The organism is Pseudomonas sp. JAI111, from assembly GCF_024809425.1.
Lineage (GTDB): Bacteria > Pseudomonadota > Gammaproteobacteria > Pseudomonadales > Pseudomonadaceae > Aquipseudomonas.
This window is the reverse complement of record NZ_JANUCB010000011.1, coordinates 115,343-230,685: the sequence shown is the minus strand read 5'-3', so window position 1 is coordinate 230,685 and position 115,343 is coordinate 115,343. Positions and strand designations below refer to the sequence as shown.

Here is a 115,343-nt window from a genome sequence, read left to right as displayed (position 1 = left end):
ACCAGTGCCGCAGCACCGGAGACGAACAGCAGAAGGGCGGGGATCAGCAGCGCCGGGGACGCAGCGGCATGGGAAGCAGGAAGGGCCGACGACTTGCTGGCGACACGTGAGGACATAGCGAATTGCCTTGTTCCAGTTCAAAAACACCTACGAGCCGGATGGCCTCATCGCGAGCAAGCTCGCTCCCACAGGGATGTGTGTCGTACCGCAGATCCATTGTGGGAGCGAGCTTGCTCGCGATGAGGCCGGCGCGGTCTCCAGTCGAAAATAAGTCCGCTCGCCGGTGAGGGCGAGCGGCGGTCAAGCCGTCTTACTGTGCAGGCTGGTTTTTCATTTTCTCGGCGATTTTTGCATCCACGGCGGCGCGGACCTGGTCAATGCTGAAGCTGGCCGGTTTCTGGCTAGGTGGGTACTCGACGAAGGTTTCCAGGAATTTCGCGGCCTGGAAAGACGCTAGCGAGATGAGATACGCATTCTTGCTTGTCCAGTCGTAGTACTGGTCGGAAACCACGTCGGCGCGTTCGTACGGATCCATGCGCAAGTTGAAAATTTTCGGCACGCGCAGGCAAACGAAGGGCTCGGCCCACACCTCGAAACCACCCGGCTTGCGCTGTTCGCAGAACACCGCTTTCCAGTTTCCGGAGCGCATGGACACCAGCACGCCATCATCGTTGAAGTAAAAGAACTCCTTACGCTCACTCTTAGGTGACTGGCCCATCAAGTACGGCAGTTGGTTGTAGCCATCCAGATGCACCTTGAAACTGGTGCCGCCAGAGGTCGGTGCCCAGCCTTTGAGCAGCTTGTCTTTCACGCTGGTGTCGCCAGCGGCGGCCAGCAGCGTCGGGAACCAGTCCAGCCCCGAGAACAACTCGTTGGAAACCTCGCCCGGTTTGATCTTGCCCGGCCAGCGCACCATCGCAGGCACGCGGTAAGCGCCTTCCCAGTTGGAGTTTTTCTCGTTGCGGAACGGGGTGGTCGCCGCGTCCGGCCAGGACCATTGGTTCGGGCCGTTGTCGGTGGTGTAGACGACGATGGTGTTGTCGGTGATTTTCAGGTCATCAAGGGTTTTCAGCAGTTTGCCGACGTCACCGTCGTGTTCAAGCATGCCATCGGCGTACTCGTTGCCCGGCATGCCGCTCTGGCCTTGCATGGATTCACGCACGTGTGTGAAGGCGTGCATGCGCGTGGTGTTCATCCAGACGAAGAACGGTTTATCCGCCTTGGCTTGTTTCTCGATGAACGCTTGCGCGGCAGCAGTGGTTTCGTCGTCGATGGTTTCCATGCGTTTTTTCGTCAACGCACCCGTGTCCTCGATCTTGCCGTCGGCGAAGCTGTGGATCACGCCGCGTGGGGAGTTGGCCTTGACCCAGTCGGGATCATCCTTGGGCCAGTACGGACGCTCCGGCTCTTCTTCGGCGTTGAGGTGGTAGAGGTTGCCGAAGAACTCGTCGAAACCGTGGTTGGTCGGCAGGTACTCGTCTTTGTCGCCCAAGTGGTTCTTGCCAAATTGTCCTGTCGCATAGCCTTGGGATTTAAGCGCCTGGGCAATGGTGATGTCTCGTTTCTGAATGCCGACAGGTGCGCCCGGAACGCCGACCTTCGACAGACCGGTACGCAACGGTGTCTGGCCGGTAATGAACGATGAGCGTCCCGCCGTGCAGCTGTTCTCCGCGTAATAGTCGGTGAACATCATGCCTTCCTTGGCAATCCGGTCGATGTTTGGAGTCTTGTACCCGACCACCCCCATCGAATAGGCACTGATATTGGTCTGGCCGATGTCGTCGCCAAAGATCACCAGAATGTTGGGTTTTTCAGCGGCCCCGGCTGTTGCCGAAATCGCCATCACCGAGGCTGCCACCAGGGCAAATTTCGGTAGCCACTTGTGCATGCGAGTCATCTGACTTGCTCCTTTGCTCTCTAGCGTCGCTCATGCGCGACAAACGTTTATCGCAATCCTGCATTACGCTTTCTTACTGCACTTGCTCGGGTGTGGTGGCATCGAACGGGTAGACCCGGCGCCATTCGGCGGCCATATCCACGATAGTCCAGCCACGGGATTTTGCTTCGTCAAGGGCCTTGTCCAGACGACCGATGTCGGATTGGCGGTCATAGGCCCATTCGCGTTTGGCGTCGGTGTGATGCACCAGCCCCATGAATCGTTTGCCCGGCCCTGCGGCCGTCCACTGCAGCATTTGCAGATCGCCATCGGAATTGCCGAAGGCGAGGATCGGCCGCTTGCCGATGACAGCGTCGATGCTTTCCGGTTTGCCCGGGCCATCGTCGTTGTGCGCCAGTTTCGGCGTACGCACGATCAAGACTTTGCCGTCCTTGTTTTGAAACGCTGTGACGAACGTGGTGCCGATCACCTGCTCCGGCGGGATGCCGTAGACCTTCTCGGCGAAGGCGCGCATGAAGCCGGTTTCGCCGCCGGAGACGATGTAAGTCTTGAAGTCCTGGCTGCGCAGGTAGTCGAGCATTTCCAGCATCGGCTGGAAGATCATCTCGGTGTACAGCTTGCCGGTCTTGGGGTGTTTGGCCTGGCTCAACCAGGTTTTTGCGTAGTCATCGAAGGTCTCGGTGGTCATGCCGGTGTGGGTGGCAGCGAAGATTTTCATGATCCCGCCCATGCCGGAGGCCGCCAGCGCCTTGTGATCGTTTTCCAGTACGGCCTGGAACGGCTGGGTGGTTTTCCATTCCGGGTGCTGCGGCGCGGTGCGCTTGACTTCTTCCAGGGCAAACAGCAATTCGAAGTACATCGGCTGCTCACTCCAGAGGGTGCCGTCGTTGTCGAACACGGCAATGCGGTCCTCGGGCTTGACGAAATCCTTGCTGCTTTGGTCGGTGACAGCCTGGACGAACTCGATGATGTTTTTCTTCGAGGGCCCGTCGTTCCACGACGGCAGGGGCTCGGCGGCCAGTGCCAGCAGCGGCAGGCTCAGGGCCAGTGCAAACAGCAGTTTCCACCCGTGGCGTTGGCGGATCGATATCGGATTCGTCATGGGAAATCCTTCTCTTGGACAGGGTTTAGTGGTCGTAATGCTGGAGGGCAGGCCGCATTGCGAGGTTCGGCCTGCTTTTGCAGCGTAGCCAAGGATTTCTTCAGTTGGCGCAGCGCTTGATCTTCGGTTGATTGACGGCTGTAACAACCACGCAACAGGTCTTGCAGGCGCGGGTCGAGATTGCCCAGTTTCAGGCCCAGTCGACGGCGTCTGGCCCAGAGGTACAGCGCGCTGAGTTGCGCGGGTTTGCCATCGATCTGCGCCGGAATCTGGCGCCAGGCGCAGTCGGCCGATTGCAGCCAGGCCGTTTGGCGGGCGTGGCGTCGGGTCTGTGCGGCGAGGTAGGCACGCTGGATGAACGGACGGCTAAACCAGCCCGCTAACCCCATGAGCAACAGCAGCGCCAACAGCCCCAGCCAGTGTCCGGAAAGATGTAGCCGGCTTTGCTGGCCAAGCTTTTTCAAATCATCGGTGATCGAGAACAGGGGTTTGTAAGCACTGTTGGCCGCCGCCTCGAAGGTCACGGCCGGGACTTGGGCAGTGCGGGTTTGCTGGCTGCTGGCATCCCACCATTTCAGGGTGATTGGCGGCAGCTCATGGTGCCCTTCGGTGTCAATCCGATAGGTCACGGTGTCGATCCGTTGGCCGCCGATGAAATTACCGCGACCATCGTCCAGAGTGCTGATGTGCGGGTTTTTCGGGTAACGACTCAGCCCGGTGACATCGGCCAATGAGGGTGCAGGCAATGCCATGGCCAGCGCCCCGTCAGCCTGAAGTGTGAGCTGGCGGGTGATGCTGTCGCCAACCTTCAAGGGCGTCGCCGAGTTGACGACGGTTTGGGTGAAGCGCAGCCCTTGGGCCACCAGCACCGGTTCCCCCGGGTTGAATCCCGGCGGCTGCGCGGCGGTGAAGTGCAACGGCTGGCTCTGCGCGCTCAGCTGAGTGCTGGCCTGCCCAGGGGTGGCCTGCACCGTCAGCGGCGGAATGTCGAAACCCTGGGCCAGATTCGGGGTGATCCGATAGCTATAGCGCATGCCGTTGAACGACTTGCCATCGAGCGTCTGGTTGATGTGCTCGGCATGACCGTCCGGTGGCAGCACCAGTGCACCGGGCAGTTTCAGGACGGGCAGGGTGGGGGCGTCGGTGAACCAGCTGTCGGTGAGGACGTCGAGTTGCAGTTCGAGAATGCCGCCGACCATGACCGAATTAGCGGGTTGCAGGCGGGTCTGAATTCGCAGATCAGGTTCGGCGGCCAGGGTTGTTGTGGTGATCAGGCAGAGGAGCAGGCCTGTGAGTGTTGTGGTGGATGATCTGTCGCTATCGCGGGCAAGCCCGCTCCCACAGGGGATTTGTGGTGTGCGCAAACTCAATGTGGGAGCCAGCCTGCTGGCGATGGCCGCGACTCGGTTCATGGCTGTCCCCCCGCCTGATCCTGCAGACTGAATTTCTGCTTCAAGAACTTCGCTGGCGATGTACTCAAGTTCTGCAACCATTGCGCATCCGAAGCCGCTTGCTGGGTCTGGACCGATTTGCTCCGGCCCTTGCCCGGCGCCTTGTCCATTTTGATTTCGTCTGGCTTGACCCTGGGCGCGTTCTGTTCGGCGCTTTCGGTGTCTTTCTGCAAGGCAATCGCCAGGGCCAGATTGGCCGTGGCCTGCGGGAACTGCGGCTGCAACTTCAAGGCCTGCGTGTAGGCGGCTATCGCCTGATCAAACTTGAAGCGGCGCACGTAAATATTGCCCAGGTAGAAATACGCCTGCGGCGTTTCCAGACGGGCGAAACTCGCCAAAGCCAAGTCGAAATCGGCCGCATTGTAGGCGGCAATACCTTTCCAGTACGGGTCGGAAAAATGCGCGGCCGCCTGCGGAAAATGCTCATGCTCGAAGGCCCAGCGACCTTGCTGGTCGGGGGTGAAAAACGCGTCGGTCAATCCGTTGGCTTCGGCGGGCATCGGTTGAAAGCCGAGCCCCATCGCCAGCAACAGGCCGGCTATCCAGTTCAGGCTCCAACCCTTGCGCACGCTGAAGAAAGCGAGCAGCAGCAACGGCCAGCACAGCCAGTAACCGGCGTCTTTCCAGTGCAGTTCGCGCTGTTCGTCGCTGGCACTCTGGAAGTGTTGCTGGGCGTGCAGTTCGATCCAGTCCAGATCGTCGTCATTGAGGGTCAGGCTGCCCAACGGTGCATCGACCGCCGATGCCAGTTGCTTGAGCGCCGCCGGGTCGAAACTGCCAAGCGCGGGACGTCCGTTGCTGTCCGTGCGCGGCTGACCATTGGCATCGCGGATGATCCCGCCGTCCTCGCTGCCGACCGCCAGAATCAACACTTGCAGCTCACTGTCGGCCAGTTGTTTGTCCAGCGCGGCGAGCTGGGTCGTGTCGGCGCCGTCGGTGATCAACAGCAGCGTCCCCGGAGTTTTCTCGGCGGTCAGCAGGCGTTTGGCTTGATCTATGACCGCCGCAACATTTTTCCCCTGCCTGGCGATCAGGTCGGTGCTCAGGGCCTGAATGAACGTGTCGAGCAGGGTCGGGTCGTCGGTGGGCGGCAACACCAGATGGGCGCTGCCGGCATACGCGATCAAGCCGCTGCGCACACCGGAGCGCCGTGCAATCAGGTCGTGCAGTTTGTGTTTGGCGGCTTCCAGCCGACTCGGCTGCACGTCGCTGGCGTCCATGGACGGCGACAGGTCGACGGCAATAATCAACGGCGCGCGGTTTTCCAGGAAGTCCGGGCGATCCTGTTCCCAGGTCGGGCCGGCGGCAGCAAAGGCGCCCAGAATCAACACGGCGCAGACCAAGTGCACCGGCCGCAAACGCTGGTCGTCCTGCGGGGTAATCAGCAAGTGCGGCAGCAAGTGCTCGGCAATGTTACTGCGCAAGCGCCGTTGCAGGTCGCGGCTGTGTCGCCAAAGCATCGGCAGCAACGCGGCGAAGGGCATCAGCAACAGCCACAGCGGACGCAGGAAATGCAGGTCACTGACATTGATCTCCATCTCAAGCCTCCTGCCGCTGGCGCGCAAGTGCCAGGTGCGGACGCAGCAGGGCGCTCAAATGGTAGAGCACGAGCAACGCGATGGCGGCGCCCAGCGGCCACCAGAACAGGTCCTTCTTCGGCTGATGACTGAGGGTTTTGACTTGATGCGGGGTCAGTGTGTCGAGGGTGCTGTAGACCTGATCCAGCGCCGTGCGGTCTTCGGCGCGGAAGAATTTGCCGCCGGTGGTGTCGGCAATCTGCTGCAAGCCTTGGAGGTTGACCCTGGCTTCACCTTCGGCGCTCGGATCGCCGATGCCGATGGTGTGAATAACCACCCCTTTGGCTGCGGCCATTTCGGCAGCGTGATCCGGGGTGATTGCACGCTGGTGTCATTGCCGTCGGTGAGCAGGATCAGCACTTTCTCTTGCTCGTGGGCCTGGTCGAGCAGCTTGAGGCTCAGGCCAATCGCATCGCCAATCGCGGTATTGGGGCCGGCCATGCCGATGCCGGTGTCGTCGAGCAACAGTGACAGGCTGGCGTGGTCCAGGGTCAGCGGCGCCTGCGGATACGCACCGCTGCCGAACACGATCAGTCCGAGGCGATCGTCTTTGCGTTTGTCGATAAAGCCATGCACGACGTCCTTGACCGCTGCCAGACGATTGATCTTCTGACCTTTGGCGTCGGTGAAATCGGTGGTCTCCATGGATTGGGAGAGGTCGATGGCGAGCATCAGGTCACGCACCGGTTGCTGGCGTTCGATGGGTTTTTCCACCAGCACCGGGCGAGCGGCGGCCACCAGCAACAGGCCCCAGACCAGCAGGTTCAAGGCCAGCTGCCAGCGATTGCTGCGGGTCCCGGCCTGGCTCGGTGCCTGCCCGACCGCGCGGCTCATGGCGCCGAAGAATGGCACCCGCACGGCGCTACGAGCCTCGCGGTATTCGGGCAGAAAGCGGTAGCCCAACCACGGCAACGGCAAGAGCACCAGCAGCCAGGGGTAATCAAGCGGCCACATGATGATGCTCCACCCAGTGTTTGCAGGTGTCGAACAGTTGCTCGCGTTGTTCGGGTGTCAATGCCTGCACACTTGTGTCGCGTGCGTAGGCCAGCAGTGCCAGTTGTTGACTGAAGTCCGCCGGCAACGGCTGCGGACTGTGCCGCACCAAAAAGGCCTGCCAGTCCTCGCCCCCAAGCGCCCCAACATTCCCTTGTGGGAGCGGGCTTGCCCGCGATGGCGTCTTGTCGGCCAACATCAATTTTGAATGCAAGGACCTCATCGCGGGCAAGCCCGCTCCCACAGGGATCGCGGTAGGCATGGAGAGGGCCACGCGTTTCAGCAGCTCCGGAAGTTCGCGCAGGGCGCTGAGTTGATCGTCGCTGCATTGCAACTGCGCCAACCGCACCAGCGCTTCACGCCGATACCGATCCCGCCGCCACTGCCAATACCGCCGCGCGCCGACCAACAAAACGGCCAGAACCACGATACCGAGCAGCACCCACCAACCCCACGTCTGCGGCGCGTAACTGACCGGCGCCGGCAACGCGATTTCCTGGAGTTGTTCAATGCTCGGGATATTCGGATTCATCGCCGACCTCTGCCCAGTTCGGCGCGCAACTGTTCCTGGGCATCGCTCGCCGTGCTGAACATCATCAGCGGCACCTGACTGCGCCGCAGCAACGTGGCGACATCCTTGAGCCGACCACTGAGAAAATCCCCCAAGGGCTGATGAACGCTGCGTTGCTCGACCGCCAGTTCCACCTGCAACTGGCCCTGAGTGATCAACAAACGGCCATTTTTCGGCACATTCAACGCCAGCGGGTCATACACCTGCATGGCGATCACATCGTTGTGCGCCGCCAACCTTCGCATCAGCTGCAAAGTGCGCTCGCCGGCACCGGCAAAGTCGCTGACGATACAAATCAAATGATCGTGCCCGGCTACCGCCAGGCAATGTTGCAACACTTTGTCGAGTTGATCCTCACCTTCAGCGTCTGGATTGGCCGCATTGAGTTGCTGGTTCTGCTCGGCAATGCGGCTGCAAAACGCTTCGATCCGCTTACGGCTGCGCAGCGGGGCGATGCTGTCGATCCTCTGATCGTTGAACACCAGGCCGCCGACCCGATCACCGGCGTTGAACACCATCCACGCCGCCAGGGCGCCGAGTTCGGCTGCGATGGCCGATTTGAAGCTGCGCTGGGAGCCAAAGAACATCGACATGCGCTGGTCGACCAGAATCAATGCCGGGTGGTCGCGTTCTTCGGTAAAGGTGCGCACCACGGGTTTGCCGGTGCGCAAGGAGGCACGCCAGTCCAGGTGGCGCAAATCATCCCCCGGTTGATAGCGGCGCAGCTCATCGAAGTTCAGCCCTCGGCCACGCAGGCGCGAGGCGTGGTTGCCGGCAAGGATGCTTCCTTGCGGCTGACGCGCCACAAAACTCAGGTCATGGGCCTTGAACTCCAGCGCCATCAATTGCGCCAGAGAGACATAGACCAGACCGTCGGCATTCATGCGGGAATGGCTACTTTATCAAGCAGGCGATCAAGCACCTGATCCGCCGTCACACCATCGGCCACCGCGTCATAGCTCAGTTGCAAACGATGACGCAGCACCGGATGCACCACGGCGCGAACATTGTCGGGCGAGACGAAATCCTGCCCCTGCAGCCAGGCATCGGCACGGGCGCAACGGTCAAGGCCAATGCCACCCCGAGGACTGGCACCGAGGGCGATCCAGCGGCCCAGGTCGGCGTCGTAGTCGGCGGGATGGCGGGTTGCGTTGATCAGGTCGATCAGGTAACGGTCGATGGCCGGCGACACATGCACGGCGCTGACTTCCCGACGCGCGGCGAAAATCACGTCCTGAGACAGTGAGAACCCTTGGACCGCTGCCGTTTTTGCACCCAGGGCAAACTCTTCTTCACGCAACAGCCGCAGCACCTGGCTCTCATTGTCGGCGCTCGGATAATCGAGCAGGACCTTCATCAGAAAGCGGTCCATCTGCGCTTCCGGCAGCGGATACGTGCCTTCTTGTTCAATCGGGTTCTGAGTCGCGACGACGATGAACAATTCCGGCAGCATATGGCTGTTACCGGCCACGGTGATTTGTCGTTCTTCCATCGCCTCCAGCAAGGCAGCCTGGACCTTGGCCGGGGCGCGGTTGATTTCATCCGCCAGGATCAGGTTGCCGAACAGCGGGCCGGGCTGGAACTGGATTTGGTTCTTGCCATCGACCTGGTGCAGCACCTCGGCGCCGGTAATGTCCGACGGCAGGAGGTCAGGGGTGAACTGGATGCGACTCATCTTCGCGTCCAGGTGCCTGGCCAGCGCCTTGACCGTGCGGGTCTTGGCCAGCCCGGGCAGGCTTTCGAGCAACAAGTGCCCGTTGGCCAACAAGCCGAGGAGGATTTGCCGGATCACCTGGTCCTGGCCGAGCACGGCTTCGGCGATGCTCGCTTGCAGGGCGTTGAGGTCTTGGAGCGCAGTCATGGGATGTTCCTTTTCTCAAAGGCATGCTCAAAGGCATCCTCAAAACATGAAAGTCGGAATCACGGGGATGAACGACAAGCGAAAATTCCAGCGGCTGCTGATCAGGTCGTCCGGGTGAATGGCCGAGTACTGGATTTCCCCTGAGATACGCACCGGCCGCTAGAAAAATGCCAGCGTCAGGCTGATAGCAACACCGTTGCCTTCCGGGCGGTTCCTGGTGTCGAATTCCGGCACCCAGCGTGCGCTGACGCTGGCCTGTGCATCGTTGAATTTGCCGGCCCATCCCACTACTGGCCCGGCACCCACGGAGCGGCCGCGAAAACCATTCAGCGAATCAGCGGTCTGGCCTTTGTCGTCGGTAATCTGCTGCACGTAGCCGCCGACCAGACCGGCGCTCCAGCCATTGCCGAAGCCATGGGTCCACATCGCGTCGAAGGTGAATATGTTGCCGTTGCGATAATCCGTGGCGTCGTTCTCGGTGTAGAACTCCAGGCCGCTCGACAGGGTGAATTCACCGCCTTTTCCGTCCAGGTGCGTGAACGCGACGGTGGGCATGAAGGTGTAGGTGTTCTGGCCGGGATTGGCCAGACGATCGACGTTGTAAGCACCGGTCGGCACGTAGATCGGCAGGGATAACGAGAGGTGGTTGACCTCGTCGAAGTGATAGCCCGCCGCGATTGGCGTGATCAACATGTCGGCGAACTGTGTGCCGGTATCTCCGGTGCCCAGCGTTCGGCCACGCGGGCCGGTGATGCTGATGTTGACGTCGGTGTACTGCACCGGCACGCCGATGGCCGAGGCGTAGTTCCAGGAGCCTTTGCCGGTGTCCCAGACATGCGTGAAGTTGGCCATGGTGTACGAGACTTTCATGTCCAGGTCGGCGCCGATCTCGCCGGAAATCGGCACGCCCTTGCTGCCCTTGAGAGCGCCGTCATACCAGATGCTGCTGAAGGACATGACCCAGCCCGGTTCAGGCGGCACGATCCCCGCATTGGAAAACACCAGTTGCCCGGTGATCGGCCGACCGACGCCGCCCTCTGCCGCCAGGACCAGAGGGCTGGTGCCGATGACACAGAGCGCCAGTAAAGGACGCATTACAAAAAACCTGACCATGGGCGGCTCCGCTTATTGTTTTTGCAGGTTGACGGGTGTCAGCGGCGGAATTTGCCACTGGCCACTGCTCACTTCCGGTTTTGGCAGGTACAGGCGCAAGACGCCATAGAACGGACCATCGGGGGCCGGCAGCCAATTGCTTTGCAGGTCGTTGGTCGGTGCCTTGTTCTGCAGGTACAGCGTCAGGCCGCCGTCGGCGTCGCGCTTGAGATCGGGCAACATCCGCGAGTTGATCAGGTAGCGATTCAGCGGGTTGGCCACCAGCAATTTGTTCTTGCCGCCGTACATCGTCAGCGACCAGAACGCGTCGGCCGGGGGCAGGGCGCCCTTGTCGAAATGCAGGGTGTAATCGTGTTTTGCAGCGTCGACCGGCTGGCCGTCCTTGTCGACGAAATAGCCGATGTAATTCGCCTCTTCGGCGGAGTTGCCGAAAATTCCCATGTTGGCACCGGCATAGCGGTACAGGTAATTGCCGTTGAGGTGATCGCGGCTGCCGAAGAAATCGCCGCTGGTGACCTGATGGGTATCGACCTTGTCTTTTTTGAACTGGGCGAATTCGGCCTTGGCATCGCTGATGCCATCTTCCAGGGCCTGGCGCTGTTCAGCGGTGTAGTTGTGCAGTTTGAAAGGCTTGCCGGCTTCAATGCCGATTTTCCTGAAGCGCGCGAGCAGGTCCTTTTCCGCGTCCTGCGCCGGGGCGAACGCCAGCATGAAGTTCAGGTAGCGGAACAGGTCCGGGGTGTCGCTCATGGTCGGCGTCGGTTTCGGCCAGGCGATCTTCGGTGCCGGCGGCGGGGCCTTGTGTTTGACGTAGTGGCTGAGCGTCTCGACCTTGTAGCCTTTCTGGATCTGCTTGACCTTGTCCAGGTCCTTTTCATCGAACAGCTGCGTGCGATAGAGGGCATAGGCGATGTTGGTTTCGCTGCGCAGCAATCGATCCATGTTCACCGGTTGCTGACCTTGCCAGTTGGGGCCGGCGATCATGAAATGGCCGCCGTTGTTGCCTGTGCTGCGCGTGCCCAGATAGGCAAAGTTCTGCGTGTAGGCGTCGATCAATTGCACTGAGTAGTAACGGTTTTCGTCGATTTTCGGCAGGGTCAGTACCAGCGGTTCAGCGCGCAGGTCCATCCAGATGAACGAGTAGGGGGTGTCGGCATTGGGCGTGACGAAGGCGCTGTCCTTGGCGGTGAACGCCTTGGCGGTGTTGCCGATTTTGTTGAACGGCGCTTTGAAGTTCGAACCCTTCTTGTCCACGGCCTGGGTGTACAGGGTCTTGTACATCTCCACCACCGGGAAACCGTACAGGTAGGCTTCCTTGGCGATACCCCGGGCTTCTTCGGGGGTGGCGGTGAAGTCGGCCCAGGCGCTGGTGCTCAGGGTCAGTGAGAGTGCGGTGAGCATCAGGCGTTTATTCATAGAACATCCTTATTGAATCCTGAACGTCATTCCACGGCCGTGATGCCGTCAAGCGTCGCGCGTTTGTCAAAGTGAGCTGCGGTCGGGACGGATTGCTTCACAGAAATGTCGTTATTGTTTTTCAAATCCTGAGCCCCGACGCCGCAGCTTGCGAACATCGTCATCAGGCTGAAACCGGCTACACGAATGAGAAGACGCATGGGAAACTCCTTATTTACCTAAGGTGAAGTTGATCGCGCAAAATCATGGAAAGCGCGGCAGGCCGTCGCCTGTGTGCTCCACGTTGCGCAGCGGTTCGATAGAGGGGTTGAGCGTATTTAAGCTGAAAGCCTGGGCGTTGCCGCCACCCGAATCGAGTGGTACTCAACGGGCCTCGTTTGGTGGTGCAGTCGTCATGAAGGTTGGCACGGGGGGGCAGGTTCTGGGGGCTGTTACTCGTGTTGGCTGCCTCGGCGTTATCCGCAAAGGCACAAACGGCAGGCGCAAACCATGCCGCCGGCAAAAAGGCGCGCACTCCTGGATTCTTCGACATGATTCCCCGGTTCCTTCGTGGCTCATTGGACGACTCGGCACTTGGCGGCCGTTACTGCGTAATCTCTTTCCTATCAAGCCTGTAGGACACGTCTGATGAAGTTAGCAGCTAACGCCGGGTTCGCCAGTCGAAGCGGGCGATTCCTTGGTTTTTGTACAAGTTTTTGTTTTTCTCTGTGTACTAAAAAGTTAATACGGATCAGGGGGTTGTCCGTTGAAGCTGATAGTCGGTTGAACATTCCCGCGCACGCACGTGGGAATGTTCGGCTGTTCAGCTCTTCTTCATTTGCGACCGCACCCACTCTTCCTGCTCGCGCAACTGCGGGGTGAACTCCGCGCCGAAATCATCGGCCTCGAAGATCTGGCGTATCTCGATTTCAGCTTCGGTGCCCGGCATCGGGTTGGGGCAGCGCTTGACCCATTCGATCGCTTCCTCCCTGGATTTCACTTGCCAGATCCAGTAGCCGGCAATCAGCTCCTTGGTTTCGGCGAACGGGCCGTCGATGACGGTGCGCTTGTCGCCCGAAAAGCGTACTCGCGCGCCTTTGCTGCTCGGTTGCAGGCCGTCGCAGTCAACGAGGATGCCGGCCTTGGCCAGTTCCTCGTTGTAGTTGCCCATCGCGCTCAACAGTTCCTCGCTGGGCATCACGCCGGCCTCGGAGTCCTGGCTGGCTTTAACAATGATCATGAATCGCATGGTCTTATCTCCGCTGTAGGGTGGGTGATTCACTGTGTAGTCGAATGACCGTGCCGTGAATCGACAGGGATGGGGGAAATATTGAGGGCGGGTAGCATTTCATCGATGAAATGCTCAAGGAACCGACGGCTGCCTTTCGTCACGAACATCGGGTGGCGGCTGGGGAGGGCGGTACGCTGTAGACCGACGGTGTGTTGCATTCGGCAATATGTTGCGGTTGTCGGGACAGTGCGCACGCATCCGACCCTGTGGGAGCGAGCTTGCTCGCGATGGCGGTTCAACATTCATTGATGATTTGCCTGATACACCGCCATCGCGAGCAAGCTCGCTCCCACAGGGATCTGTGTTGTATACAAGTTTTGTATCGGGGATAGGTCGAAGGCCTCGTTTCGTGGTTAACTTCGGCCTCTTCAAAATTCTCTACAACAACGTTCAGAAGGACTCCGTTCATGGCTCAAGTCACTCTTAAAGGCAACCCGGTTCAAGTCAACGGCCAACTGCCACAAGCCGGTTCCAAGGCACCAGCCTTTTCCCTGGTTGCTGGCAATCTGTCCGACGTGACCCTGGCGAGCTTCGCCGGCAAGCGCAAAGTGCTGAACATCTTCCCAAGCGTCGACACCCCGACCTGCGCAACGTCGGTTCGCAAGTTCAACGCCCAGGCCAACGATGTCGCCAACACCGTTGTGTTGTGCATCTCCGCTGACCTGCCGTTCGCCCAGGCACGCTTCTGCGGCGCCGAAGGCCTGGAAAACGTGCAGAATCTGTCGACCCTGCGCGGTGCCGAGTTCATCGAGAACTACGGCGTGGCCATCGCTGACGGCCCGCTCAAAGGCCTGACCGCCCGTGCGGTTGTTGTGCTGGACGAAAACGACAACGTGCTGCACAGCGAACTGGTCAAGGAAATCGCTGAAGAACCGAACTACGAAGCGGCCCTTGCCGTTCTGAAATAAGTAAAGCATTACAATTGTTAACGGCCTGGCCCTGTCCAGGCCGTTTTCATTTGTGCTTCAGTGTCTTAGATAAATCTCCTGTTACGTAAGCCAAAGGTAAATTGCCGGTAAAGGCGCTTTGCTTAATACCCGCCAGTGCTTATCGTTCAGCCTCCCGTAGAAAAAAGCTCACGCGCCCAATGGTTGATCATTCCATGCAATCCTCTGCTTCCCGTAATCCTCGTCGCTGGCTGCTCGGCCTGCTTGTCCTGTTGGTCATCGCTGGGCTGTGCTGGAAATTCTGGCCTGCCGGCAGTCACCAGAAGGAAAGTGCAGCTCCGAAAGCCGTCGCCGGGCACACCGGCAAGTCGGGAGGCATGCGTCCGGGCTTCGGCGGGGCGACCGGACCGATCCCGGTGCGTGTAGCGCCGGCGGTCAAAGGTGATTTCCCGCTGTACTACAGGGCGTTGGGCACGGTCACCGCACTCAACACCATTAATGTGCGCAGCCGCGTTGGCGGCGAGCTGATGAGGATTGCCTTCGAAGAAGGGCAGATGGTCAAGGCCGGCGACCTGCTGGCTGAAATCGACCCGCGTCCTTACCAGAACGCCTTGCTCCAGGCCGAAGGCACGTTGCTGCAGAACCAGGCGCAATTGAAAAACGCCCAGGTCGATGTCGAGCGTTATCGGGGTCTGTTCAAGGAAGACAGCATCGCCAAGCAAACCCTGGACACCGCCGAAGCGCTGGTCGGCCAGTACCAGGGCACGGTCAAGACCAATCAGGCGGCAGTCAACGACGCCAAACTCAATCTGGAATTCACCAAGATCCGCGCCCCGATTGCCGGGCGTGTGGGCCTGCGGCAGCTGGACGTCGGTAACCTGGTGGCCGCCAACGACACCACGGCGCTGGCGATCATCACCCAGACCCAGCCGATCAGCGTCGCCTTCACTTTGCCGGAAAACAGCCTCGACGTCGTATTGGCGCGCTATCGCACCGGCGCCAAATTGATCGCCGAAGCCTGGGATCGTGGCGACACGCAGTTGCAGGCCACGGGCGTGTTGCAGAGCCTGGACAACCAGATCAACGTCACCACCGGCACCCTGAAATTCAAGGCGCGCTATGAGAACCGCGATCAGGTGTTATTCCCCAACCAGTTCGTCAACGTCCACCTGCTGGCCGACACCCTCAAAGGCGTGGTGCTCGCACCGTCGGCGGCGATTCAGTTCGGCACCAACGGCACGTTCGTCTATGCAATGGACGGCGACAAGAAGGTCACGATCCGCCAGTTGAAAGTCGGCGCCAGTGACGGTCAGAACACCGTGGTCACCGAAGGTCTCGCTGCCGGGGATCGCGTGGTCCTGGAAGGCACCGACCGCCTGAAGGAAGGCAGCGAAGTCGAAGTGGTCAACGACACCAAGGACGTACCGACCACCCCGACCGGCCACTTGCAGGGCAAATCGGCGGCCAGCTCGACTGAGCCTGCGACCACCACCGACAAGGCGAAAAAGGACGGCGCATGAACATCTCGCGGCTGTTCATCCTTCGCCCGGTCGCCACGACCCTGAGCATGCTGGCGATTATCCTGGCCGGGATCATCGCTTATCGGCTATTGCCGGTGTCGGCATTGCCGCAAGTCGATTACCCGACCATTCGGGTGATGACGCTGTACCCCGGCGCCAGCCCGGACGTCATGACCAGTGCCGTCACCGCGCCGCTGGAGCGTCAATTCGGACAGATGCCCGGCCTGACCCAGATGGCGTCGACCAGCTCCGGCGGTGCCTCGGTGCTGACCCTGCGTTTCAGCCTCGACATCAACATGGACGTCGCCGAGCAGCAGGTGCAGGCCGCGATCAACGCCGCCACCAATTTGCTGCCCAAGGACCTGCCGGCACCGCCGGTGTACAACAAGGTCAACCCGGCGGACACCCCGGTGCTGACCCTCGCGATCACCTCCAAGACCATGCTGCTGCCCAAGCTCAATGACCTGGTCGACACCCGCATGGCGCAGAAAATCGCCCAGATCAGCGGTGTCGGCATGGTCAGCATTGCCGGCGGACAGCGTCAGGCGGTGCGGATCAAGGTCAACCCCGAGGCCCTGGCGGCCAACGGTTTGAACCTGTCCGACGTGCGCACCTTGATCGGCGCGTCCAACGTCAACCAGCCCAAGGGCAACTTCGACGGCCCGACCCGGGTTTCGATGCTCGATGCAAACGATCAACTCACATCGCCCAAGGACTACGCCAACCTGATTCTGGCCTACGCCAACGGCGCACCGTTGCGGCTCAAGGACGTCGCGGAAATCGTCGATGGCGCCGAGAACGAGCGTCTGGCGGCGTGGGCCAATGAAAACCAGGCCGTGCTGCTGAACATTCAGCGCCAGCCCGGCGCCAACGTCATCGAGGTGGTCGACCGGATCAAGGCCTTGTTGCCGAGCATCACCGACAACCTGCCGGCGGGCCTCGACGTCACGGTCCTCACTGACCGCACCCAGACCATTCGCGCCTCGGTCACCGACGTGCAACACGAGTTGCTGATCGCCATCGCGCTGGTGGTGATGGTCACGTTCCTGTTCCTGCGTCGGGCCAGCGCCACGATCATCCCGACGGTGGCCGTGCCTCTGTCGCTGATCGGTACGTTCGGCGTGATGTACCTGGCCGGGTTCTCGGTCAACAACCTGACCTTGATGGCCCTGACCATCGCCACCGGTTTCGTGGTGGACGATGCCATCGTGATGCTGGAGAACATCTCCCGGTTCATCGAAGAAGGGGACACGCCCCTGAATGCCGCGCTCAAGGGCGCCAAGCAGATCGGTTTCACCCTGATTTCCCTGACCCTTTCGCTGATCGCGGTGCTGATCCCGCTGCTGTTCATGGCTGACGTTGTGGGGCGGTTGTTCCGTGAGTTCGCGATCACCCTGGCGGTGGCGATCCTGATTTCCCTGGTTGTCTCCCTGACCCTGACGCCGATGATGTGCGCGCGTTTGCTCAAGCGTGAGCCGAAGGAAGAAGAGCAGGGCCGCTTCTACCGCGCCAGTGGCGCAGCAATTGACTGGATGATCGCCGGCTATGGGCGCAGGTTGCAGTGGGTGCTCAAGCACCAGCCGCTGACCTTGCTGGTGGCCATCGGCACGCTGGCGCTGACGGTGTTCCTGTACATGGTGGTGCCCAAGGGCTTCTTCCCGGTGCAGGACACGGGCGTTATCCAGGGCATTTCCGAAGCACCGCAATCGATTTCCTTTGCGGCGATGAGCGAGCGCCAGCAGGAGCTGGCCAAGGTGATCCTTGCCGATCCGGCGGTCGAAAGCCTGTCGTCCTACATCGGTGTCGACGGTGACAACTCGACGTTGAACAGCGGTCGCCTGCTGATCAACCTCAAACCCCACAACAGCCGCGATTTGGGCGCGACCCAAGTGATCGCTCGCCTGCAACCGGAATTGGACAAACTGGTCGGTATCCGGCTGTTCATGCAGCCGGTGCAGGACTTGACCATCGAAGACCGTGTCAGCCGCACGCAATACCAGTTAAGCATGTCCTCGCCGGATTCGGAGTTGCTCAGCCTGTGGAGCGGGCGTCTGGTGCAAGCCCTGGCGCAACGGCCGGAGCTGACGGACGTCGCCAGTGATTTGCAGGACAAGGGGTTGCAGGTTTACCTGGTGATCGACCGCGATGCGGCGTCGCGGGTCGGGGTGTCGGTGTCGAACATTACCGACGCGCTGTACGACGCCTTCGGCCAGCGGCAGATTTCCACCATTTATACCCAGGCCAGCCAGTACCGCGTGGTGCTGCAATCGCAGTCCGGCGAGAAGATCGGCCCGGATGCGTTGAACCAGATTCACGTCAAGACCACCGACGGCGGGCAAGTGCGCCTGTCCAGCCTGGCGCACATCGAGGAGCGACAGGCGCAACTGGCGATCACCCACATCGGCCAGTTCCCGGCGGTGATGATGTCGTTCAACCTTGCGCCCGGCGTGGCGCTGGGGCATGCGGTCGAGATTATCGATCAGGTGCAGAAGGACATTGGCATGCCGATTGGCGTGCAGACGCAGTTTCAAGGCGCAGCCGAGGCGTTCCAGGCATCCTTGTCGAGCACCTTGCTGCTGATTCTGGCGGCGGTGGTGACGATGTACATCGTGCTTGGCGTGTTGTACGAGAGCTACATTCACCCGATCACCATTCTTTCGACCTTGCCCTCGGCGGCGGTCGGCGCCTTGCTGGCGCTGCTGTTGAGCGGCAATGACCTGGGGATGATCGCGATCATCGGCATCATTCTGCTGATCGGCATCGTTAAGAAGAACGCGATCATGATGATCGACTTCGCCCTCGACGCTGAGCGCAATCAGGGCATGGACCCGCAGACCGCGATCTATCAGGCGGCGTTGTTGCGCTTCCGGCCCATTCTGATGACCACGCTTGCCGCGTTGTTTGGCGCCGTGCCCTTGATGCTGGCCACCGGCTCCGGCGCCGAATTGCGCCAGCCTTTGGGTCTGGTGATGGTCGGTGGTTTGCTGGTGAGCCAGGTCCTGACGCTGTTCACCACGCCTGTCATCTATCTGTATTTCGATCGCCTAGGTCGGCGCTGGGGTCGTAAACGTGAGTCCGTGGAAGCGGTAGAGCAGCCATGAATCTTTCAGGACCGTTCATCAAGCGTCCCGTGGCAACCATGCTGCTCTCATTGGCGATCATGCTGCTGGGCGGTGTGTGCTTCGGCCTGTTGCCGGTGGCGCCATTGCCGCAGATGGATTTCCCGGTGATCGTGGTCCAGGCCAGCCTGCCTGGTGCGAGTCCCGAGGTCATGGCCTCGACCGTGGCCACGCCGCTGGAGCGCTCGTTCGGCGCGATTGCCGGCGTCAACACCATGAGCAGCCGCTCCAGCCAGGGCTCGACCCGGGTGATTTTGCAGTTTGACCTCGACCGCGACATCAACGGCGCGGCGCGGGAAGTGCAGGCGGCGATCAACGCCTCGCGCAACCTGCTGCCGAGCGGGATGCGCAGCATGCCGACCTACAAGAAGGTCAACCCGTCCCAGGCGCCGATCATGGTGCTGTCGCTGACCTCCGATGTGCTGGAAAAAGGCCAGCTCTACGATCTGGCCTCGACGATTCTGTCCCAGAGCCTGTCCCAGGTGCAGGGCGTGGGCGAAGTGCAGATTGGCGGCAGCTCGTTGCCGGCCGTGCGTATCGAACTCGAACCCCAGGCGCTCAACCAGTACGGCGTGGCCCTGGACGATGTGCGCAACACCATCGCCAACGCCAACGTGCGCAGACCCAAAGGCTCGGTCGAAGACAGCCAGCGGCTGTGGCAGGTTCAGGCCAACGATCAGCTGGAAAAAGCCAAGGATTACGAGTCGCTGATCATTCACTACGCCGACGGCGCTGCATTGCGCCTCAAGGACGTGGCCAAGGTCAGCGACGGCGTCGAGGACCGCTACAACAGCGGTTTCTTCAATAACGACGCGGCGGTATTGCTGGTGATCAACCGCCAGGCCGGCGCCAACATCATCGAGACGGTCAACGAGATCAAGGCCCAGCTCCCGGCGTTGCAAGCCGTGCTGCCGGCCAGCGTCAAGCTGAACCTGGCGATGGACCGTTCGCCGGTGATCAAGGCGACCCTGCACGAAGCGGAAATGACCCTGCTGATCGCGGTGGCGCTGGTGATTCTGGTGGTGTTCCTGTTTCTCGGCAATTTCCGCGCTTCGCTGATTCCGACCCTGGCAGTGCCGGTGTCGCTGGTTGGCACCTTTGCGGTGATGTACCTCTACGGGTTCTCGCTGAACAACCTGTCTCTGATGGCGCTGATCCTGGCGACCGGGTTGGTGGTGGACGATGCCATCGTGGTACTGGAAAACATTTCCCGGCACATCGATGAGGGCGTGCCGCCGATGAAGGCTGCGTACCTTGGGGCGCAGGAAGTTGGCTTCACCTTGCTGTCGATGAACGTCTCGCTGGTGGCAGTGTTTCTGTCGATCCTGTTCATGGGCGGGATTATCGAAAGCCTGTTTCGCGAGTTTTCCATCACGTTGGCGGCGTCCATCGTCGTCTCGTTGGTGGTTTCCCTGACGCTGACGCCGATGCTCTGTGCGCGCTGGTTGAAGCCGCACACGCCGGGCCAGGAGAACCGTTTGCAGCGCTGGAGCCAGCGCGCCAACGAGTGGATGGTCGGTAAATACGCGACCAGCCTCGACTGGGTGCTGCGTCATCGTCGACTGACGTTGCTCAGTTTGCTGGTGACCGTTGGCGTTAACATCGCGCTGTATGTTGTTGTTCCTAAAACTTTTATGCCTCAACAAGATACCGGCCAACTGATCGGTTTCGTGCGCGGCGATGACGGATTGTCGTTCAGCGTCATGCAGCCGAAGATGGAAATCTTTCGCCGCGCCGTTCTCAAAGACGACGCGGTGCAAAGTGTCGCCGGTTTCATTGGCGGCACCAACGGCACCAACAACGCATTCATGCTGGTGCGTCTGAAACCGATCAAGGAACGCAACATTTCTGCGCAGAAGGTGATTGAGCGCCTGCGCAAGGAAATGCCCAAGGTGCCTGGCGCGCAATTGATGCTGATGGCTGACCAGGATCTGCAGTTCGGCGGCGGTCGCGAGCAAACCACGTCGCAATATTCCTACATCCTGCAAAGCGCCGACCTCGGCGAGTTGCGCGAGTGGTATCCCAAAGTTGTTGCAGCCTTGAAGGCGTTGCCGGAACTGACCGCGATTGACGCCCGCGAGGGGCGCGGCGCGCAACAGGTGACGCTGATTGTCGATCGCGATCAGGCCAAGCGCCTGGGCGTCGACATGAACATGGTCACCGCCGTGCTGAACAACGCCTACAGCCAGCGGCAGATTTCGACGATTTACGACAGCCTCAATCAGTATCAAGTGGTGATGGAGGTCAATCCGAAATACGCCCAGGACCCGATCACCCTCAAGCAGGTGCAGGTGATCACCGCCGACGGCGCGCGGATTCCGCTCTCAACCATCGCTCATTACGAAAACAGCCTGGAAGACGACCGCGTCAGCCACGAAGGCCAGTTCGCATCCGAAAGCATTGCCTTCGACATGGCTGAAGGCGTGACGGTGGAGCAGGGCACGGCGGCCATCGAGCGGGCGATTGCCCGGCTCGGCATGCCGGAAGACGTGATCGTGAAAATGGCCGGCACCGCCGACGCCTTCGCCGCTACCCAGAAGAGCCAGCCGTTCATGATTCTGGGCGCGCTGGTGGCGGTGTATCTGGTGTTGGGTGTGTTGTATGAAAGCTATATCCACCCGCTGACCATTCTGTCGACGCTGCCGTCGGCCGGGGTCGGCGCGTTGCTGTCGATCTATGCGCTGGGCGGTGAGTTCAGCCTGATTTCGCTGCTCGGGCTGTTCCTGCTGATCGGCGTGGTGAAGAAAAACGCCATTCTGATGATCGACCTGGCGCTGCAACTGGAACGGCACCAAGGCCTGACGCCGCTGGAATCGATCCGCAGCGCCTGCCTGCAACGTCTGCGACCGATTCTGATGACCACCCTGGCGGCGATCCTCGGCGCGTTGCCTTTGCTGCTGAGCCGCGCCGAAGGTGCGGAAATGCGTCAGCCGCTGGGCCTGACCATTATTGGCGGACTGATTTTCAGCCAGGTGCTGACCCTTTACACCACACCGGTGGTTTACCTCTACCTCGACAAACTGCGCCATCGCTTCAACAAATGGCGTGGAGTGCGTACCGATGCTGCTCTGGAAACTCCGCTATGACTGACCGATCGCTTATCAATCTGGCCACCCCGTTGGCGGCGGCCCGGGGCTCGCGTCTACTGAGCCTGACGCTGTGCGTGGCGATGCTCAGCGCTTGCGCTGTCGGCCCGGACTACCAGCGCCCGCCGGCCGCGACGCCGGTGCAATACAAGGAAGCGGCAGGTTGGCGTCAGGCCAAGCCCAGCGACTCCCTGGCGCGCGGCGCCTGGTGGGAGTTGTATGGCGACCGGCAGCTCAATGGCCTGATCGAAAAACTCAACAGTTCCAACCAGACCGTTGCCCAGTCCGAAGCCCAGTACCGTCAGGCCCAGGCGTTGGTGCGCAGTGCCCGGGGCGCGTTTTTTCCGACGGTGGACCTGACCGTCAGTAAAAGCCGCTCCAGCCAGGGCACCGGCAGCAGCAATTCGAGCCTGACCAGTTCCTCCAGCGGCATTCGTGACACCTACACCGCGCAGGCCGGTGTCAGTTGGGAAGCCGACATATGGGGCAAGTTGCGCCGGGGCCTCGAAGCTGACACGGCCAATGCCCAGGCCAGTTTTGCCGACCTGGCGGCGATGCGCCTGAGCCAGCAATCGGAGCTGGTGCAAAATTACCTGCAATTGCGGGTGATCGACGAGCAGAAGCGCCTGTTGGAAGCGACCGTCGAAGCCTATCAACGCTCGCTGAAAATGACCGAAAACCAATACCGCGCCGGTGTTTCCGGCAAGGACGCGGTGGCCCAGGCGCAGACTCAGCTCAAAACCACCCAGGCGGACATGGTCGACCTGATCTGGCAGCGTGCCCAGTTCGAGAACGCCATTGCCGTACTGATCGGGCTGCCGCCTGCCGAGTTCACCCTGGCCGAGACCAAGGATATCCCGGCGTTGCCCGAAGTGCCGCTGAGCCTGCCTTCGCAGTTACTTGAACGCCGCCCGGACATCGCTTCCGCAGAGCGTTCGGTGATGGCGGCCAATGCCAACATCGGCGTGGCCAAGGCCGCGTACTACCCGGACCTGACCCTGAGCATGAATGGCGGCTACAGCAGCAGCACCTTTGCCAACTGGATCAGCTTGCCGAACCGCTTCTGGTCGGTCGGGCCGCAGTTGGCCATGACCCTGTTCGACGGCGGCCAGCGTTCCGCTGAAGTCGATCGCAGTGAAGCGGCCTACGACGAAACCGTGGCCAAGTACCGCCAGACCGTGCTCGATGGTTTCCGCGAGGTGGAAAACTATCTGGTACAGCTCAAGGTGTTGGAGGACGAAGCGGGCGTGCGCCAGGAAGCGCTGGATGCGGCGCGTGAGTCATTGCGCCTGATCCAGAACCAGTACAAGGCCGGGCTGATTGCGTATCTGGATGTGGTGGTGGTTCAGGCCACGGCGCTGAATAACGAACGCAACGTGCTGAGTTTGTTGCAGAGCCGCCTGATCGCCAGTGTGCAGTTGATCGCGGCGCTGGGTGGTGGCTGGGACGGGCAGCTTCAGGTCAGCGATAAGGATTGATCCGGCGGATCTTGATCGTTCCCTCGCCCCGCCGGGATGCCCGACTGGACCGGCCTGGCATGGGACGCAGAGCGTCCCTGGCGGCATTCCCACGCAGAGCGTGGGAACGATCGGCACACTCCGTTCTGGCACGAAAGTAAAATTATCAAACAAGCGTTTCATCGGGTTGATGGCCATTTGACCATTATTGTCAGTGCGTTCTTTTGCGCAATCAGTACAATCGCCGGATTTGCCAAGCCGAGAACGGAAGCAGTACGGCAGGGCGATTGCGAGAAGCCACATGCTCATCGGTAGCTATTCACCCACGCTGGTCGTCATTTCACTCTGTGTCGCGATTCTCGCCTCCTATACGGCGCTCGACCTGACTGAACGCATTGCCACGGCCAAAGGCCGGGCCGTGTTCCTGTGGACGGCGGGCGGCGCCTTGGCCATGGGCGTTGGCGTATGGTCGATGCACTTTATCGGCATGCTCGCGTTCACATTGCCCATCGATCTGGGGTATGACTTCACCCTGACGGCCTTGTCGCTGTTAACCGCGATCCTGTCCTGTGGCTTTGCCTTGTGGCTGGTCAGCCAGCCGCGCCTGCCCGGCTGGCAATTGGGGTTCGGCGCGTTGATCATGGGCGCTGGGATCAGTGCCATGCATTACACCGGCATGGCCGCCATGCGCATGCAACCGGGTATCGATTACGACCCGACGCTGTTCAGTGCGTCGCTGCTGATCGCTGTCGGTGCATCCGGCGCGGCGTTGTGGATCGCTTTTCGCCTGCGTCAGCACACACCGTACGTGGGCCTGTTGCGTGCAGGTGCCGCGGTCATCATGGGCCTGGCCATCGTTGGCATGCACTACACCGCCATGGCCGCGGCGCGTTTCCCGGATGGCAGCTACTGCGGTGCCGCGATCACGGGCTTGAACGGCAAGGGCCTGGACAACCTGGTACTGATCACCACGCTGGCGGTGTTGAGCATCGCGTTGCTGACGTCGGTGCTGGATGCGCGTCTTGAAGCGCGCACCGCCGACCTCGCGCGCTCCCTGACGGAAGCCAATCGTGAGCTGACCCAATTGGCCCTGCACGACACCCTGACCGGCTTGCCCAATCGCATGTTGCTCGCCGACCGCATCGAGCAAGCCATGTCCAAGGTGAACGAGCAGGGCGGTTGTTTTGCGCTGATGTTCATCGACCTGGACGGCTTCAAACCGGTCAACGACGCCTTCGGTCACCACATGGGCGACCAGTTGCTGCGTGAAGTCGGCCTGCGCCTGCGTGAGGATTTGCGCAGCCAGGACACCCTGGCGCGAATCGGTGGCGATGAGTTTGTGCTATTGGTGCGGCTCAGCGAGCCGAACGATGCATTGGACCTCGCGGCTCGGCAAGTCGGGCTGATCGGCAGTTCGTTCCGGGTCGCCGAACATGATCTGCAGATTTCCGCCAGTGTCGGCATTGCGCTGTTTCCGGGCAACGGCCAGACAGCCCAGGAATTGCTGATGAACGCCGACGCGGCGATGTACCACGCCAAGGGCGCCGGGAAAAACGGCTACAGCTTTTTCGATGCCTCGATGAACAGCAACGCGCGCATCCAGCTGCAATTGCTGCAGGATTTGCGCAACGCTCTCGATCAGCAACAGTTCAGCCTTTATTACCAACCCAAATTCGACGCCGGCAATGGTCGTCCGGTGGGCGCCGAGGCGCTGCTGCGTTGGGAGCACCCGACTCAGGGCATGCTGCTGCCGGACAGGTTCATCGATCTGGCGGAAAAGACCGGGCTGATCATTCCCATCGGTGAATGGGTGCTGAACGAAGCCTGCCGTCAGATGCGCGAGTGGTACCTGCAGGGCTACACCGACTGGCGCATCGCGGTGAACCTCTCGGCGTTGCAGTTCTGCCACAAGGGCCTGGTCAACAGCGTCTCCAAAGCCTTGGCTACCCATCAGTTGCCGGCGAACAGCCTGACCCTGGAAATCACCGAAACCACCGCCATGAGCGACGCCGACGCTAGCATGACGGTGCTTCAGGAACTCTCGGAAATGGGCGTCGACCTGTCGATCGATGACTTTGGCACCGGCTATTCGAGTTTGATGTATCTCAAGCGCCTGCCGGCCAATGAGCTGAAGATTGACCGTGGTTTTGTCCGCGATCTGGAACACGACAGCGACGATGCGGCCATTGTGTCGGCCATCGTTGCCCTCGGTCAGGCGTTGGGCCTGCGCATTGTTGCCGAGGGCGTGGAGACCGGCGTGCAGCAGGATTTCCTGACCCAACTGGGCTGCGACTCGTTGCAGGGATACCTGTTGGGGCACCCGCTGCCCGCGGATCGCTTCATGATCGACATCCATCGCGGGGAACAACGGGCTGTCGGTTGAAGGGCCGTGTGATTGATGTGAGCCCATGCAAAAGCCGGCAATGGCGGTTATTCTTGGCCCCGACTGCTTAGGTTTGTTAGGGGACACTCACATGGACAAAGTCATTCTCATCACTGGCGGCAGCCGTGGCATCGGCGCCGCAACCGCGCTGTTGGCCGCCGCGCAGGGCTATCGGATCTGTATCAACTATCAGGCTGACGAAGCGGCTGCGCAACGTGTGCTGGAGCAAGTCCGCGCGCTGGGCGCCCAAGCCATCGCGGTACGCGCCGACGTCAGCATCGAAGATGAAGTGATCGGCTTGTTCCACCGGGTGGACACCGAACTGGGCCGGGTCACCGCGCTGGTGAACAATGCCGGCACGGTGGGGCAAAAGTCCCGTGTCGACGAAATGTCCGAATTCCGCATTCTCAGAACCCTTAAAACCAACGTCCTGGCACCGATTCTCTGCGCCAAGCACGCGGTCCTGCGCATGTCGCCCAAGCATGGCGGGCAGGGTGGCAGCATCGTCAACGTGTCTTCGGTGGCCTCGCGCCTGGGCTCGCCCAACGAATACGTGGATTATGCTGCATCGAAAGGCGCGCTGGACAGCTTCACCATTGGCCTGTCCAAAGAGGTAGCAGGCGAGGGCATTCGCGTCAACGCAGTGCGTCCGGGGTATATCTACACAGACTTCCATGCGCTAAGCGGTGATCCGGACCGGGTTAGCAAACTCGAATCAGGCATTCCGATGGCCCGGGGCGGACGGCCGGATGAAGTGGCGGAAGCGATTATCTGGCTGTTGTCGGACAAGGCTTCTTACGCAACCGGGACTTTTGTCGATCTCGGTGGTGGCCGTTAACAGGCTCGTTCCCACGCTCTGCGTGGGAATTCATCCCGTGACGCTCTGCGTCACATCCAGAGCCGAACGCAGAGCGTCCGTGGCGGCATTCCCACGCAGAGCGTGGGAACGATCAGTGTCAGAACGACCGCACAATCCGCCCCAGCGTCTCCATCGCCTTCTCCGATTCCTCGGTCCACGGGCTCCCGTAGTTCAGCCGGATACAGTTCCTGAACCGCTGGGTCGGTGAAAAGATTGGCCCCGGGGCGATGCTGATGCCCTGCGCCAGTGCCATCTGAAACAATTTCAATGAATCCATCTGCGGCGGCAACTCCAGCCACAGGAAGTAACCGCCCGCTGGTTGGCTGACGCGTGTCTGCGCCGGGAAGTAGCGGGCAATGGCGGCGAGCATGGCGCTTTGCTGTTCTTCCAGGGCGTAACGCAGTTTGCGCAGGTGTCGGTCGTAGCCACCGTGTTGCAGGTAGTCGGCAATGGCGGCCTGGGCCGGCATCGAGGCGCACAGCGACGTCATGAGTTTCAGCCGTTCGATTTTCTGCGCATAACGCCCGGCGGCGACCCAGCCGATGCGGTAGCCGGGGGCCAGGCTCTTGGCGAACGAACCGCAGTGCATCACCAACCCTTCGGTATCGAACGCCTTGGCCGGTTTCGGCGCTTGCTGGCCGTAATAGAGTTCGGCGTAGACGTCGTCTTCGATCAGCGGCACTTGGTGGCGGCGCAACAATTCAACCAGTTCCTGCTTCTTGGCCTCGGGCATGGTCGCGCCCATGGGATTCTGGAAACTGGTCATGCACCAGCACGCCTTGATCGGATGGCGTTCGAGGGTTTGCGCGAGCACGCCAAGGTCAATGCCGTCGCGTGGGTGCACCGGAATTTCGACGGCTTTGAGCTTCAGCCGTTCGAGGATTTGCAGGCAGGCATAGAACGCCGGTGCTTCGATGGCTACCAGGTCGCCGGGTTCGGTGACGGCTTGCAGGCACAGGTTTAACGCTTCCAGCGCACCGTTGGTGATCAGCAGTTCTTCCATGGGCAGCATCAGCCCGCCGACCATGTAGCGCAGGGCGATTTGTCGGCGCAGTTGCGGGTTGCCCGGCGACATGTCGGTGACGACCATGCGTGGGTCCATGTCCCGGGCGGCGCTGGCCAGTGAGCGCGACAGCCTTTGCAGCGGGAACAGGGTCGGACTGGGAAACGCCGAGCCGAAGGGCACTGTGGTCGGGTCCTTGATCGAGTCGAGCACCGAAAACACCAGTTCGCTGACGTCGACTTCAGTGGATTCGTTGACCTGGCTGCTGATCACCGGCTCCGAAAACGGGCTCGGCGCATGGGCGTTGACGAAGTAGCCAGAACGCGGCCGGGCGCGGATCAGGCCCCGGCGTTCGAGCAGGTAGTAGGCCTGGAACACCGTGGACGGGCTGACCCCGTAGGTCTGGCTAGCGTAGCGCACCGACGGCACGCGCTGGCCGGGGCCAAGGACGCCGGAGCGGATCAGTTCAGCGATGTCGTCGGCGAATTTTTCGTAGCGTTTCATCAAGTGCCTGGATGTGATTCAGTCAGAAAAGTCGAGGTGACTGCATCGCGAGCAAGCTCGCTCCCACAGGTATTGCAGTGTCCTTGTGGGAGCGAGCTTGCTCGCGAATGGCGCCCCGCAGTCTAAAGCCTTAACGGTTCATCGGTGCTACAAACCGGCTCTTCGCTTCGCTATAAACATCCGGCTCATCGCTGTCGACAATCTTGAAACTGATCATCTGCGAACTGCTGCTCGGCCGTTCTGCCAACAGGGCCACCGACACCGGTATATCGACAATCTCACCCGGTGCCAGGCTCAGTTCGGTCTTGCCTTGCAGCTGGAAGCCATCGCCCTCCACCAGGCTCAGTTGATAGTCCTGACGCACCTGAGTCTTGTTGATGACCTTCAGGCTGTAGATGTTTTCGATCTGTCCCTGACTGTTCTCACGGAACAGACCGCGATCCTTGCTGACATCCAGCGAGACCATCGGCCGTTCGACCAGGGCGAGGACGAGGGCGCCGATCATCACCAGCAGCACGGCGGTGTAACCGATCAACCGTGGCCGCAACAGGCGGGTCTTGCCACCTTGCAACTCACGCTCTGAGGTATAGCTGATCAGGCCGGGGGCGTAGCCCATTTTGTCCATGATCGAATCACAGGCGTCGATGCACGCCGCGCAGCCGATGCATTCCATCTGCAAGCCATCGCGAATGTCGATCCCGGTCGGGCAAACCTGCACGCACAACTGGCAGTCGATGCAATCACCGAGGCCGACGTCGGCCGGTTTCACTTCACGTTTGCGCGGGCCACGGTTTTCACCACGGGCCACGTCATAGGAAATGGTCAGGGTGTCCTTGTCGAACATCACACTCTGGAATCGCGCATACGGGCACATGTGCATGCACACCGCTTCACGCAGCCAGCCGGCATTGATGTACGTCGCCCCGGTAAAAAACAGCACCCAGAACAGGCTGACGCCGCCCATCTGCAAGGTCAGCAGCTCTTCGGCCAGGGGCCGGATCGGCGTGAAGTAGCCGACAAAGGTCAGGCCCGTCAGCAGGCTGATCGCCAGCCACAAGGTGTGCTTGGCAGAGCGGCGCAGCAGTTTGTTCAGGCCCCACGGTGCGGCCTGCAGCTTGATGCGCTGGTTGCGTTCACCTTCGGTGATCTTCTCGCACCACATGAAAATCCAGGTCCACGAGCTCTGCGGGCAGGTGTAGCCGCACCACACCCGGCCGGCGAACACGGTGATCGCGAACAGGCCGAACGCGGCAATGATCAACAACGCCGAGAGCAGGATGAAATCCTGCGGCCAGAAGGTCGCGCCGAAGATGTGGAATTTGCTTTCGGAAAGGTCCCAAAGCACCGCCTGACGATCGCCCCAGTTCAACCACACGGTGCCGAAGAACAGCAAAAACAGAAATCCGGCACCGCTCAGACGCAGGGTGCGGAACAGGCCGGTGAAGCTGCGGGTGTGAATCAGGTTGTCGCTGGACTTGGCCTTCATCTTTGGACGCGAAGGCTCATAGGTCATTACTGGCGGGGCGCTTTCTACGGTTCGGACGGGGATTCTATCGCTCATGGTCTGTCGCTCATCAGCCTCCATCAGGCATGAGCACTATGACCAGCGATCTGTTTGCATAACAGACTCAGGTATTGCAATAAAATGCGGATCAGATGGACGCTGATGCGCTGCCTGCGACAACTTGATGCACCCGGATCAACAGGATGCAGGCGCCTGTATCGGTCGCCTGCGGGACGTGTTGATGCGGGTCAGTCAAATCACCGAATCACTGTCGGTGGCCTTCAAATGCCTGCGACCGTCCACAGCGCCTGCTACGGTCAATGCGTCAGCTTCTGCTTCGGTGATGTAGATGCGCTGGCCGTTGAGTTCCACCGCCGACATGGCTTTATCCGAGTCAGTGATGATGGTGACGTCGGGGCACAGGCGAATTTCTTCACCGTTTTCCGTGGTGAAAAAGCATGTCTGGTTTTCGATGCGCACAGTCATGAAGGTGTCCTTTTCTCTATAGGTTCTACAGTGTTAGGGCACCGCGGCGGATCATCGTTCGGTGCAACCGATTAATGGTCGGTGCGGTCCATGCTCTAACGAGCAATCACAAGGATTTGCACCATGAACGCCTGGTGGCATGAGGTTTGGGTAACGCTGCAAGCGGAATTCGCCGACATTGGCGATGCATCGCAACTGACGCGCATCACCGTACGGTTGCTGATAGCTGCGCTGCTGGGCGGCATTCTCGGGTTTGAACGCGAGCAAAAGGGCAAGGCGGCAGGCGTTCGCACGCACATGCTGGTGGCGTTGGGCGCGGCCTTGTTTGTACTGGTGCCGCAGATGTCCGGGTCCCAGGCCGACGCCATGAGTCGGGTGGTGCAGGGCGTGATCGCCGGGATCGGTTTTCTCGGCGCTGGCACTATCCTGAAAAACCAGGAGGGCGATGAAGGCCACGTCAAAGGCCTGACCACCGCCGCCGGGTTGTGGATGACGGCGGCGATCGGGGTGTCGGCCGGCTTGGGGCGCGAGGCGACGGCGGTGTTCAGTACGTTGCTCGCGCTGGTGATTTTCAGTGTGATGCCCAAGGTCGTGAAAATGCTCGACCGGGATAAGGACGAGCAGGAGAGACCCTAGCGACGCCAGTCATCACTCAGGCGTGACGATAACGGGCGGCATGGTATTGGGAGGCTCTTCCCGAGGCGGTGGGGTGGTTCCCGGCGGCTCCTGTTCGGGAGCCGGTGCCGGGTCCGTCGGCGGGATGGTCGGCTGGTCGATGTTCGGGTCCGGTGTTTCGGCGGGGATCGGAATACTCATGATTGAAGCCTCCTTGTGGTACATGGCGTAAGTCGTGCTTAAGTTTGTTGACCCACAGGTCACGGAATTGATTCCCGGTAAATGGGCGTGAACTTTTCCCCGCGCCTGTCGCTCGGAACCTAAGTGAGTTCATTCCGGAGCAGACGATTCCGCGTGAATGAAAACCAGACACATGAGCGTCCATGGGGCGTAAAGGAGAGATGCTCGATGACTGCTGAAAAACCGACTGAGTTGAACTACAACCCGCACATGCCGCTGTCGCAGGCGTTGCTGCTGCCGCGCATCGCCATTGAAAACGTCATGCCGACCCTCGACGGTGGCCAATTCGCCGTCAAAGCGGTGGTAGGGCAAGACGTCGTGGTGACCAGCAAAGTGTTCGCCGACGGTCACGACAAACTGGCCGTCAGGGTTCGCTGGCAAGCCGATGGCGAGGATATCTGGCAAAGCGCGACCCTGACTGAGCTGGGCAACAACGGCTGGCAAGGCCAGTTCCGTGTCGAGCACCAGGGTCGCTATGTATTTTGTATCGAAGCCTGGATCGATCAGTACGCCAGCTTCTGCTATGAGATCGAGAAAAAGCACATGGCCGGTGTGCCCATCAGCCTGGAGTTGCAGGAAGGGCGGCATCAGGTTCAGCAAGCGGCTGAGCGTTCCGAAGGGCCGCTGAGCGAAGAACTGGCGGCGCTGCACCATGAATTGTCCGGTCTGCTCGAAGCCGAGCAGGTCGCGCTGTTTCTGCACCAACATAGCGCCGACCTGATGGCGCAGGCCGATCATCGCGCTTACTTGAGCCTCAGCCCCGAGTTCCCGGTGGATGTCGAGCGCGAGCTGGCCCAGTTCGCCAGTTGGTATGAGCTGTTTCCGCGCTCGATCACGGACGACCCCGCGCGTCACGGTACCTTCAATGACGTGCACTCGCGGCTGGCGATGATCCAGGACATGGGTTTCGACGTGCTGTATTTCCCGCCGATCCACCCGATTGGCCGCAGCTTCCGTAAAGGCCCGAACAATTCCCTGACGGCCGGCCCCGACGATCCGGGCAGCCCGTATGCCATTGGCAGCGAGGAAGGCGGGCACGAGGCGATTCACTCCGAACTCGGCACCCGTGAAGACTTCCGCCGATTGGTCGCAGCGGCGGCTGGCCACGGGCTGGAAATTGCCCTGGACTTCGCCATCCAGTGTTCCCAGGACCATCCATGGCTCAAGCAGCATCCGGGCTGGTTCAACTGGCGCCCGGACGGCACGATCAAATACGCCGAGAACCCGCCGAAGAAATACCAGGACATCGTCAACGTCGACTTCTATGCCACCGACGCGATTCCCAGTTTGTGGGTCGAATTGCGTGACATCGTTGTCGGTTGGGTCGAAGAGGGCGTGAAGATCTTTCGTGTGGACAACCCTCACACCAAACCGCTGCCGTTCTGGCAATGGTTGATCGCCGATGTGCGGGCGTTGTACCCCGAGGTGATTTTCCTCGCCGAAGCCTTTACCACCCCGGCGATGATGGCGCGTTTGGGCAAGGTCGGTTATTCCCAGAGCTACACCTACTTCACCTGGCGCAACACCAAAACAGAGCTGGCGACCTATTTCACCGAGCTCAATGAATCGCCATGGCGCGAATGCTACCGGCCGAACTTCTTCGTCAATACCCCGGACATCAACCCGGCGTTTCTGCATGAGTCCGGCCGAGCCGGTTTTCTCATTCGTGCTGCGCTGGCCACCATGGGCTCTGGCTTGTGGGGCATGTATTCGGGCTTTGAACTCTGTGAGGCCGCGCCGGTGCCGGGCAAGGAGGAATACCTCAATTCCGAGAAGTACGAAATTCGCCCTCGGGACTTCAATGCCCCCGGCAACATCATTGCCGAGATCGCCCAGCTCAACCGCATCCGCCGACAGAACCCGGCGCTGCACACGCACTTGGGCTTGAAGGTCTACAACGCGTGGAACGACAACATCCTGTATTTCGGCAAGCGCAGTGCGGACGGCAGCAACTTCATTCTGGTGGCCGTCAGCCTCGATCCGCATAACGTGCAGGAGGCGAACTTCGAATTGCCGCTGTGGGAAATGGGCTTGCCCGACGACGCCATCACCCAGGGCGAGGACTTGATGAGCGGTCACCGCTGGACCTGGCACGGCAAGTATCAGTTCATGCGGATCGACCCCGCTTATCAGCCGTTCGGTATCTGGCGCATCACCGTTTAGACGCAGGACCTGTGGGAGCGAGCTTGCTCGCGATAGCGGTGCGTCAGACAACAGAAGTGTTGAAGGCAATGCCGCCATCGCGAGCAAGCTCGCTCCCACAGGTAATCATCGCGTTTGAGGTTGGTGATCGGCTCAGCGTTTTTTCGAATTCAACAGGAGTTTCAAATGGCGAAGAAACCCAAGGCTGCCACCTTTATCAAAGACCCGCTCTGGTACAAGGATGCGGTGATTTACCAAGTACACGTTAAGTCTTTTTTCGACTCCAACAATGACGGGATCGGCGACTTTCCCGGTCTTATCGCCAAACTCGATTACATTGCCGACCTGGGCGTCAACACCATCTGGCTGTTGCCGTTCTACCCGTCGCCACGGCGCGACGATGGTTACGACATTGCCGAATACCGAGGCGTGCATCCTGACTACGGCACCCTGGCCGACGCCAAGCGGTTCATCTCCGAGGCCCACAAGCGCGGGCTGCGGGTGATCACCGAGCTGGTCATCAATCACACCTCCGACCAACACGCCTGGTTCCAGCGCGCCCGTAAGGCCAAACCCGGTTCGGCGGCGCGGGATTTCTATGTCTGGTCCGATGACGATCAAAAATACGACGGCACCCGCATCATCTTTCTCGACACCGAGAAGTCCAACTGGACCTGGGACCCGGTCGCCGGCCAGTATTTCTGGCACCGCTTCTACTCCCACCAGCCGGACCTGAATTTCGACAACCCGCAAGTCATGAAAGCCGTGTTGTCGGTGATGCGCTACTGGCTCGACATGGGCATCGACGGCTTGCGGCTGGACGCCATTCCGTACCTAATCGAACGCGACGGCACCAACAACGAAAACCTGCCAGAGACCCACGACGTCCTTAAGCAGATCCGTGCCGAAATCGATGCAAATTACCCGGACCGCATGTTGCTGGCCGAGGCCAATCAGTGGCCAGAAGACACCCAGCTGTATTTCGGTACCACCGATAAAAAGGGCCTGAGTGGCGATGAATGCCACATGGCCTTTCACTTTCCGTTGATGCCGCGCATGTACATGGCGCTGGCTCAGGAAGATCGCTTCCCGATCACCGACATCCTGCGCCAGACCCCGGAGATTCCGACCAACTGTCAGTGGGCGATTTTCTTGCGCAACCACGATGAGCTGACGCTCGAAATGGTCACCGACAAAGAGCGCGATTACCTGTGGAATTACTACGCGGCCGACCGTCGGGCGCGGATTAACCTGGGCATTCGCCGTCGCCTCGCTCCGTTGATGGAGCGCGATCGTCGCCGTGTCGAATTGCTCAACAGCCTGCTGCTGTCGATGCCTGGCACGCCGACGATGTATTACGGCGATGAAATCGGCATGGGCGACAACATCTATCTCGGTGACCGTGACGGCGTGCGCACGCCGATGCAGTGGTCGATCGACCGTAACGGCGGTTTCTCCCGCGCCGACCCGGCAAGCCTGGTATTGCCGCCGATCATGGACCCGCAATACGGCTACCTGTCGGTCAACGTCGAGACCCAGGCCGGCGATCCACATTCACTGCTGAACTGGACGCGGCGCATGCTCGCGGTGCGCAAGCAATCCAAGGCGTTCGGTCGCGGCACCCTGAAAATGCTGTCGCCGACCAATCGGCGGATCCTGGCCTACACCCGGGAATTCACCGGACCGGACGGCAAACACGAAATCATCCTCTGCGTGGCCAACGTGTCGCGCAGCGCGCAAGCGGCGGAGCTGGACCTGTCGGCATACGTCGGCATGGTGCCGGTGGAGATGCTCGGCGGTAACGCTTTCCCGCCGATTGGTCAGCTGAATTTCCTGCTGACCCTGGCGCCTTATGGTTTTTATTGGTTCGGACTCGCGGCGGAGAATCAAATGCCTAGTTGGCACGTTGAACCGGCACAAAGCCTGCCGGACTTCACCACTCTGGTGTTGAAGAAACGCATGGAAGAACTGCTCGAAGCGCCGTCACGCGGCACGCTGGAGCAAAGCATCTTGCCGAACTGGTTGCAGAACCGTCGCTGGTTTGCCGGCAAGGATGCAGCCATCGAGAAGGTCAACCTGGCCTACGGCGTGCGCTTCGGCGATGCCCAGCGTCCGGTGTTGCTGAGCGAGATCGAGGTCACCAGCGGTGGCCAGACCAGCCGCTATCAATTGCCGTTCGGCTTTATTGCCGATGATCAGGTCGGACCGGCACTGCCGCAGCAACTGGCGCTGTCGCGGGTACGACGTGGGCCGCAAGTGGGCTTGATCACCGATGCGTTCAGCCTGGAAAGTTTTATCCGCGCGGTGGTGCTGGGCATGCAGGAAAGCACCGTGTTGCCGTCGGATGGCGGCGAGATCCGCTTCGAGCCGACCGCCGAGCTGAACAAGCTGGGCCTGACGGGCGAGTCAGAAGTGCGCTACCTGTCCGCCGAGCAATCCAACAGTTCGGTGGTGGTCGGCAAAAGCATGGTGCTCAAGCTGATCCGTAAAATCGCCACCGGCGTGCACCCGGAATTGGAGATGAGTGCTTATCTGACCCAGGCCGGGTTCGCCAACATCTCGCCGCTGCTGGGCTCGGTGATTCGCCGCGATGCAAACGGTGAAGACAATCTGCTGATGATCGCCCAAGGCTATCTGAGCAATCAGGGCGACGCCTGGGAATGGACCCAGAACAACCTCGAGCGGGCGCTGCGCGATGAACTGGCCGACGCCATGTCGGAGCAGGAGCAGCATTACAACGCGCTGGGCGAGCTCAAGGACTTCGCCGGCATGCTCGGCCAACGACTTGGTGAGATGCACCAGGTACTGGCTGCGCCGACCGACAACGGGGATTTCGCCCCACAGGTCACCACGCAAAAAGAGGCCCTGGCTTCGGCCAAGGACGTGGCGGCGCAGGTGGACCACGCGCTGAAACTGCTTAAAGAGCATCAAAACGAACTGAACCCTGCGGACAAAACCTTGGTCAGTCGTTTACTGGACAACAAAAAAACCATCCTCAGCCATGTTCAGGAGCTGGGCAAAAAAGCAGTGGGTGGTTTGCGTATTCGTGTCCACGGTGATTTGCACCTGGGGCAAGTGCTGGTGATCAAGGGCGACGCTTACTTGATCGACTTTGAAGGTGAGCCGGCGCGGCCGTTGAGCGAACGACGCGGCAAGCACAGCCCCTATAAAGATGTGAGTGGCGTGTTGCGCTCCTTCGATTACGCCGCGGCGATGGCGATCAATGTGCAAAACGTCGACAACACCGCCGAAGCCCGCGCGGCACGACAACGGGTAGCCGACCGTTATTTGAATGATGCAAAACTGGCATTTGTCGACGCTTATCGGCTGGCGGCAGCTAGTCTTGCTCATGCATGGCAAGATCCGGAAGGCGAGGACGCCTCGCTGGCGTTGTTCGGTCTGGAGAAGGCGGCCTATGAGGTGGCGTATGAGGCTGAAAATCGCCCCACTTGGTTGCCGGTGCCATTGCATGGATTGTTTGGATTATTGAGTGGGCTTAAACCCTTTTCCGATCTTGGTGGAGAGTAGTTATGGGTTTCTCGAACAAGGAACAGGGTCACGCTAAAGAGGCGCTGCTGCCCAGATCGCGGGATATCGACGCGCTGGTGCGCGCTGAACATCACGACCCCTTTGCAATTCTTGGCCCCCACGGCGATGGCGCCGGTGGGCAATTCATTCGTGCTTACCTGCCGGACGCGCTCAGCGTGCACGTGCTGGCCAAGGACACTGGCGAAGAGCTTGGTATCCTTGAGGCCACGCAGACGCCGGGCCTGTTTGTCGGGCATTTCGACCGGGCTCAGCCGTACTTGCTGCGCACCCGTTGGGCGGGCGGCGAGCAGGTCTCTGAAGACCCCTACAGCTTCGGCCCGTTGCTGGGCGAAATGGACTTGTACCTGTTCGCCGAAGGCAATCACCGCGACCTGAGCGCTTGCCTCGGCGCGCAGCTGAAGAACGTCGACGGTGTCGATGGCGTGCGTTTCGCCGTGTGGGCACCGAACGCCAAGCGCGTGTCGGTGGTGGGCGACTTCAACAATTGGGACGGTCGCCGGCATCCGATGCGCCTGCGTCATCCGACCGGGGTCTGGGAGCTGTTCATTCCGCGCATGCAGGCCGGGGAGGCCTACAAGTACGAGATCCTGGGTGCCCACGGCATCTTGCCGCTCAAGGCCGACCCGATGGCCCTGGCCACCTCGCTGCCGCCGGACACGGCGTCGAAAGTCGCACCGCCGCTGTCTATCGACTGGCAGGATCAGGCGTGGATGGAGTCACGCGTTGAGCGTTCACGTCCGAGTGCACCGCTGTCGATCTACGAATTGCACGCCGGCTCCTGGCAGTGCGAGCTGGATGATCTGGGCGAAGTGGCCCGCCAGTACACCTGGCACGAACTTGGCGAGCGGTTGATTCCGTACGTGAAAGAGCTGGGGTTCACCCACATCGAACTGATGCCGATCATGGAACACCCGTTTGGCGGTTCGTGGGGATATCAGCTGCTGTCGCAATTCGCTCCAAGCGCTCGTTATGGTTCGCCCAATGACTTCGCGGCCTTCGTCAACGCCTGCCACCAGGCCGACATCGGCGTGATCCTTGACTGGGTGCCAGCGCATTTCCCTACCGATACCCACGGCCTTGCGCAATTCGATGGCACCGCGCTTTACGAATACAGCAACCCGATGGAAGGTTTCCATCAGGATTGGGACACGCTGATCTACAACCTTGGTCGCACCGAAGTGCACGGCTACATGTTGGCTTCGGCGCTGCACTGGCTCAAGCATTTCCACATCGATGGCTTGCGGGTCGATGCCGTGGCCTCGATGCTCTATCGCGATTACTCGCGCAAGGCCGGCGAGTGGGTGCCCAACCGTCATGGCGGTCGCGAGAACCTCGAAGCCATCGACTTCCTGCGTCACCTCAACGACGTGGTCAACCTCGAAGCCCCCGGCGCAATGGTGATTGCCGAAGAATCCACCGCGTGGCCGGGCGTGAGCCAGAGCACGCAACAGGGCGGCCTGGGTTTCGACTACAAATGGAACATGGGCTGGATGCACGATTCGCTGCATTACATCCAGCAAGACCCGGTGTACCGCGCCCATCATCACAACGAGCTGAGTTTCGGCCTGGTGTATGCCTGGTCCGAGCGGTTCATCCTGCCGATTTCCCACGATGAAGTGGTGCACGGCAAGCACTCGCTGATCGACAAGATGCCCGGCGATCGCTGGCAGAAATTCGCCAACCTGCGTGCCTATCTGAGTTTCATGTGGGCGCACCCGGGCAAGAAACTGTTGTTCATGGGGTGTGAATTCGGTCAGTGGCGCGAGTGGAATCACGATCAGCAACTGGACTGGTACCTGCTGCAATACCCGGAACACCAGGGTGTGCAGAAACTGGTCGGCGACCTCAATCGCTTGTACCGCGAAGAGCCGGCGATGCATGAGCAGGATGATGCGCCGCAAGGCTTCCAGTGGTTGATTGGCGACGATGCGATCAACAGCGTTTACGCGTTCATGCGCTGGAGCAAGGATGGCCGGCCGGCACTGGTGGTGGCGAACTTCACGCCGGTACCGCGTGAGGCCTATCGCATCGGCGTACCAATCGCCGGCCGCTGGAGTGAGGTGATCAACAGCGATGCCGCGATGTATGCCGGTTCCAACTACGGCAACAGCGGCGGGGCGTTTACCGAGGAAGAACCAAGCCACGGCCAACCGCTTTCGCTGGTGTTGAATCTGCCGCCGCTGGCGGTATTGATCCTGCGCCCGGAAGGCTGATCTAAAACCGCGTCGCCCCCATCGCCAGCAGGCTAGCTCCCACACCGGTTCTGTGTACGACACAAAACCACTGTGGGAGCTAGCTTGCTAGCGATGGCGTCCGACCAGACAACACATTCCAAAAAACTGCCCACCCATTGATCGCATGCCTTACACACATCCAATTGTGGTAGCTAGCCTGCTGGCGATGGCATCAGCCCAGACAACACATTCCTTAAAACTGCCCACCCATTGATCTCATGCCTTACACAAATCCAATTGTGGGAGCTAGCCTGCTGGCGATGGCGTCCGCCCAAGCAATACATTCCTTAAAACTGCCCACCCATCGATCTCATGCCTTACACAAATCCAATTGTGGGAGCTAGCCTGCTGGCGATGGCGTCCGCCCAGATAACGCGTGTCTCAAACCCATCCCTCACCAGCGCATCCGCACACCCAGGCTCGCAATCAGCCCGTTCAAATCATTTTGGTCGACGACGCTGCTGTAATCGGCGCTGACGTACAGGCTCACCGCAGGCGTTACCCGCGCCACCAACCCCAAGCCCACGTCAACGGTCGATGAATTGCGACTGCTGCTGATTTTGTCGACTTGATCGAGGGTCACGGTATTGCCGGTATAAACGGTGTGCCACAAGTTGGTCCGCACATAGGGTTCGACCGGCAGGCCGTTGAGATCGTAGCTACCTTTCAAGCGTGCGCCGACCCGGCCGCTCCAGGACGTCACATCGCTCGACGACGCATTGCCCGAGCCTGCATAAGGCGTATCGAGCGTGATGCGCTGGTTGATCAACTGCGCTTGCGGTTCGATCACCCAGTTATCGCTCAGACCGATCGGGTAACCGCCTTCCACCGACAACGTCATCGCGCTGCCTTCGGTTGCCTGCCGCGCGCCCTGATCGTTGCGGGTATAGCCGTTGACACGGCCACCGCTGGCGGTCAAGTCCACGTGCCAGCCTTGTTCACCCGTCAGGCTCCAGTAGGCGCCGAAGCTCTGGCCTCGAAGGATGAGGGTGTCATTGGCAGGGTCGGCCAGCGCCCGATTGGTCAACAGCCCGTTGCTGTTGCCTTGTACCAGGGTCATGCCGCCAATCAGCCCGACCTGCTGGGTACGCCCGCTATCGCTTCGCAGGGTCAGGATCGCCGGACCTTTGAGTTCGGAGCTGCCCGAAATTGCAGAATTCTGTGCCATAAAATCGGTTTGCGCTTGCCGTGACGCTTGCCCATACACCTGATCCCACGCCGATGGTGCGGCGTCTTCGATCGTCAGGTGTGAGCTTCGGGTATCGGAGCCGGCGCTGAAGTGGCCCGGGTAGAGCGCGGAGAGAGAGTTGGCGGGCAGGCTCAGGACTGGAACGTCCTGGCGATACCAAGGTGTGGATTCATCCTCGGTGGGACCCGCCTGAACCTCGATGGATGAGCACAACAGCAGTGAGCTGGAGACAGTGCAAAAGGTAACTTTGATCTCTTGTCGGGTGAATGAAGTTTTCATGGCGGTCTACCTTGCAATCGCATGCCGTATCTCGCTTTGGCGTCTCTCCTACCCCGAATGAGGGGCGACCGAATGGATTGAGGCAAGCCGCCGGCCGCCCGATTTCGCGGGAGTCTTCGGGTTGCCCCGGGTGGTATTTCCGGGGGTAGTAACGTGAAGCTAAGAAGACCGAAGGCGTTGCGTCAAGAAAATGAACGATGAGTGGTATGCCTAAATCAGGGTATGCAACTAATTGTTTTTCCGCGCTTATCTAAGTTCTTGTTTGTACGAAAAATCATCTTCAGAGCCGCGAGCCAGAGGTCTCGGGCAGCCGACAATCGGTCTTTTTCCGGCCTGGCAGCGGCGGATTTCCTGTCTCTTTGTGCCGGGAAAATGCTGTCAGTATTACGGCTATCCCTGGTGGGGCAGGGCTGCAGTCGGCGTGTTCATCCCGGGTGGAACGCCTTGGAAATCTGACAGGTTTGTTTTGACGGGGCAGATCAAGATCATTCAATAGCTGAAGGCGATGAATGGTAAGAAGCAACAGCGGTGCGCCGATCTGCTTTGTGTAGGAGTGAGCCTGCTCGTGATGCTGTTGCTGTTGATCGTTCCCACGCGGAGCATGAGAACGATCGGGATACGGTTATTCGTCGGCGAATGCTTAAAGGTGCACTTCAACCGCGAGCGGTAAATGGTCCGACAAATGCGTCCAGGGCTTGCTGCCGAGAATGCGCGGATTATGGCTACTTGCGTTGCGCAGGTAGATCCGGTCCAGGCGCAGCAGGGGGAACCGCGCTGGATAAGTTTTCGCCGGTCGGCCATTGTGGCGTTCGAACGCTTCATGCAGGTAATCGCGACGGGCGAGGGCGGTGTTGCCGTGCAACTGCCAGTCGTTGAAGTCGCCAGCGATGATCACCGGCGCATCGTCGGGCAGGGATTCGAGCAGTTGGCAGAGCAGTTGGAGCTGCAACTGGCGATGGCTTTCCAGCAGGCTCAGGTGAACGCAGATGGCATGCACTTCAGCGTGCCCCGGCACATCGAGGATGCAGTGCAATAAACCGCGTCGTTCGGGGCCGGTGATCGAGACGTCGAGGTTGCGGTGTTCGCGGATCGGGTATTTGGACAGCAACGCATTGCCGTGATGGCCGTTGGGGTAAACGGCGTTGCGCCCATAAGCGAAATCGCTCCACATACTGTCGGCCAGGAACTCGTATTGCGAAGTCTGTGGCCAGTCGTTGTAACGGGAGGAATGGCGCTCGTGTTCACCGACCACTTCCTGCAGGAACACCAGGTCCGCCGAGGTGCTGCGCACCGCTTCACGCAGTTCGGGCAGGATGAAACGCCGGTTGAGGGCGGTAAATCCCTTGTGGGTGTTGACCGTCAGGACCCGCAGTCGATGAATCGCCGGGGGCGTGTTCAAGGACTCGGGTTTGACGGCTCGCTGCTCGGAATCGCTGGTCACGGTCACTCCTCTGAATCTGGGCTGCATCTCTATGCGACTGATGCAGCGCCGGGCAGTTCAGTTTGAGCGACACCTATCCAATGTGGGAGCGAGCTTGCTCGCGATGAGGACGTCAGCTTCAACATCTCTGTTGACTGACAGTCCGCCATCGCGAGCAAGCTCGCTCCCACAGGGAGGTGGTGGTGAATGGGGAATCGGGTCAGACGAAGACGATTTCGTAAGGCAAGCGCATGCGTTCGAGAATCACCCGGGGCAGCAGCGGAGCAATGCCGAGGGCGGGTTCGCCGTCGAGCTGGCTGGCGTAGGCATGGGTGGCGTGGCTTTTGCGCGCGACGGTCCAGGTGTCGAGGCGCACTTTGCGGGCCCGGTGCCATGGCATCAGCCCTTGGTCTCGACTTGGCCAGTGCCAGGCCCAGACCGGGACTTCGTTGAACGTCGCGCCGACCATGCGTGCCGCATTGGCGCTGGCGCGGCCGACGGCGTCATGGTCGCTGGTGCCGTCTTCGCGCCACGTACTGAACACCGCGTCGCCGGGGCGCAGATAACGGGCGATGAACTGGGTCAGTTGAGTCTCCCGCTCGGCCAGGGCGTTATCGGTGAAGCCGCCGCGAATCCATTTCAGGCTGTGCATTGGCAAGCCGAGGCGGCGCAAGGCTTCGACGCTTTCCTGGCCGCGAAACACGCTCAGGCGTTTCTCGGACCACTGTTGCGAACCCGGGTGGCTGGCGCTGCCGTCAGTGATGGAAATTAATTGCAGGGGATGTCCAAGGGTGGACAACAATTGGAGCAGGCCACCACACATGACCACCTCATCGCCGGGGTGCGGCGCGATGACCACGGCGCGTGCGCCGGCGGGAATCAGGGTCTGGGTGTTGATGACGGGGATGTTGTCCAGTTGCAGGGCACTGTTCCAGATCTGTCCTGGCAGGCTGCTTTCGATGATGGAAACGGGTTTCATCGGGCTACGTCCTTGTTCTGTTTAAAAACGATGTGCCGCGCTCCATACCCTGGATTGCCGCGCAGTGAGTATTGCTCATGTCGCGCTATTCGTCGCCTCGCTGTTTCATCCGAGACGATTTTTTTTTAATCGATTTGTACCAGCTCTCGCAAATAATCACCGAAACCGCCGCGGGCACGACTGTCCAGGCGGGCGCTGGTGAGCACTTGCGGGCGATGACTCCAGGCAATATTGGCGCCGCAGCGTTCAAGTTGTCGCACCAGTTGCACATCTTCATCACAGGCCAACGGCTCGAATCCACCGGCACGTTGGTAGGCCTCGGCGCTGATGCCCAGGTTGGCGCCGTGAATGTGCCGATGGCCGTCGCGGGCCTGATAGTGCTGGTGGTAGCGAATCTGTGCCGACTCATCGAACGACTCGTGCCACGCCTCGACCGTCACCGTGCCGCAGACCGCGTCGACATCAAGCGCCAGCTGCGCCACCAGCCAGTCATGGGCGACACGGCTGTCGGCGTCGGAGCAGGAGATCCAGCGCGCACCACGCTCGAGCAAAAAATGTGCGCCCGCAGCACGGGCCTGACCAACATTTCGCGCCTCGATTGCCAGACAATGCACCGGAAATCCACTGACGATCTCGGATGAGCGATCAGTGCAACTGTCGAGCACCACCAGTATCTCAACGGTTTCGCCGTCCAGCCGTTCGTGTTGCGCGGCGAGCAGCGCCGCTTGCAGGCACTCTTCAAGCAGGTCTTCTTCGTTATGTGCCGGGATCAGGATGCCAATCATCGCAAGCCCTCCAGCGCTGCCACCGAACGAGGTTCGCGACTCCAGAGTTCGAGCAGGAAATCCGCTTCCTGATGCAGGACCAGGCGCGGCAAATGCAGATGTTCATGGAGCATGTCATGGACTTGCCGCGCATTCAGCGGGCAGCCGTCGATGGGCGGGCGCCAGTGGCAGGCCAGGAGCTGGCCGTCGGCGGTCAATGATTGTTCGGCCTGCACGATCAGCTTTTTCAGGTCCTCGGCGTCGAGGTAATAGCCGATTTCGCTGATCACGATCAGGTCGAATTGTTCGTTTGGCCAATCCTCGGGCAATCGGCTTTGGCGAACCTCGGCGTGGTCGAACGGCCCGAGCCGCGTACGGGCCAGCGCTACGGCCGCTGCCGCCGTGTCGCAGCACAGCAAGCGATCGCAACGGCTGGCCAGTTCAAAGCTCAGCTCCGCGTTGGCACAGCCAGGCTCGAAGATCGCACGGTAGCGCGGGCGAGGCAGGGCGGCGAGGGTGATTGCGCGTTTGCGCTGTTCATACCAGCGTTGGCGAAATGACCAGGGATCATCGTTGCCGGCAAACAAACCGTCGAAATAGCGATCCTCGACGCTCATAGAAACACCACTTCGAAAGGTTGCAGCAGTCGCTCCAGCACAAAAGGCGCCAGCACCGGCGGCAAGCCGATGTTCGGGTCGCCTTCCAGTTGGCTGGCGAAGGCGTGGATGGCGTGGCGTTTGCGGGCTACCAGCGCCGGGTCGAGGAGGATTTTTCGTGCGCGCGGCCATGGCACGAAGCTGTCTTCGGGCGCGGCCCAATGCCAGGTCCACACGGGCAGCTCATGCAAGGTCGCACCGACGCGGGTTGCCGCTGCGGCGCTGGCTCGGCCCACCGCTTCGTGGTCGCAATGACCGTCTTCGCGCCACGTAGTAAAGACCACATCGTTGGGCCGTAGATGCCGTTCGATGAAGGCGCTCAGTTCGACTTCGCGGTCGGCCACATGGCTGTCAGTGAAGCCGCCGCGCAACCATTTCAGGCTGTGCAGTGGCAGGCCGAGGCGACGCAAGGCTTCGGCTGATTCCTGTGGTCGAACCGCGCTCAGTCGTTCCACCGGCCAGCGCTTTGAGCCAGGGTGACTGGCGCTGCCATCGGTGACCGAGATCAGTTGCAAGGGGCGACCGGCAGCGGCGAGCAATTGCAGTAATCCACCGCAGCCGAGCACTTCGTCATCCGGGTGCGGCGCGATGATCACGGCACGGGCGCCTTCGGGCACCAGATCAAGAATGTCGATCACCGGCAGTTGCGCCAAGTGATGGGAGGTTTGCCATAAATGCAGGGGCGTGCCCTGACCGACAATGGGGTTTGCTTTCATAACGTCCATGTTCCGTTGAGGACTTGTTTGCCAAGCGCGGCGAGATCCCGCTCAGCGTGGCTTTGCCGCAGGAACACCGGTAAATCGGCGATCAATCGTGCGAACTGTCGGTCCTTGCAATAAGGTCCGGCGCCCAAGGCATGACCGACGTGCTGGATGACCTGTTCGGCGGCGTGTTCCACCACTGCACGAACGCGCCGGGCGAGCATTTCAGCATCGTCCAGTGGCGCGGCGTCGATGGCCAGCGCGCTGGCCCGCAACACCTCGGCTGCAGCGTGCAGTGCGCTGTCGACTGCACCCAGGTGGGCGAGAGCATGGGGTTCTTCATGTTGAGCACAATGAGTTCGCAGGCGTTCGGCGAGGCTTTGTGCCGCACCGTACCAGCAGGCTGCAATGCCGATGCCGCCTTGCCAGAAACCGGGTCGTTGCAGGTAGTCACCAGGGTTGCCGATGGCTTGCGCTTCGGCACCGTCGAACGTGACCTCGACGCTGCCGGTCGCGGCCATGCCGACTGCTTGCCAGCCCTCATCGGTGACGATCACACCGGGTTGATCCAGTGCTACCGCGACCAATTGCTGGCGATCATGCTCATCCCAGGCAGTGAGCAGCGCATGACTCAACACTGCTGCACCTGAACACCAGGCCTTACGCCCGTTCAGCGCCACCATCTGGCCCTGAGGGCTGACCCGAACCTTTGCTTGCGGCGGTTCCGCGGCCCACATGCTCCACGTGCTGCCCGGTGTTGGCGAGCCACCGAGTTGCTGGATGATCGCCAGCGCATCGGTATGGCCTTCGTACAATTTGCACAACCCCAAATCGTGGGCGCCCACCTCGGCCAGACGCTGCAACCGCTCCAGCGTCCTGCCGCTCCCCGGCAGCGGGAGCTGATCGAGACTGGCCTCGACCAGCGCCCGCAGGCACCGGCCTAACGCCCGAGTATCGGCGTAGTCCGGTGGCTGGCGACTGAGAAACGCCTGCAGGTCCATTTCACTCTTCTTCCTCATGCTGCAATTCGAACAGCAGCAGCGAACGGCCGGTGACGGAGTATTCAACACCGAAATCGAATCGTTCCTGGCCGCGAATCGACGGTTGATTGGTGTCGATCATGCAAGTCCAGTGACCGCCATCAGGCACTTCCGGCAAGGTGAAGTTGACGATGTCGTGGTGCGCGTTGACCACCAGCAACAGGGTCGCGTCACCGCCTTTGCGACGGATGCCGGTTTCCTGGGCGCGACCGTCGAGCAGCATGCCGAGGCATTTGCCGTGGGCTTCTTCCCATTGTTCGGAGGACATTTCACTGCCATCCGGCGCCAGCCAGGTGACGTCCTTGACGCCGATGTCCTCGTTGTAATTGCCCACCAGGAAGCGTCCGCGACGCAGGATCGGATACGCCAGGCGCAGCTTGATCAGGCGTTTGACGAACTTGAGCAGGGCCTTGCCGTCTTCGCTCAGGTCCCAGTTGACCCAGCCGATTTCACTGTCCTGGCAATACGCGTTGTTGTTGCCTCCCTGGGTCCGGGCAAATTCGTCACCGGCCACCAGCATCGGCGTGCCTTGGGACAGCAGCAACGTGGCGAAGAAGTTGCGCATCTGTCGCTGGCGCAGTTCGTTGATCTCCGGATCGTCGGTCGGGCCTTCGACGCCGTGGTTCCAGGACAGGTTGTTGTTGCTGCCGTCCTGATTGTTTTCGTCGTTGGCTTCGTTGTGCTTGTCGTTGTACGACACGAGGTCATTGAGGGTGAAACCGTCGTGCGCCGTGATGAAGTTCATCGATGCATACGGGCGACGGCCACGCTGGTTGAACATCTCGCCGGAGGCGGTCATGCGGCTGGCGAAGTCGGCCAGTTGACCCTCATCGCCTTTCCAGAAGGCACGTACGGTGTCGCGGAACTTGTCGTTCCACTCGACCCAGCCCGGTGGAAAGCCACCCACCTGATAACCGCCGGGACCGCAATCCCACGGCTCGGCAATCATTTTCACCTGGCGCAACACCGGGTCCTGACGGCAGGCGACGAGGAAGCTGTGACGTTCGTCGAAGCCCTCGTGGTAACGGCCGAGGATGGTCGCCAGGTCAAAGCGGAAACCGTCCACGTGCATTTCCGTGGCCCAGTAGCGCAGGGAGTCGGTAACCATTTGCAGCACGCAGGGGTGACTCAGGTCCAGGGTGTTGCCGGTGCCGGAATCGTTGATGTAGTAGCGTTTGTCGTCCGGCATCAAGCGATAGTACGAGGCGTTGTCGATGCCGCGCATGGACAGGGTCGGGCCTTGCTCGTTGCCTTCGGCGGTGTGGTTGTAGACCACATCGAGGATCACTTCCAGATTGGCTTCGTGCAGGTGCGCGACCATCTCCTTGAACTCGGCGATCTTGCCGCTGGCCAGGTAGCGTGGGTCCGGGGCGAAGAACGCGATGCTGTTGTAGCCCCAATAATTGGTCATGCCTTTGTGCAGCAGATGCTGGTCGTTGACGAAGGCGTGAATTGGCAGCAATTCCACCGAAGAAACGCCGAGCTTGCGAATGTGTTCCAGCACGTCATCGACCATCAGCCCGCCGAAGGTGCCACGCAGGTTCTCGGGGACGGAAGGGTGACGCATGCTGATGCCGCGCACATGGGTCTCATAGATGATCGTCTTGTCCCACGGCACACTGACGCGCTGGTCATTGCCCCAGGTGTGAGCCGGGTCGATCACCTTGCACTTGGGCACGAACGGCGCACTGTCGCGTTCATCGAAACTGAGGTCGGCGTCGGGGTGGCCGATGGTGTAGCCGAACAAGGCTTCGGACCATTTCAATTCGCCAACCAGCTGCTTGGCGTACGGGTCGATCAGCAGTTTGTTGTGGTTGAAGCGATGGCCGTTGGCCGGGTCGTAGGCACCATAAACGCGGTAGCCATAGATCAAGCCAGGATGGGCGTCGGGCAAGTAACCGTGATAGATCTCGTCAGTGTATTCAGGCAGTTCAATACGCTCGAGTTCTACCTCGCCAGCATCGTCGAAGATGCACAGCTCGACCTTGGTCGCGTTGGCGGAAAACAAGGCAAAGTTGACCCCCAGACCGTCCCAGGTTGCGCCGAGTGGGAAGGGCAGGCCTTCACGAATTCGCGAGGCCTCGACGTGAGGTTCTGGCGCGGCTTTTTTTGGACTGGACATACATGCTCCTGCAAAAGGGGAAGAATTCCGGGCTCTGATGTTTTTCGAGGACGAGCGCGTCCTCGGTGGCGAGGGGGCTCGCCACGAGGTCAATCAATTCAGTGTCGGGGAGCGTCAGACCGCAGGCGGTTTGCGCGTCGCCTTAGGCTTTTTGTCAGCGGCTTTTTCGCCCGGCGGAATCACTTTCGAGGCAGCGACGGGTTTGGCTTTGGCGCTGGCCTTTGGCGGCGCAGCTTTGCCATTGGCGCTTTTAGCCGCTGGGGACTTGGTGCCCGCAGTTTTGCTGCCAGCGGCCTTCGGCGACTTGCTCGGAGCCAAGGCTTCTGCTTCAGCCAGCTTGCGAGCCATTTCCCAATGCCGGGCATCCTGGCCCTCGGGTTTTCCTTCCGACTCCCAAATCTGATAGGCAAATTCGCGAATGCGTTTTTCTTCGGTACTCATCGCAATACTCCTGAACTGAACTCAAGCTTGGGTAAACGTTTGAATAAAGAGATTGACCGGGAAATCCCCCAGCGCGGCGCTGATGTTCAGCTCCTTGTGGTGTGTGACTGCGGTGCTGGAAAAAAGTCCCTTCAAATTTTCGTCAGACGTGGCGAACGGTAATTTGACCCGCGTATCGCCCCAGCGCAGCGCTTCAACCTGAGGTTCTGCACTGTTTTCCAGCAACGCGGCGCAACGTATCGGGACGATCACGATGGCGCGTTTTCCCTCATGTTCTCGAGCAAAGGCCAACACCCGGTGAGCCTGGCTGCCGACGACCTCAAGGGCTTGATACGTCCCTCGCTGGAACAGCTCGGCATGTTCGGCTCGCAGTTTCAACGTTTGGGCGATCAAGGATTGCTTGATGCGCCCGTCACGCCAGCGGGTCAGCAGATCGGGCAGATTCATGGACGCCTGCATGGCCTGTTGGCGGCTGGCGTAATCCACTGGCCGGCGGTTGTCCGGATCGACCAGCGAGAAGTCCCAGTACTCGTTGCCCTGATACAGGTCAGGCACCCCTGGCACGGTCATTCGCAGCAAGGTTTGCGCCAAACCATTGAGGGCGCCGGGGACGGCAATGGTCTTCGCTGCCTTGCCCAGTGCTGCGCGCAGCAGTTGACCATCGGGGTGCACCAACAGGCGTTGCTGAAATTGCTGGGCGGCTTGTTCGTAAGCCTCGTTCGGCGCACTCCAGCTGCTTTGCAACTTGGCTTCGCGCAAGGCTTTTTGATGCCACTGCCACACACGCTGAGCGTAGTCCTCGAGCGCCGATTGATCGTCGTCGCGCAGGTCCAGCGGCCAACTGCCGAGGATGGCCTGGTAGAGAATCAACTCATCGCCTGCCGACGGCATTTGCTCATCGTCACGCAAGGGGCGGGCGAGGGTTCGCCATAGCGGAACCTGTTCGGCGTACCAGGCGCTGCGTTCGCTCAGCACCGCGAGCCTTGCCCGGGTGTCTTCGCCGCGTTTGTGGTCGTGGGTCGCGGTCGCCAGCAGGTTGTCTGGAAACTCGGCGAGACGGTTGGCGCAGGCCGCATGAAAATCTGCCACAGGGGCGCTGAACTGCTCCGTGCTGAAGCCCACGTCGTTGCGCGACAGCAGCACCGCCGAGCGATAGAACGCGGTGTCCTCCACGGCCTTGGCGGCGGCCGGTGAGGTCAATTGCTGGAAACGCACGCAGGCATGCTTGAGAATCTTGCGCGGGCGGCCCACCGGCCGTTTGCGCCACGATTCACCGCCGAGCCATCTGGCCAGGCAGTCAAGCACGGGCCAATCGGCTTCGCTGAGGGCTTGCCGGGCACCGTCCATGGCCTGCTGGAAAAATACATCGTCTTCGCCAGAGCGACCACGCGGACTGATATAGGTGCGGTACACCGGGAAATGCACGATCAGTTCCTGCAACGCCCGGCGGATCGCACCGAGGGTCAGGTCGCGGGTCATCAGGTCATCGCGGGCCACTTGCAGCAACGCCTGGGCAACGCTTTCGAAATCCCCGGCGAGTGAACCGTTGAGGATTTGCTGGCGCGCCAATTGCGCTTCCTGACGGAAGTCGGCGGGCCGCTCGCTGTAGCGATTCCACAGGTTGCCCAGGTTCTCGGCGCCTTGCGGATCATGCTGCAGCAGCGACAACTGGTTCATGAATTCATAACCGGTGGTGCCGTCCACCGACCAGTCGCGGTGCAGGGTTTCGCCTTCACCAAGGATCTTCTCGACGAAGATCGGCAGGTGGCGGTCGGGCGACAACGTATCGACCCGACGCCGCAGTTTGCGGCAATAACCGCGCGGGTCGGCGAGGCCGTCGATGTGGTCGATGCGCAAGCCGTCTACCAGGCCTTGCTCCACCAGCTCGAAGATTTTTGCATGCGTTGCTTCGAACACCGCCGGCCGTTCGACCCGCAGGCCGCCCAGTTCGTTGATATCGAAAAAGCGCCGCCAGTTGATGTCATCAGCGGCCGTGCGCCAGCTCGCCAGACGATAGCTTTGGCGTTCGAGCAGGTTGTGAAGGCGCTGGAAACCCTCGGGCGTCAGTGAGTCGTATTGGCCGAGATTGTCCTGGATGCGCTGCAGGATCGCCGGGTTGCTGGCGAGCTCGCGCAACTCGGCTTTTAGCGGTATTGCCAGGCCATAAGCATCGGTCTGGTAGCTCAAGGCGCTGAAACGGTCCGCGAGAAACTTCAGCGCTTCGTCATCGCTTCTGAGCAGTTCGCCATAACTGGACGGACAGATCGGGAAGTAATGCTCGTAGTGCTCGACATAAAAGGCACCGCGTTGCGCATCGAAGCGCAAGGGCAGGGTGCCGTCCTGCAAGGCGACACCGTAATCGCTGCCGAGAAAGGGCAGCAACAACTGGCCTTCCATCAACGGGTCGGGCGAGTGCCATTGGATGTCGAAGAATTCGCCGTACGGGCTCAGGCGTCCCCATTCCAGCAAGTCCAGCCACCAGGGATTGTCACTGCCGCCGACGGCCATGTGGTTGGACACGATGTCGAGGATCAGCCCCATCTTGTGTTCGCGCAAGGCAGCCACCAGACGGTGCAACGCCGCTTCGCCGCCCAGCTCGGGGTTGACGGTGGTGGGGTCCACCACGTCGTAGCCATGCATGGAACCGGCACGGGCCGCGAGCAGCGGCGAGGCATAGAGATGGCTGATGCCCAGGCTGGCAAAATACGGGACCAGCGGGACGGCCTGGTCCAGTGTGAAGCCTTTATGAAATTGCAGCCGCAGGGTTGCCCGCAGCGGTTGGAGGTCCGAATGATTCATTGGTCACGCTCGCCGGCCTGAAGTCGCGCACAGGCGAGTAATTCCAGGCGCCGGGCGGCGTCCGGGTCATCCAGCAATGCCTCGCTGGCACCGGGCAGGCGCCGCGACCAGTTGGGATGCGTGTCGATGGTGCCGGGCAGGTTGGCCTGTTGTTCGATGCCCAAGGCATCTTCCAGCGGCAACAAGACCAGTGGCGCCCGGGTGTGGCCGAGGAAGCGGATGGCCGCGTCGAGCACCTGATCGGTTTCATGGGACTCTTCGCGAAAGTTCTGCGGGTCCTCGCTCAACACACGGCGCAGGCCTTCACGCTCGCGCTCACGGTGTTGGCGCCATTCGATTTCACCCGTGGCGTCGACCAGGCCCAGTCGGGCGTTCCAGTCGATATCGCGGCCATGCCACCAGCCATTGAGGGTCGGCAGGTCATGGGTGCTGGTGGTTGCCAAAGCGTTGTCCGGCCAGTCGAGCATGGGCTTGAAATGTGTGTTGTCCTGTTCGAACAACAGCACGCGCATGCCGAGGATCGAGCGGGCAATGAGTTTTTCCCGCAGGCCTTCGGCCACGGTCCCGAGGTCTTCGCCCAGGACAATCGCCTGATGGCGATGGGATTCCAGGGCAAGCAACCGCAGCAGGTCGTCCACCGGGTAATAAAGGTAGGCGCCGTCGGCGGGCGGTGAACCGTTGGGGATCACCCACAGCCGCTGCAGGCCCATGACGTGATCGATGCGCAAACCGCCGGCGTGGGCAAAGTTGGCGCGCAGCATTTCGATGAATGCGCGAAAGCCGTTACGCACCAGGCCTTCAGGGGAAAATGCCGAAATGCCCCAGCCCTGGCCCGTGCGATTGAGGATGTCGGGTGGTGCGCCGACCGTCAGCGAGGCAAGCAGTTCGTCCTGGCGACTCCAGGCCTGGCTGCCACCGCCGTCGGCACCCACCGCCAAATCGGCGATCAGCCCGATGCTCATGCCCGCGCCACGGGCGGCGGATTGCGCGCGCTCCAGGCAGCGGGCGATAAGCCATTGGCAAAAGGCGAAGAAGCCGATGCGTCCGGCGTTCTCTTCGGCAAAATCGGCGAGGGCGGCGCTGCGCGGGTTGCGCCATTGCTCAGGCCACTCGCGCCAGTCGAGGCTTTCGCCCTTGGCCAGACGCGCTTCCTGAATGGCTTCGAAGCGGCAGTGATTTTCCAGCGCTTCACCGCCGGCGTGGCGAAAACTGCTGAAGTCGGCGTGCAGCGGGTGTTCGCCTTGCACAAAACCTTCGTACAAGGCTTGCAGCAAGCGGTGCTTGGCGGAGGCCGCCACGGGCCAGTCAATCAGTGCCTGTTCTTCCAGCTGCTGCAGTTCGCCGGCCAGCCCGGTTGCATCAATCGCTGCACGCCAGGCACGTTCGCCGAGAATGGCGCCCGGAGCTGCGTACAAGCTGTTGAGGAACAAACGGCTGGACGGGGAATAAGGGCTATAACGGTGGGTGTCGCTGCCGAACATGGCATGCAGCGGACTGATCGCCAGGGCTTCGGCGCCCCGTTCACCGGCGACCCGGGCAAGGTCTTCCAGCGCCTGGGTATCACCGAAACCGCCATCACCGGGACGACGCAGCGAATACAGCTGGACGCTCAGGCCCCAGGTCCGCGGGATCGGAGTGTCCACCGCATCGCCGACGCTGTAGCAGCGCTCGGGTGCTACCGCCAGGGTAAATGACTGTCCATCGATGCTGACATGCTGATAGCCGACCGGGATCAACCCCGGCAAAACCGCCTGCGCGTCGAGCTTGAGGTTCAGCCGGGAGCCGTCTTCAAGGTGGACTTCGCAAGGAGTTTCGGGCTCGAAGTAATGCGCCAGGTCGAGGCCGACACCGACATCGCAGGTGAGCAGCGGCGGCAGGTGGCGCGTCTGTTGGACTTCTTGCAGTTGCAACAGGCTGGCGTCGATTTCCTGGGCGCTGCTGGCTGGGTGGCCGAGGCCGGTCAGGACGGCGCGTAGCACCGACGGGGCGACTTTTTGCGGGCGACCGTTGGCATCGATCCAGTCAACGGCCAGGCCAGCACGGCCGGCCAGTATTTCAAGTTGCGCGTCGCTCATTGGCGCTCTCCATCAGAGGGTAGCAAAGGGGCTGCAGCGGTGAGGCTGACTAGCGCGCAATACGGGGCAAGCGTGCCCTGATCCAACAGGTCGGCAGAATGCGGCGGATATTCGAACAGCAGCGCAGCGTCGACCTGTTGGGTGTGGACCACAGGCGTGTTGCTGAGGTTCAGGTCAATACGCAGCTCACTGCCATCACCCAGACGCCAGCGTGCGCTGACCGCGCCTTTGGCCAACACTTCGGCACCCAGGGCTTGGGCCCCTGGCAGGCGCGGGATGATGTGCTGGTGGCGCAAGTGCAGCAGTCGGCGATACAGCGCGTACACCGACGATTGCTCAATCGATGACAGCGTTGGCCGCGATGCTTCAAACGTCTGCGGTGCGTTCGGATCGGGAATCTGCTCGCGCTTGTGCGGGTCGGCAAAGGCGCTGAATGCGGCAAACTCATTGCGTCGACCTTCGCGCACCAGTTCCGCCAGTTCACCGTGATGGCTGGTGAAGAACAGGAACGGCTCCTTGGCGGCGAATTCATCGCCCATGAACATCAGCGGGATCATCGGCGACAGCAACAGCAACACGGTGGCCGCTTTCAATGCGTCAGGCGGGGCGAGTTGATGCAGGCGCTCACCGAACGCGCGGTTGCCGATCTGGTCGTGATTTTGCAGAAACAGCACGAATGCGGTGGGTGGCAAGTGACCGCTGGGCTCGCCCCGGGGCGTGCCGTGGCGAGTCATATGGCCCTGGAACACGAACCCCTGACTCAAGCATCGCGCCAGTTTTTCGGTCGGTTGTTCGGCGTAGTCGGCGTAGTAGGCGTCGGTTTCGCCGGTCAACAGAACGTGCAGGGCATTATGGCCATCGTCGTTCCACTGCGCATCGAACCCTTCCTCCAGCAGGCTGGCCTGGTTGTGCTCGTTCTCGACCATGAGCCAGACATTGCGCACCGGGTCGGTCTGCTCACGCACCCGTTGTGCCAGTTCCTGGAGAAAGTCCGGGCTCTCGATGGCGTGCACGGCGTCCAGGCGAAGCCCGTCGAAGCGGTACTCCAGCAGCCACATCAGCGCATTGTCGATGAAGAAGTCACGGACCTCGCGCCGTCGGAAGTCGATCGCCGCGCCCCACGGGGTGTGCTTGTCTTCGCGAAAGAAGCCTTTGGCGTAGTGATGCAGATAATTGCCATCGGGGCCGAAGTGGTTGTAGACCACGTCGAGAATCACCGCCAGGCCCAGGCCGTGCGCGGTATCGATCAGGTGTTTGAGTTGTTCCGGGGTACCGTAGGACGCTTGGGGCGCATAAGGCAGCACCCCGTCGTAACCCCAGTTGCGCTCACCTGGGAACTGCGCCAGCGGCATCAGTTCGATCGCGGTGATGCCCATCTCGATCAGTCGCGCCAGGTGCTGCTCGACGCCACTGAAGCCGCCGAGCGTGCCGACGTGCAATTCGTAGATGACGGCCTCGTTCCAGGGGCGGCCCGTCCAGGCGCTGTTTTGCCATTGATAGGCGAGGGGATCGACCACCACGCTGTGGCCGCCGATATCCCCCGCCTGCGCGCGGGAGGCCGGGTCCGGCACCTCCAGCTCGCCATCAATGTTGTAACGGTAACGCGTACCCGCGGGGCAGCGAGTCTTGATCACGAACCAGCCATCGGCCTGAGGCAGTAGCGGCAAGGATTGTCCATCTTCCAGTTCGACACTGACATAAAACGCATCTGGCGCCCACAAGGCAAAACGCGTGTGTTCTGCGTCCAGCATAATTGCGCCGTGGGGCCAGGTCTCAAGGGTCCGTAACGGCATCTTTGAAAGCCTCTTTTTACTGTTTCCCCGATTTTCCCAGGGCTTTGGCGACAAGTTGTTCGTAGAGTTCGGCGTAGGGTTCGACGGCTTGGCACCAGTTGAATGGCGCGGTCATGGCACGGCAACGCATGGCATTGAGCAGGTCAGGGAATGCAAATACCTTGAACGCGCGGCTCAGGGCTTCCTGGTAACTCTCGACCGTGGATTCGTCGAAAAGGAAACCGGTCACGCCATTTTCGATGGTGTCGGCCAGCCCGCCGGTATTGCGGGCGACGGGCAACGAACCGAAGCGCTGGGCGTACATCTGGCTCAGGCCACAAGGCTCGTAACGCGACGGCATCAACAGGAAATCGCTGCCGGCGAACATGCGCCGGGCGTCGGTTTCGTTGAAACCGATGCGCACGCCGATCTGCCCCGGGAAGCGCAGGGCCAGCTCACGCATGGCTTGCTCTTCTTCCGGCTCGCCCCGGCCGATGATCGCGATCTGGCCACCGTTGTTGACGATGTATTCGGAGACCGCTTCGGTCAGGTCCAGGCCTTTCTGATAGACCAGGCGCGAAACCACGGCAAACAGCGGGCCTTCGGAATCTTCCAGGCCGAACAAGTCACGCACGTGGGCGGCGTTGACCGCTTTGCCTTCCCAATCGCCGATGGTGAACGGGCAGAACAGGTGCGGGTCGGTGGCGGCGTCCCAGCTTTCATCGATACCGTTGGGAATGCCGCTGAGCAAACCTTGCTGGGTCTTGGCGGCTAGAAAGCCATCGAGGCCACAGCCAAAGGCCGGCGTGGTGATTTCCTGGGCGTAAGTGGCGCTGACGGTGGTGATGTGGCTCGAGTAGGCCATGCCGGCCTTGAGGAACGACATCTTGCCGTAGAACTCCATGCCTTCCTGTTGCAAGGCGTGCATGGGAATACCGAGTTCCGGGCACGAGCCAAGGCTGGTGACGCCTTGGTACGCCAGGTTATGGATGGTGAATAACGTCGGGGTGCGCTGTCCACGCCAGTGCATATAAGCAGGGGCGAGACCCGCAGGCCAGTCATGGGCATGCACCAGGTCCGGGCACCAGTGAATTTGTGCAAGGTTGGCGGCGATATCGGCGGCGGCAAGGCCCAGGCGGGCGAAACGAATATGGTTGTCCGGCCAGTCGCGGCCGTTGTTGGCGCCGTAAGGCGAACCTTCGCGCTCGTAGAGTTCGGGGCAGATCAACACGTAAATGACCAGGCCGTCCGGCATATCCATGCGGCCGATCTTGCAGGGTGGCAATGCGGCGTGCCCACCCATTTCACCAATGATATGGATCGGATTTTCGCTGTGCAGCACTTGCGGATAACCCGGGATCAGCACCCGCACATCGTGCAAATGAGCCATGGCCCGAGGCAATGCGGCGGACACGTCACCCAGACCGCCGGTTTTTACCAGGTCGGCAATCTCGGAGGTGACAAATAACACTTTTTTTCTATTCGGATTCTGACTGGCAGCCGGTGTCAGCGTTTTAGTGCCCGGTACGCTGACCGATTGAGCGCTCGGAGCAACCACGGCGCTCGATTCGCCGACCTGCTGATGAGCACGCTCTCCCTGAATATCTAAAGCCGCACTTATCATATGAATCTCCCGTGTTGTTGATCTAATTCTTAGTCCGGCACAAACGGTGTCGTGGCCAAATCCTGTGGCCGGGCGCGAACGCGCGACGCATAGGTGAGCAAGTGCTGCCCAATGCGTTAAAGCAAAATGGGTGGAGGGGCCGTTGCAAGGAATACACCAGTCGCTTAAGCCCTACCTTTAACCTGACCCATGGCCACGACCGAAAGTTTCGACTTTCTTCCCGCCAGATGACTGACCGGTTTTACCTCGCGAAAATGAGTCTAGGCCAGATCCTAGAGCGGGGCAGGTCAAGTGGCGAAATTGTTCGACAATCGGTTCAAAGAGGGTAAAGGTACACGGCTTTCAGGGGGAAACGCACCGACGAAGTGCAGGTTTATTTTTTATAGTGAGTCAAAACGGGACTTGCAAGTCACGGAAATGGGCGGGTTTTACCGAGGTTTGCACCATTTCGGTGCAGTGATTTAGAAGGTGGACTGGACTTGCAGGCCCCTTCGCGGGCAAGCCCGCTCCCACAGGTGACCGCATTCCTACAGTAGGAACGCGATTCGTGTGGGAGCGGGCTTGCCCGCGAAGAACGATGTCTCGGTATCAGATCAGTAATCGAATCGGCTCTCCCGCCGACCAGGCCCGAATGTCCTCGATCATCTGCGAAAAGAACTGATGGTAGTTCTGCGGGCTGACATAACCGACATGCGGCGTCGCCAACACATTTTCCAGCGTGCGGAACGGATGATTCACGGGCAACGGTTCCACGTCGAACACGTCCAGTGCCGCCCCGGCAAGCCGGTTTTTTTGCAGCGCCTTGATCAGCGCTGCTTCATCGACAATCGGTCCGCGGGCGGTGTTGACCAGCAGCGCCGAAGGTTTCATCCAGGCCAGCGCCTGGGCATCGACCAATCCCCGGCTGCGCTCGCTGAGCACCAGATGCACCGACAGCACATCGGCCTGCTCGAACAATTGCTGCTTGCTGACATGGGTCACGCCCGCTTCAGCGGCGCGTTCGGGCGTGAGGTTTTCGCTCCAGGCGATCACCCGCATGCCGAACACCTGGCCGAACTGGGCGACGCGTTTACCGATGCTGCCAAGGCCAAGGATCGCCAGGGTCTTGCCATGCAAGTCGCCGCCCAGGCCTTGCTGCCATTTGCCGGCGCGCAATGCATTGGCTTCGACTACCAGATTGCGGGTCGCGGCCATGATCAACGCCCAGGTCAGCTCCGGCGCCGCGTGTTTGTAGCTGTCGGTGCCGCAGACTTGGATGCCGAGTTCGGCAGCGGCTTTGAGGTCCAGCGCGGCATTGCGCATGCCGCCGGTGACCAGCAGTTTGAGTTTGGGCAACTGACGCAGCAAATCGGCATCGAATCGGGTGCGCTCGCGCATCACGCAGATCACCTCGAATGTGCCGAGGCGTTCCGCCAGGGTTTCATTATCGGCGGGGTAGTCATGGACAAAGCTGACCTCGCCGATGCTGTCCAGCGCGGACCAGTCGACCACGTCACGGGCCACGTCCTGCCAATCATCGATTACCGCTATCTGCACTGCCATCTGCCTTAGCTCCTCAACGAACGGGATTGGTTTTGTTCAACCAGTCGAGCAGCGCCTGGTGGAATTTTGCCGGCTCTTCCATCTGCGGCGCGTGGCCCAGGCCAGGGAATTCGACCAGGGTCGACCGCGGGATCAGCTTCGCCACTTGTTTGCCTAGAACATCGTAGTGACCGAGCTTCGCCTTGACCTCCGGTGACGCGATATCACTGCCGATGGCCGTGGTGTCGGACGTGCCGATCAGCAACAGCGTGGGCATCTTCAGGTCCTTGAACTCGTAGTACACCGGCTGGGTGAAGATCATGTCGTAGATCAGCGCCGAGTTCCACGCCACTTGCGTGTGCCCCGGGCCTTTGTTCAGGCCGGCGAGCATGTCGACCCAGCGATCGAATTCAGGCTTCCAGCGACCGCCGTAATAGGTGTTGCGTTCATAGGTGCGGATGCCGTCGGCGCTGAGTTTCAGCTCGCGTTCGTACCATTGATCAACGCTGCGATACGGCACGCCAAGGGCTTTCCAGTCTTCCAGGCCGATGGGATTGACCAACGCCAGTTGCTCGACCTGATCGGGGTATTGCAGTGCATACCGCGTGGCAAGCATGCCGCCGGTGGAATGCCCCAGCACGCTGGCCTTCTGGATGCCCAGGGCCTTGAGCAGTTGTTGGGTATTGGTCGCCAGTTGCTGGAACGTGTATTGGTAATGATCCGGCTTGCTGGACGTACAGAAGCCGATCTGGTCCGGCGCAATCACCCGGTAACCGGCTTCGCTCAGTGCTTTTATTGAACTGTCCCACGTGGCGCCGCAGAAGTTTTTGCCGTGCATCAACACCACGCTGCGCCCGTTGGGCTTGCCGTGGGCGGCGACGTCCATGTAACCCATCTGCAGGGACTGCCCCTGGGACTTGAACTCGAAATGTTTGACCGTGTAGGGGTAGGTGAATCCTTGCAGTTGCGGCCCGTATTCCGGGCCTTCGGCATGGGCCAGGACAGGCAGCGCCGCCATCAGGAACAGGCCGGGCAGCCAGCGGGAGAGGGCAAGTGACATGGGTGAACTCCGTAGAAAACCCGCCGATGCTGGATCGGCATGATTAGGGCGACATTAAATACTGGCAATCCACGCTCCTGATCGTTCAACCGATCCAGCCCAGCGTGGCCAGTGCGAGCACACCGTAGCGTGCGCCCTTGGCGAGGGTGACGATCAACAGGAATCGCCCGAAGGGTTCGCGCATCACTCCGGCCACCAGCGTTAGCGGATCGCCGATGATCGGCACCCAGCTCAGCAGCAATGACCAATGGCCGTAGCGTTGATAGTGATGTCGGGCTTTTTCCAGATGGCGCGGGCTGACCGGAAACCAGCGCCGGTGGCGAAACCGCTCAATGCCGCGTCCCAACCACCAATTGACCACCGAGCCTAAAACGTTGCCCAGCGTCGCGACGGCCAGCAACAACCACAGCCAGTATTGACCCTTGAGCAGCAGCCCGACGAGCAGCGCTTCGGACTGCAATGGCAGCAACGTCGCGGCGCCGAAGGCCGCGAAGAACAGCCCAATGTACGCGCCGGACATCAATGCGCGGGGTAGTCCGCCACCACGACATCGGTGCCATCCTTTTTCAGGCCGATGACTTGATAGGCATCGCTCATGCCATCCATTTCCATGCCGGGCGAACCCATTGGCATGCCTGGCGCCGCAACACCCAGCAAATCATCGCGCTTGCTCAAGGCCAGGACCTGATCCGCCGGCACATGGCCTTCGACGAACTTGCCATTGATCAGCGCGGTGTGACAGGACGCCAGGCGCGGTGGCACGCCGTGCTGCTGCTTGAATTGGCTCATGTCCGATTCGACGTGGTCTTCAACTTTGAAACCGTTGGTTTCGAGGTGGCTGATCCATTTTTTGCAGCAACCGCAATTGGCATCGCGGTGGACTTCGATGGGGATCAGCTCGGCGGCCTGGGCCAGGGAGGAGATGAACAGGGCGCTCAGGGCGATCAGACGCAGGTGGTTTCGCATGGGGGATCTCGTCTCGGGGTTGCGGCCAAAAAAGATGCATTTTGACCGTTTTTTCCGACCTGGCATTGCACGAGTGTTTCGAAGTCTTACAAGCGAGGTCAGCAAAATGATCGTAGATCAATGCTGTCAGCGGGATGAGCGTCGGATGACAAGTTTGTCAGTGTGGGCCGCTGAGCGCCAAATCCGGCGCTCAGGGTAAGCAGGAATGAGCGATCAGCGAACCTTGAACCGCCCCATGATCGAGCTGACGCGCGCATTGGCTTCCAGCAGTTGATGAGTATTGAGTTCACTGGCCTGGCCGCTTTTGACCAGCTCATCGACCATGTGACGGATCTGCACCATGCTGCGGTTGATCTCCTCCGTGACCGCGCTTTGCTGCTCGGCGGCCGTGGCGATCTGGGTGCTCAGGCTGTTGATGTGGCTGACCGAGCCGGCCATTTCATCCAGGCCCGAGTTGACCCGTGCCGTTGCATCGGCGGCGGACTGGCAACTGGCCTGAGTGTTTTCCATCGCGCTGACCGAGGAACTCACGCCTTGAGTCAGACGCTTGAGCATTTCGTTGATTTCCGAGGTGCTGGCCTGAGTACGGGCGGCGAGGGCGCGGACTTCATCTGCCACCACCGCAAACCCGCGGCCTTGCTCACCGGCCCGCGCCGCTTCGATGGCCGCGTTAAGTGCCAGCAAGTTGGTCTGTCCGGCAATGGCGCCGATCACCCCGAGAATCTCGGTAATGCGTTGTGCGTCCTGTTGCATGCTTTCGACTTTATGGGTGGCGCTGGCGACTTCGTCGATCAACGCGATGACACTACTGGACGCTTCACCGACCACCACCCGCGAACGGTCGGCGTTTTCATTGGCGCGTTGGGTGAAAGCGGCGGTTTCAGCCGCGTTCTGCGCGACGCTTTCAGCGGTCGAGCTCATTTCGGTGATCGCGGTGACGGTCTGGTCGGTCTCCGAGGCATGACGCACCAGAATCTGGCTGGTGTGGGCGGAGGTGCGCTGCAGGTTGTCCAGGCTGGACGCCATGGCGCCTGTGGCTTGCGTGACTTCGCCGATCATGTTCTGCAAATAGATGATGAACGCGTTGACCGAATGGCCGATGGCGCCCAGTTCGTCTTCGGCACGGATGGTGATGCGTTTGGTCAGGTCAGCGTCGCCGGCGGACAGTGCGTCGATGTTGGCCTTGAGGATTTTCATGCGTTGGATCAGTTGGCGAATTGCATAGACCTGCAGCAACACCAACAGGATCACCATCGGAATCTGCAGCAGGCTCAAGGTGCTGAGCACGTCGTCGCGCTGGGCGGTAATCAGTTTGGTCGGCAGGGCGGTGGCGAGGAACCACGGCGTGCCTTCGATCGGTCGCATGAAGAAGGTGCTGGCTTCGCCGTTGTTGTCGAATTCGACCCGTTGCGCTTGATCACGGTTTTGCAGGCCGGCCTTCACTTGACTGGCGAAGGGCGAGTTGCCGGCCAGTTCACTGATGTTCTTCAGCACAATCGGCCCGCTGATCCGCGAGCTGTTGCTGATGATCTTGCCATCGGCTTCGACGATCAGCATTTCTGCGCCGAGGTCTTTTTCCTTGCGTGCGATCAGGTCATTGAAGAAGCCCAGGGTCACGTCGATAGTCGACACACCGTACGCGGCGCCATTTTTCTGAATGGCCATGGCGCAGTTGGTGCGCGGCTCGGCGCTGGCGTCATCTTTATAGGCAGCCGCCCAGGCGCATTGGCCGCGCGGGGTTTGCATGCCGCCCTTGTACCAGCTCTGGTCGTAATAGTTGGGGGCGGCGTCGCTGTTCCAGAAGGTGTTGACTGCCAATTTGCCCGAGGCATCGCGGTGCCAGAAGGTACTGAATTTGTTGCGCCCGGCCTCACGCTGGCCAGGCAATGGCCAGATCCCGCCGCCAAAGACTTTCAACTCGCCGTACTGATCGACCAGTCCCGGCAACACCGTATCGATCGCCGCACTGTCGAGCAGAGGAATGGTCTGGGTGATGCTGCGCTGTTGCGCCTGTACCTTGTTCAATTCGCCCTGGATTTGCTCGGCGACTTCGGCAATGCGGTTGAGGGCCACCTGTTCTTCGGTGTGGCGAAGTTTCGGGGCGACCAACTGGCTGATGCCGACGACTGTCAGCACGGACAGCAGAAGAATGAACAGGACCAGAAACAAGGTGTAGCGAGCCTGGATGGTGCGGAATGCGGGCATGGGACCGGTCCTTGTGCAGCGTTCTTATTGTGGTTTTCGCGATGAAAATCGGCGCTTCATCGGGCTATCGGCCTGCTGATGGCGAGCTTTAGGTACGGACGTGCAAGAAGGAGGGAAGGTGACGGACGGTTCGGGCTGGCGGGTATCTGTTTTGATACAAATAAACTAACCAAGACGTACAAACATGCGGATTAGTTAGCTATGCCAATTTCCAGAAGTTGGCATAGGCCAATGAAACAGGGCCGTTGCGGCTTTGTATCTGAATTGTACGAGAATTGTAAAAAACACAAATAACTGTTGGTGTGGCTAGTTGCCAGCCTGATACTCGCCCGCACTAAAAGTGGTTTAAACAAGGAGTTTGTATGGTCACGCAGTCGGGAGTTCTTTCATGACTATCGGCTTAACCGGGGGCTGGACGGCCAAGGCAGGATTACTGGTTCAGAACACGGGCGGCGGCAAAGTTGTCTCTCAAAGCGCCCGAGTCAGGGAAATGCTGGCGCTGGTAGGCAATAATCCCAACGTGCTGAATACGGCGAAAATGGATGAGCTGAAAATCCACCGAAACGTAAAAGGTTTCGACCCGGAAAATGTATCGGCCAAACAATTGGGCAATCTCAGTGCCTTCCTGAGAGATAGAGGGCTGATTTCTGACATTACGGCGATGACGCTGATGAATGCCGGTGACAAGTTCGACCGCTTCGGCGTACAGAGTGACCCGGATGCCAAGTTTAATGCCCTGGCGTATTTCGCCACGCAACTCGACACTATCCAGAGCAACAGTATCAAGGGCGACAAGTACGCTGCCGGGTTGATCCCGGAATACAAGAAGGCAATCTACGTGCTGCAGAACCTGCAAACGTACGGCAAGGGCAACGGTACGACAGTGCCGACTGACAAAGGCGTTAAAGGCAAGGCCTGACGCACCACTGGCCCACTCGGGTTACGAGTGGGCCAGATGGCGGTTAGCGGTCGAGCAACTTCATGACTTCCTCTGGATAGCGCAAGCCTGCGGTGGCATCTGCGGGAAATATCGCTTCCAGAGCCTGCAACTCGTCAGGGCTCAACTTGACGTCCAGCGCGGCGACGTTTTCTTCAAGGTATTTACGCTGCTTGGTCCCTGGAATCGGGATCAGGTAGTCACCCTGCGCCAACACCCACGCCAGGGCCAGTTGCCCGGCAGTCACGCCTTTGTCCGCGGCAAGGGCTTGTACCTGCTGCACCAGCAACAGATTTTTGGCGAAGTTTTCCCCTTGAAAGCGCGGGCTGAAGCGACGGTAATCGTCAGCGGCAAAGTCGTCCGGGCTTTTCAGTGCCCCGGTCAAAAAGCCACGTCCCAACGGGCTGTAAGGGACGAAAGCAATGCCCAGGCGCTGACACGCGGCCAGGCAACCGTTTTCCTCCTGATCGCGGCTCCACAACGAATATTCACTTTGCAACGCGCTGATCGGATGCACCTTATGGGCGCGCTCCAGCGTGGTCACCGACGCTTCGCTCAGCCCCAGATAACGCACCTTGCCAGCTTTCACCAGTTCGGCCATCGCCCCGACGGTTTCCTCGATGGCCACCTGCGGATCGATCCGGTGCTGGTAATACAAATCCAGGGTTTCAACGCCCAGGCGCTTCAAGGTGCCGTCGATCGCCGCGCGAATGTATTCCGGCCGGCCATTGACGCCGCGTGCGTCGGGGTTCGACGGATCGCGGACGATCCCGAACTTGCTGGCCAGAAATACCTGGTCGCGTTTGCCAACTATGGCTTTGCCAATCAACGTTTCGTTGGTGTGCGGGCCGTACATGTCGGCGGTGTCGAGAAAATTGATTCCCAACTCCAGCGCACGGTGCAAGGTGGCGGTGGCTTCGCGGGTATCGACGCCCGTGGTGTAGAAATCGGTCATGCCCATGCAGCCCAACCCGATGGCGGAGACGTGCGGACCGTTTTTGCCCAATTGACGTGTTTGCATGAAATCAACTCCCTGTGGTGAAGGCCCCTAGTGTTGATCTCGACAGAAGCAAGATAAACCGGCTAAAACTGCTATCACTATTCTTGATTTCTAAATAATTAGCAGGATCGCCAGAGCAATGGATCGTTTTAACGCCATGCGCGTCTTTACCCGAATCGTCGAGTTGGGCGGTTTCGCCAAAGCGGCGGACAGCCTGCAATTACCCCGTGCCTCCGTCACTATTCTGATCAAACAGCTTGAAGCCCATCTTGGTGTGCAACTGCTGCAACGCACCACGCGGCAAATCAGCCTGACCCTCGACGGCGCAGCCTACTACCCCAGATGTGTTCGCTTGCTGGCGGATCTGGAGGAGACCGAAGCGGTGTTCAGCGCGGCCCGTCACAATCCGAAAGGGCTGCTGCGCGTCGACATGCCGTCCGGGATTGGCCGATTGCTGGTGATTCCGGCATTGCCACAATTCACTCAACGCTACCCATTGATCGAGTTGGACATCGGCTTGAACGATCGGCCCGTCGACTTGATTCGCGAGGGCGTAGATTGCGTGCTTCGCGGTGGTTCGGCATTGGACGATTCGCTGGTGGCCCGGCCGCTGGTGATGCTGGATCAGGTCACCTGCGCCAGCCCCGACTACGTGCAACGCCATGGCGCGCCACGCACTCTGGCGGAGCTTGAGGGGCATCAAATGGTCGAGTACTTCTCCAGTACGACCGGCAAGCGATTCGGGCTGGAGTTCATGGTCGACGACCAGGTCCAGGTGATTGACCTGCCCCGACAGGTATCGGTCAACAGCGCCGATGGTTACCTGGCGGCGTGTGAAGCGGGATACGGTCTGGTGCAGGCGCCTTACTACCACGTTGCACGTCAGTTGAAGGAAGGGCGATTGTGCGAAGTGCTTGAAGCGGTGCCGCCACCGGGAATGCCGTTGACGGCGTTGTATCCGCCGCACCGCCAGTTGTCGCGGCGGGTGAGGGTGTTTGTCGACTGGCTGGTAGAGCTTTGCGCGCAGCCGGGCAATGACTTTTATCGAAAAGCCTCAGGCAGCTGAACGAGCGCTGCGCAGAGGTTGAGTGTTGCGTTGTAACTCGTCGTGCAACTGTTGCATGTGGGGGCAATGCAGGCTCAGGGAGCGAGGCTGCGCCCCGCGATGAAACAAGGCAAACCATCCATGGCTCCCGGGCGAGGGCGTCAGCCCGGTGAAGGCGAATCCGAGCATCGTCAAGTTGTGCAAGGCTTCGGCAAAGTGCGCCGACAATTCGACTCTTGCCGAAATCAGCCAGTGGCCTGGCAACTGACGGATTTGCGCCAGCAGACGTTTATTCAAACGCTGGATGACGATTTCGAAGCGGTGATGGTGCTGCGTGATCTGCAACGGTATCGAAGACAGCGATGGCACATCGTTCTGCGTTCCAAACACCGAACACATATGCTCCATGAAACCTTGGCAGCTCTCTGGCCACGCAATGTCTGGAAGCGGTCGTGTATGCCCTTCGGCCAGGTAACAGCCCATCACGATCGTTTCCGCGAGTGGCTCGGCGAAGGGCGAGGGGACGTAATCGGGTAGCACTCCGGTGCTCTGGAAACCGATGGTTGCCGCCATGCGCTGGGTATAAGGATGGTGAGTCACTTGCTTGATCACGACACTCGTTGACCCCAGCGAACCTGCCTGCTCCAGCAGTTCCCGGGACAGGCGGGTTGCGATGCTTTGCCCCTGCGCCGCGGGATGTACGACGCTGAGGGCCAGTTCCGTGGTGCCAGAAGGCCGGTCATGACACAACGCCGCATGGCCCAGCACGCGATGATCGTCTACCGCCAGCATGGACATCCAGCGACCATCGGCATTGTGCTGGCTGATCATGTTCGGCAGGTAAACATCCGGCTGGACATAGAGATCGCCGTAGACCTCACGAAACAACTGGCTCACGGCCCGAGCGTCCGAGGAGTGAAAGCGACGAAAAATCAGCTCGTTCATCACGGGTACTCCGGAGATGGAGTGTCATAGATGCGCAAATCCAGCACACGCATCTGTTTGCCGGAGCGGGGGTGAAGCTTCAATTCCGTAACGGCGCATGCCAGGACTCGCAACTCCAGCAGGCCTTCTTGCGTCAGGTGCTCGATGGCGGGGTAGTGGGCCACGAGCGCTTCGTATAACGCACTGGATACCGCCACGGTGTTCGCAGCCTTATCGCAAGGCACCCACTTCACGCTCACAATGTCCTTGCATCCCTGTTGCTCGATCCGTAATTGCCACTGGTCGCTGCCGGCGACAGCGCGGACCATGTGCAGCACTTCGTCGATCAACAACGAAAACATACCCACCCGAACCCGTTGGCTGTGGGCGCTACGTCCCTTGAGGGCAAATTTTCGCTTGGGCGTGGCGCTGGGCTCTCGCCAGCAAGCAAGGTCTCCCACCGGATAACGCAGCAGCGGCATGAGCTGACGGGTGAGGTTGGTCACCACCAGCATCCCGGTTCGGTCGCATTCCTCGATGACTTCGCCGGTCAGCTCATCGACGATCTCCAGTACCGTTTGCGGTTCAAACATCCGGTGTTCGCCGAGCGCGCAATCACGGCTGGTCGCACCGATGAGACCCGCATCGACGCTGGCGTAGCCGATGGAAGCAATGCGCACGTTGGGCAGAACCTCGCGCAGCATGTACAGCTGCAAGGCAAACAGACTTTCACCGCCGTACAGCAAGGTGTCGACCCCAGACAGAACTCGCTTTTGCGCCTTCAGGTACGCGGCGAGTTGCAGCAGCTGCGCCGGTACTCCGACGAGCACGTTGATTCGGTGTCGGTCAATCGCGTCGGCCAGAACGTCCATGCTGACCTGACCGGTAAAAGGAAACTCGCAGATCGAACATTTGACGTGCGCCAGTGCGTCATGGATGAACACAAAACTGGCATAGAGATCACCGCAGAAAAACAGGTTGGCGATTCTGTCGCCGTTTTTTAGTTGACAGGAAATACTCTCGCCGAAAGTACTGACCAGTGTTTGCCATTCATTGACTGTATACACCGACAACCTGCCATCGCCGGTCGACCCGCCCGTTTTAAATACGACGCCATCGCTGACTTCAGCCGTCAGCACTGGCCAACGATCCAGATCGTTACTGTCTGCCCAATAATTAGCCACAGAAGTCGGCGGAAGATCTTTCAATGTCAGGGTGTCAGTCGGTAGGTGTTGCAGGTGTTCCCGATAAAAATTTGAATGTTTGCGTATGTAAGGCACGAGTTGTTCAAGCGAGTAAGTTGATTTCACAAGTTTATTTTCCTGCCAGGTGTTCACGGTTATAAGTGTTGGCAAAGTTATTTTTATATTCTTTTATCAATGACCAGGGGTGTTTTGCCGCTGTGATTGTTTCGTGCAAATCCGGATTCGGCGCACTGTCGAACTTCCACGGTTATCAGCTTGGCGTTCACTGCATTGGCCACGGGCGCGTGGGTCAATAGTTGATCCAGTGCGCTACTGGTGGTTGAGTTCGTTAACACCAGCATCCGTTCCCTGCCATCGGGGGCATGATCCAGGACGATTTGAACAGGCCCGCCGACGGCGTCCTGCAGCGCCGACGGTGAAACGAACTCGGTGCCAACTCGCAGCAGCTTGCCGTGGCGTTGCAGCAATTCGAATCGCGGTGTATCGAGCCCGCAAGGGCAGGCGCCGGGTATCCAGCGACCGGTGTCGCCCACCTCGTATCGGCGTACTGCCTGGCCCTGGCGTGCTCTTGATGTGAACAACAAACGGCCGATCTCGGCGGCCTCAACCGGCAGATCCTCTTCGAGATGGACGATTTCCAGATGCTGCGTATCGCACATCAAATGAAACACGCCGTCGGCCGTGGCCGAGCAGGCATGCCCCAGCGGGCCGGCGTCGACCGAACCATAGATTGCGGAGCGGACCAGCGAGACGCCGCAGCTTTCCATCAGGTGTATCGTGGCTTCGCCTGGATGCTCGCCGCCAAGGAACACTTTGGTGATTGCGCCGTACTCGCGCAGAACGGTTTGCTCGTTGAAAAACAGGCGGTGCAGCGTACTTGGCATGCCGATCAGCACGGACACGCGATGGTCCACGATCATCTTGGCAATTTCGCTGAAATCATCGTTGGATGGTGCCCCCATGGGCAGGTGTGTTGCGCCCATCTGTTCCAGCACTTTGCTGAAGCTCGAGAAGCCGCCATACAGGCCACCTCCATAAAACAGGTTCATTACCCGATCCGTCGAGGGATCAAGGCCGGCGGCGAACATGCCGTCTGCAGCGGCACGCATTTGCCGCTCAAAGTCGCGATAGCTGAACCCGGCCAGTGCCGGGGTGCCGCTGCTACCCCCAGAGCGAAAATACAACTGTGCGGTGGCGCTCATCGGCAGGGTCATGAAGGCGTTTTTGTCCATGATCGGGTCATGACCCGGAGCAGGGGCGGCAGGCAGTGCGTCGAGCGTCCCCCGACCTCGCACCGCTTGCGCCGGCAGGCTCACCGAGAGACGGCGACTCAAGCGTGACAGGGCATAGACGCCGTCATGGGGTTCTCCGGGATAACCGTCGTGAATCAGCTCGCACGGTGCGATGCGCGTGACTCCGGCATTGACCAGCGTGCGCACCAGCCCGGGCGTTTGAGTCGCCGAGCAGATCAACGCACAGCTTTGCAGGACCGTGCGCCAGGGCAATAGCGTCTCGGCGAGCAGATCCTGCGGCACGGGTTTTAGCAGCAATGTACGAAACAATGGCGACGGCGCGAGCGTTTGATGGTGATCCCAGATAATCCGCCACCCGGCACCGGCCCAGACCTGACCCGGCTGATTCGCAAAACAATGATCGAGTCGCGCCATGGCGACGCGGGTGGTGATCTCCGAAGCCTCTTGATCGGTCGGCACCAGTTCCGGCCACTGTGAGGCTCGACGTGTGAATGACTCGGCCAGGCGTTCACCCAGGTCCCGCAGGATGGCTGGATCGTTACTGTCCACCAGTAACCATTGCGGGCTGGAACACGCCTGCTGGTCCAGGCTGCACACTTGATCCGCGAGCGCATCCAGCGTCGATGAGTCGGCGGCTTCCGGCGTCAGGTAGGCAAAACTGATCTTGTGCCCCCAATCGATCCAGCGACATCCTGCCGGCAGGTGCTGGCGGATCGCTTTAAGGGCATTGATCCCGCCCCACGCCGCCACGCCATCGGCTTGAACGCAGAGTCGAGGAATCTGATCTGTGCTGACCGGCAGCACCGCGATGAAGTCGGCGAGCCTGCCGCTGGTGTCGCACTGCACAAGCGCTGCCAACAAGCGAGCAGTCAGGCCTTCATCGCTGGAACTGGGGCGAAGCCAATTGATGTTGCCGGCCAGCAAGCTTTCGAGCACGGCACAAAACGCCAGCATCGGCGCATTGCCGGGCGTCACATGCACCACCAGTCCCAGAGGGTGCCAACTTTCAAAGCGGGCTTGCTGATAGTCGATGCGGCGCAGCGAACGCGGTTGTACACCCAGCTCGCGCTCGATTTTTGTGTTCAGGTTGCTGCGTGAACAGAAGTCGATAAGCCCTTGGCGTTGATCGTCGTCCAGGGGCAGGTCGAGTCGGCGAGAGTACAGTTGCAGGCTGAAACGAGCAGCGGCCTCGATGACGGTGTCGCTGTCGATGGGCGCGTTCAGCAGGTGTGGCAACTGTTCGTGAAGCCGTTCCAGCGCGGCCTCAAGGGTCACGTCATCGCGTAATTGGCCATTGATCAAATACATGTCACGCCCCTCCCAACAATTCTGATGCCGCCATCGCACAGCTTCGGCTGGCGGTAGTGCCGGCACGTCCATGCAGTTCGAACCAATCGGTTGCAAGGCCACACCCGCAGGCAGCGCCGGGGTGCAGCGTCGCCAGGTCGCCCATCACCACGGCATGTGCCGGGCTGGATGAAATGTAGGGCGATACGAATTCAAGCAAACCGGGCCGGCCATAGGGTTGAACAGTGAAGTCGGATGGATTGCGCACGAAGACCTTCGAGTACACCGGGACATGGAAATGCTGGTGGGCACACTGGATATAGGGCACTGCATGCTCGACGGCGCCATAGCCATCGCGACAGCGGGACAGGTCAATGCCCAACTGGCGATTGATCCGTCCATACAATTGCGCCAGGGGAATCTCCTGCGCCGCCTGGGTTTTCCAGCCGCCGCCGAGGAACACCAGGGATTGAGCCGGCAACTGCAGATCCGCTACATCGGTGTCTTCCATGTGCTGCAGCGCATGGGAGAGAAATGCCGGGAAGCCGAGAATGCGCACCGGCAAACCCTCTTCGGCAAAATCCTGCAATGCGCGAATCACTCCGAACAGGTCGAACTCATGACCCGTGCCCGTCAGGCGCAGTCCGTAGGCGACGCGGTTGACCGGCGCATAGCGGCACAAAAACTGGTCGGTGTAGGCGGTGCCCAGGGTGATCGCCGCCTTGGGCTCGTAGCTCAGGAGCAAGTAATTGCAAGGGCTGTCAGGCGTGTCCCAGCCATAGTGGCGAAAAATATGACTTACCATTCCTTGCGCCGCGGCCATGCTGCGCGAGTCGTAACGCATGCGACTTTTCTGGCCGCTGGTGCCCGATGACGTCAGTTCCAGCGCGCCTTCGCCCGTGGGCCCGAACAACAAGTGACGCTTGAAGTAATTGGCGAAGATCGGCGGCAATCTCGACCAGTCGTCCAGCGTCTCCAGGTCTTGCGTGCCGAGGCCATTGGCGTTCAACCAGCGTTCATAGCCGGGTGTGTGGTGGCAATGAAAGAGGCTGATTTCCCCCATGGCCTGATCGAACAAGCCTTCGGGCACGGAATCCAGGCAATAGGGTTGCGCTAACGCGCAAAGCGCATCGGTATGGGGTAAATGGATCATCGAGAAACCTATGGTGTTGTGTCAGACAGCAGGCACGAAGTGAGGGCGGCGCAGAAACAGTCGCAAGGGCAGCAGGCACATAAGCCCTGCAATGCCGGCCATGAGCGCGAAGAACTCGTGACTGTCACCGGCGCCGGCGGCTGCGATCAGCGATCCGCCGCCACCCATGATGGCGATCGACAGCATGCCGATCATGGCCGAAACCAGACCCTTGCTGTCCTCGCTGGTAAACAGCGCAAGGCGGTACAGCGCGGCATTGCTCATGCCAAGGCCGATGGCGTAGAGACTCAGGCAGATGATCAGCAAGGGGGTAGAGGCGGCGGTGAAACTGATGACGATCAAGGCGATGAGTCCGGCGCAAAACGGCCAGAGCGCGTAGCGGATCAGCTGTGGCAATTGCGTGTGGGCAATCAATCGGTTGAGAATCAAATTACCGAGGATGACGGCCGCAAATACCGGGATTTGCCACAGGCCATACTGCAAGGGTGTGAGGCCTTGATTGTGGATCAGCAGGAGCGGCGCCAGGCCGATCCAGGCAATCAAAGGCAGGCTCATGACACCCAGTGCGACAGTGGCGCTCAGGAAGCGCGGGTTGGTGAGCAACGCCGCATAACGCCGCATCGTGCCGCCCCATTGAAATGGCACCACTGCCAGCCGCTGACCGTCCTGGCGCACGGTCCCCACGGTTTCCGGCATGAACACATACAGCCCGAGCCAGACCACGATTGCGCCGGTACCCAGCAGTAAAAACAGTTCTCGCCAGGTGAACCATTCCAGCAGCAGACTGCCCAGTAGCGGCCCCAGCAGCGGCGAAAGGAGCGCAATGTTTCCCAGCAACGCCATGATTTTTACCGCATCGACTTCGCTGAACACTTCCTGCAAGGCGGGATAGCTGACGGCGATCACAAATCCCAACCCGAGCCCCTGAATCAATCGCAGTCCATTGAACGCGTAGATGTGTTGCACGTTGAATGCTGCAGCACTGGCGATGGCGAATATGGCACAACCGATCAGCAACAGTTTGCGCCGTCCGAAATGATCCGACAGCGGACCAATAAGCCATTGCAGAAGAATGCCGCCCGCCAGATAAAGATTGAAGGCATGGGGGACATGACTTGCACTGGCATCAAGATCCTGGGTGACGGTTAACATCGCGGGCATAATCAGGTCACTGGCCATATAGGTCAGCAGTTCGAACAGAGTTATTGCAAGGCAAAAGCCTAGCAAGTGGAAAGAACTGATGTTTATTAAAGGTTTGTGCATGACATTCCGGCTTTGTTGCTCACGGTTTAATAACGAGTTTGAAACGAGGCGCGGAGATTAAACGTCACTGATGGACAGTTCCAATCAACTATTGAGACTTAATGCTTCAATAATTTTCGTTATGTTGCGAGGAACAACAAATGGCGGGAATAAAGTGTATTTGCATGTAGGAAAAATGCCCGCAACAGGCGGGCATTTTTTTCAGTGAGGTGAGGAGTTGGAAACAAACAAATGACAGTTAATTAATGATCCTTCCTGGCCCAACGTTACCGGTGTTGGTAATAACCGGGGCCGCCCCGGTCGTAATGGTGATCGCCGTGCCAGCCGCCGTGGGGGAAAACGATGCAGCCGCTGAGGGTCAGGAGAGCGAGCAGGGGAATCAGCAGTGTGATTCGACGAAACATTTTTAAATCCTCATGGTTATCGCCGTCATGAAGCCAAAACTCTTCATGGGCTGTAACATGAGACCCCGTTTGTAGCGTTCCATCCCCGCGAAAAGGTAGGGGCTTGGTGTGCTTTCGGATACAAACCGGATACATTTTTCAGGTTCAGGAATTCGCAATGACTCAGTCGCAACGTTTGAAATATTCGATTCTGATCTCCCTGGTGGTGCTGGGGATCATGTTCGGCCTTTCGTATCTGCAAAACGCAGGCGTCATCAGCGAGAAGCTGTTTCAGTACATCGCCATTGGTGTGGCGGTGATCGTGGTGGTCATCAATGGCGTGATGCGCCGCAAGGTCAAGCCTTGAGCGACGCATTGGGCTGATTATTCGCCGCGGAGCATGGCTGCAGCGTGCGGATGCAGGCTGTAGCTCTTGTCCGGATTGAGAATGATCACGCCTTCGCTGCACAAGCGTTTCAACACTTCGCGCACGCTGAGGAAGGACAGGGGAATATCCAGGTCCAGCAAATATCCGTGCACGCCTCGCACTCCCAGGCTGCGTTCGCTTTCGGCGGCGGTCAGCAAGGCGTCTATGACTTTCAGGCGAATCAGGCTGGTTCGCAGGCCAAAGCTCTTGAGCAGTAATCTGATCCGCTCATTGCCATTGCGCTCGCCCCGTTGACTGAACAGGCCGGAGTCCGCGCAAGCGTCCGTTGGCGCATGGCTACCGTCCGTTGGCAGTTGCGAGTTGTACATGCAAAACCCCTTTTCGGAACTGGCCAGGAAATGTGATGGATGCGTTCAGCATTAATACGAACGAGTACGACAAATCATGAAGACCGGAATGTAGAAAATTTGTCGCCTGCGCGTGAGCGGCATGTAAGAAACCGGCAAAGAGCGTCTTTGGGCTGCTGAATTTTTGTTTTTTGTTTGGTTCCTGACGTTCCGCGAGCAATCTGAAAGACAGGGAAGGTCGCAGCGCAAAAAAAACAATGAAGGCCGCACCCGGGCGAGGGTGGCGGCCTTCAGCTTTTCGGGGTTTGCTGCGGGATCGAATTGAGGACGGGATTGCCCTCTTTGTTGCGGGTCAGATAGACCGGCAACACTTTAGGCAGGGACGCCACCAGAGCGTTGAGATCCTTGATGTTGTAGATGCCGCCGAGGCGAATCGAGCCCGTATTTTGATCGGCCGCCATCACCGGTTTGCTCAGGTAACGATTGATCAACGGCAACGCATCGTTCAATTGCAGATTGTCGAGCACCAATTTGCCGCTGCGCCAGGCAAGCGAATTGTCATTGGCGTAGGTCTGGCTGACTTGAGGCGTGAAGTCACCACGTTTAAAACGAGCCTGCATCGCTGGCCCCAGGCGCATGCCATCCCCTGCAAGGTCATCGTTGCTACTGACCAGCACCGACCCTTCAATCAGATTGACGCGCACCTGGTCCTCGTACATCCAGACATTAAACCGGGTCCCGGTCACCTGAATCCTGGCGTCTGCGGCCCTGAGGATAAACGGCTGGCTGGGGTCATGGCTGACGCTGAAGAAAGCTTCACCTTTTTCCAGCGTGACCCGTCGTTGATCCTTGTAATTGCTGAACGTGAGTTCACTGCCAAGGTTCAGTTCCACCTGGCTGCCATCGTTGAGGGTGACCTGACGGACAGTGTCGCGCGCTTCAAAATGCTGATACGAATTGGGTAACCAGCCCATGTTCCAGCCACCGTACAGCGCCAGCGGCACTGCGATGGCGCAAACGGCGGCGATGCCGAGCGTGCGCCAAGGCATGACCGGCCGGCTGTGGGCAACGGGCTCTACGTCGGGCCGAGGCAAATCCCCCGCGACTTCCCAAATCTCCAGCATGGCCTCGTACTCGAACGCATGCAGTGGATGAGCATCACGCCAGTGTTCAAAGGCAATCCGCTCCTGAGCGGTGCAGTCGATGGCGTGCAGACGCATGCACCAGTGCGCGGCGGCGTCGGTGATCGCGTCGTATTCGGCTTGCGAGAGAGAATTGTCGGTCATCGACCCATCCTGGTTTCCCGCATTCTAACCTTGAGAGAAAGTCTGCGAGAACAGCCGTCATGGCAATTACCCATCAACTGAGCGTTATATCTCTGATCATGGGACATCGACGTGCAGTTGGCGCCCCAAATGACTGATCAGCCAGGCAACGCTGTCGGCGTTTGCGAGTTGCACGTTCAGCCTGATTAGAGGATCTCGCCTGAAAGTGTGGCGGGCACCGCTCAGGTTTTCGGCCCCGGTCAACGCCAGGACGCGCTGCTTTATCTTGCGGGTATCTTCAACAAAGGTGTTGCCAAGGTCCTCCCACTCGCCGGTATCAGGGTCGAAGTTCATGAACAGTTGAGTCAGCGGTGTCTTGATCGACAGCGCTGTTTCCTGAGTGGTGGACAAGGCGTTCTTGAGTTCCGTGGCAATCGGGGTCGCTGTACCGATCAGCTCGACGAAGGGTCTGCCGGGATCAAGGTAGGTGATGTCAACAGTGTCACAGGCAATGTGGGAAATTTCATGGATAAGGGTGGTCGCTCGGGCATGGGCGCCGATTGGGAAGTGCGGATCGGAAAGATGCTCGCGGTAGTGATTGAACCTGGGCGTAAAGAACCGTTCGGCCAGGTAAATTTTGCGTTTGATGTCCGTAGGCACGGTGAAACCGAAGACGTTTTCGGTGTCCCGGATCGAGCCGCCTATCACCAGCCGATTGGAATCCGGCTTTCTGAGAGTGGGATCCAGCAGCGCTGCAAAAATCTCCTCGACGACTTTTTCAATCTTCTCGATATGGATGGACTCCACCTGCGTCACGCCCATGAAATCCATGATGATCTGATGCACCGGGGTGATCGTGCCTTCAGAAGTCTTGAGCATTTGCAGGTTGCGAAAACTGTTCCAGGCGTAGGTCGTTGCCAGGTCCAGTGATTCGTCAATCTGACGGGCTTTGTGCGGAAAGAATCGACGGATCTCTCTCATCCCGCGGGCATCGACGTTCATGCCCTCCCAAACCGATAGCGCGGTACGCACGCGGTTGAGCAAGCTGAAGCGAGGGGCCGGTTTTTCCTCGGCCAGCACCCATTGCCTGGCACCGTTCTGTTCAAGCTTCGGTCCCCGTATGCCGGGGGCCGCGATGCGCCACCGAATACCACGCTTGGCCACTGCATAGACCTTGCCCTCGACCGGTGCGTAGTGCTTTTTGCTGACCGGGTGGGTGTAAAGCCCCTGCGCCGTATCGTGTGTCATGGACCCCAGGTCCAGATCCTTGCATTCATGACGGCTCAATTGCGTGCGTTGTGGCGCGGTGATGTCGACGTGATGCCAGTCAAAACGGCTGGTGGATTTTTCCGCAGCGGGCAGGGCTGGCGTCGCAGACAGAGGCGTTTGCTCACCCAGCGATTGGCGCAACGCGGCCAGTTGTGAGATGCCGCTGATAAACTCTCTGATGGCGGCCGCCCATTTGTGCCTTTGAAGGTCATCGGCAGATTGCTTGATATCGCGGTAACTGCGCCACACGGTCAGGGGGTACGCGAGTTTGCCCATGCAAAACGAAAATGCTTCGTGCACATCTTCGCCCAGCACTCGCTTGATGGTTGCCCACTCACCGGGCTTTTTATCGTCGGACTGGCAGCCGAGCAATCGGGACAACAGCGCGGCGTTGTCATTGAAGAGGTGCTTGAACAGGTGGCCCGTGAGAGGCGTGGACGCCAGCTTGACCTCGGCGGGGCGAGTGTCCGGATTCGTTGACGCGGCCCTGGCCACACGCTGAGGGTTGAGCATCATCCGGTATTCCAGTTGCGTGCGATCAGGCTGGGGCAAGTTCATGAGGACCCAGTCGAGCAATGGCCCGCGGCTTTTCAGCTCGGCCAGCAGCTGTGCTTCATTCTTGTATTCCTTCACGCTGTGCCGAGGACTGTGCGGGGCGATAAGAACCAGCGGCGCTGTACGGTCGGCGAGCGAGCCGATCAGATACACACCGGGCACTTTGACGGACTGAGCCTGCTTGATACCGAGCAGCTCTAGCGGGCGGATGATCGCCTCGGCACCATGAACCGCGGCACGGGCGATGGCGTCGGGCATGTTCATGACTTGCCGGATCAGGTCGAACCCTGTTTGGCTCAGTCGCTCCTGCAGCCGTTCCTCGTGGGCGTAGTGCATCAGTTGCCAGGGCAGTTGAGTGTAAAAGCGCTTCCTGCGCTCGGCATTCAGCGGGGTGTCAGCGAGGGCGTCGCTTAGTATTTGCTGCTGATGCTCTCCCGGTTTCAGGTCGTGGATCAGGTCTTTGATGTAACGCTCGTTCATCTCCTCGGGGATCACGGTGGTATCCAGGGAAGCCAGTTTGAAACGGGTGTGCTCCAGATCCTTGAGGTGTACCAAGGCAAAATCAGTCAGGGTCTGGGTGCTCGCCGCCGACGTCGGGCGCGCGCTGATCTGCACCTGAACCTTGTCCGGATCGATGTTGAAATCGTCTGCCTTGAGTCGTTTCTCAAGCTCGTGGTGAGTCGTGCGTTGCAGCGAGCGGATGCCTGTGAGGTAGTCCTGATCGTTGTTGACGTTATCAAGGTATTGCTGGAGCAGTTCGCCATGCAGCATCAGGTCTTCGATGGGCGCTTTGGCCAGCCATGCCGACAGTTTTTGTTGCGTCGTCAGTGACTGTGCAATGTCCGTCACGCGGTGCAGTCCGGTCTTGGGCTCACGCAGCGTCACCAGATTCAAGAGGCTGGTGAGCGGCGCAGCAGGCAGCGTTGTTGCCAGGGCGTGGGTAAGGCTCGTCAGGTCCAGATGAATGTGGGGTTTTTGCAGGTGCTCAAGAAAATGCCCAGGGATTCGGTGCAGCGGCGCCAGCGTGGGCGCCTTGCCGGGTACACGTTCGCTACGGCCAAGGTTTTCCAGAAGGATCGAGCGATGATCGTCGTCGGCGAGGCGCGCCTCAAGCTCGGTTTGCAGCAGTGTCAACGTATTGAAGGACTCGAATCCGCAGGCAGGTGTCCACAGGATTGCTTTCCCGGAATGTACGGGGTCCAGGCCACCCCGTTCGGTCAGCACGAAACAACTGGCCAGTTTCACCGGGTCAGCCACGTCGGCCATCTTCAATGCCAGGGAAAATACGTCCGGCAAAAAACCATTCAATGCCGCTCGCTGCAGATGGACAGGGGAGTCGAGCACGGTCTTGATGATCGCCTGCTCGGCCGTGCCCAGGGTTCGCGAGACTTTGCGCAGCTTCAGCTCGCTGCGTAGCGCCGTTGACAGGGTATGCGTAAAGCTCGATTGCAAGCTTGTCAGGGAGGATTCGACGAGCGTGAGTGCCTCAGTGACCGTGCGAGTTGTTGTGGGAATGGCAGGGTGTTCGTCGCGCAGTTGGTCGAGCGCTTGCGCGACGGAATCGAGCGAGGCCAGCGCCTCCTTGGCCGACTCGGCACGCACGGTTGCCGGTTGCGCAATCCAGCGTTGATCCACCCGAGTGCTCCAGCGTCCCGCAGCTTCTGCAGACAGCAGCCGGTCATCAATCAGCCCCCGGACGTCCAGCGCCTTGTCGAGCAGGGCGTGAGGGTCTAGCGTACCCTCGCTTTCGCGGTAGCGGCTCAGTGCGTGGCTCAGGTTGTCCTTTTGCTTGTCGAGGATGTCGGACATCAATTGTTCGAACACATTGCCGATGATCGGGTGACCGACAATCACTCGCTCATCGGGCTTGAACGCCAGGAACCGGGCGCGCTCTTCCAGGGACATGAAATTGAGCAAGGCGTCTTCATGCCCTTCACTGGTCATCATTTGCAGCACGATTTTTTTGAGGGCAGGCAGACTGCTTGTCGCTTCGATGCCTCTGGATTGGGTGTACAGAAAACCCAGGGTGTTGGTGCCACCAATCATCAAGGTCGAGGCGAGTTCCGCGAAATGCTCGAAGGGCGCGGTGACCCGCACTTTTTCAATACGTAGCGGGTCGTCAGGGTTCGGTGCGAGGCTGACATTCACCAGCCGCACGTATTCCTGCGTCGTCAAGATACCTTGCTGGCGCTGCTGAAAAAGCCTCGTGTGGAAGGTATCGCGCAAGCTTTCGGCAAAGAACTTAAGGCGTGACAACCCATTGTTCACGGGCGTATTCCAGAAGGTGTCGAGCAGGCTGTGCAAGTGCGGCGTGAAGCTTTGTGCCGTTTCCTTCAATGCGCTTTCCCACGCCTGGTTATCGGCATCGCTGCTGACGCTGAGCTCGGGGTGGGCAAAGACTCTGGAAACCCCGGCAGGCCACTGATTGGTGAGGTAGACGTGCAACAGGGCTTCACTCAATGACATCGCCGATATCGTGTGGTGATGGTCGCCCCCGTCAAAAGCCGAAATCGTACTGACAAAATTGTTCATTTGGGTCAGGCGCTGGTCCAGTTTCGGGAACGTCTTGTGCAGCGCATGTTTGAGGGTGTCGTCCAGCATCGATTGCAAGGTGGGCAACTTGGCCAGCTCGCCGATCATTGTCTTGATGTTCTGTGCCTGATTGCCATCGAGGGTCAGTTGCTGGGCCTGGAATACCGCACCGTCAATGGTCTTGGTGGAGATTTCGAGGGCGGTGGCGGGGGGCAAGGTGCTGCGCTGTTCGATGGCCAGAAAGCGTAAAAGCTCGCGCTTCCCGGTGGCTCTGGCCAGCCACTCCTTGAGCTTGCCTTTAAGGTCGGCCATGTCGGCAAACTTGATCAAGCCTTTCCACGGCGTGAAGAGCATGACCTCAGCGTCGTCGGGTCGGCTCATGGCAAATGCGCCGGCCAGTGGAATATCCTGCATGCCGGTCGCACCGAGCATCAATTGGTCGACGTGCATGGGGTTGGTTGGGGCGATGCGGGCCGTATGAGTGGCCAGGTAAACGGTCTTCAGCCACTTCAGGTCATCCATTGTGAAGTTCAGCGCTTTTTCGCGTTCGCCGGGCTGTTTGGCATTGGCTGCACGTTCTGCCTCATCGAAAAAGTAGGGGAGGTCGGGTTCAGTCACGGTGTTTCCTCATATGCTGCGATGAATTGCCAATCGCAGGCTGTCGGTTGAGGAAAAACAGTAAGACCCGGGAGGGCGTTCAGTGCGGTACATATTGCTTGCCCCGAACTGGCAGTCGAGACTTGACAGGACGCTGGTAGAACAGCGCTTAATCGACGTCTGCTGTGGGTTGCCATGCAACCTCGTTTCCCCTGGTGCCCGTACTTAATAATAAAATTGGAGCTTCAGATGACCGCAACGCCCGAAGTGGCCGTCAGTTCGACCACCCAATCGCTTGATTTTGACGCGCTCGTTCAATTGCTCGAGCAGGTTTTTCTGCGTCACGGTACGTCTGCCGACGTCGCCAGGACCCTGGCGCTCAATTGCGCCGGCGCTGAACGCGACGGCGCGCACAGCCACGGCGTATTTCGCATCCCAGGCTATGTCTCGACACTCAAGAGCGGCTGGGTCAACGGCCAGGCAGTGCCGGTGGTCGAGGACGTTGCCTCAGGTTTTGTCCGGGTCGATGCCGGCAATGGTTTTGCCCAGCCGGCGCTCGCCGCCGCCCGTGCACTGCTGGTGGAAAAAGCCCGCAGCGCTGGCATCGCGGTATTGGCGATCCGCAACTCCCACCATTTCGCGGCGCTGTGGCCGGATGTTGAGCCGTTTGCCTATGAAGGGCTGGTGGCGCTCAGCGTGGTCAACAGCATGACCTGCGTGGTGCCGCACGGTGCCGATCGTCCACTGTTCGGTACCAACCCGATCGCCTTCGCCGCGCCTCGGGCTGACGGTGATCCGATAGTCTTTGACCTGGCCACCAGCGCCATCGCCCATGGCGATGTGCAGATCGCCGCACGAAAAGGTGAACGCTTGCCGGTCGGTATGGGCGTAGACAGCCTTGGTCAGCCGACTCAGGATCCGAAAGCGATTCTGGAAGGCGGCGCGTTGCTGCCGTTCGGCGGCCACAAAGGTTCGGCACTGTCGATGATGGTCGAGTTGTTGGCGGCGGCGTTGACCGGCGGTAATTTTTCGTTCGAGTTCGACTGGTCGAATCATCCGGGAGCCAAGACACCGTGGACCGGTCAGTTGCTGATCGTGATCGACCCAAGCAAGGCGGCGGGGCAGAACTTTGCCGAGCGCAGTCAGGAACTGGTCCGGCAGATGCACGGCGTGGGGCTCAAGCGTTTGCCGGGTGACCGGCGTCATCATCAACGGGCCAAGTCGGCTACCCAAGGTATCGAGCTGGACGCTCAGACCCTGGCTGACTTGCGAGAGCTGGCCGGAGTGTGACGCCGACGTTCCACCCAGGCATGCAAAAGGCGAGCACCAGGCTCGCCTTTTTTATGCTTTAACTTTTTACGCTGTATCCATGAACGCGTGAGCGCTTAACGACGGCCCAGCAACAAGCCTACCACCAGGCCGAAACCGGCGGAGATGGCCACGGTTTGCCACGGGTGACCACCGATGTAGGTTTCGGTCGCGTCGACCACCGGTTTGGTACGATCACGCACACTGCTGACCGAATCCCGGGCCTGCTGGAGCTTCTGTACGATTTGCCCACGAAGGGTTTCTGCTTCCTCACCCACCAGTGAAGCGCTGCTTTTGAGCAGTTTTTCCGATTCTTCGATCAGGGACTGAAGTTCGCTGAACGCCTGATCCTTGATTTGGTCTTCGGCGACTTGTGCGGCGGTTTTCCGGGCCATTGGGGTACTCCTTGCAGATAAATGGGCAGTGAACAATGGAGTCTGTCGCTGACGAAAAAGTTGCACTCGATTTTCGCGCCACGCCAACCAGGAACAAAAATCCCGGGTCGGACATTTCCTCCTACAGTGTAAGATGTCGCCTATTTTATGCAGCAGGTAATTCCCATGAGCTTCAATCTGGCCGACAAACCCCTTGCCGAGCGCGCGGCGCTTGAAGATGAAAAATCCCGTCTGTTCGACCTTTGGCAAAGCAACCTTGGCAAATCCAAGGGCGAAGCTGCGCGCCTGTTTGGCGAGCGCGCCAAACGCAAAGGTAAATGGGCTGAATGGGTTCGGGCCGAACTCGACGGCATGTCACCGCCGGAGTTCGCGAACATGGTGCGCAGTGAAGTCAATCGGTTGATGGCTGCCAAGTAAACGCAAGTCGTCAGGCGAAACTCGCAACAATGGCTTCACGCACTTTCAGCACCACCGGGTCGAGCTGGGTGCTGGTGCGCCAGCCCAGCTCGATCGGGTAGCGCGGTAATGCCAAGGGGCAGGGCAGCAGTGCCAGCCCGCTGAGCGCCGCGATGCTTTGCGCCGCGTGCGCCGGAATGGTCGCGACCGCCTGACTGCCCTTGAGCAGGTGCGGCAAGGCCGCGAAGTGTGTGGTCGATGCACACACCCGCCGACTCAGTCCCAGCGCCGCCAGCCCTTCATCGGTGATCCCGATAAAACCGCCCGACGACACCAGAATGTGCTCGCGGGCGACGAACTCTTGCAGGCTGATGGCCTGTTGTGCGGGCGCGAGGCTGCGCGGATCGACCAGGCACAAGTAGCCGCCTTCGCCCAATACCTGACGACTGAGCAACCGCTCGGTGAACCCGCCTGCGGTGATCGCCAGATCAATGCTGCGCTCCATCAGCGCTTGAGCGACGATCTGGCTGTGGGTTTGCCGGAAGATCAGCCGCAACTTTGGCGCACTGACGGCAATGTGTTCGATCAAGCGCCGTCCGTAGGCAATTTCGAAATCATCCGACAGGCCCAGCGCGACCGAGCGTCCGTCGTAATGGTGGGCCGCCGGATCGACCATCGCCAGGCTCTGGCGGCATTTGTTCAGCGCGTCACTCACCACCGGTTTCAACTGGTTGGCTTTGAGCGTCGGCGCGAGGCCACGACCGGTGCGCACGAACAACTGATCGCCATACACCTCGCGCAGCCTTCGCAGCGCGGCGCTGACGGCTGATTGGGTCACCCCCAGACGCAACGCCGCGCGGCTGGCGCTGGACTCTTCATGCAGCGCTTCAAAGACTTTGAGCAAGTTCAGGTCGACGTCGGCGATATTCATTTGGTTCATATCAGTTAGCAGCGAGCAGGGCTTTATTCATGATTGCGTGGCGCCTGAGAATGAGCAACACCTCATCGCTTTCGGAGTTACCGACATGCCCAAATCAATCGTTGCTGCGCTGCAAATCGGCGCCTTGCCCGGCGGCAAGGCCGAGACGCTGGAACAGATTCTCGCCTGGGAAAACGCCATTACCGAATCCGGCACCAGGTTAGTAGTCATGCCCGAAGCCTTGCTCGGCGGCTATCCCAAAGGCGAAGGCTTTGGCACTCAACTGGGCTTTCGATTGCCGGAAGGTCGTGAAGCCTTCGCCCGCTATTTCGCCAATGCCATCGACGTGCCGGGCATCGAGACCGAAGCGCTGGCCGGGTTGTCGGCCCGCACGGGTGCGAATTTGGTCATCGGCGTCATCGAGCGTGCCGGCAGTACGTTGTATTGCACGGCGTTGTATTTCGATCCAAAGGCCGGACTGGTCGGCAAGCACCGCAAACTGATGCCCACCGGCACCGAACGATTGATCTGGGGCAAAGGCGATGGCTCGACACTGCCGGTATTCGACAGCCAGGTCGGGCGGATCGGCGCGGTGGTGTGCTGGGAAAACATGATGCCGCTGCTGCGCACCGCGATGTACGCCAAAGGCATTGAGGTGTGGTGCGCGCCGACGGTGGATGAGCGCGAGATGTGGCAAGTCAGCATGCGCCACATCGCCCATGAAGGACGCTGCTTTGTGGTCAGCGCGTGTCAGGTTCAGGAGTCACCGCAGGCCCTGGGCCTGGACATCGCTAACTGGCCGGCAGAGCGGCCGCTGATTGCCGGCGGCAGTGTGATCGTCGGACCGATGGGCGACATTCTGGCGGGGCCGTTGCGGGGCGAGGCGGGATTATTGACCGCCGAAATCGATACCGACGATCTGGTTCGCGCCCGTTATGACTATGACGTCGTCGGGCACTACGCGCGCCCGGATGTGTTTGAGTTGATCGTCGATGAGCGGCCTAAACCAGGTGTGCGTTTCAGCGCATAAATCTGTGGAAGGGGGCTTGTTCATGAAGTGGGCAATGTCAGGCCGCTGGATTTTCACAGATGCACTTCTTGCTGCTTTACGGATTGCCGTCAGATGTCATCGCAAAAAGTGCGGCTTTCACTGTAATTTAAAATCCACTGCTTTTACCCCGTATTACAACTGTCTACTTTGATATAGAGCGATAGCAAAAAGATATTGTCGACTGTCATTTATAACAGGTTCGCGAAGCAGTCCGCAGAGTTAGAGTCAAGCCTGTTGCAACGCACTTGGCGGGGCTTAAGCTGATTAAAAGGATGGTGTGAAATGGATAGTGAAATTGAAAAACCTTCATCTGAAATTGAACCGGTAGCTAAAAAGGCCAAAGCATCAGGAGCAGATTTTGGAATATTTATTGGCATGCAAACTGGCATAGATGGATTGGTGCATTTGTCAGATCTCGAATGGAATGAAACGGGGGAGGAGGTGGTCCGAAGTTTCAAAAAAGCAGACGTTAAGCCAGTGAATGGCTTATCTATTGATGAACAACAACCCTGCGATTCTAAAGACAAGATATAAAAATACTGTAAACCCCTGTGGGAGCGAGCTTGCTCGCGATAGCGGTGGATCAGGCAACTGATTTGTTGAATGTGCCGCCGTCATCGCGAGCAAGCTCGCTCCCACAAGGGAAATGCATCGTTTCCAAGCTCCTGCGGTTTACCAAGTGCCAGTCGTAGGCCCTGGCAAGCTCAGTTTGCCCGTGTCCACGAAACGCATCGTCCCAAACAATCCGCCGGCCAGTTTGCCGCGCAGGACGTAGGGAAGATTGTTCAACGTCTGCGTCTGCGTCAGGCCCAGCGTCTGGCGTATCACCGAGAACGCCGAAACGCTTACCGGCACTGTCAGCACGGTTTCGGAAAAGCGTGCGATCGAACCCGATTGATCGCTGACGCCGGAGGCAAGAGGTTGGCCATTGACTTCCAGGTCCAGCGCCACGCCGTTGTAGTCAATCGGCGTTTCGTTGGGGTTTTGCACGCGTATCTTTACGGCGAACCGCACTTCCATGTCCTGGCTCTGCAGCGGTTCGATGCCGACCACATTGATGTTCAACGGGTCGCGATGGGGAAAGAGGGCGCAGGCGCTCAGGGAGAGCAAGAGCAGGGAAAGGATGACGGCGTGGACGCGGCGCATGGACAGGCTCTCGTTCAGAAATAAGGGCTGAACCGCCAACGGCTCGGCCCTTGAGCCTTTTAGCGGGTCAACTGTGCGACCGCCTCAGGCGTTGCGGGTTCACCTTTAGCCGGGACATCGGGATTTTCCATGACCTGTAGGATCGAGGCTTCCGGATCGAAATCGTCTTCTTCCAGCTCGATGAATTCCTCGGGCAGGAAGATGTTCAGCACGATAGCGCACAACGCGCCCACGGTGATCGGCGATTCGAAGATGTTGTGCAACGCCAGGGGCAGTTCACGCAACACCTGCGGCACGGCCGCGACACCCAGGCCCATGCCGAGGGAAATCGCCACGATCAGCATGTTGCGTCGATGCAGGCCGGCTTCGGCGAGGATCTTGATCCCGGCCACCGCCACGGTACCGAACATCACCAGCTCGGCGCCGCCAAGGACTGGCTTGGGCATCAATTGCAGCACCGCGCCAATCATCGGGAACAACCCCAGCAGCACCAGCAGGCCGGCGATGAAAAATGCCACGTAGCGGCTGGCCACGCCGGTGAGCTGGATCACGCCGTTGTTCTGCGCGAAGGTCACCATCGGCATGCTGTTGAACACCGCCGCCATGGCCGAGTTGAGGCCATCAGCGAGCAGACCGGACTTGATCCGGCGGATATACACCGGGCCTTTCACCGGTTGCCGGGAAATCATCGAGTTGGCGGTCAGGTCACCGGCGGCTTCCAGCGGCGACACCAGGAAAATCACTGCCACCGGCACAAACGCCACCCAGTCGAAATTGAAGCCGTACTTGAACGGCACCGGCACGCTCATCAGCGGCACGTCGGGCAGGCTGGCGAAATTGACGTCGCCCAACAGCCACGCCACGAGGTAGCCCAACGTCAAGCCAATCACGATCGCCCCAAGGCGCAGGAACGGTACGTCGACCCGGTTCAATACCACGATGGTTCCCAGCACCAACGCCGCCAACGCCAGGTGACTGGCCGCGCCGAGGTCCGCTGCGCCAAAGCCGCCAGCGATGTCGGTCATAGCGACTTTGATCAGCGACAGGCCCATCAACGTAATGATCGTACCGGTGACTACCGGCGTGATCAGCGTGCGCAGCTTGCCAATGAACTGGCTCAACACCACTTCGATGAACGCTGCGAAAAAGCACACGCCGAAGATGGTCGAGAGGATTTCATCGGTGCCGCCGCCCCGGGCCTTGACCATGAACCCGGCGCTGAGGATGACGCTGATAAACGAAAAGCTGGTGCCTTGCAGACACAACAAACCAGAACCCACCGGGCCAAACCGCCGCGCCTGGACAAAAGTGCCCAGGCCGGAGACGAACAACGCCATGCTGATCAGGTACGGCACTTCGCTTTGCAGTCCGAGGGCGCCGCCCATGATCAGGGTCGGGGTGATGATGCCGACAAAACTGGCCAGCACATGCTGCAGCGCGGCGAAGACCGTGGCGGTGAGGTGCGGGCGATCGTCGAGGCCGTAGATCAGGTCGGAACGGGGCTGGGGTTTTGCGTGTTCGGATGAGGTCACGAGGAAAGCGCCAGGGCCAGGTCAAAAAATGGAGGCGCAGGATGCCAGAAAGACTGCGTTGTCGGAACCTTATCCCGGTTTTACACAAAACCTGTGGGAGCGGGCTTGCTCGCGAAGGCGTCCTGTCAGGTGACAAGGATGCCGGCTGACAGGACGCCTTCGCGAGCAAGCCCGCTCCCACAGGGATTGCAGTGGTTTTCAGGCAAACGCCGCCAGCAAATCCTCTTCGAACGCCTTCTGCGCATCCCCCGGCACTTGCGCACGATGACGGGCCAGGTGAAACGCCACATCGAAACTCATGTCCTCTCGACGCACGGCCCTGAGCAAACCTTTGTCTTCCCAGCTACGGGCAAAGTGATCGGGCAGATAGCCGACGTGTTTACCGGACAGAATAAAGGCGAGGGTGCCTTCGACCTGCTCCGACCTCGCCGAACAGCGCTGTCCCTGGAAGGGCTCGTCAGCCCGCAGGAAACGGTAGGGATGATCGACCCGGTCACACGCCTGCAAGGCCTGGTCGTCCGGCGCATCGTCGGTGAACAGTGGATGCCCGGGCGCGCAATACAGGTGCTGGGTTTCCGTGAACAACTGGCGGTAGTCAAACGCACGCTGCACCTGTGAGAAATAACCGATGGCCAGGTCCAGCCGTTGTTGCAGCAGCAGCCGCTCCATTTCGCCGGGCATGGCGCTGATCAATTCGATGCGCACCGATTCGTCGCGCTCGCGAAAACGACTGATCGCATCGGCCACGCGTTGCAGCACCGATTGATCCAGGGCCTCGGACAAACCCAGGAGCACTTCGCCGATCAAGCGCCCGGCCACACCGTTGGATTGGTGGCGGAACGCTTCGATGGATTCAAACAGGCCGCGCGTCGCTGTGAGCAGCTGTTCACCTTTGGGCGTGATCTTGAACCCACCCTTGCCGCGACTGCACAGGCGATAGCCGAGTCGGGTTTCGAGCTTGGCCATTTGCTGGCTGATGCTCGATTGGCTCAACCCCAGTTCGCCCTGTGCCGCACTGAAGCCGCCGCACTCGACCACCCGCACAAATAAGCGCAGCAGTTGCAAGTCGAGGTCGTGGAGTTGACCGAGCATCAAACATTACTCCGCAATAAAGTCAGGTTAACAAACTTGATATTTCGACAATGTATCGGAGCGCGCACGCTGCAACCACTTCCTCTGGTCAGGTGTTCGTCATGGCTCCCATGTTCAAGCTGTGTTTACCCGCGTTGTTCCTCGCCGTGGTTGCTTCGGCCCAGGCCGAGGAAAAGACCCTCAATCTCTACAGTTGGGCCGATTACGTAGCGCCCGAGACTTTGCAGCGTTTCGAACAGGAAACCGGGATTCACGTGCGTTACGACACGTTCGATGCGCCGGAAGTGCTCGAAACCAAATTGCTCACCGGTGGCAGCGGTTACGACGTGGTCGTGCCGTCGTCCAGCGTGCTGGCTCGCGGCTTGGCAGCCGGTGCGTTAAAAACCATTCCTCACGAAGGCCTGAAGGGCTACGCCAACCTCGACCCGGACCTGTTGGAAAAGCTCGCCGCCGTGGACCCCGGCAACCTCTACGGCGTGCCCTACACCTGGGGCACGCTGGGGCTTGGGGTGAACGTCGAGGCAGTGCAGAAACGCTTGCCGGACAAACCGCTCAATAGCCTGGATTTGCTGTTCAAGCCCGAGTACGCCAACAAACTGAAGGACTGTGGCATCGCGATCATCGATTCGCCTCAGGAAGTCATCGGTCTGGCGTTGCACTACCTGGGTAAAGATCCCTACAGCACCGACAAGAACGATCTCGATGCGGCGCAGACCCTGTTGCATCAGTTGCAGCCAAACGTGCTGTACGTCGCCAGCGGCCGGCAGATCAACGATCTGGCCAACGGCAGTGTCTGCCTGGCGCTGACCTACAACGGTGACGCCAGCATGGCTGCCGATCAGGCGCGCAAGGCCAACAAGCCCTACGAAATCGCCTACCGGATTCCCAAGGAAGGCACCCTCGTCTGGCAGGACAACCTGGCGATTCCCAAGGACGCGCCACATCCCGAAGCGGCCCGCCAGTTCATCGAATTCATGTTGCGCCCCGAATCCGTCGCAGCGTTGACCAACACGCTGTTCTTCGCCTCCGCCAATCAGGCCGCGACGCCGCTGGTGGATGAGGCGGTGCGCACCGATCCGGACATTTACCCGCCCGCCGACGTTCGCGGTCTGCTGTACGCCGACCGCACCATGAACCTCAAGGACATGCGTCAGCGCACCCGCTTGTGGACTACTTTCCGTAGCCACCAATAAAAAGGAATACCTGATGGACGTCCCTGTGCAAAACGATCAGGCCATGACCCGCGACAGTCTTTACGGCACCGCCGCCGAAAGCACCTACGCCGGCATTACCAGTTTCATGCGTCGACGCTACAGCCGTGACTTGCGCGGTGTCGACGTCGCGGTTAGCGGTGTCCCGTTTGACACCGCCACCAGCAATCGCCCCGGTGCGCGTTTCGGGCCACGAGGCATTCGCGCCGCGTCCACCGGGATCGCCTGGGAACGCCACTGGCCGTGGACGTTTGATCCATTCGATCATCTGGCTGTTATCGACTTCGGCGATTGCGACTTCGATTACGGCTCGCCGCACTCGGCGCCGGAAAGCATCGAGGCGCATGCCGAGCACATTCTCAACGCCGGCAGCGCGATGCTCACGTTCGGCGGCGACCACTTCATTACCTATCCGCTGCTCAAGGCCCATGCCCGCAAACATGGTCCGCTGTCGCTGATTCACTTCGATGCCCACAGCGACACCTGGCCGGACGAGGCGGGCAAGCGCGTCGATCACGGCACCATGTTCTGGCACGCGGCCAGGGAAGGGCTGGTCGATCCGTCGCGTTCGGTGCAGATCGGCTTGCGCACCACCAATGACGATCATCAGGGCTTTCAGGTGCTGGATGCACGGCAGGTGCATCGGCAAGGGTGCGAGGCGATTGTCGAAGCGATTCGCGCACGGGTCGGCGATAACCCGGTGTACCTGACGTTCGACATCGATTGCCTCGACCCGGCCTTCGCACCGGGCACCGGGACACCAGTTTGCGGGGGATTGAGCACGGTACAGGCGCTGGAAATTCTCGGCGGCTTGCGCGGGATCAATCTGGTGGGGATGGACGTGGTGGAAGTGGCGCCGGCCTACGACAACGCGGACATCACCTCACTGGCGGCGGCGACATTAGCCATGGAAATGCTCTGCCTTTATGCCGCCAGACATAAAGTGGACCGGTAGCCCCATCATGCGCTAACGCCATCGCGGGCAAGCCCGCTCCCACAAGTACAGCGCAATACCTGTGGGAGCGGGCTTGCCCGCGATGCTGTTTCAGGCGACAGGGATTATCGGAACGTCCAATGTTTCAGCCCCGGTAAATCGCGAATACGACCCGGCAATGGTTTCATGCGGCACACCCATCGCCACAGCGCTGACCTCATCCAGTCGCGACATCTGTTCGGCACTCAATTGCACTGTCAAGGCACCCAATGTCGCATCCAGTTGCTCACGCGTGCGCGAACCCAGGATCGGTATCAGCGCAGTCGTTGAACGCTTGGCCTTTTCTCGCAGCCAGGCAATGGCGACGTGAGTCGGGCTGGCTGCCAGCTCTTCTGCGACGCCGAGCAAGGTGTCGAGCAGGGCGGTGTCCCGTGCGCTTGTTTCGGCATGGATCAGCACGCCAAGTTTAGCGGCGCGGTTGTCGCCGTCATTGCTGCGGTACTTGCCGGTGAGAAAACCGCCACCCAACGGCGACCATAACGTCGCGGCCAGGCCCAGGGCTTCGGCCATCGGCAGCTGCTCACGGTCAGCGCTGCGTTCGGCCAGGCTGTACTCGATCTGAATCGCTGCAATCGGCGCAAAACCGCGCACTTCGGCCAGCACGTCCGCCCGGGCGATGCGCCAGGCCGGGAAGTTCGACAGTCCGGCGTAGTGAATTTTGCCGGCACGCACCAGGTCGTCAAAGCCACGCAGGATTTCTTCCATCGGCGTCACGCCGTCACTCATGTGCGCCCAAAACAGGTCGATGTGATCGGTGTTGAGGCGTTTCAGGCTTTCTTCCACGGCGCGAACCATGTTCTTGCGACTGTTGCCGGTGTGGGAAATGCCGGCGGCGGGCGTGGTGCCCAGGGTGTATTTGGTGGCGATGACCAGGCGATCCCGTTCCGCGGCAATGAACTCGCTGAGCATGGCTTCCGACTGCCCACCCTGATAGCCGTTGGCGGTGTCGATGAAATTGCCGCCGGCCTCCAGGTAGCCATCGAATATGCGCTTGGCTTCGTCACGTTCTGCGCCATGGCCCCAACCGGTGCCGAAATTGCCGGCGCCCAATGCCAGTTCCGAGACCCGCAACCCGGTTTTACGGCCGAAGACTTTGTAATGCATGAGATGACTCCTGAGGAACCGATGCGGTGAATTAGTTAAATGTTTGGCGACATGCATTGAATATTATGCGAGTAATATTTTACGTCAATCGGCTTTTTGATTTATCGCGAAAGGCCCGATTGACGGGGACATTGCTACTGCCAGTTTCTGACAGCAGCCTCTGCTAAGCTCCGTCGACTTCTCAGGAAAGAGACTACGGATCGTGTCGCGTACTACACGTTTACTCACGTTGTTGCAGGTTTTGCGAGGTAAAAGTCGTCCGGTCACGGCGGCAACGCTGGCCAGCGAACTGGAGATTTCCGAACGTACGCTTTACCGCGATATCGCCGAACTGACTGCGCTGGGCGCGCCGATTTTCGGCGAGGCGGGGATCGGCTACGTATTGCGCAGCGGATTGTTTCTGCCGCCCTTGATGCTCAATGCCGATGAAACCGAAGCCATCGTGTTGGGGTTGCGCTACGTCGATCAGCGCGGCGACGAGGTGTTGAGCAAAGCCGCGGCGGATGCGCTGGCCAAGATTGCCGCCGTGCTGGCCCCCGAAGCCCAGGATGCATTGCGCAACCCGACAGTGCTGCCGGGCCCGCCCGGTTATGGCTACCCGCAAAACGCAGTGCCATTGAATGTGTTTCGCCAGGCCATACGTGATCAATCCAAGCTCAACATCGACTATGCAGATGCCAACCAGGTGCCCAGTCAACGGATGATCTGGCCCCTGGCGCTGGGGTTTCTCAATGAAGTTCGGATCATCGTCGCCTGGTGTGAACTGCGCGGCGCCTACCGCACGTTTCGCACCGACCGGATCTCGGCCGCCAGCGAGCAGGGCGAGCGTTATCCGGGGCGGCGCAGCGACTTGTTGCGCACCTGGCGCAAGCAGATGCAACTGGATGAAGCGGGGCGTTTCACTCCTGACAAGAACTGACACAGACGTGTTTTAGGATGGCTCCAGAACCAACAAACAAGGAGCCGTAAACATGTCCAATCCAGCCTCTTCACTGGCGCCCGCCATTGCCGCCTACATTGCCGCCGCCAATGCTCGCGACACTTCGCGGGTCGGCAGTTTTTTCGCTGAGGATGCCAACGTGTTCGATGAAGGACATCACCGGACCGGCACGCAAGCCATCGCCCAATGGATGCAAGACACGGCGCAGCGCTATGAACCCCGGGTCGAAGTGCTCGGCGTGCAGCAGCGCACCGGTAAAGTGCTGGTGCACAACCGGATTTCCGGGACCTTTCCCGGCAGTCCCCTGGAACTGCGCTACATGTTCCGCCTCAACGAACAGGGCAAGATCGCCCGGCTAGACATCTCTCTGTAACGCGAGTGCGTGGCATACTGCCGCGCATGAATGTCGACTCTCCCCTAAGCGCCTGGCAACACGCCATCGAACAAAAGGGCTTCGTCCAGGACGAAGCCCAGGAACATGCCGTGTGGGCGTTGCAGAAATGCCACGAAGCCTTGCACGAAGGGCGCACGCCGATCACCGGGGTTTACCTGTGGGGGCCGGTCGGGCGCGGCAAGACCTGGTTGATGGACCAGTTCTATCAAACCCTCAAGGTCCCGGCTCGCCGCCAACACTTTCACCACTTCATGGGCTGGGTGCACCAGCGCTCATTCCAGCTGACCGGCACCGCCGATCCGCTGAAGGCGCTGGCCCGTGAGCTGAGCGAGGAAGTGCGGGTGCTGTGCTTTGATGAGCTGTTCGTCAATGACATTGGCGATGCGATCATCCTCGGGCGATTGTTTCAGGTGATGTTCGAGCAAGGTGTGGTGGTGGTCTGCACCTCCAATCAACCGCCGGATCAGCTGTACGCCGACGGCTTCAACCGCGACCGTTTCATGCCCGCCATCGAGGCGATCAAGAAACACATGCAGGTGATCGCGGTGGATGGCGGCGAAGACCACCGCCTGCATCCGGGCGCCGGCCTGCAACGTTATTGGGTGGCGACCGCCGGCCAGCCCAGCGCGCTCGCAGATGTGTTCAAGGCCTTGACCGCTGGGCAATCGGTGTCCAGCGAGCCGGTCTCGGTTGGTTATCGTTCGGTCAGCGTTGTGCAGGCCAGCGCCAAAGTGCTCTGGTGCCGTTATGCCGATCTGTGCGAACAACCGTTTGCTGCCATGGACTTTATGGCGCTGTGTGACACCTTCAGCGCTATTCTGTTGAGTGAGGTGCCCAACCTGAGCGCACAAAAGCGCGCCGGACGCATCGCCCGAGGCACCGAAGACGCTGCCGAGCGTGTGGTGGCCGGTGATCGCGAACTGCCGCAATTGTCGGTGCACGACGACGGAGTCCGGCGTTTCATCGCGTTGGTGGACGAATGCTACGACCGCAAGGTGCCGCTGTACCTCGAAGCGCAGGTGCCGATGGCGGCGTTGTACACCGAGGGTTACCTTGAATTCCCGTTCCGCCGCACATTGAGCCGTCTACAGGAAATGCAGCTGCAACGTTTCGCTGAAGCCTAATTGCAAGGAGCCGCGAACATGAATCAGCCCCTGTCTCATCATTTGCTGACCATGGCTTATCAGAACGCCTGGGCCAATCACCGACTCGCCAAGGCCTGGGGCCAATTGAGCGCTACCGAACTGGTGGCGCCGCGTGTCAGCTTCTTCCCCAGCATCAGGGCCACCCTCAATCACATCCTGACGTGCGACTGGTTCTACATGGATGCGCTGGAGCGCGAGCTGCGCGGGGACGAGCCGCACCCCGATTGTTATGTGTTCTTCACCCACGACGAGCCGTTCACCTCGGGCCCCGACCTGCAGCGTGAGCAAGCCCACGTCGACCGTCGACTGATTGCCTACTGCGAACAGTTACGCGATGCCGACCTGGTGCGAATCGTGACCATCGCCCGGGAAACGCCGCAGCATGACAGCCGTTTGCGCATGCTGTCCCATCTGTTCGAACACCAGATTCATCACCGTGGCCAGGTGCACGCCATGCTCAGCGGCACGTCGGTCAAACCCCCGCAGCTGGACGAATTTTTCTGCGCCGGTGAGTCAGGCTTGAGGGCCGCTGATTTTGCCGAGCTGGGATGGACTGAAACGCTGATCTGGGGCGTTTGAGTCAGGTTCGGGTTGTCGACAATTGCGCCTCGCGATAATGTCCGTCGACCTCCCGGCGCGAGAGACGTGTCGGGTCAACCAGATCGGATGTTGACGATGGAAATGGAATCCGCAGAAGTACTTGTCCTTCAAGCCAGCTACACCAATCCGGTGCACGCCGAAGCGATCGGTGTTGTGCTCAATGCTTACGCCCAGGACCCGATGGGCGGCGGGCACGCCTTATCCGATGACATCCTGCAGCGATTGCCGGGTGAACTGGCCAAGCGTCCCCACGCGTTCAGTGTGCTGGCTTTTGTCGATGGCGAGCCGGCCGGGCTGGTCAATTGCTTTGAAGGGTTCTCGACCTTTGCCTGTAAGCCTTTGGTCAATGTGCACGATGTGTCGGTGGTGTCGAAGTTTCGCGGCCGGGGGCTGAGTCAGAAGATGCTGCAAAAAGTCGAGGACATCACCCGCCAGCGCGGCGGCTGCAAGATCACCCTGGAAGTCCTTGAAGGCAATGCGGTCGCGCAGGCGTCCTATGGCAAGTTCGGTTTTGCACCCGGCATGTTCGACCCGGCCCATGGCCGCATGCTGTTCTGGACCAAGGACCTTTAATCTCGCCGCAATCGAGCATAAAAAAGGGCGTCCATCAGGACGCCCGTCTGCCATCGTTTATCTCGGCCTGTAGGTTTCGGTAACTTGTGCGGTTTGATCGTCCGGAACCCTTAGCTCAATCACTTTGCGCTGGATGCCATTGGCCTGCTCTTGTTTAAAGCGCAGGCTCTCGAAGTAATACCTCATGCGTTCGGCGCCACCTTCAGCCAAAGCAGCGGCCGAACCGAACATCATCAGACTGGCGAGGATCAGCGTTATACGTTTCATGGTGTGCCTCCCATTACGGATATCGGGTGCCTGTCTTCCATGAGTCAATGTCGCCGGGACATTATCCGCCGAATCGGTGAATTGGGAATTAACCGCCGCAAAGCTTCCAGTGCTGGCTAACGAGAATTATTGATATTTTAAAATGTGTCCTGCCTGGTAGCGGGACACAAAAAAGGGGCCGGAACCGGCCCCTGAAAGGATTACTGCTTGGCGACTGCCGGGTCGGCTGGCGCGACCTTGGGTTTCATCAGGCTGAAGTCGATCAGCGGATGCACTTGACGCTCGTAAGGGTTGCCGATCATCAATGGCCGCGGCTTGAAACTGTCGCTGACCAGGCTTTTGCTGCGGTCCAGTTCATCAAAACTCAGGCCCGCCAGATCGGCCCAGGTATGGATCAGTTGCGAGCTGCTGTAAGGCCGCCCCAAGTCACCGGCCAGATTCCAGTCGTGGGTCTCACGCCATTTCGGCGAGGCCCACGCCATGAACGGGATGGTGTACATCGGCGCGGTCGGCTTGTTTTCGTTGCGGCCCAGGGTGCTGTGACCCGCTGAGTCGAACACGTCTTCACCATGGTCGGAGAGGTACAGCAGGAAGCCATTCGGATCGGCCTTGGCGTAGTCCTTGATCAGGCTCGAGACCACGAAGTCGTTGTACAACACCGCGTTGTCATAGCTGTTGTACGTCGGCACCTGATCGTCACGCACACCGTCCGGCACACCTTTGCGGTCGGTGAACTTGTCGAAGGTCGGCGGATAACGGTACTGATAGCTCATGTGTGTGCCGAGCAAATGCACCACGATCAGCTTGCGCGGCGCGGCGTCTGCCAGGGCCTTGTTGAACGGTTCGATCACGTCGCCATCGTACTGGGCGGCGTTCTGGTTGCGGTTATTGTTCAGGTACACCTGCTCGTCAGCCTGTTCGGAGAAGGTGGTGAGCATGGTGTTGCGCTTGGTCATGGTCTGCTGGTTGGTGATCCAGAAGGTTTTGTAACCCGCCTGCTTCATCATGCTGACCAGGGATGGCGTGGTCAGGTAAAGGTCCGGGTTTTCCTCGTCGGCGAAGGTCAACACTTGCTGCAACGCCTCGATGGTGTACGGGCGCGGGGTGATGACGTTGTTGAAGACCGCCAGTTGATCCTTGAGCTTGTCCAGTTCCGGCGTGGTTTCACGCGGGTAGCCGTAGAGGCTCATGCGCTGACGGTTGGTCGATTCGCCAATCACCAGCACCAGAGTGGCGGGCTGGTTGGCCATCGTGTCGGTGAGGTTTTTGAGCGGCGCAATCTTGCTCGCGCTGTTGAGCATGTCTTGCATGCCGGCGAGCGTCTGGAGGTAACGGTGATAGGCCACGGCCATCTGCCACGGCACCGCAGGCTCGACGCGGGTCTCGAATTTATCGAAACCGTCAGCGAAGCTGCCCGTGCGCGCGGTTTGTTTGACCAGCGGATAACCAACCACGGCTACCAGAATCGCGGTCGCGGCGACCAAGGCCTGCCAGCGCGGCATATATACCGGGCGCAAGCGCGTCCACAGGAAATAGGCGAACAGGGTGTGGGCGAGGAACGCCGCGACCATCCACCAGGCGAAATACTGGGTCATGTACTCGCCTGCTTCAGCAATGTTCGATTCGAACATGATGAAGATGACGCTTTGGGAGAATTCCTGCTGATAGATGAAGAAGTAACCGAGGCTGGCCATCGAACAGGCCCACAACACCACGCCGATCACTGCTGCCATTACACGCGTCTGCCGAGGGAACAGCAGCATCGGCGCGAGCCAGATGGCGCTCATCACAAAGGCCTGGCGGAACCCGCTGAAACCCGAGGTCCCCGTCAGTTGAATCAATAGTTGGGTGATGCCGGAAAAATACCAGAAGAACAGGAACAACCAGAGAAATCCTGTCCAATCAAAACCTTTCGCAGTCGTATTGCTGCGGTTAAACAAAGCCATTCAGCGCTCCAGCCAAGTATTCACTTCGACCGTCGAGCCTCCCTGCTATCGACGAGCGGAAGCCGCGCGCATACCGCGCGGCCATAGGGCGGCGGAGTATCAACAGGTAAATGTGAAAAATTCGTGAGTTTAAGGCTTGGCAGGTGCGTTGCATCGGAAACAGCAGGGCACTGTTTCCGATTCAGGCGAGCGGATCAGGCGTGGGGAGCACGCTGGGTGACGGGAAAATTCTGAGCGGGGGAGCTTTGTGTGAGTAAGCGCAGCTGCGCGAGCTCCTGCTTCAGCAGGTCGCGCTCTTCTTTCAACTGGCGCAATTCATCACGACGGATCGTGACATAGAGGGTTTGTGCTGGCCGTGCTGCTTGTACTGTGCCCATTGCTCACCTCGCAAATGGCTATCTCAACTGTAAATCCGCCCCGACATCGGTGCTTATTTACTATCGGCCGCGATTTTGATTTCTTTTGCCCCTGAATGGAACTTTTTTATTTTTGATGGTCGGTGTGTCTTCGGCGCGATTACCGACGTTATCAATCAGGATCGGGCACAATGCACGGAAACTTAGCGCCAATGCTCTGGACTAACCCACATTGGTCGCGTTGGGCTATAACCTTTGACACACATTTTTAGTAGTAGGGAGCATCAGCACATGCAACTCGGGATTATTGGACTGGGCCGCATGGGCGGCAATATTGCGCGTCGCCTGATGCTCAACGGGCATACCACCGTTGTTTATGACCGCAACACCGCCTTTGTCGACACCCTGGCAGCAGAGGGCGCCAAGGGCGTCATCGACCTGCCGGCGCTGGTCGCAGGCCTGGCCAAGCCACGTGCCGTATGGGTCATGCTGCCCGCTGGCGCACCGACCGAAGACACCATCACCGCCCTGAGCACGTTGCTCGAAGCCGGCGACACCATCATCGACGGCGGCAACACCTTCTATAAGGACGACATCCGCCGCGCGAAGAGCCTGTCGGAGAAAGGCCTGCACTATGTCGACGTCGGCACCTCTGGCGGCGTCTGGGGCCTGGAGCGTGGTTACTGCATGATGATCGGCGGCGAAGCGGCCGTGGTTAAACGCCTTGATCCGCTGTTCGACAGCCTGGCACCGGGCATGGGCGATATTCCGCGCACCAAGGACCGCAAGTCGGACGACGATCGCGCCGAGCGCGGTTACATCCATGCCGGCCCCGCAGGCTCGGGCCATTTCGTGAAGATGATCCATAACGGCATTGAATACGGAATGATGCAGGCCTTCGCCGAGGGCTTCGACATTCTCAAGACCAAGTCCAGTGAGCAACTGCCGGAAGATCAGCGTTTCGACCTGAACGTGGCCGACATCGCCGAAGTCTGGCGTCGTGGCAGCGTCGTGTCGTCCTGGTTGCTCGACCTGACCGCCGATGCGCTCGCCAGCGATCCGAAGCTCGACGGTTACTCGGGCTCGGTGGCTGACAGCGGCGAAGGTCGCTGGACCATCGAAGCGGCCATGGAGCAATCGGTACCGGTTCCGGTGCTGTCGAACTCGTTGTTCTCGCGCTACCGTTCCCGCGGGCAAGGCACTTTTGGCGACAAGATTCTCTCGGCTCAGCGATTCGGCTTTGGCGGGCATGTGGAGACTTCGAAAAAATGACCGGCTTGATCCGCAATAAATCCAAGGCAGAACCCGCTCCACCGACCACGCTGTTTTTATTCGGTGCCCATGGCGACCTGGTCAAGCGTCTGCTGATGCCGGCGCTGTACAACCTGAGTCGCGACGGTCTGCTCGGCGATGGTTTGCGGATCATCGGCGTTGACCACAACGCCATCAGCGACGAAGCCTTTGCGCAAAAGCTCGAGGATTTCATTCGTGCGGAAGTGGCGGCGAAGGTCGGCAAGGGCGATCAAGCCCTTGATCCGCAGCTGTGGGCCACATTGGCCAAAGGCATCAGCTACGTCCAGGGCGACTTCCTGGACGACAGCACTTATCAAGCGCTGGCGGAAAAAATCGCCGCCAGCGGCACTGGCAACGCGGTGTTCTACCTGGCCACCGCGCCACGTTTCTTCAGCGAAGTGGTGCGCCGTCTCGGCGCCGCCGGTTTGCTGCAAGAAACGCCTGAAGCATTCAGAAGGGTAGTGATCGAAAAACCGTTCGGCTCCGATCTGCAAACGGCTGAAGCCTTGAACGCGTGCCTGCTCAAGGTGATGTCGGAAAACCAGATCTACCGGATCGACCATTACCTGGGTAAGGAAACCGTACAGAACATTCTGATCAGCCGGTTCTCCAACAGCCTGTTCGAAGCGTTCTGGAACAACCATTACATCGACCACGTGCAGATCACCGCCGCCGAAACCGTCGGCGTGGAAACCCGTGGCAGTTTTTATGAGCACACTGGCGCCCTGCGGGACATGGTGCCCAATCACCTGTTCCAGTTGCTGGCGATGGTGGCAATGGAGCCGCCGGCAGCCTTTGGCGCCGATGCGGTGCGCGGCGAGAAAGCCAAAGTGGTGGGTGCGATTCGTCCCTGGTCCACCGAGGAGGCCCGGGCCAACTCGGTGCGCGGGCAATACACCGCCGGCGAGGTCAACGGCAAGCGGTTGCCGGGTTATCGCGAGGAAAACAACGTCGCGCCTGACAGCAACACCGAAACCTACGTCGCGCTCAAGGTCATGATCGATAACTGGCGCTGGGTCGGCGTGCCGTTCTACCTGCGCACCGGCAAGCGCATGAGCGTGCGCGACACTGAGATTGTCATTTGCTTCAAGCCTGCGCCGTATGCGCAGTTCCGCGATACCGAAGTTGATGAACTGCAACCAACCTATTTGCGGATTCAGATTCAGCCCAATGAAGGCATGTGGTTCGACCTGTTGGCGAAACGTCCTGGCCCGGCGCTGAAAATGGCCAATATCGAACTGGGTTTTGCCTACAAGGATTTCTTTGAAATGCAGCCGTCCACCGGCTATGAAACCCTGATCTATGACTGCTTGACGGGCGATCAAACGCTGTTCCAGCGCGCCGACAACATCGAGAACGGCTGGCGCGCCGTGCAGCCCTTCCTCGACGCCTGGCAGCAGGACGCGAGCGTGGAGTTCTATGCGGCTGGCGAAAACGGTCCGAAGGCCGGCGATGACCTGTTGACTCGCGATGGTCGCGTCTGGCACGGCCTCGGATGAGTGACGTCACGCCACACCCCATCCGTTTTCTGCTCAGTGACATGGACGGCACGCTGTTGCTGCCCGATCACAGCCTGAGCCTGCGCACGATCGAAGCGGTTCGTTCATTGCGCGAGGCTGGCGTGCTGTTCAGCCTGGCCACGGGCCGTCCACCCAAAGCCATGTTGCAGCAGATTGAAGCCTTGGGTGTCGACCTGCCGACGGCCGCGTTCAACGGTGGCACCCTCGTCAATCCAGATGGCAGTGTGCTGGTCGCGCATTATTTGCCGGCCACGGCCGCGCTGACGGCGTTGGCATTGTTTGCCGATCTGCCGGACATCGAGGTCTGGGTGTTCAGCGGGGGCGACTGGCTGCTCAAAGATCCACACCGTCCAATGGTTCCCCGGGAGCAACATGGCCTGGGCTATCCGCCCGTGGTGGTCGAAAGTTTCGAGCCTTACCTTGAGCGTATCGACAAGATCGTTGCCGCCAGCAACAACGCTGAGTTGTTGATCGAGCTGGAAGCGCAATTGCTGCACAAGGTCGAGGGACAGGCGCAGGTCTCGCGCTCACAGCCGATCTATCTGGACGTGACTGCGATGCAAGCCAACAAGGGCGCGGCGTTGGCGACACTCGCCGAGTTTCTCGGTGTCTCGCTGGAGCAGACTGCCGCGATGGGCGATGGTGGCAATGACCCGGCGATGTTTCATCGTGCCGGGTTGTCGATTGCCATGGGGCAGGCGGAAGAGGCGGTCAAGCTTCAGGCCGATGTGGTGACAGGCGCCAATACCGAAGATGGCGCCGCGCAGGCGATTGAGCGGTATATCCTCCCTCGCCAGCTCACCTGAAAACCCATGTGGGAGTGAGCCTGCTCGCGATAGCGGTGTGTCATTCAACATCAATTTTGACTGACACGGACTCATCGCGAGCAGGCTCGCTCCCACAGTGGGTCGGTGTTTACAACCAGTAACTCACTGCGTACCAGCCAAGAACCCCCATTACGACGGTGTAAGGCAACGCCATCCACACCATCCGCCCGTACGACAGGCGAATCAGCGGGGCAATCGCCGACGTCAGCAGAAACAGAAACGCGGCCTGACCATTGGGTGTGGCCACGCTCGGCAGATTCGTCCCGGTATTGATCGCAATCGCCAGCGTTTCGAAGTGCTCACGGCTCATGTGGCCGGAGATGAACGCCTGTTTCACCTCGGTGATGTAGATGGTTGCTACAAACACATTGTCGCTGATCGCCGACAGCAAGCCGTTGGCGATGAACAACATGCCAGGCTGTTGATCGGCCGGCAGCGCCAGGACCCACTGGATGAGCGGCGTAAACAGCTGTTGATCGTGAATCACCGCGACCACCGCGAAAAACACCACCAGCAATGCGGTAAACGGCATGGCGTCCTTGAACGCATTGCCGATGCGATGCTCTTCGGTGATGCCGGTGAACGCGGTGATCAACACAATCACCATCAAGCCGATCAGCCCGACTTCAGCAATATGAAAGGCCAGCCCGGCGATCAGGATCAACGCCGCCGCACCTTGGACCAACAGGGCGGCGCGTTGGCGGGCAGTGCGCTCTGCATTGTCTTCGGCGGCGTAGTTGGCCAGCACCGTGCGCACGTTGTCCGGCAGCAGCGTGCCGTAACCGAACCAGCGCAGCTTCTCCAGCAGCACACAGGTCACTAAACCTGCAGCGAGCACTGGGAGCGACACCGGCGCAATCTTCAGAAAAAACTCGGAAAAGTGCCAGCCCATTTCATGGCCGATCAGCAGGTTTTGCGGTTCGCCGACCAGCGTGCAAACACCGCCCAACGCGGTGCCCACAGCGCCGTGCATCAGCAGGCTGCGAAGGAACGCGCGAAACTGATCAAGGTCACCGTGATGGAGTGTGGGCAGGTGCTGGTCATCGCCGAACTCGCTGTCCTGACGCGGATCATTGCCCGAGGCGACGCGGTGATACACCGAATAAAAGCCAACCGCGGCACTGATGATCACCGCCGTCACCGTCAAGGCATCGAGGAACGCCGACAGAAACGCCGAGAGAAAGCAGAACATCAAGGCCAGCAGCGCTTTGGAGCGCACGCCCAGCAACAGGCGCGAGAACAGAAACAGCAGCAGGTCTTTCATGAAGTAGATGCCCGCCACCATGAACATCAGCAGCAGGATCACCGGAAAGTTGTGCACCAGTTCATCGTAAAGTGCTTGCGCCGTGGTCATTTTCAGCAGCAGCGCTTCAACCAGCAGCAAACCACCGGGCATCAGCGGATAACACTTGAGCGCCATGGCCAGTGTGAAGATGAACTCCAGCACCAGCAGCCAACCGGCCGCTACCGGCCCGACTGTCCATAACACCAATGCATTGATTATCAGGAAGCCGACAATGCTTGCCTTGTACCAGCGGGGAGAGTGGCCGAGAAAGTTGTGCGCGAAGGCCTGAGCCATTGAGCCGGACATCGGCTACTCCTTGTATTAAGAAGCGCGCAAGTTGCCGGAAGCGACAGGGAAGATCAAGTGTGTAACAACAAGTTGGCTCAGCCGAGATAACGCACCACTACTGCCCGGTAATTGCCATCCAGCGAATAGCCGCCGACTACAATGCCCCCGTCAGTTTGCACCGCCACTGAGGTGGCCATGTCCAGGCTGCTGCCAAAACGGGTACGAACCCAGCAGGTGCCTTCGGCAAAGCCAGGATCCGGCTGTCCACCGGGTAGATACCGGGCCAGCAAAAAACCGGGTTCAACCCCGCCCAGAGTGCCACCGACCGCCAGCACCCGGCCATCTGGCCGCAACTGCGCGGCGGTCCATTGGCTGGTGTTGCGGCCAATGCGTAGCAAGTGCGGCTGGCCATTGTTGCAATGGATATCCGGACGACCGTTGCTGTGCACTTTCAGCGCCAGGCAATGCATCGGTTCTCGGCTGCTGCCAAAACACTGCAAATCGCCATTGCCCAGCTGGACGATCTGGCTGATGTGCGCGCTTTTTCCTTGAACACCGAAGGTCATCAAACCGTCCACGGCGAAGCGCTGATCCAGGCTACCGTCGGGAAGATAGCGCGCCAGCAACGCTTGTTCAGGGAAACTGATCGATCCGCCGACCATGATTCGGCCATCCGCCTGCAGCATCAGGCTGCTGAGCCAGGAGTTCATCAGCAAATGCCTGACCATGACAAAGCCGCGGCCATTAAAGGTTTTGTCCAGTTCGCCCTCGGCGGTGAGGCGTATCAACAGGCCGGCGTGATCGGCCAGTTCAAAATAGTGATTGGCCAGTAATAGGATCGCGCCGTCGGCTTGCACCTTCACGCCACAAGTCTCCGCCCCCGGTACGCCAAAAGGCCCGCAGGTGTTGCGCTGGCCTTGGGACAGATTCCCCGACAGACGTACGACGCAGTAACCGTTGTCGCCAAAATCGTGGACCGGGCGACCTTGTTCGTCGAATAGTGCCAGGGCTGGCAGTGTTCGATGGGCGTCTTCGTAGTGCAGGCCGGCCAACAGGAGGTTCCCGTCGGCCAGGACCTGAACGCTGCCCGCCATGGCTTCATGACCACGCTGAAACGGCCCGATAACGCTTCCGTGAGTGCCAAATGACAGGTCGGCGGAGCCGTCGGCCAGCAAACGGGCCAGGCCAAAGTAATGACCACTGCGAGTGCCGACTTTCGCCGCCACCAGCACACGACCCTGTGCATCAATCGCCACACTGTTGGCGATGCTGTAAGTGCTGCCGACGAAATACACCTGGGTTTTGCCAGCGCAGGCGAAGCGCTTGTCGAGTTGGCCAGCAGTGTAAGGCGATTCAGGCAGGGCAACAGCAGTCTGGTCTGGCATGCGCGCACCTCCTTGCGAGCCTCCCAATCCCGGGATTGGGAGGGCAATGGCCTGTGCAAAACATTCAATCCTTGAATGATCGATAGCACAACGGTAACAACTAAATGGTGGAGGGTCGTTATGTGCCAGAACAGTGTCTTTTCGAACCACTGGCAAGCCTGCCAAGTAATAAAGCAAAAAAGACCGTCCAGGCGCGGCCTGGACGGTCTTTTTTTAAAGCATTAACACATGTCTTTAGTGCGGCATCGACCAGGATTGCAGTGTGTAACCTTCCTGGCTCAGTTCGGTGCGAGCCTCTTTAAGAACATGTTCCAGTTGCGCCGGGTCGGTGTAAGCGCTGCTCGGGATTTGTGTGCGGCCCAGTGGAGTACTGGTGCGATCGATCACCGTCAGGCTGAGTTCGCCGTTACCGTCTTGTGGCGCCCAGGCTACGCATTTAAAGGGCTTAAATGCGCGGTCGGCAATCAAAAGAGCTTCGTTGATACGGAGCGGGGCGGTCATGGGATCTTCTCTCTCTATGCCCAATCAAGTGACAGGCCGTCGGTTGGGCTTACCGTTCGGCTGGTTACTTGTACTGATGCCCGCAACCGGGGGGCAGGTCACACGGATTGGGCAGAAATTTCAACTTTCTTTCATATACTCATTGAGTGAGGCGTTTTTGAAAGCTTAATGAAAGGTTGAACTCGTTAGGCAACTAACAAACCGTCTTCTTATAACTAATTAACTAACTACCCTATAGACAAACGGTACAAGGCACCGTCAAATTCTTGCTAATGTTACAGCCAGGCCCGCCAAACGACTGTTTTTAATAATATTTCTCAAATTTGGCGCCAAGGAACAGTCATGATCGAAACGCCCGCGTTGCGACGTCTGTTAGTAGTGGACCCGTGTGACGACTGCCATCGTCTGTTGCCGGGTTTACGCTCTGTCGGTTGGGATGTTGATAGCTGCACCTTGGAGAACGCGGCCGAGCGCACCTGCGACGTTGGCCTGTTGCGATTACAACCTTTTCATCTGGAACATCCGGAAGCCGTCAAAGAGCTGATCAGCCACAGCGGCACCGAGTGGATCGCTGTGCTCAATCAGGAAGTCCTGCGGCTGCAGAATGTCGGCGACTTTGTTTGCGAATGGTTTTTCGACTTCCATACTTTGCCGTTTGATGTTTCGCGGGTGCAAGTCACGCTGGGACGAGCGTTCGGCATGGCGCGTCTGCGAGGGCAGGGCACGATTCATATCGATCAGCCCGAGCATGAGTTGCTCGGCGACAGCAAGCCGATTCGCGAATTGCGCAAATTGCTCAGCAAATTGGCGCCTACTGAATCCCCGGTATTGATCCGCGGCGAGAGCGGCACTGGCAAGGAGTTAGTGGCCCGCACCTTGCACCGACAGTCCCATCGCCACAACAAACCGTTCGTGGCGATCAATTGCGGTGCAATCCCTGAACACTTGATCCAGTCCGAGTTGTTTGGCCACGAAAAGGGCGCGTTTACCGGCGCCCATCAACGCAAGGTCGGACGGATCGAAGCAGCGAACGGCGGCACATTGTTTCTCGATGAAATCGGTGACTTGCCGTTGGAACTGCAAGCCAATCTGCTGCGTTTCCTCCAGGAAAAACACATCGAGCATGTCGGCGGCAGTCAGCCGATTCCGGTGGATGTGCGGGTATTGGCGGCGACTCACGTCGACCTGGAGGCGGCAATCGAAAAGAAACGCTTTCGTGAGGATTTGTATTACCGCCTGAACGTGCTGCAAGTCGTCACCGCGCCGCTGCGCGAGCGCCATGGTGACTTATCGATGCTGGCCAACCATTTTTCCCATTTCTACAGCCATGAAACCGGCCGCCGTCCACGTAGTTTCAGCGACGACGCCTTGATTGCCATGGGCAAACATGACTGGCCGGGCAATGTTCGCGAGCTGGCCAACCGGGTACGTCGCGGGTTGGTACTGGCAGAGGGGCGGCAGATCGAAGCCCGGGACCTGGGGCTGATCAGCCAGCACGCCATTCCCGCGCCGATGGGCACGCTGGAGGACTACAAGACCCGCGCAGAACGCCAGGCGCTGTGCGATGTGCTTAACCGCCACAGCGATAACCTGAGCATTGCCGCCAAGGTGCTCGGGATTTCCCGGCCGACGTTCTACCGTTTGCTGCACAAGCATCAGATACGTTGAATGGATATTTTTAGTTAAAAACAGTCAGTAAATACTTTGTAATCCGTATAGCGATCGACAAAAAACCCGCTGAAAAGCGGGTTTTTTGTGGGTGCCGTATCAGAAGTAGTACGGGAATTTCAGGCTGAAGGAAAAGTCTGGCGAGTCTTCCGTCAGGCCAATGGCCAGGTTGGGAACAATCGTCAGCTTGTCGGTGGCGGCCAGTGTCATGCCGATGTTGAAGTTAGCCGAGTTGTAGTCGCTGTTGGTGATCGATTGCCACTCGCCACCGTTCGGTTTGATTTTGCTCTTGCGAGCGAATTGGTCGGTGAACGAAAAAGACATACTCATCTTCTCGTTCAAGGCGAACGCAATACCGGCGCCGACCTGCCAGGAATCGCCCAGTTTCACGTCCCCAGGCACCTTGGAGTTGACCTGAGGGCTGATGTCGCTGAAAGAGTCCTGAATGTTGTAGGTATAGGCCAGGCTGCCGAACAGCACCGCCGGATCGAAGGTCTTGACCAGCGAGATTCCCGGAGTAACCGACCAGACACCATTGCCGGTAGGCAAGCTCTGGGGCACCGAAAGGTTATCGTTATTAGGGTCATTGACCAGCTTGATGCCGTAAGGGTCATTACCGGTTGGCGCCTTGACGCGCAGTGTCACGACCGCGTCGGGCAGGTTGACCGACTCATCGAGAAACTTGTAAGCCACGCCGACGTTGACGTCGCCGATAGTGGGGTCGCGGGTCACGGTTGCGTCAGACGTCACCGGGCCTGCGCCACCAGCGCCACCGGAGGAATACGTCGATTCGCGATACACCACGGGAACGTTAATGTCGAACTGCCAACGTTGTGCCACGTTATAGCGAGCCGTCAGATCAAGGGTCCAGTTATCCGCCTTGATACGGTCAAGGTTGATGTTGCCGAGGAAAATCGAGTCCAGTGCCAGGAAACCATTGAGCGTCAACGCACGGGTATCGTAGTGCGTATAGGTCACGCCGGTTTCGAAGCTGAACTTGCCGCCACCGAAGAAGCCGCTGGCTTCGTCATACAGGTTGGACACGCTTTGTGCAGGCTCGGAGTCGTCCTTGAGCGCCTGGCCATATGAACTGCCCGTGGTTCCAGGCGCACCGGTGGCCACCGTCTGACCACCCTTGGCCGGTTCGGCAGGGGATTTGGTCAGACGTTTGGGCGGTGGTGTCACTGGTGTTGCTTCGACTTGTCGAACGCGCTGCTCAAGGACCATCAGCGCGTTCTGTTGTGCTTCGTAACGCTGTTTCAACTCCATGAGTTCTTGTTTTAATAATTCGACCTGAGGATCCGGTGCTGCATAGAGCAGTGTTGCCGGGGTCAGGCTACTTAAACAGACTATAGCTCTGAGCGTTAGCGATCGATGCATGGGTTAGCCGTCCCTTCAAATGACTTCCGATGAGACTGAGCGTAGATCAGAATCCGAGCGCGCGAAGACCTTTGAGTTGATCGAGATTGCCGCTCACCGATCCGGCTGACGGCACGTTGTCACGCAACACGACATTGAATGAGGTTAGATTGCGGACCTGGTTGCTGCTACCCAGCAATGTTGTGTTCTGCATCAGCCCACCCTGGGCCAGGCGTTGAATGGTACTGCCCTGATTGTTATTGGCCACGATGTTGAGTTGCACACCCGAGCCGGTTGAGGAAACGCTCAGCGAACCCGCGCCGTTGGTGCCGGACAACGTCGAGCCTGCGGCCAATGCCTGGCCCTGTTGTTGCGTTACTGGCGCCTGGTTAGCCTTTGAGACGTTGATATCAACGTTGTTGTAGGCCGAATTGTTGTCGCCGGCAGCGCGTACGACTTGAGTGACGCCTTCGGTGCTGTTGAGACCGCTGCCGCCCGTGACGCTACCGGTGCCGGAGCTTTGTGAGTGGGTTGAACCACTGCCTTTTTCATCGATCATCGATACATAAAACTGTGGCTTGATGGTTGATTGTTGGATTTGCATCGATGAAGTAGCGCCGATTACTTCACCGTTGGCATTTTGCCAACTGCTTGTCATGACGATGCCGAAACTGACAATTCTTCCCGGCATGACAAAGCGGCCGCGCAGAGTCGCCAGTTCCTGATCCTTCAGTTCGATGGGTTTGAATGGTTGTGCCTGGGTTGGCAGGCTGGCGGCCAGACAGGCAACGGCCAGCCAGATTGGAGTCTTCATTGGATGCTCCCGGAGCTTCATGCTCCTTATCATTAGAAGAAGTCGCTTTGGATGAATCCGAAGTCCATCAATTCTGCGTCTGGCACCGGGCTGAAAGCGTTGACCCGGTTCTTGGCGGTCAGTGGCAGGGGTGGGTCGAGCAACGCATTGGCTTTGTCATAGCCCTGACCGATAACGGCAAAGACGATGCCGTTCCAGCCTTTGACAAAGTCGTCGATTTTGTAACGTTTATGACCCAGTACCGGATCTCCGATATAGACCCAGCCGTCATGAACTCTTTGCAAGACCACAAAATGTTTGTAGCCGCGGATATCCATGAGGACCACAACGGGAATTTTGATTTCGCTCAACGTTTCATTGGCTACCCGGTAGCCGCGGGCACGCATGCCGATACTTTCCACGTAATGCTTCATGTCGAGCATGGAAAAGCCCTGAACGCGGACAAGATTTTGATCGGAGTGTGCCAACATGCCTTCGATAATCTGTTCTTCATTCACGTCCAGCCAATAGGCCTGGCGCAAAATGGTCGCGAGCGCAGCGGCGCCGCAACTGAAGTCGGTTTTCTGTTGCACCAGGTCGGCAAACTTACGCTCGCGTATGCTCTGGACCGGTTTGTACACCACCGCGCCGCCCGGCAGGACGGAAAGCGGCATTTGTGCAGCCTCGCTCACACTGGCCACGCAAAGCAAAAATGCCAAGGTGATAATGCGCATGGTGGGGCGCCTTCAGGTTGGGGCTGAAAAAGGCCCCCGTGAGGGGGCCTCCACCGTCAGCAGTTAGAACGAGTTGTTGGAAATGGCCAGCGAGTTGCTTTGTTGGTTGCCCACACCGGCAGCTACGTTGACGCCCAGGTTGCCGCTGCCGCCATTCACCGAACCGCTCAGGGTTGCAGTGTTGGTCACAGGGTTGGCCCAGCCAGTTGGAGTCAGCACTTGATAAGAGTAGGTGTTGCTCAAATCATACGAGCTGCTTTCACTGAAGCTTTTCGATTTATCGTACTGGGACTCTTTCGATTTGCTGCCCGATTTTTCGAAGGAAGAGTTGAACGATTTCTCAAACGATTTTTCGTGAGATTTGTCGTACGACTTATCGACCGATACGTTGAGCGAGGCATCGAGCGATGCAGTCAGCGAAGCGTCAGAAGACGAGCTGCTGCTGCCCGAATGGTGATGGCCATAATCCCACGAAGCATTTTTCGACGCTTCGACCGCAGCGTCCAGAGTAGCGCTCAAGGAAGCGTTCAAAGAAGCGCTCGAGGAACCGCTTGCATGAGAGGAGCTAGAGCCACTGGCATCGAAGCTCTTCGAACCACTCACGTCAAAGCTCGAAGAAGAGCTGTTGCTTCCTTTTGCCTCAAACGACTTGTCCTTGGAGAAACTGCCGCTGGCTGTTTGGGTAACGGTCAGCGTATCTACACGGAAGGTCCGATCAGCGTTGTTTTCCACAACGAGGCCAGGGCCTTGTTGGTCGGCGGAGGCGGTAGCAGTTGCGTTACCCAGTGGAGCATTGGTATTGGCAATTGCCATGGTGTTTTTCTGTTGGTTCAGGTCGCCGCCAGCAATGTTGATACCCATGTTGCCGCTGCCGCTGTTGCCCGATCCACTCATGTTGGCAGAGGCAGTGCTGCCGTAGTTGTAGACCTTGTTGCCGTTGCTGTATTGCTTGACGCTTGCGGTAGCGGAGGCGGTGCCGAACACGAAGCTGTTGTCGGTAGCAGCGGCTGCGGCGTTAGCAATGGCGGCGGCGTTGTCTTGTTGGTTGCCGTCGCCGGCAGCCACGTTGACGCCGACGTTGCCGCTGGTGCCTGTGGCAGAACTGCTCATGCTGGCGTCGTTGACAGTCCCTTCGTTACGGATGCGATTGTTGGTACTGCTTTGGTTATCCCACGCATTCGCCGTCGCGTAGACCGGGATTTTGGTTGGAGGAGGGGTGTGATGACCATTATTGTGGCCATTGTGGCCATGATGGTGGTCATCAGTCTGCCCAGCTTGTACAGCAACAGCCATGACCGCAGCAATTGCGAAAACCAGAGGCTTGATTGCCATCGAAGGTTTCATGGTGATTCTCCGTACTTATTTTAGGTTAAGTGTTGTTTCTACCTGTTTGGGTCAATCCGCGACCCGTACGCTGAGGGTGTTTGCCATTCGATTACCCACCCCCGCGCTCTGATTCAACTGAATCACCCCACGGCTACCGGTGAAGGCCTGATCGCTGGTAGCGACCTGGCGATAGCCGGGTGCAGAGTCAGTTGCATCGGAGTTGTTGATCAGCGCCACGTTCTGTTGCCTGAGGACGCTGTCGTCGATACTTTGCGGCTGCGCACCAATGCTGATGCGCAGTGCGTTGGCTTGCTGGTTGCTGGCGCCCGCGCTCTGGTTCACGCCCAGTGCGCCGTTGCCGTGGCTGAAGGAGTTGCCCTGGATGCTGGACTGAGCATCGATCCTGGGATCGACCACAGAGCGCAGCCGTTGGCGAATCTGTGTGGTCGCGTTCGCATCATGACCAATGGCGAAAGCCCGGGCATTGGCCTGTTGCTGCTGGTCGCCCGCAGCCTGGTTGACCGTGAAGTTGCCTTGGTATTGAGCGCCCGAGCCGTCGATGTCGGCGTTGTTGATGACGGGCGGTTGGGCGAATGTCGATGCACTGAAAAACATGGCGATAATCAGCAGCGAACGATTCATCTCAACGGTCTCCCGTTATGATTTTCAGAGCACCCAGGCCTTGCTGGACGTTTGAATTGACCATGTTGGCGATGCCGCTGCCCGAGTTTCCCGAACGTCCGGCGGGGAGGTTCGAAAGCTGAGTCTGGTTGCTGATATTGCCGCCCAGATTGTTGGTGTTTTGAGTGACCAGGCGGGAGATGCCGGCACCACTGGCAACGTTGGCAAAGTCACCGTCGCTCAGCTCGTTCGTTTGGCTGAGGATTTGTTTCGACGGGTTGGCGTTGACGGTTGTGGGGCTAGGGTCGGGGATCAATGGCGGAACGGTTGCGTTGCGGGGCTGGACATCACGTTTGATGGTGATGATGCCGTTGTCAGCCTGTACGGGCAGGCAGACACTTGAGCCCAGTGCGCATCCGATCAGCAAGAGGCTAAAGATGCTGTTATCAAATTTCCCCACGGCGGCAATTCCTTCTGTAATTGGACGCTGGCCCTTTTCAGCGTTGCGAGGTAGAGAGCAGAAGGTGTGCCGGTTTTTGCTTTTCTTTTAAAAACAGCGGGTTGGGTTTAATTATCGAGACAGTCAAAAAAACGGTGTAAAGCCGGTGAAACAGAGCCACGCAAAAGCCCCCGTCCATACTGGCGGCACTGCTCGCTAAGGGCTTCGAATGCAGGTTGTATCAGCGGCTTAACATTTTTTTGCTGGCGTGAAGGGGCCGCTTTAAATCGCGGGTTTGCACAAGCGGAGGTGTTTCAGAAATGGACAGTTGCGACAAGGCGGGCAAGCCCTTGTCAGCCGTTGAGCAAATGCGTCACCGCTTCGAATGACGCTTCCTTTCGCCGTTTCCAGTCACCTTCCACTACCTGGAAAGGCTGGCGATGCAGGTCAAGCCATTGGCGGCTGGCCTGGAAAAACGCCTGGCGTTCTGCCAATTGCGGCTGGCAACGCTGCCCATCGTCATGCCAGGCAACGCTTTCAGGGCTGAGCAGCAAGTGCAGGTCGTAATGCCGCGCCAGCAACGCGTGCTCGATCCATGGCGGGCAATTGCCAAACAGCGTGTGACTCCAGAGGATATTGCTCAACAGGTGCGTATCGAGAATCAACAGTGACGGTTGTCGGGCGCGTGCTTCATCCTCCCAAGTCAGTTGGCCATGAGCGATCACCGAGATGTCATCGTAGCGGGTTTCCCGGGCTTCGCTGTCGATAAAGTGCCTAACGTACTCACTGACCAATATGCCGCCAAAGTTGGCGTGAATCTCGCTCGAAAGCCAACTTTTGCCGCTGGATTCCGGACCTGTAAGCACCAGCACTTTCATGTGCGCAACGCCGGGTCGGCGCGCCATTCACGCCAGCCTTGCACAGCCAGGAGCAGGAACAGGGCGTAGAGCGAGGCGGTCAAGTACATGCCTTTATAGATGAACAGTGCGACGAAAATCACATCGACGGTGATCCACAGTGGCCAGCACTGCACGCGTTTTTGCGCCATCCATAGCTGCGCCACGAGGCTGAACGCGGTCAGTGCAGCGTCAAGCCAAGGCTGCGCTGCGTCAGTCCAGTGCGCCATGGCAGCGCCCAGCAACAGACTGCCGATGGCGCCGACCGCAAGGCCCGATGCGATTGATTTTGCGTCGAGTCGACTGACCTGGCGACCGGCATTCGCCTCACCCGCGCGGGTCCACTGCCACCAGCCGTAGAGCTGCAGCGCGGCATAGATCACTTGCAGGAGCATGTCCGAATACAGCTTCACTTCAAAAAAGATCCAGCTGTAAAGCAGCACCATGACCAGGCCGATCGGCCAGCACCAGGGGTTCTGTTTGACCGTCAACCAGACGGCGATTACGCCGAGTGCGGCGGCAAACAGTTCAAGCCCGGACATGGGGGTTCCTTGGGGAAATCGAAGAGGGGGCGGATTGTACCGGCAGGCGCTGCCAAGTAGAACCGCCTGTAGCAGCTGCGGCAGCTGCTACAGGGGCATTGCTACACGCGAAACTGCTTGAGCAATCCGTTCAACTGCTCGCTCAAGTCCTTGAGCCGAACGCTGGCCATACTCGATTGCTCGGCCGCCAACGCCGTGCTGTGGGACAACCCTGCAGCCTGGGTGACGTTCTGATTGATGTCTTCCACCACATGGGCTTGCTGCAAGGTCGCACTGGCAATCGAGGCATTCAGTCCATTGAGGTTGCGCAAGGCTTGCCCGATCGCATTCAGGCTGGCACCGGCCAGGCCTGCCTGTTCAATGGTCAGTTGCGAGGCGCGGCTGCTGTCGCCGATCACTTTGACCGCTGCTTCGGAATGGTTTTGCAGGCGTTCGATCATCGACTGGATCTCTGCCGTGGACTTTTGGGTGCGCTGGGCCAGCAGGCGCACCTCATCGGCCACCACTGCAAAGCCACGACCTTGCTCACCGGCCCGCGCCGCTTCGATCGCCGCGTTGAGCGCCAACAGGTTGGTTTGCTCGGCGATGGAGCGGATGACCTCCAGGACACTACCAATCTGTGTGCTTTCAGCGGCCAGGGTGCGAATCACCTCGACAGCTTGATCGATGGTGCCGGACAGTTTGTCGATCTGCTGCAAGCTGCCATCAATGTTGATTTGTCCCTGCTGCGCCTGAGATTCGGCATCGCGCATTTCGCTGGCCGCATGCTCGGCGTTCTTGGCTACATCCTGCACGCCATAAGTGACTTCGTTGATCGCGGTCGCCACCAGCTCCATTTGCTGGGATTGTTGCTGACTGCGTTGCTGGGCCTGAGCCGCGTCGTTGCCCAGTTCGCTGGATGACTGGCCCAGCTCGCTGGCGGAGGCTTGCAACTGACTGATCACCCCTCGCAGCTTGGCGGTGAACGCATTGAAGTGGCGAGCCAATTGAGTGACTTCATCGCGGCCGTGGGTGTCGAGGCTGCGGGTCAGATCGCTCTCGCCGCTGGCGATATTGGCCATGGCGTTCACGGTGTCCTGAAGCGGGCGCACGATGCTGCGCGCAATCATGATCACCAGCAACGCCATGATCAGCGCAATCACCAGGCCGACGACAGAAGCCTTCCATACCTGGCCATAAAACTCGGCCTGCATGTCATCGATGTAGACACCCGAACCGATCACCCAACCCCAAGGTTCGAACAGTTTGACGTAGGAGGTTTTCTCGACCGGGGCGCTGGCACCCGGCTTCGGCCAGCGGTAGTTGATCGTGCCGGCGCCCTTGGCCTTGGCGACGGCCACCATTTCGTTGAACAGCGCAAAACCGTCCGGGTCGCGGATCGCCGAAAGGTTCTGGCCATCCAGTTTTGGGTTGGCCGGGTGCATGATCATCACGGGCGTCAGATCGTTGATCCAGAAATAGTCATTCTGGTCATAACGCAGCCCGCGAACGGCCGACAGCGCTTGCTTCTGTGCAGCCTCGCGGGTCAGCGTGCCGGCCGTTTCCAGGTCATGGAAGTAGCTTAAAATGCCGCTGGCAGTCTGCACCACGTGCTGGGTTTTCTGAGCCTTGCCCAGATAAAGGTCGTCGTGGATCTGCTTGAGCATCAGCACGCCCAGCGTCAATAGCATCACCACCGAGACGATCAAAATAAGCCACAAACGTCGGCTGATCGACACATTGCGCAAGCTGTTCATAACGCTGTCACTCCGGTTCTTGTTCTTGTAATAAACGATGGCCAGCATCCAACCACGCTTTGGCCTGTCAGGCATATGCGACCCAAGTCTCATGACGCGGCAGCGTTATCGTGGCTTGTCTGATAGGATTTCGGCCCCGCGCGAAGAAACCTGAATCCAAGTTGATTTTTCACGGGATTTTTACCGGAGTGTCTGGATCCTCTGCGCGCGGACTTCAGCTACGCTTGGCGCAGTCAACGCTTAAAAAAATTAATGGGGCATGCCTTTTCGCATTGCCTTTGGGGGATTGATGGATCTGTGGACCGCCTTTCAGGCATTGATTCTTGGGGTTGTAGAAGGGCTAACAGAGTTTTTGCCCATTTCCAGTACCGGTCACCAAATCATCGTGGCGGATTTGCTCGACTTCGGTGGCGAACGGGCGATTGCGTTCAACATCATTATTCAGTTGGGGGCAATCCTGGCGGTGGTATGGGAATTTCGCCGCAAGATCCTCGACGTGGTGACCGGTTTGCCGACGCAACCCAGCGCTCGCCGGTTTACTGCCAACCTGCTGATCGCCTTTATGCCGGCCGTGGTGTTGGGCGTACTCTTTTCCAACCTGATTCATGAATACCTGTTCAACCCGATTACCGTCGCAACGGCCTTGGTCGTGGGCGGGATCATCATGTTGTGGGCCGAGCAGCGTCAGCATGAAGTGCACGCTGAAACCGTGGACGAGATCACCTGGAAAGACGCATTGAAAGTCGGCTTCGCCCAGTGCCTGGCGATGATTCCCGGCACTTCGCGTTCCGGCTCGACCATCATTGGTGGCTTGCTGTTTGGCCTGTCGCGCAAGACCGCAACCGAGTTCTCGTTCTTCCTGGCGATGCCGACCATGGTGGCTGCGGCGGTGTATTCGGGCTTTAA

General features: G+C 59.5%; 94 protein-coding genes and 3 pseudogenes (2 of these 97 running past the window's edge). 31 read left to right on the top strand and 66 right to left on the bottom strand.

All coding sequences use genetic code 11. The features are described from left to right. From HNR03_RS27580 to HNR03_RS27520, 13 genes and pseudogenes are all read right to left on the bottom strand, one after another. On the bottom strand, positions 1-116 hold the 5' end (the start) of the coding sequence (locus HNR03_RS27580; RefSeq protein WP_259157220.1) for a fused MFS/spermidine synthase. Its footprint begins 2,401 nt before the window's first position; only the first 116 of its 2,517 coding nucleotides appear in the window; its start codon is at positions 114-116; the stop codon falls past the left edge of the window. Positions 117-310: 194 nt separating this feature from the next. Continuing rightward, positions 311-1,897, bottom strand: coding sequence for an arylsulfatase (locus HNR03_RS27575; RefSeq protein WP_259157219.1), 1,587 nt, complete (start codon positions 1,895-1,897; stop codon positions 311-313). Positions 1,898-1,970: 73 nt separating this feature from the next. Then, a complete protein-coding gene (locus HNR03_RS27570) occupies positions 1,971-2,999 on the bottom strand; it encodes an HAD family phosphatase (RefSeq protein WP_259157218.1) in 1,029 nt (342 codons plus the stop codon). Continuing rightward, positions 2,996-4,411, bottom strand: a complete 1,416-nt coding sequence (locus HNR03_RS27565) for a hypothetical protein (RefSeq protein ID WP_259157217.1) — start codon at positions 4,409-4,411, stop codon at positions 2,996-2,998. Before HNR03_RS27565 ends, HNR03_RS27570 begins: the two co-directional genes overlap by 4 nt. After that, positions 4,408-5,988: a VWA domain-containing protein gene (locus tag HNR03_RS27560; protein WP_259157216.1), complete on the bottom strand. Its 1,581-nt coding sequence runs from the start codon at positions 5,986-5,988 to the stop codon at positions 4,408-4,410. The genes HNR03_RS27565 and HNR03_RS27560 overlap by 4 nt, the downstream gene beginning before the upstream one ends. A gap of 1 nt (position 5,989) precedes the next feature. Continuing rightward, positions 5,990-6,981 (bottom strand): annotated as a pseudogene (locus tag HNR03_RS27555) (vWA domain-containing protein). Further along, positions 6,968-7,552 carry a DUF4381 domain-containing protein gene (locus tag HNR03_RS27550; RefSeq protein ID WP_259157215.1) on the bottom strand — a complete coding sequence of 195 codons (585 nt, stop codon included), beginning with the start codon at positions 7,550-7,552 and terminating at the stop codon, positions 6,968-6,970. The pseudogene HNR03_RS27555 and the gene HNR03_RS27550 overlap by 14 nt, the downstream one beginning before the upstream one ends. Continuing rightward, positions 7,549-8,475, bottom strand: coding sequence for a DUF58 domain-containing protein (locus tag HNR03_RS27545; RefSeq protein WP_259157214.1), 927 nt, complete (start codon positions 8,473-8,475; stop codon positions 7,549-7,551). Before HNR03_RS27545 ends, HNR03_RS27550 begins: the two co-directional genes overlap by 4 nt. After that, positions 8,472-9,452, bottom strand: a complete 981-nt coding sequence (locus tag HNR03_RS27540) for a MoxR family ATPase (RefSeq protein WP_259157213.1) — start codon at positions 9,450-9,452, stop codon at positions 8,472-8,474. Before HNR03_RS27540 ends, HNR03_RS27545 begins: the two co-directional genes overlap by 4 nt. Positions 9,453-9,611: 159 nt before the next feature. Then, positions 9,612-10,565, bottom strand: coding sequence for a transporter (locus tag HNR03_RS27535; protein ID WP_259157212.1), 954 nt, complete (start codon positions 10,563-10,565; stop codon positions 9,612-9,614). A gap of 12 nt (positions 10,566-10,577) precedes the next feature. Next, a complete protein-coding gene (locus HNR03_RS27530; RefSeq protein WP_259157211.1) occupies positions 10,578-11,981 on the bottom strand; it encodes a DUF1254 domain-containing protein in 1,404 nt (467 codons plus the stop codon). A gap of 26 nt (positions 11,982-12,007) precedes the next feature. Beyond that, positions 12,008-12,181 (bottom strand): hypothetical protein, encoded by a 174-nt coding sequence (locus tag HNR03_RS27525; protein WP_259157210.1) that lies wholly within the window; start codon positions 12,179-12,181, stop codon positions 12,008-12,010. 602 nt (positions 12,182-12,783) lie between these two features. Beyond that, positions 12,784-13,209, bottom strand: a complete 426-nt coding sequence (locus HNR03_RS27520; protein ID WP_259157209.1) for a YciI family protein — start codon at positions 13,207-13,209, stop codon at positions 12,784-12,786. Between the two features lie 95 nt (positions 13,210-13,304). Here HNR03_RS27520 and HNR03_RS27515 point away from each other — a divergent pair. From HNR03_RS27515 to HNR03_RS27480, 8 genes and pseudogenes are all read left to right on the top strand, one after another. Beyond that, positions 13,305-13,388, top strand: a pseudogene (locus tag HNR03_RS27515) (polyketide cyclase); the annotation flags it as partial. Positions 13,389-13,658: 270 nt separating this feature from the next. Beyond that, the gene (gene tpx / locus HNR03_RS27510; RefSeq protein WP_008030203.1) at positions 13,659-14,159 is read left to right on the top strand and encodes a thiol peroxidase; all 501 of its coding nucleotides are present in this window, start codon (positions 13,659-13,661) and stop codon (positions 14,157-14,159) included. A gap of 179 nt (positions 14,160-14,338) precedes the next feature. Next, the gene (locus HNR03_RS27505; RefSeq protein ID WP_259157208.1) at positions 14,339-15,658 is read left to right on the top strand and encodes an MdtA/MuxA family multidrug efflux RND transporter periplasmic adaptor subunit; all 1,320 of its coding nucleotides are present in this window, start codon (positions 14,339-14,341) and stop codon (positions 15,656-15,658) included. Next, a complete protein-coding gene (locus HNR03_RS27500) occupies positions 15,655-18,759 on the top strand; it encodes an MdtB/MuxB family multidrug efflux RND transporter permease subunit (protein WP_259157207.1) in 3,105 nt (1,034 codons plus the stop codon). The genes HNR03_RS27505 and HNR03_RS27500 overlap by 4 nt, the downstream gene beginning before the upstream one ends. Further along, a complete protein-coding gene (locus HNR03_RS27495; RefSeq protein WP_259157206.1) occupies positions 18,756-21,863 on the top strand; it encodes an efflux RND transporter permease subunit in 3,108 nt (1,035 codons plus the stop codon). Before HNR03_RS27500 ends, HNR03_RS27495 begins: the two co-directional genes overlap by 4 nt. After that, positions 21,860-23,341, top strand: a complete 1,482-nt coding sequence (locus HNR03_RS27490; RefSeq protein WP_222587050.1) for an efflux transporter outer membrane subunit — start codon at positions 21,860-21,862, stop codon at positions 23,339-23,341. The genes HNR03_RS27495 and HNR03_RS27490 overlap by 4 nt, the downstream gene beginning before the upstream one ends. 280 nt (positions 23,342-23,621) lie before the next feature. Beyond that, on the top strand, positions 23,622-25,703 hold the full coding sequence (locus tag HNR03_RS27485; protein ID WP_259157205.1) for a bifunctional diguanylate cyclase/phosphodiesterase: 2,082 nt from the start codon (positions 23,622-23,624) through the stop codon (positions 25,701-25,703). A gap of 91 nt (positions 25,704-25,794) precedes the next feature. Next, positions 25,795-26,541, top strand: coding sequence for an SDR family oxidoreductase (locus HNR03_RS27480; RefSeq protein WP_090184618.1), 747 nt, complete (start codon positions 25,795-25,797; stop codon positions 26,539-26,541). A 118-nt stretch (positions 26,542-26,659) separates the two neighbouring features. Here the strand turns inward: HNR03_RS27480 and mapR are convergent, their stop codons facing one another. The 3 genes from mapR to HNR03_RS27465 form a co-directional block, all read right to left on the bottom strand. Further along, positions 26,660-28,069 carry a GntR family transcriptional regulator MpaR gene (gene mapR, locus HNR03_RS27475; protein WP_222587048.1) on the bottom strand — a complete coding sequence of 470 codons (1,410 nt, stop codon included), beginning with the start codon at positions 28,067-28,069 and terminating at the stop codon, positions 26,660-26,662. 130 nt (positions 28,070-28,199) lie between these two features. Then, positions 28,200-29,630 (bottom strand): cytochrome c oxidase accessory protein CcoG, encoded by a 1,431-nt coding sequence (gene ccoG / locus HNR03_RS27470; RefSeq protein WP_259157204.1) that lies wholly within the window; start codon positions 29,628-29,630, stop codon positions 28,200-28,202. Between the two features lie 195 nt (positions 29,631-29,825). Next, positions 29,826-30,059: a DUF3203 family protein gene (locus HNR03_RS27465; RefSeq protein WP_259157203.1), complete on the bottom strand. Its 234-nt coding sequence runs from the start codon at positions 30,057-30,059 to the stop codon at positions 29,826-29,828. Positions 30,060-30,182: 123 nt separating this feature from the next. Here HNR03_RS27465 and HNR03_RS27460 point away from each other — a divergent pair, with 123 nt between their 5' ends. Next, positions 30,183-30,695, top strand: a complete 513-nt coding sequence (locus tag HNR03_RS27460; RefSeq protein WP_259157202.1) for an MgtC/SapB family protein — start codon at positions 30,183-30,185, stop codon at positions 30,693-30,695. 12 nt (positions 30,696-30,707) lie between these two features. On the opposite strand, the gene HNR03_RS27455 is transcribed toward HNR03_RS27460, so the two are convergent. Next, the gene (locus tag HNR03_RS27455; RefSeq protein ID WP_222587044.1) at positions 30,708-30,875 is read right to left on the bottom strand and encodes a hypothetical protein; all 168 of its coding nucleotides are present in this window, start codon (positions 30,873-30,875) and stop codon (positions 30,708-30,710) included. A gap of 207 nt (positions 30,876-31,082) precedes the next feature. Between HNR03_RS27455 and HNR03_RS27450 the strand changes: the two genes are divergently transcribed. The 3 genes from HNR03_RS27450 to glgB all read left to right on the top strand — a co-directional run bounded on the left by HNR03_RS27450 (position 31,083) and on the right by glgB (position 38,818). Continuing rightward, the gene (locus HNR03_RS27450) at positions 31,083-33,077 is read left to right on the top strand and encodes an alpha-1,4-glucan--maltose-1-phosphate maltosyltransferase (RefSeq protein WP_259157201.1); all 1,995 of its coding nucleotides are present in this window, start codon (positions 31,083-31,085) and stop codon (positions 33,075-33,077) included. Between the two features lie 165 nt (positions 33,078-33,242). Beyond that, the gene (gene treS, locus HNR03_RS27445; RefSeq protein WP_259157200.1) at positions 33,243-36,584 is read left to right on the top strand and encodes a maltose alpha-D-glucosyltransferase; all 3,342 of its coding nucleotides are present in this window, start codon (positions 33,243-33,245) and stop codon (positions 36,582-36,584) included. Between the two features lie 2 nt (positions 36,585-36,586). Then, entirely contained in the window at positions 36,587-38,818 is a 2,232-nt protein-coding gene (gene glgB / locus HNR03_RS27440; protein ID WP_259157198.1) for a 1,4-alpha-glucan branching protein GlgB, read from the top strand. Positions 38,819-39,233: 415 nt separating this feature from the next. Here the strand turns inward: glgB and HNR03_RS27435 are convergent, their stop codons facing one another. The 18 genes from HNR03_RS27435 to HNR03_RS27350 all read right to left on the bottom strand — a co-directional run bounded on the left by HNR03_RS27435 (position 39,234) and on the right by HNR03_RS27350 (position 62,452). Continuing rightward, positions 39,234-40,307, bottom strand: coding sequence for an autotransporter outer membrane beta-barrel domain-containing protein (locus HNR03_RS27435; RefSeq protein ID WP_222587040.1), 1,074 nt, complete (start codon positions 40,305-40,307; stop codon positions 39,234-39,236). 640 nt (positions 40,308-40,947) lie between these two features. Next, positions 40,948-41,748 (bottom strand): endonuclease/exonuclease/phosphatase family protein, encoded by an 801-nt coding sequence (locus tag HNR03_RS27430; RefSeq protein ID WP_259157194.1) that lies wholly within the window; start codon positions 41,746-41,748, stop codon positions 40,948-40,950. A gap of 199 nt (positions 41,749-41,947) precedes the next feature. Continuing rightward, positions 41,948-42,706, bottom strand: coding sequence for a PIG-L deacetylase family protein (locus tag HNR03_RS27425; protein WP_222587038.1), 759 nt, complete (start codon positions 42,704-42,706; stop codon positions 41,948-41,950). 125 nt (positions 42,707-42,831) lie between these two features. Then, complete coding sequence (locus HNR03_RS27420; RefSeq protein ID WP_259157191.1) at positions 42,832-43,491, bottom strand: glycosyltransferase family 2 protein; 660 nt, start codon at positions 43,489-43,491, stop codon at positions 42,832-42,834. Then, a complete protein-coding gene (locus HNR03_RS27415; protein ID WP_259157188.1) occupies positions 43,488-44,087 on the bottom strand; it encodes a nodulation S family protein in 600 nt (199 codons plus the stop codon). The genes HNR03_RS27420 and HNR03_RS27415 overlap by 4 nt, the downstream gene beginning before the upstream one ends. Then, positions 44,084-44,842: a PIG-L deacetylase family protein gene (locus tag HNR03_RS27410; protein ID WP_259157186.1), complete on the bottom strand. Its 759-nt coding sequence runs from the start codon at positions 44,840-44,842 to the stop codon at positions 44,084-44,086. Before HNR03_RS27410 ends, HNR03_RS27415 begins: the two co-directional genes overlap by 4 nt. Continuing rightward, a complete protein-coding gene (locus HNR03_RS27405) occupies positions 44,839-45,828 on the bottom strand; it encodes an acyl-CoA dehydrogenase (protein ID WP_259157246.1) in 990 nt (329 codons plus the stop codon). Before HNR03_RS27405 ends, HNR03_RS27410 begins: the two co-directional genes overlap by 4 nt. 1 nt (position 45,829) lies before the next feature. Beyond that, a complete protein-coding gene (gene glgX / locus HNR03_RS27400) occupies positions 45,830-47,989 on the bottom strand; it encodes a glycogen debranching protein GlgX (RefSeq protein WP_259157184.1) in 2,160 nt (719 codons plus the stop codon). Positions 47,990-48,103: 114 nt separating this feature from the next. Continuing rightward, positions 48,104-48,430: a DUF2934 domain-containing protein gene (locus tag HNR03_RS27395; RefSeq protein ID WP_259157183.1), complete on the bottom strand. Its 327-nt coding sequence runs from the start codon at positions 48,428-48,430 to the stop codon at positions 48,104-48,106. A 21-nt stretch (positions 48,431-48,451) separates the two neighbouring features. Next, positions 48,452-51,229 carry a malto-oligosyltrehalose synthase gene (locus tag HNR03_RS27390; protein WP_259157182.1) on the bottom strand — a complete coding sequence of 926 codons (2,778 nt, stop codon included), beginning with the start codon at positions 51,227-51,229 and terminating at the stop codon, positions 48,452-48,454. Next, positions 51,226-53,304 carry a 4-alpha-glucanotransferase gene (malQ, locus tag HNR03_RS27385; protein WP_259157181.1) on the bottom strand — a complete coding sequence of 693 codons (2,079 nt, stop codon included), beginning with the start codon at positions 53,302-53,304 and terminating at the stop codon, positions 51,226-51,228. Before malQ ends, HNR03_RS27390 begins: the two co-directional genes overlap by 4 nt. After that, positions 53,301-55,097, bottom strand: a complete 1,797-nt coding sequence (treZ, locus tag HNR03_RS27380) for a malto-oligosyltrehalose trehalohydrolase (RefSeq protein ID WP_259157180.1) — start codon at positions 55,095-55,097, stop codon at positions 53,301-53,303. The genes malQ and treZ overlap by 4 nt, the downstream gene beginning before the upstream one ends. Positions 55,098-55,113: 16 nt before the next feature. Next, positions 55,114-56,700, bottom strand: coding sequence for a glycogen synthase GlgA (glgA, locus tag HNR03_RS27375; RefSeq protein ID WP_259157179.1), 1,587 nt, complete (start codon positions 56,698-56,700; stop codon positions 55,114-55,116). A gap of 588 nt (positions 56,701-57,288) precedes the next feature. Continuing rightward, entirely contained in the window at positions 57,289-58,242 is a 954-nt protein-coding gene (locus HNR03_RS27370; protein ID WP_259157178.1) for a D-2-hydroxyacid dehydrogenase family protein, read from the bottom strand. Between the two features lie 13 nt (positions 58,243-58,255). Next, a complete protein-coding gene (locus HNR03_RS27365; RefSeq protein WP_259157177.1) occupies positions 58,256-59,281 on the bottom strand; it encodes an alpha/beta fold hydrolase in 1,026 nt (341 codons plus the stop codon). Between the two features lie 85 nt (positions 59,282-59,366). Next, positions 59,367-59,801 (bottom strand): YqaA family protein, encoded by a 435-nt coding sequence (locus HNR03_RS27360; RefSeq protein ID WP_259157176.1) that lies wholly within the window; start codon positions 59,799-59,801, stop codon positions 59,367-59,369. Next, positions 59,801-60,247 carry a DUF411 domain-containing protein gene (locus HNR03_RS27355; protein WP_259157175.1) on the bottom strand — a complete coding sequence of 149 codons (447 nt, stop codon included), beginning with the start codon at positions 60,245-60,247 and terminating at the stop codon, positions 59,801-59,803. Before HNR03_RS27355 ends, HNR03_RS27360 begins: the two co-directional genes overlap by 1 nt. Positions 60,248-60,460: 213 nt before the next feature. Continuing rightward, entirely contained in the window at positions 60,461-62,452 is a 1,992-nt protein-coding gene (locus HNR03_RS27350; RefSeq protein ID WP_222587024.1) for a methyl-accepting chemotaxis protein, read from the bottom strand. Positions 62,453-62,840: 388 nt separating this feature from the next. On the opposite strand from HNR03_RS27350, the gene HNR03_RS27345 reads away from it, so the two are divergent. Continuing rightward, positions 62,841-63,371 carry a hypothetical protein gene (locus HNR03_RS27345; protein ID WP_259157174.1) on the top strand — a complete coding sequence of 177 codons (531 nt, stop codon included), beginning with the start codon at positions 62,841-62,843 and terminating at the stop codon, positions 63,369-63,371. Positions 63,372-63,414: 43 nt separating this feature from the next. Here HNR03_RS27345 and HNR03_RS27340 read toward each other — a convergent pair whose 3' ends face one another. Continuing rightward, positions 63,415-64,410: an aldo/keto reductase gene (locus tag HNR03_RS27340; RefSeq protein WP_259157173.1), complete on the bottom strand. Its 996-nt coding sequence runs from the start codon at positions 64,408-64,410 to the stop codon at positions 63,415-63,417. A 118-nt stretch (positions 64,411-64,528) separates the two neighbouring features. Between HNR03_RS27340 and HNR03_RS27335 the strand changes: the two genes are divergently transcribed. Further along, entirely contained in the window at positions 64,529-65,455 is a 927-nt protein-coding gene (locus HNR03_RS27335; protein ID WP_259157172.1) for a LysR family transcriptional regulator, read from the top strand. On the opposite strand, the gene HNR03_RS27330 is transcribed toward HNR03_RS27335, so the two are convergent. The 6 genes from HNR03_RS27330 to HNR03_RS27305 form a co-directional block, all read right to left on the bottom strand. Next, positions 65,444-66,379 (bottom strand): GNAT family N-acetyltransferase, encoded by a 936-nt coding sequence (locus tag HNR03_RS27330; protein WP_259157171.1) that lies wholly within the window; start codon positions 66,377-66,379, stop codon positions 65,444-65,446. The two genes, HNR03_RS27335 and HNR03_RS27330, sit on opposite strands and share 12 nt — an antisense overlap. Continuing rightward, entirely contained in the window at positions 66,379-67,668 is a 1,290-nt protein-coding gene (locus tag HNR03_RS27325; protein WP_259157245.1) for a phenylacetate--CoA ligase family protein, read from the bottom strand. The genes HNR03_RS27330 and HNR03_RS27325 overlap by 1 nt, the downstream gene beginning before the upstream one ends. A 53-nt stretch (positions 67,669-67,721) precedes the next feature. Next, positions 67,722-70,124: an acyl-CoA reductase gene (locus HNR03_RS27320; RefSeq protein WP_259157170.1), complete on the bottom strand. Its 2,403-nt coding sequence runs from the start codon at positions 70,122-70,124 to the stop codon at positions 67,722-67,724. Between the two features lies 1 nt (position 70,125). Then, on the bottom strand, positions 70,126-71,256 hold the full coding sequence (locus HNR03_RS27315) for an acyl-protein synthase (RefSeq protein WP_259157169.1): 1,131 nt from the start codon (positions 71,254-71,256) through the stop codon (positions 70,126-70,128). A 21-nt stretch (positions 71,257-71,277) separates the two neighbouring features. Continuing rightward, the gene (locus tag HNR03_RS27310) at positions 71,278-72,519 is read right to left on the bottom strand and encodes an MFS transporter (protein WP_259157168.1); all 1,242 of its coding nucleotides are present in this window, start codon (positions 72,517-72,519) and stop codon (positions 71,278-71,280) included. Positions 72,520-72,785: 266 nt separating this feature from the next. Then, a complete protein-coding gene (locus tag HNR03_RS27305; RefSeq protein ID WP_165557409.1) occupies positions 72,786-72,923 on the bottom strand; it encodes a hypothetical protein in 138 nt (45 codons plus the stop codon). 157 nt (positions 72,924-73,080) lie between these two features. Here HNR03_RS27305 and HNR03_RS27300 point away from each other — a divergent pair, with 157 nt between their 5' ends. Next, entirely contained in the window at positions 73,081-73,269 is a 189-nt protein-coding gene (locus tag HNR03_RS27300; RefSeq protein ID WP_008024801.1) for a hypothetical protein, read from the top strand. Between the two features lie 17 nt (positions 73,270-73,286). Here the strand turns inward: HNR03_RS27300 and HNR03_RS27295 are convergent, their stop codons facing one another. From HNR03_RS27295 to HNR03_RS27285, 3 genes are all read right to left on the bottom strand, one after another. Then, positions 73,287-73,658 carry a fe2+ zn2+ uptake regulation protein gene (locus tag HNR03_RS27295; protein ID WP_222587015.1) on the bottom strand — a complete coding sequence of 124 codons (372 nt, stop codon included), beginning with the start codon at positions 73,656-73,658 and terminating at the stop codon, positions 73,287-73,289. Between the two features lie 269 nt (positions 73,659-73,927). Beyond that, positions 73,928-74,923 carry a FecR family protein gene (locus HNR03_RS27290; protein ID WP_259157167.1) on the bottom strand — a complete coding sequence of 332 codons (996 nt, stop codon included), beginning with the start codon at positions 74,921-74,923 and terminating at the stop codon, positions 73,928-73,930. 96 nt (positions 74,924-75,019) lie between these two features. Further along, entirely contained in the window at positions 75,020-79,876 is a 4,857-nt protein-coding gene (locus HNR03_RS27285) for a dermonecrotic toxin domain-containing protein (protein ID WP_259157166.1), read from the bottom strand. 228 nt (positions 79,877-80,104) lie between these two features. Between HNR03_RS27285 and HNR03_RS27280 the strand changes: the two genes are divergently transcribed. Continuing rightward, positions 80,105-81,145, top strand: a complete 1,041-nt coding sequence (locus HNR03_RS27280; RefSeq protein WP_259157165.1) for an Ldh family oxidoreductase — start codon at positions 80,105-80,107, stop codon at positions 81,143-81,145. A 95-nt stretch (positions 81,146-81,240) separates the two neighbouring features. On the opposite strand, the gene HNR03_RS27275 is transcribed toward HNR03_RS27280, so the two are convergent. Next, positions 81,241-81,558 (bottom strand): YqjD family protein, encoded by a 318-nt coding sequence (locus HNR03_RS27275; protein ID WP_222587011.1) that lies wholly within the window; start codon positions 81,556-81,558, stop codon positions 81,241-81,243. A 165-nt stretch (positions 81,559-81,723) separates the two neighbouring features. Here HNR03_RS27275 and HNR03_RS27270 point away from each other — a divergent pair, with 165 nt between their 5' ends. Then, complete coding sequence (locus HNR03_RS27270) at positions 81,724-81,975, top strand: hypothetical protein (protein ID WP_008155229.1); 252 nt, start codon at positions 81,724-81,726, stop codon at positions 81,973-81,975. Between the two features lie 10 nt (positions 81,976-81,985). On the opposite strand, the gene HNR03_RS27265 is transcribed toward HNR03_RS27270, so the two are convergent. After that, positions 81,986-82,894 carry a LysR family transcriptional regulator gene (locus HNR03_RS27265; protein ID WP_259157159.1) on the bottom strand — a complete coding sequence of 303 codons (909 nt, stop codon included), beginning with the start codon at positions 82,892-82,894 and terminating at the stop codon, positions 81,986-81,988. An 85-nt stretch (positions 82,895-82,979) separates the two neighbouring features. On the opposite strand from HNR03_RS27265, the gene HNR03_RS27260 reads away from it, so the two are divergent. Further along, positions 82,980-83,903 carry a carbon-nitrogen hydrolase family protein gene (locus HNR03_RS27260; RefSeq protein WP_259157157.1) on the top strand — a complete coding sequence of 308 codons (924 nt, stop codon included), beginning with the start codon at positions 82,980-82,982 and terminating at the stop codon, positions 83,901-83,903. Between the two features lie 375 nt (positions 83,904-84,278). Next, positions 84,279-84,431: pseudogene (locus tag HNR03_RS27255) on the top strand (S1 RNA-binding domain-containing protein); the annotation flags it as partial. Between the two features lie 165 nt (positions 84,432-84,596). Here the strand turns inward: HNR03_RS27255 and HNR03_RS27250 are convergent. From HNR03_RS27250 to HNR03_RS27240, 3 genes are all read right to left on the bottom strand, one after another. Next, complete coding sequence (locus HNR03_RS27250) at positions 84,597-85,070, bottom strand: LEA type 2 family protein (protein ID WP_259157155.1); 474 nt, start codon at positions 85,068-85,070, stop codon at positions 84,597-84,599. Between the two features lie 59 nt (positions 85,071-85,129). Then, on the bottom strand, positions 85,130-86,602 hold the full coding sequence (locus tag HNR03_RS27245; RefSeq protein WP_259157152.1) for a nucleobase:cation symporter-2 family protein: 1,473 nt from the start codon (positions 86,600-86,602) through the stop codon (positions 85,130-85,132). 198 nt (positions 86,603-86,800) lie between these two features. Beyond that, positions 86,801-87,694: a LysR family transcriptional regulator gene (locus HNR03_RS27240; protein WP_259157150.1), complete on the bottom strand. Its 894-nt coding sequence runs from the start codon at positions 87,692-87,694 to the stop codon at positions 86,801-86,803. A 101-nt stretch (positions 87,695-87,795) separates the two neighbouring features. Here HNR03_RS27240 and HNR03_RS27235 point away from each other — a divergent pair, with 101 nt between their 5' ends. Both HNR03_RS27235 and speB read left to right on the top strand, forming a co-directional pair. Then, the gene (locus HNR03_RS27235) at positions 87,796-88,887 is read left to right on the top strand and encodes a polyamine ABC transporter substrate-binding protein (protein ID WP_259157148.1); all 1,092 of its coding nucleotides are present in this window, start codon (positions 87,796-87,798) and stop codon (positions 88,885-88,887) included. 13 nt (positions 88,888-88,900) lie between these two features. Further along, entirely contained in the window at positions 88,901-89,860 is a 960-nt protein-coding gene (speB, locus tag HNR03_RS27230; RefSeq protein WP_259157146.1) for an agmatinase, read from the top strand. A gap of 90 nt (positions 89,861-89,950) precedes the next feature. On the opposite strand, the gene HNR03_RS27225 is transcribed toward speB, so the two are convergent. After that, the gene (locus tag HNR03_RS27225; protein ID WP_222587003.1) at positions 89,951-91,003 is read right to left on the bottom strand and encodes an aldo/keto reductase; all 1,053 of its coding nucleotides are present in this window, start codon (positions 91,001-91,003) and stop codon (positions 89,951-89,953) included. A 202-nt stretch (positions 91,004-91,205) separates the two neighbouring features. Here HNR03_RS27225 and HNR03_RS27220 point away from each other — a divergent pair, with 202 nt between their 5' ends. From HNR03_RS27220 to HNR03_RS27200, 5 genes are all read left to right on the top strand, one after another. After that, the gene (locus HNR03_RS27220; RefSeq protein WP_222587002.1) at positions 91,206-91,922 is read left to right on the top strand and encodes a YafY family protein; all 717 of its coding nucleotides are present in this window, start codon (positions 91,206-91,208) and stop codon (positions 91,920-91,922) included. A gap of 52 nt (positions 91,923-91,974) precedes the next feature. Then, entirely contained in the window at positions 91,975-92,316 is a 342-nt protein-coding gene (locus HNR03_RS27215) for a nuclear transport factor 2 family protein (protein ID WP_222587001.1), read from the top strand. Positions 92,317-92,342: 26 nt separating this feature from the next. Next, the gene (gene zapE / locus HNR03_RS27210; protein ID WP_259157142.1) at positions 92,343-93,461 is read left to right on the top strand and encodes a cell division protein ZapE; all 1,119 of its coding nucleotides are present in this window, start codon (positions 92,343-92,345) and stop codon (positions 93,459-93,461) included. Positions 93,462-93,479: 18 nt separating this feature from the next. After that, a complete protein-coding gene (locus HNR03_RS27205) occupies positions 93,480-94,061 on the top strand; it encodes a DinB family protein (RefSeq protein WP_222586999.1) in 582 nt (193 codons plus the stop codon). Between the two features lie 102 nt (positions 94,062-94,163). Further along, positions 94,164-94,655 carry a GNAT family N-acetyltransferase gene (locus HNR03_RS27200; protein ID WP_259157244.1) on the top strand — a complete coding sequence of 164 codons (492 nt, stop codon included), beginning with the start codon at positions 94,164-94,166 and terminating at the stop codon, positions 94,653-94,655. 57 nt (positions 94,656-94,712) lie between these two features. On the opposite strand, the gene HNR03_RS27195 is transcribed toward HNR03_RS27200, so the two are convergent. From HNR03_RS27195 to HNR03_RS27185, 3 genes are all read right to left on the bottom strand, one after another. Continuing rightward, entirely contained in the window at positions 94,713-94,922 is a 210-nt protein-coding gene (locus HNR03_RS27195) for a hypothetical protein (RefSeq protein WP_259157140.1), read from the bottom strand. A 200-nt stretch (positions 94,923-95,122) separates the two neighbouring features. Beyond that, entirely contained in the window at positions 95,123-96,868 is a 1,746-nt protein-coding gene (locus HNR03_RS27190; protein ID WP_259157138.1) for a phosphoethanolamine transferase CptA, read from the bottom strand. Between the two features lie 194 nt (positions 96,869-97,062). Beyond that, entirely contained in the window at positions 97,063-97,245 is a 183-nt protein-coding gene (locus HNR03_RS27185; protein WP_222586996.1) for a DUF6026 family protein, read from the bottom strand. A 270-nt stretch (positions 97,246-97,515) separates the two neighbouring features. Here HNR03_RS27185 and gnd point away from each other — a divergent pair, with 270 nt between their 5' ends. From gnd to HNR03_RS27170, 3 genes are read left to right on the top strand one after another with little or no spacing between them, the layout of a single operon-like run. After that, entirely contained in the window at positions 97,516-98,496 is a 981-nt protein-coding gene (gene gnd, locus HNR03_RS27180) for a phosphogluconate dehydrogenase (NAD(+)-dependent, decarboxylating) (RefSeq protein ID WP_259157133.1), read from the top strand. Next, the gene (zwf, locus tag HNR03_RS27175; protein ID WP_259157131.1) at positions 98,493-100,016 is read left to right on the top strand and encodes a glucose-6-phosphate dehydrogenase; all 1,524 of its coding nucleotides are present in this window, start codon (positions 98,493-98,495) and stop codon (positions 100,014-100,016) included. Before gnd ends, zwf begins: the two co-directional genes overlap by 4 nt. After that, positions 100,013-100,843 carry an HAD family hydrolase gene (locus tag HNR03_RS27170; protein WP_259157130.1) on the top strand — a complete coding sequence of 277 codons (831 nt, stop codon included), beginning with the start codon at positions 100,013-100,015 and terminating at the stop codon, positions 100,841-100,843. Before zwf ends, HNR03_RS27170 begins: the two co-directional genes overlap by 4 nt. Positions 100,844-100,952: 109 nt before the next feature. Here the strand turns inward: HNR03_RS27170 and nhaB are convergent, their stop codons facing one another. The 3 genes from nhaB to HNR03_RS27155 all read right to left on the bottom strand — a co-directional run bounded on the left by nhaB (position 100,953) and on the right by HNR03_RS27155 (position 104,323). Beyond that, the gene (gene nhaB, locus HNR03_RS27165; protein ID WP_222586992.1) at positions 100,953-102,455 is read right to left on the bottom strand and encodes a sodium/proton antiporter NhaB; all 1,503 of its coding nucleotides are present in this window, start codon (positions 102,453-102,455) and stop codon (positions 100,953-100,955) included. Positions 102,456-102,532: 77 nt separating this feature from the next. Continuing rightward, positions 102,533-103,822: a hypothetical protein gene (locus HNR03_RS27160; protein WP_259157129.1), complete on the bottom strand. Its 1,290-nt coding sequence runs from the start codon at positions 103,820-103,822 to the stop codon at positions 102,533-102,535. A 234-nt stretch (positions 103,823-104,056) separates the two neighbouring features. After that, positions 104,057-104,323 (bottom strand): hypothetical protein, encoded by a 267-nt coding sequence (locus HNR03_RS27155; RefSeq protein WP_222586990.1) that lies wholly within the window; start codon positions 104,321-104,323, stop codon positions 104,057-104,059. Between the two features lie 342 nt (positions 104,324-104,665). Here HNR03_RS27155 and HNR03_RS27150 point away from each other — a divergent pair, with 342 nt between their 5' ends. Beyond that, positions 104,666-105,991, top strand: a complete 1,326-nt coding sequence (locus HNR03_RS27150; protein ID WP_222586989.1) for a sigma-54 dependent transcriptional regulator — start codon at positions 104,666-104,668, stop codon at positions 105,989-105,991. Positions 105,992-106,090: 99 nt separating this feature from the next. Here HNR03_RS27150 and HNR03_RS27145 read toward each other — a convergent pair whose 3' ends face one another. From HNR03_RS27145 to HNR03_RS27105, 9 genes are all read right to left on the bottom strand, one after another. Continuing rightward, entirely contained in the window at positions 106,091-107,371 is a 1,281-nt protein-coding gene (locus HNR03_RS27145; RefSeq protein WP_259157126.1) for a hypothetical protein, read from the bottom strand. 46 nt (positions 107,372-107,417) lie between these two features. Next, positions 107,418-108,164 carry a hypothetical protein gene (locus HNR03_RS27140; protein ID WP_222586987.1) on the bottom strand — a complete coding sequence of 249 codons (747 nt, stop codon included), beginning with the start codon at positions 108,162-108,164 and terminating at the stop codon, positions 107,418-107,420. Positions 108,165-108,196: 32 nt separating this feature from the next. Beyond that, the gene (locus HNR03_RS27135; RefSeq protein ID WP_259157125.1) at positions 108,197-108,877 is read right to left on the bottom strand and encodes a C39 family peptidase; all 681 of its coding nucleotides are present in this window, start codon (positions 108,875-108,877) and stop codon (positions 108,197-108,199) included. 63 nt (positions 108,878-108,940) lie between these two features. Next, positions 108,941-110,221: a heme utilization protein gene (locus HNR03_RS27130; RefSeq protein ID WP_259157122.1), complete on the bottom strand. Its 1,281-nt coding sequence runs from the start codon at positions 110,219-110,221 to the stop codon at positions 108,941-108,943. A gap of 51 nt (positions 110,222-110,272) precedes the next feature. Further along, complete coding sequence (locus HNR03_RS27125; protein WP_259157120.1) at positions 110,273-110,845, bottom strand: adhesin; 573 nt, start codon at positions 110,843-110,845, stop codon at positions 110,273-110,275. A 1-nt stretch (position 110,846) separates the two neighbouring features. Next, complete coding sequence (locus HNR03_RS27120) at positions 110,847-111,284, bottom strand: hypothetical protein (protein ID WP_259157119.1); 438 nt, start codon at positions 111,282-111,284, stop codon at positions 110,847-110,849. A 332-nt stretch (positions 111,285-111,616) separates the two neighbouring features. Next, complete coding sequence (locus HNR03_RS27115) at positions 111,617-112,141, bottom strand: AAA family ATPase (RefSeq protein ID WP_259157243.1); 525 nt, start codon at positions 112,139-112,141, stop codon at positions 111,617-111,619. Continuing rightward, positions 112,138-112,701 carry a nicotinamide riboside transporter PnuC gene (gene pnuC, locus HNR03_RS27110; RefSeq protein WP_222586982.1) on the bottom strand — a complete coding sequence of 188 codons (564 nt, stop codon included), beginning with the start codon at positions 112,699-112,701 and terminating at the stop codon, positions 112,138-112,140. The genes HNR03_RS27115 and pnuC overlap by 4 nt, the downstream gene beginning before the upstream one ends. A gap of 101 nt (positions 112,702-112,802) precedes the next feature. After that, positions 112,803-114,437, bottom strand: a complete 1,635-nt coding sequence (locus tag HNR03_RS27105) for a methyl-accepting chemotaxis protein (RefSeq protein ID WP_259157242.1) — start codon at positions 114,435-114,437, stop codon at positions 112,803-112,805. Positions 114,438-114,726: 289 nt separating this feature from the next. Here HNR03_RS27105 and HNR03_RS27100 point away from each other — a divergent pair, with 289 nt between their 5' ends. Further along, a protein-coding gene (locus HNR03_RS27100; RefSeq protein ID WP_222586980.1) for an undecaprenyl-diphosphate phosphatase crosses the window boundary here: on the top strand, positions 114,727-115,343 show its 5' portion. 214 nt of this gene lie beyond the right edge of the window; only the first 617 of its 831 coding nucleotides appear in the window; the start codon lies at positions 114,727-114,729; the stop codon falls past the right edge of the window.

Excerpts from the sequence above, each read along its gene's own strand:
- HNR03_RS27575 (WP_259157219.1), bottom strand. The coding sequence starts at position 1,897 with ATGACTCGCATGCACAAGTGGCTACCGAAATTTGCCCTGGTGGCAGCC.
- HNR03_RS27570 (WP_259157218.1), bottom strand. The coding sequence starts at position 2,999 with ATGACGAATCCGATATCGATCCGCCAACGCCACGGGTGGAAACTGCTG.
- HNR03_RS27565 (WP_259157217.1), bottom strand. The coding sequence starts at position 4,411 with ATGAACCGAGTCGCGGCCATCGCCAGCAGGCTGGCTCCCACATTGAGT.
- HNR03_RS27560 (WP_259157216.1), bottom strand. The coding sequence starts at position 5,988 with ATGGAGATCAATGTCAGTGACCTGCATTTCCTGCGTCCGCTGTGGCTG.
- HNR03_RS27550 (WP_259157215.1), bottom strand. The coding sequence starts at position 7,552 with ATGAATCCGAATATCCCGAGCATTGAACAACTCCAGGAAATCGCGTTG.
- HNR03_RS27545 (WP_259157214.1), bottom strand. The coding sequence starts at position 8,475 with ATGAATGCCGACGGTCTGGTCTATGTCTCTCTGGCGCAATTGATGGCG.
- HNR03_RS27540 (WP_259157213.1), bottom strand. The coding sequence starts at position 9,452 with ATGACTGCGCTCCAAGACCTCAACGCCCTGCAAGCGAGCATCGCCGAA.
- HNR03_RS27535 (WP_259157212.1), bottom strand. The coding sequence starts at position 10,565 with ATGGTCAGGTTTTTTGTAATGCGTCCTTTACTGGCGCTCTGTGTCATC.
- HNR03_RS27530 (WP_259157211.1), bottom strand. The coding sequence starts at position 11,981 with ATGAATAAACGCCTGATGCTCACCGCACTCTCACTGACCCTGAGCACC.
- HNR03_RS27525 (WP_259157210.1), bottom strand. The coding sequence starts at position 12,181 with ATGCGTCTTCTCATTCGTGTAGCCGGTTTCAGCCTGATGACGATGTTC.
- HNR03_RS27520 (WP_259157209.1), bottom strand. The coding sequence starts at position 13,209 with ATGCGATTCATGATCATTGTTAAAGCCAGCCAGGACTCCGAGGCCGGC.
- tpx (WP_008030203.1), top strand. The coding sequence starts at position 13,659 with ATGGCTCAAGTCACTCTTAAAGGCAACCCGGTTCAAGTCAACGGCCAA.
- HNR03_RS27505 (WP_259157208.1), top strand. The coding sequence starts at position 14,339 with ATGGTTGATCATTCCATGCAATCCTCTGCTTCCCGTAATCCTCGTCGC.
- HNR03_RS27500 (WP_259157207.1), top strand. The coding sequence starts at position 15,655 with ATGAACATCTCGCGGCTGTTCATCCTTCGCCCGGTCGCCACGACCCTG.
- HNR03_RS27495 (WP_259157206.1), top strand. The coding sequence starts at position 18,756 with ATGAATCTTTCAGGACCGTTCATCAAGCGTCCCGTGGCAACCATGCTG.
- HNR03_RS27490 (WP_222587050.1), top strand. The coding sequence starts at position 21,860 with ATGACTGACCGATCGCTTATCAATCTGGCCACCCCGTTGGCGGCGGCC.
- HNR03_RS27485 (WP_259157205.1), top strand. The coding sequence starts at position 23,622 with ATGCTCATCGGTAGCTATTCACCCACGCTGGTCGTCATTTCACTCTGT.
- HNR03_RS27480 (WP_090184618.1), top strand. The coding sequence starts at position 25,795 with ATGGACAAAGTCATTCTCATCACTGGCGGCAGCCGTGGCATCGGCGCC.
- mapR (WP_222587048.1), bottom strand. The coding sequence starts at position 28,069 with ATGAAACGCTACGAAAAATTCGCCGACGACATCGCTGAACTGATCCGC.
- ccoG (WP_259157204.1), bottom strand. The coding sequence starts at position 29,630 with ATGAGCGATAGAATCCCCGTCCGAACCGTAGAAAGCGCCCCGCCAGTA.
- HNR03_RS27465 (WP_259157203.1), bottom strand. The coding sequence starts at position 30,059 with ATGACTGTGCGCATCGAAAACCAGACATGCTTTTTCACCACGGAAAAC.
- HNR03_RS27460 (WP_259157202.1), top strand. The coding sequence starts at position 30,183 with ATGAACGCCTGGTGGCATGAGGTTTGGGTAACGCTGCAAGCGGAATTC.
- HNR03_RS27455 (WP_222587044.1), bottom strand. The coding sequence starts at position 30,875 with ATGAGTATTCCGATCCCCGCCGAAACACCGGACCCGAACATCGACCAG.
- HNR03_RS27450 (WP_259157201.1), top strand. The coding sequence starts at position 31,083 with ATGACTGCTGAAAAACCGACTGAGTTGAACTACAACCCGCACATGCCG.
- treS (WP_259157200.1), top strand. The coding sequence starts at position 33,243 with ATGGCGAAGAAACCCAAGGCTGCCACCTTTATCAAAGACCCGCTCTGG.
- glgB (WP_259157198.1), top strand. The coding sequence starts at position 36,587 with ATGGGTTTCTCGAACAAGGAACAGGGTCACGCTAAAGAGGCGCTGCTG.
- HNR03_RS27435 (WP_222587040.1), bottom strand. The coding sequence starts at position 40,307 with ATGAAAACTTCATTCACCCGACAAGAGATCAAAGTTACCTTTTGCACT.
- HNR03_RS27425 (WP_222587038.1), bottom strand. The coding sequence starts at position 42,706 with ATGAAACCCGTTTCCATCATCGAAAGCAGCCTGCCAGGACAGATCTGG.
- HNR03_RS27420 (WP_259157191.1), bottom strand. The coding sequence starts at position 43,491 with ATGATTGGCATCCTGATCCCGGCACATAACGAAGAAGACCTGCTTGAA.
- HNR03_RS27415 (WP_259157188.1), bottom strand. The coding sequence starts at position 44,087 with ATGAGCGTCGAGGATCGCTATTTCGACGGTTTGTTTGCCGGCAACGAT.
- HNR03_RS27410 (WP_259157186.1), bottom strand. The coding sequence starts at position 44,842 with ATGAAAGCAAACCCCATTGTCGGTCAGGGCACGCCCCTGCATTTATGG.
- HNR03_RS27405 (WP_259157246.1), bottom strand. The coding sequence starts at position 45,828 with ATGGACCTGCAGGCGTTTCTCAGTCGCCAGCCACCGGACTACGCCGAT.
- glgX (WP_259157184.1), bottom strand. The coding sequence starts at position 47,989 with ATGTCCAGTCCAAAAAAAGCCGCGCCAGAACCTCACGTCGAGGCCTCG.
- HNR03_RS27395 (WP_259157183.1), bottom strand. The coding sequence starts at position 48,430 with ATGAGTACCGAAGAAAAACGCATTCGCGAATTTGCCTATCAGATTTGG.
- HNR03_RS27390 (WP_259157182.1), bottom strand. The coding sequence starts at position 51,229 with ATGAATCATTCGGACCTCCAACCGCTGCGGGCAACCCTGCGGCTGCAA.
- malQ (WP_259157181.1), bottom strand. The coding sequence starts at position 53,304 with ATGAGCGACGCGCAACTTGAAATACTGGCCGGCCGTGCTGGCCTGGCC.
- treZ (WP_259157180.1), bottom strand. The coding sequence starts at position 55,097 with ATGCCGTTACGGACCCTTGAGACCTGGCCCCACGGCGCAATTATGCTG.
- glgA (WP_259157179.1), bottom strand. The coding sequence starts at position 56,700 with ATGATAAGTGCGGCTTTAGATATTCAGGGAGAGCGTGCTCATCAGCAG.
- HNR03_RS27370 (WP_259157178.1), bottom strand. The coding sequence starts at position 58,242 with ATGGCAGTGCAGATAGCGGTAATCGATGATTGGCAGGACGTGGCCCGT.
- HNR03_RS27365 (WP_259157177.1), bottom strand. The coding sequence starts at position 59,281 with ATGTCACTTGCCCTCTCCCGCTGGCTGCCCGGCCTGTTCCTGATGGCG.
- HNR03_RS27360 (WP_259157176.1), bottom strand. The coding sequence starts at position 59,801 with ATGTCCGGCGCGTACATTGGGCTGTTCTTCGCGGCCTTCGGCGCCGCG.
- HNR03_RS27355 (WP_259157175.1), bottom strand. The coding sequence starts at position 60,247 with ATGCGAAACCACCTGCGTCTGATCGCCCTGAGCGCCCTGTTCATCTCC.
- HNR03_RS27350 (WP_222587024.1), bottom strand. The coding sequence starts at position 62,452 with ATGCCCGCATTCCGCACCATCCAGGCTCGCTACACCTTGTTTCTGGTC.
- HNR03_RS27345 (WP_259157174.1), top strand. The coding sequence starts at position 62,841 with ATGACTATCGGCTTAACCGGGGGCTGGACGGCCAAGGCAGGATTACTG.
- HNR03_RS27340 (WP_259157173.1), bottom strand. The coding sequence starts at position 64,410 with ATGCAAACACGTCAATTGGGCAAAAACGGTCCGCACGTCTCCGCCATC.
- HNR03_RS27335 (WP_259157172.1), top strand. The coding sequence starts at position 64,529 with ATGGATCGTTTTAACGCCATGCGCGTCTTTACCCGAATCGTCGAGTTG.
- HNR03_RS27330 (WP_259157171.1), bottom strand. The coding sequence starts at position 66,379 with ATGAACGAGCTGATTTTTCGTCGCTTTCACTCCTCGGACGCTCGGGCC.
- HNR03_RS27320 (WP_259157170.1), bottom strand. The coding sequence starts at position 70,124 with ATGTATTTGATCAATGGCCAATTACGCGATGACGTGACCCTTGAGGCC.
- HNR03_RS27315 (WP_259157169.1), bottom strand. The coding sequence starts at position 71,256 with ATGATCCATTTACCCCATACCGATGCGCTTTGCGCGTTAGCGCAACCC.
- HNR03_RS27310 (WP_259157168.1), bottom strand. The coding sequence starts at position 72,519 with ATGCACAAACCTTTAATAAACATCAGTTCTTTCCACTTGCTAGGCTTT.
- HNR03_RS27305 (WP_165557409.1), bottom strand. The coding sequence starts at position 72,923 with ATGTTTCGTCGAATCACACTGCTGATTCCCCTGCTCGCTCTCCTGACC.
- HNR03_RS27300 (WP_008024801.1), top strand. The coding sequence starts at position 73,081 with ATGACTCAGTCGCAACGTTTGAAATATTCGATTCTGATCTCCCTGGTG.
- HNR03_RS27295 (WP_222587015.1), bottom strand. The coding sequence starts at position 73,658 with ATGTACAACTCGCAACTGCCAACGGACGGTAGCCATGCGCCAACGGAC.
- HNR03_RS27290 (WP_259157167.1), bottom strand. The coding sequence starts at position 74,923 with ATGACCGACAATTCTCTCTCGCAAGCCGAATACGACGCGATCACCGAC.
- HNR03_RS27280 (WP_259157165.1), top strand. The coding sequence starts at position 80,105 with ATGACCGCAACGCCCGAAGTGGCCGTCAGTTCGACCACCCAATCGCTT.
- HNR03_RS27275 (WP_222587011.1), bottom strand. The coding sequence starts at position 81,558 with ATGGCCCGGAAAACCGCCGCACAAGTCGCCGAAGACCAAATCAAGGAT.
- HNR03_RS27270 (WP_008155229.1), top strand. The coding sequence starts at position 81,724 with ATGAGCTTCAATCTGGCCGACAAACCCCTTGCCGAGCGCGCGGCGCTT.
- HNR03_RS27265 (WP_259157159.1), bottom strand. The coding sequence starts at position 82,894 with ATGAACCAAATGAATATCGCCGACGTCGACCTGAACTTGCTCAAAGTC.
- HNR03_RS27260 (WP_259157157.1), top strand. The coding sequence starts at position 82,980 with ATGCCCAAATCAATCGTTGCTGCGCTGCAAATCGGCGCCTTGCCCGGC.
- HNR03_RS27250 (WP_259157155.1), bottom strand. The coding sequence starts at position 85,070 with ATGCGCCGCGTCCACGCCGTCATCCTTTCCCTGCTCTTGCTCTCCCTG.
- HNR03_RS27240 (WP_259157150.1), bottom strand. The coding sequence starts at position 87,694 with ATGCTCGGTCAACTCCACGACCTCGACTTGCAACTGCTGCGCTTATTT.
- HNR03_RS27235 (WP_259157148.1), top strand. The coding sequence starts at position 87,796 with ATGGCTCCCATGTTCAAGCTGTGTTTACCCGCGTTGTTCCTCGCCGTG.
- speB (WP_259157146.1), top strand. The coding sequence starts at position 88,901 with ATGGACGTCCCTGTGCAAAACGATCAGGCCATGACCCGCGACAGTCTT.
- HNR03_RS27225 (WP_222587003.1), bottom strand. The coding sequence starts at position 91,003 with ATGCATTACAAAGTCTTCGGCCGTAAAACCGGGTTGCGGGTCTCGGAA.
- HNR03_RS27215 (WP_222587001.1), top strand. The coding sequence starts at position 91,975 with ATGTCCAATCCAGCCTCTTCACTGGCGCCCGCCATTGCCGCCTACATT.
- zapE (WP_259157142.1), top strand. The coding sequence starts at position 92,343 with ATGAATGTCGACTCTCCCCTAAGCGCCTGGCAACACGCCATCGAACAA.
- HNR03_RS27205 (WP_222586999.1), top strand. The coding sequence starts at position 93,480 with ATGAATCAGCCCCTGTCTCATCATTTGCTGACCATGGCTTATCAGAAC.
- HNR03_RS27200 (WP_259157244.1), top strand. The coding sequence starts at position 94,164 with ATGGAATCCGCAGAAGTACTTGTCCTTCAAGCCAGCTACACCAATCCG.
- HNR03_RS27195 (WP_259157140.1), bottom strand. The coding sequence starts at position 94,922 with ATGAAACGTATAACGCTGATCCTCGCCAGTCTGATGATGTTCGGTTCG.
- HNR03_RS27190 (WP_259157138.1), bottom strand. The coding sequence starts at position 96,868 with ATGGCTTTGTTTAACCGCAGCAATACGACTGCGAAAGGTTTTGATTGG.
- HNR03_RS27185 (WP_222586996.1), bottom strand. The coding sequence starts at position 97,245 with ATGGGCACAGTACAAGCAGCACGGCCAGCACAAACCCTCTATGTCACG.
- gnd (WP_259157133.1), top strand. The coding sequence starts at position 97,516 with ATGCAACTCGGGATTATTGGACTGGGCCGCATGGGCGGCAATATTGCG.
- zwf (WP_259157131.1), top strand. The coding sequence starts at position 98,493 with ATGACCGGCTTGATCCGCAATAAATCCAAGGCAGAACCCGCTCCACCG.
- HNR03_RS27170 (WP_259157130.1), top strand. The coding sequence starts at position 100,013 with ATGAGTGACGTCACGCCACACCCCATCCGTTTTCTGCTCAGTGACATG.
- nhaB (WP_222586992.1), bottom strand. The coding sequence starts at position 102,455 with ATGTCCGGCTCAATGGCTCAGGCCTTCGCGCACAACTTTCTCGGCCAC.
- HNR03_RS27160 (WP_259157129.1), bottom strand. The coding sequence starts at position 103,822 with ATGCCAGACCAGACTGCTGTTGCCCTGCCTGAATCGCCTTACACTGCT.
- HNR03_RS27155 (WP_222586990.1), bottom strand. The coding sequence starts at position 104,323 with ATGACCGCCCCGCTCCGTATCAACGAAGCTCTTTTGATTGCCGACCGC.
- HNR03_RS27150 (WP_222586989.1), top strand. The coding sequence starts at position 104,666 with ATGATCGAAACGCCCGCGTTGCGACGTCTGTTAGTAGTGGACCCGTGT.
- HNR03_RS27145 (WP_259157126.1), bottom strand. The coding sequence starts at position 107,371 with ATGCATCGATCGCTAACGCTCAGAGCTATAGTCTGTTTAAGTAGCCTG.
- HNR03_RS27140 (WP_222586987.1), bottom strand. The coding sequence starts at position 108,164 with ATGAAGACTCCAATCTGGCTGGCCGTTGCCTGTCTGGCCGCCAGCCTG.
- HNR03_RS27135 (WP_259157125.1), bottom strand. The coding sequence starts at position 108,877 with ATGCGCATTATCACCTTGGCATTTTTGCTTTGCGTGGCCAGTGTGAGC.
- HNR03_RS27130 (WP_259157122.1), bottom strand. The coding sequence starts at position 110,221 with ATGAAACCTTCGATGGCAATCAAGCCTCTGGTTTTCGCAATTGCTGCG.
- HNR03_RS27125 (WP_259157120.1), bottom strand. The coding sequence starts at position 110,845 with ATGAATCGTTCGCTGCTGATTATCGCCATGTTTTTCAGTGCATCGACA.
- HNR03_RS27115 (WP_259157243.1), bottom strand. The coding sequence starts at position 112,141 with ATGAAAGTGCTGGTGCTTACAGGTCCGGAATCCAGCGGCAAAAGTTGG.
- pnuC (WP_222586982.1), bottom strand. The coding sequence starts at position 112,701 with ATGTCCGGGCTTGAACTGTTTGCCGCCGCACTCGGCGTAATCGCCGTC.
- HNR03_RS27105 (WP_259157242.1), bottom strand. The coding sequence starts at position 114,437 with ATGAACAGCTTGCGCAATGTGTCGATCAGCCGACGTTTGTGGCTTATT.